Annotated in this window: 102 protein-coding genes, 2 tRNA genes and 2 pseudogenes (1 of these 106 only partly in view); 51 read left to right on the forward strand and 55 right to left on the reverse strand. The window is 67.4% G+C overall.

Annotated elements, in window-relative coordinates:
• Window positions 1–133 precede the first annotated feature (133 nt).
• From CDO44_RS10125 to CDO44_RS10160, 8 genes and pseudogenes are all read left to right on the forward strand, one after another.
• Window positions 134–1681, forward strand: a pseudogene (locus CDO44_RS10125) (efflux RND transporter permease subunit); the annotation flags it as partial.
• A 17-nt stretch (window positions 1682–1698) separates the two neighbouring features.
• A complete protein-coding gene (locus CDO44_RS10130) occupies window positions 1699–3192 on the forward strand; it encodes an efflux transporter outer membrane subunit (RefSeq protein WP_233146118.1) in 1494 nt (497 codons plus the stop codon).
• A gap of 165 nt (window positions 3193–3357) precedes the next feature.
• Window positions 3358–3816, forward strand: coding sequence for a hypothetical protein (locus CDO44_RS10135; RefSeq protein WP_087780123.1), 459 nt, complete (start codon window positions 3358–3360; stop codon window positions 3814–3816).
• Window positions 3817–3942: 126 nt separating this feature from the next.
• Window positions 3943–4665: a response regulator transcription factor gene (locus CDO44_RS10140; protein ID WP_087780124.1), complete on the forward strand. Its 723-nt coding sequence runs from the start codon at window positions 3943–3945 to the stop codon at window positions 4663–4665.
• A complete protein-coding gene (locus CDO44_RS10145) occupies window positions 4662–6338 on the forward strand; it encodes a FecR domain-containing protein (protein ID WP_087780125.1) in 1677 nt (558 codons plus the stop codon). Before CDO44_RS10140 ends, CDO44_RS10145 begins: the two co-directional genes overlap by 4 nt.
• A 3-nt stretch (window positions 6339–6341) precedes the next feature.
• Window positions 6342–8624 carry a CHASE2 domain-containing protein gene (locus CDO44_RS10150; RefSeq protein ID WP_087780126.1) on the forward strand — a complete coding sequence of 761 codons (2283 nt, stop codon included), beginning with the start codon at window positions 6342–6344 and terminating at the stop codon, window positions 8622–8624.
• Between the two features lie 97 nt (window positions 8625–8721).
• Window positions 8722–8916, forward strand: coding sequence for a hypothetical protein (locus CDO44_RS10155; RefSeq protein WP_087780127.1), 195 nt, complete (start codon window positions 8722–8724; stop codon window positions 8914–8916).
• 75 nt (window positions 8917–8991) lie between these two features.
• Window positions 8992–10200, forward strand: a complete 1209-nt coding sequence (locus CDO44_RS10160; RefSeq protein WP_233146119.1) for an MFS transporter — start codon at window positions 8992–8994, stop codon at window positions 10198–10200.
• Between the two features lie 62 nt (window positions 10201–10262).
• On the opposite strand, the gene CDO44_RS10165 is transcribed toward CDO44_RS10160, so the two are convergent.
• Complete coding sequence (locus CDO44_RS10165; RefSeq protein ID WP_233146120.1) at window positions 10263–12143, reverse strand: choice-of-anchor I family protein; 1881 nt, start codon at window positions 12141–12143, stop codon at window positions 10263–10265.
• Between the two features lie 180 nt (window positions 12144–12323).
• On the opposite strand from CDO44_RS10165, the gene tadA reads away from it, so the two are divergent.
• Window positions 12324–12830, forward strand: coding sequence for a tRNA adenosine(34) deaminase TadA (tadA, locus tag CDO44_RS10170; protein WP_087780129.1), 507 nt, complete (start codon window positions 12324–12326; stop codon window positions 12828–12830).
• Window positions 12827–13846, forward strand: coding sequence for an LD-carboxypeptidase (locus tag CDO44_RS10175; protein ID WP_087780130.1), 1020 nt, complete (start codon window positions 12827–12829; stop codon window positions 13844–13846). The genes tadA and CDO44_RS10175 overlap by 4 nt, the downstream gene beginning before the upstream one ends.
• A gap of 39 nt (window positions 13847–13885) precedes the next feature.
• On the opposite strand, the gene mnhG is transcribed toward CDO44_RS10175, so the two are convergent.
• The 6 genes from mnhG to CDO44_RS10205 are packed head-to-tail and all read right to left on the reverse strand — an operon-like array spanning window position 13886 to window position 19997.
• Complete coding sequence (gene mnhG / locus CDO44_RS10180; protein ID WP_087780131.1) at window positions 13886–14344, reverse strand: monovalent cation/H(+) antiporter subunit G; 459 nt, start codon at window positions 14342–14344, stop codon at window positions 13886–13888.
• Complete coding sequence (locus CDO44_RS10185; RefSeq protein ID WP_087780132.1) at window positions 14341–14619, reverse strand: K+/H+ antiporter subunit F; 279 nt, start codon at window positions 14617–14619, stop codon at window positions 14341–14343. Before CDO44_RS10185 ends, mnhG begins: the two co-directional genes overlap by 4 nt.
• Complete coding sequence (locus CDO44_RS10190; protein ID WP_198951338.1) at window positions 14616–15107, reverse strand: Na+/H+ antiporter subunit E; 492 nt, start codon at window positions 15105–15107, stop codon at window positions 14616–14618. The genes CDO44_RS10185 and CDO44_RS10190 overlap by 4 nt, the downstream gene beginning before the upstream one ends.
• Window positions 15104–16753 carry a monovalent cation/H+ antiporter subunit D gene (locus CDO44_RS10195; protein WP_233146121.1) on the reverse strand — a complete coding sequence of 550 codons (1650 nt, stop codon included), beginning with the start codon at window positions 16751–16753 and terminating at the stop codon, window positions 15104–15106. Before CDO44_RS10195 ends, CDO44_RS10190 begins: the two co-directional genes overlap by 4 nt.
• Window positions 16750–17091 carry a Na+/H+ antiporter subunit C gene (locus tag CDO44_RS10200; RefSeq protein WP_087780133.1) on the reverse strand — a complete coding sequence of 114 codons (342 nt, stop codon included), beginning with the start codon at window positions 17089–17091 and terminating at the stop codon, window positions 16750–16752. The genes CDO44_RS10195 and CDO44_RS10200 overlap by 4 nt, the downstream gene beginning before the upstream one ends.
• Entirely contained in the window at window positions 17082–19997 is a 2916-nt protein-coding gene (locus tag CDO44_RS10205) for a monovalent cation/H+ antiporter subunit A (protein ID WP_087780134.1), read from the reverse strand. The genes CDO44_RS10200 and CDO44_RS10205 overlap by 10 nt, the downstream gene beginning before the upstream one ends.
• Window positions 19998–20243: 246 nt before the next feature.
• On the opposite strand from CDO44_RS10205, the gene CDO44_RS10210 reads away from it, so the two are divergent.
• Together CDO44_RS10210 and CDO44_RS10215 are read left to right on the forward strand one after the other, a co-directional pair.
• Window positions 20244–21845 (forward strand): ABC-F family ATPase, encoded by a 1602-nt coding sequence (locus tag CDO44_RS10210; protein WP_087780135.1) that lies wholly within the window; start codon window positions 20244–20246, stop codon window positions 21843–21845.
• Window positions 21846–22078: 233 nt separating this feature from the next.
• A complete protein-coding gene (locus CDO44_RS10215) occupies window positions 22079–23008 on the forward strand; it encodes a BMP family protein (RefSeq protein ID WP_087780136.1) in 930 nt (309 codons plus the stop codon).
• Between the two features lie 13 nt (window positions 23009–23021).
• Here CDO44_RS10215 and purT read toward each other — a convergent pair whose 3' ends face one another.
• From purT to CDO44_RS10275, 12 genes are all read right to left on the reverse strand, one after another.
• The gene (gene purT, locus CDO44_RS10220; RefSeq protein ID WP_087780137.1) at window positions 23022–24239 is read right to left on the reverse strand and encodes a formate-dependent phosphoribosylglycinamide formyltransferase; all 1218 of its coding nucleotides are present in this window, start codon (window positions 24237–24239) and stop codon (window positions 23022–23024) included.
• Between the two features lie 211 nt (window positions 24240–24450).
• Window positions 24451–24954 (reverse strand): MarR family winged helix-turn-helix transcriptional regulator, encoded by a 504-nt coding sequence (locus tag CDO44_RS10225; protein ID WP_158213252.1) that lies wholly within the window; start codon window positions 24952–24954, stop codon window positions 24451–24453.
• Complete coding sequence (locus tag CDO44_RS10230) at window positions 24941–26683, reverse strand: acyl-CoA dehydrogenase (protein ID WP_087780139.1); 1743 nt, start codon at window positions 26681–26683, stop codon at window positions 24941–24943. The genes CDO44_RS10225 and CDO44_RS10230 overlap by 14 nt, the downstream gene beginning before the upstream one ends.
• 11 nt (window positions 26684–26694) lie before the next feature.
• A complete protein-coding gene (locus tag CDO44_RS10235) occupies window positions 26695–27429 on the reverse strand; it encodes an ABC transporter ATP-binding protein (protein WP_087780140.1) in 735 nt (244 codons plus the stop codon).
• Window positions 27430–27440: 11 nt separating this feature from the next.
• Window positions 27441–29204, reverse strand: coding sequence for an ATP-binding cassette domain-containing protein (locus CDO44_RS10240; RefSeq protein ID WP_087780268.1), 1764 nt, complete (start codon window positions 29202–29204; stop codon window positions 27441–27443).
• A gap of 67 nt (window positions 29205–29271) precedes the next feature.
• Window positions 29272–30318 carry a branched-chain amino acid ABC transporter permease gene (locus CDO44_RS10245; protein WP_087780141.1) on the reverse strand — a complete coding sequence of 349 codons (1047 nt, stop codon included), beginning with the start codon at window positions 30316–30318 and terminating at the stop codon, window positions 29272–29274.
• A gap of 60 nt (window positions 30319–30378) precedes the next feature.
• Complete coding sequence (locus CDO44_RS10250; RefSeq protein WP_087780142.1) at window positions 30379–31515, reverse strand: ABC transporter substrate-binding protein; 1137 nt, start codon at window positions 31513–31515, stop codon at window positions 30379–30381.
• 76 nt (window positions 31516–31591) lie between these two features.
• A complete protein-coding gene (locus CDO44_RS10255; RefSeq protein WP_087780143.1) occupies window positions 31592–32005 on the reverse strand; it encodes a thioesterase family protein in 414 nt (137 codons plus the stop codon).
• Window positions 32006–32010: 5 nt separating this feature from the next.
• The gene (locus tag CDO44_RS10260) at window positions 32011–32772 is read right to left on the reverse strand and encodes an SDR family NAD(P)-dependent oxidoreductase (protein WP_087780144.1); all 762 of its coding nucleotides are present in this window, start codon (window positions 32770–32772) and stop codon (window positions 32011–32013) included.
• A complete protein-coding gene (locus tag CDO44_RS10265; RefSeq protein ID WP_087780145.1) occupies window positions 32769–34640 on the reverse strand; it encodes a feruloyl-CoA synthase in 1872 nt (623 codons plus the stop codon). Before CDO44_RS10265 ends, CDO44_RS10260 begins: the two co-directional genes overlap by 4 nt.
• Window positions 34637–35398: a crotonase/enoyl-CoA hydratase family protein gene (locus CDO44_RS10270; protein WP_087780146.1), complete on the reverse strand. Its 762-nt coding sequence runs from the start codon at window positions 35396–35398 to the stop codon at window positions 34637–34639. The genes CDO44_RS10265 and CDO44_RS10270 overlap by 4 nt, the downstream gene beginning before the upstream one ends.
• Before the next feature lie 233 nt (window positions 35399–35631).
• Window positions 35632–37353, reverse strand: a complete 1722-nt coding sequence (locus CDO44_RS10275) for a dihydroxy-acid dehydratase (RefSeq protein WP_087780147.1) — start codon at window positions 37351–37353, stop codon at window positions 35632–35634.
• 201 nt (window positions 37354–37554) lie between these two features.
• Here CDO44_RS10275 and CDO44_RS10280 point away from each other — a divergent pair, with 201 nt between their 5' ends.
• The 7 genes from CDO44_RS10280 to CDO44_RS10310 all read left to right on the forward strand — a co-directional run bounded on the left by CDO44_RS10280 (window position 37555) and on the right by CDO44_RS10310 (window position 44167).
• Complete coding sequence (locus tag CDO44_RS10280; protein ID WP_158213253.1) at window positions 37555–38568, forward strand: tripartite tricarboxylate transporter substrate binding protein; 1014 nt, start codon at window positions 37555–37557, stop codon at window positions 38566–38568.
• Between the two features lie 30 nt (window positions 38569–38598).
• Window positions 38599–39867, forward strand: coding sequence for an FAD-dependent oxidoreductase (locus CDO44_RS10285; protein WP_087780149.1), 1269 nt, complete (start codon window positions 38599–38601; stop codon window positions 39865–39867).
• Between the two features lie 51 nt (window positions 39868–39918).
• Window positions 39919–40890, forward strand: a complete 972-nt coding sequence (locus CDO44_RS10290) for a tripartite tricarboxylate transporter substrate binding protein (protein ID WP_087780150.1) — start codon at window positions 39919–39921, stop codon at window positions 40888–40890.
• Between the two features lie 108 nt (window positions 40891–40998).
• On the forward strand, window positions 40999–41859 hold the full coding sequence (locus CDO44_RS10295; RefSeq protein WP_087780151.1) for an IclR family transcriptional regulator: 861 nt from the start codon (window positions 40999–41001) through the stop codon (window positions 41857–41859).
• Between the two features lie 70 nt (window positions 41860–41929).
• Window positions 41930–43213: an aconitase X catalytic domain-containing protein gene (locus CDO44_RS10300; RefSeq protein ID WP_087780152.1), complete on the forward strand. Its 1284-nt coding sequence runs from the start codon at window positions 41930–41932 to the stop codon at window positions 43211–43213.
• Entirely contained in the window at window positions 43210–43689 is a 480-nt protein-coding gene (locus CDO44_RS10305; protein ID WP_087780153.1) for an aconitase X swivel domain-containing protein, read from the forward strand. The genes CDO44_RS10300 and CDO44_RS10305 overlap by 4 nt, the downstream gene beginning before the upstream one ends.
• A 205-nt stretch (window positions 43690–43894) precedes the next feature.
• A complete protein-coding gene (locus tag CDO44_RS10310; RefSeq protein ID WP_087780154.1) occupies window positions 43895–44167 on the forward strand; it encodes a PsiF family protein in 273 nt (90 codons plus the stop codon).
• A 303-nt stretch (window positions 44168–44470) separates the two neighbouring features.
• On the opposite strand, the gene CDO44_RS10315 is transcribed toward CDO44_RS10310, so the two are convergent.
• The 3 genes from CDO44_RS10315 to CDO44_RS10325 form a co-directional block, all read right to left on the reverse strand.
• Complete coding sequence (locus CDO44_RS10315) at window positions 44471–45613, reverse strand: alanine--glyoxylate aminotransferase family protein (RefSeq protein ID WP_233146132.1); 1143 nt, start codon at window positions 45611–45613, stop codon at window positions 44471–44473.
• A gap of 273 nt (window positions 45614–45886) precedes the next feature.
• Window positions 45887–46744 carry an archaetidylserine decarboxylase gene (gene asd, locus CDO44_RS10320; protein ID WP_087780156.1) on the reverse strand — a complete coding sequence of 286 codons (858 nt, stop codon included), beginning with the start codon at window positions 46742–46744 and terminating at the stop codon, window positions 45887–45889.
• Window positions 46745–46836: 92 nt separating this feature from the next.
• Window positions 46837–47877 (reverse strand): LacI family DNA-binding transcriptional regulator, encoded by a 1041-nt coding sequence (locus tag CDO44_RS10325; RefSeq protein WP_087780157.1) that lies wholly within the window; start codon window positions 47875–47877, stop codon window positions 46837–46839.
• A 159-nt stretch (window positions 47878–48036) separates the two neighbouring features.
• Between CDO44_RS10325 and CDO44_RS10330 the strand changes: the two genes are divergently transcribed.
• From CDO44_RS10330 to CDO44_RS10380, 11 genes are all read left to right on the forward strand, one after another.
• Window positions 48037–48858 (forward strand): dioxygenase, encoded by an 822-nt coding sequence (locus tag CDO44_RS10330; protein WP_233146122.1) that lies wholly within the window; start codon window positions 48037–48039, stop codon window positions 48856–48858.
• A gap of 31 nt (window positions 48859–48889) precedes the next feature.
• Window positions 48890–49660 carry an SDR family NAD(P)-dependent oxidoreductase gene (locus tag CDO44_RS10335; RefSeq protein WP_087780159.1) on the forward strand — a complete coding sequence of 257 codons (771 nt, stop codon included), beginning with the start codon at window positions 48890–48892 and terminating at the stop codon, window positions 49658–49660.
• A 10-nt stretch (window positions 49661–49670) separates the two neighbouring features.
• Window positions 49671–50555: a 3-keto-5-aminohexanoate cleavage protein gene (locus tag CDO44_RS10340; RefSeq protein WP_087780160.1), complete on the forward strand. Its 885-nt coding sequence runs from the start codon at window positions 49671–49673 to the stop codon at window positions 50553–50555.
• Between the two features lie 17 nt (window positions 50556–50572).
• Complete coding sequence (locus CDO44_RS10345; RefSeq protein ID WP_233146123.1) at window positions 50573–51580, forward strand: zinc-binding alcohol dehydrogenase family protein; 1008 nt, start codon at window positions 50573–50575, stop codon at window positions 51578–51580.
• A 9-nt stretch (window positions 51581–51589) separates the two neighbouring features.
• Window positions 51590–51952 carry a cupin domain-containing protein gene (locus CDO44_RS10350; protein ID WP_087780161.1) on the forward strand — a complete coding sequence of 121 codons (363 nt, stop codon included), beginning with the start codon at window positions 51590–51592 and terminating at the stop codon, window positions 51950–51952.
• 52 nt (window positions 51953–52004) lie between these two features.
• Complete coding sequence (locus tag CDO44_RS10355) at window positions 52005–52997, forward strand: tripartite tricarboxylate transporter substrate binding protein (protein ID WP_087780162.1); 993 nt, start codon at window positions 52005–52007, stop codon at window positions 52995–52997.
• Window positions 52998–53397: 400 nt separating this feature from the next.
• Window positions 53398–53907, forward strand: coding sequence for an anti-virulence regulator CigR family protein (locus CDO44_RS10360; RefSeq protein WP_087780270.1), 510 nt, complete (start codon window positions 53398–53400; stop codon window positions 53905–53907).
• Between the two features lie 37 nt (window positions 53908–53944).
• Window positions 53945–54556 carry a LemA family protein gene (locus tag CDO44_RS10365; RefSeq protein ID WP_233146124.1) on the forward strand — a complete coding sequence of 204 codons (612 nt, stop codon included), beginning with the start codon at window positions 53945–53947 and terminating at the stop codon, window positions 54554–54556.
• Window positions 54553–55461, forward strand: a complete 909-nt coding sequence (locus CDO44_RS10370; RefSeq protein ID WP_087780164.1) for a YgcG family protein — start codon at window positions 54553–54555, stop codon at window positions 55459–55461. The genes CDO44_RS10365 and CDO44_RS10370 overlap by 4 nt, the downstream gene beginning before the upstream one ends.
• Window positions 55462–55463: 2 nt before the next feature.
• Window positions 55464–55958, forward strand: a complete 495-nt coding sequence (locus CDO44_RS10375; protein ID WP_087780165.1) for a TPM domain-containing protein — start codon at window positions 55464–55466, stop codon at window positions 55956–55958.
• Between the two features lie 179 nt (window positions 55959–56137).
• A complete protein-coding gene (locus CDO44_RS10380; RefSeq protein ID WP_087780166.1) occupies window positions 56138–58111 on the forward strand; it encodes a PhoX family phosphatase in 1974 nt (657 codons plus the stop codon).
• A gap of 53 nt (window positions 58112–58164) precedes the next feature.
• On the opposite strand, the gene CDO44_RS10385 is transcribed toward CDO44_RS10380, so the two are convergent.
• The 4 genes from CDO44_RS10385 to CDO44_RS10400 all read right to left on the reverse strand — a co-directional run bounded on the left by CDO44_RS10385 (window position 58165) and on the right by CDO44_RS10400 (window position 61448).
• Complete coding sequence (locus CDO44_RS10385; RefSeq protein WP_087780167.1) at window positions 58165–58626, reverse strand: universal stress protein; 462 nt, start codon at window positions 58624–58626, stop codon at window positions 58165–58167.
• 30 nt (window positions 58627–58656) lie between these two features.
• Entirely contained in the window at window positions 58657–59067 is a 411-nt protein-coding gene (locus tag CDO44_RS10390) for a carboxypeptidase-like regulatory domain-containing protein (RefSeq protein ID WP_087780168.1), read from the reverse strand.
• Window positions 59068–59138: 71 nt separating this feature from the next.
• The gene (locus CDO44_RS10395; RefSeq protein ID WP_087780169.1) at window positions 59139–59978 is read right to left on the reverse strand and encodes a universal stress protein; all 840 of its coding nucleotides are present in this window, start codon (window positions 59976–59978) and stop codon (window positions 59139–59141) included.
• A gap of 210 nt (window positions 59979–60188) precedes the next feature.
• Window positions 60189–61448 (reverse strand): MFS transporter, encoded by a 1260-nt coding sequence (locus CDO44_RS10400; protein WP_087780170.1) that lies wholly within the window; start codon window positions 61446–61448, stop codon window positions 60189–60191.
• Window positions 61449–61540: 92 nt separating this feature from the next.
• Here CDO44_RS10400 and CDO44_RS10405 point away from each other — a divergent pair, with 92 nt between their 5' ends.
• Both CDO44_RS10405 and CDO44_RS10410 read left to right on the forward strand, forming a co-directional pair.
• Complete coding sequence (locus tag CDO44_RS10405) at window positions 61541–62443, forward strand: LysR substrate-binding domain-containing protein (protein WP_233146125.1); 903 nt, start codon at window positions 61541–61543, stop codon at window positions 62441–62443.
• Window positions 62444–62532: 89 nt separating this feature from the next.
• Window positions 62533–63108: a FecR domain-containing protein gene (locus CDO44_RS10410; RefSeq protein ID WP_087780171.1), complete on the forward strand. Its 576-nt coding sequence runs from the start codon at window positions 62533–62535 to the stop codon at window positions 63106–63108.
• 6 nt (window positions 63109–63114) lie between these two features.
• On the opposite strand, the gene CDO44_RS10415 is transcribed toward CDO44_RS10410, so the two are convergent.
• Window positions 63115–64545, reverse strand: a complete 1431-nt coding sequence (locus CDO44_RS10415) for an MFS transporter (RefSeq protein WP_087780172.1) — start codon at window positions 64543–64545, stop codon at window positions 63115–63117.
• A 213-nt stretch (window positions 64546–64758) separates the two neighbouring features.
• Complete coding sequence (locus tag CDO44_RS10420) at window positions 64759–65748, reverse strand: tripartite tricarboxylate transporter substrate binding protein (RefSeq protein WP_087780173.1); 990 nt, start codon at window positions 65746–65748, stop codon at window positions 64759–64761.
• Window positions 65749–65961: 213 nt separating this feature from the next.
• On the opposite strand from CDO44_RS10420, the gene CDO44_RS10425 reads away from it, so the two are divergent.
• The 8 genes from CDO44_RS10425 to CDO44_RS10460 all read left to right on the forward strand — a co-directional run bounded on the left by CDO44_RS10425 (window position 65962) and on the right by CDO44_RS10460 (window position 74207).
• Complete coding sequence (locus CDO44_RS10425; RefSeq protein ID WP_198951339.1) at window positions 65962–66954, forward strand: ABC transporter substrate-binding protein; 993 nt, start codon at window positions 65962–65964, stop codon at window positions 66952–66954.
• 24 nt (window positions 66955–66978) lie between these two features.
• On the forward strand, window positions 66979–68046 hold the full coding sequence (locus tag CDO44_RS10430) for an extradiol ring-cleavage dioxygenase (protein WP_087780174.1): 1068 nt from the start codon (window positions 66979–66981) through the stop codon (window positions 68044–68046).
• 11 nt (window positions 68047–68057) lie between these two features.
• A complete protein-coding gene (locus CDO44_RS10435) occupies window positions 68058–68885 on the forward strand; it encodes an alpha/beta fold hydrolase (RefSeq protein ID WP_087780175.1) in 828 nt (275 codons plus the stop codon).
• 14 nt (window positions 68886–68899) lie between these two features.
• Window positions 68900–70156: an aromatic ring-hydroxylating dioxygenase subunit alpha gene (locus CDO44_RS10440; RefSeq protein WP_087780176.1), complete on the forward strand. Its 1257-nt coding sequence runs from the start codon at window positions 68900–68902 to the stop codon at window positions 70154–70156.
• Window positions 70157–70159: 3 nt separating this feature from the next.
• The gene (locus CDO44_RS10445; protein ID WP_087780177.1) at window positions 70160–71359 is read left to right on the forward strand and encodes a Gfo/Idh/MocA family protein; all 1200 of its coding nucleotides are present in this window, start codon (window positions 70160–70162) and stop codon (window positions 71357–71359) included.
• A 47-nt stretch (window positions 71360–71406) separates the two neighbouring features.
• On the forward strand, window positions 71407–72303 hold the full coding sequence (locus tag CDO44_RS10450) for a LysR family transcriptional regulator (protein ID WP_158213254.1): 897 nt from the start codon (window positions 71407–71409) through the stop codon (window positions 72301–72303).
• A 77-nt stretch (window positions 72304–72380) separates the two neighbouring features.
• Window positions 72381–73445, forward strand: a complete 1065-nt coding sequence (locus CDO44_RS10455) for a porin (RefSeq protein WP_087780179.1) — start codon at window positions 72381–72383, stop codon at window positions 73443–73445.
• A gap of 180 nt (window positions 73446–73625) precedes the next feature.
• Complete coding sequence (locus CDO44_RS10460) at window positions 73626–74207, forward strand: MarR family winged helix-turn-helix transcriptional regulator (RefSeq protein WP_087780180.1); 582 nt, start codon at window positions 73626–73628, stop codon at window positions 74205–74207.
• A gap of 208 nt (window positions 74208–74415) precedes the next feature.
• Here the strand turns inward: CDO44_RS10460 and CDO44_RS27420 are convergent, their stop codons facing one another.
• A complete protein-coding gene (locus CDO44_RS27420) occupies window positions 74416–74940 on the reverse strand; it encodes a hypothetical protein (RefSeq protein WP_144389500.1) in 525 nt (174 codons plus the stop codon).
• A 3-nt stretch (window positions 74941–74943) separates the two neighbouring features.
• On the opposite strand from CDO44_RS27420, the gene CDO44_RS10465 reads away from it, so the two are divergent.
• Window positions 74944–76659, forward strand: coding sequence for a hypothetical protein (locus tag CDO44_RS10465; protein WP_144389501.1), 1716 nt, complete (start codon window positions 74944–74946; stop codon window positions 76657–76659).
• On the forward strand, window positions 76647–77549 hold the full coding sequence (locus CDO44_RS10470; RefSeq protein ID WP_144389502.1) for a hypothetical protein: 903 nt from the start codon (window positions 76647–76649) through the stop codon (window positions 77547–77549). Before CDO44_RS10465 ends, CDO44_RS10470 begins: the two co-directional genes overlap by 13 nt.
• 10 nt (window positions 77550–77559) lie before the next feature.
• Here CDO44_RS10470 and recD read toward each other — a convergent pair whose 3' ends face one another.
• The 5 genes from recD to CDO44_RS10495 all read right to left on the reverse strand — a co-directional run bounded on the left by recD (window position 77560) and on the right by CDO44_RS10495 (window position 89689).
• Window positions 77560–79638 carry an exodeoxyribonuclease V subunit alpha gene (recD, locus tag CDO44_RS10475; RefSeq protein ID WP_087780183.1) on the reverse strand — a complete coding sequence of 693 codons (2079 nt, stop codon included), beginning with the start codon at window positions 79636–79638 and terminating at the stop codon, window positions 77560–77562.
• Window positions 79635–83333 (reverse strand): exodeoxyribonuclease V subunit beta, encoded by a 3699-nt coding sequence (recB, locus tag CDO44_RS10480; protein ID WP_087780184.1) that lies wholly within the window; start codon window positions 83331–83333, stop codon window positions 79635–79637. Before recB ends, recD begins: the two co-directional genes overlap by 4 nt.
• Complete coding sequence (gene recC, locus CDO44_RS10485) at window positions 83330–86809, reverse strand: exodeoxyribonuclease V subunit gamma (RefSeq protein WP_087780185.1); 3480 nt, start codon at window positions 86807–86809, stop codon at window positions 83330–83332. Before recC ends, recB begins: the two co-directional genes overlap by 4 nt.
• 152 nt (window positions 86810–86961) lie before the next feature.
• A complete protein-coding gene (locus CDO44_RS10490) occupies window positions 86962–87987 on the reverse strand; it encodes an extracellular solute-binding protein (RefSeq protein WP_087780186.1) in 1026 nt (341 codons plus the stop codon).
• 76 nt (window positions 87988–88063) lie between these two features.
• A complete protein-coding gene (locus CDO44_RS10495; protein ID WP_087780187.1) occupies window positions 88064–89689 on the reverse strand; it encodes an iron ABC transporter permease in 1626 nt (541 codons plus the stop codon).
• Window positions 89690–89799: 110 nt separating this feature from the next.
• Here CDO44_RS10495 and CDO44_RS10500 point away from each other — a divergent pair, with 110 nt between their 5' ends.
• Entirely contained in the window at window positions 89800–90885 is a 1086-nt protein-coding gene (locus CDO44_RS10500) for an ABC transporter ATP-binding protein (RefSeq protein ID WP_087780188.1), read from the forward strand.
• A gap of 11 nt (window positions 90886–90896) precedes the next feature.
• Here the strand turns inward: CDO44_RS10500 and CDO44_RS10505 are convergent, their stop codons facing one another.
• The 5 genes from CDO44_RS10505 to mltG form a co-directional block, all read right to left on the reverse strand.
• Window positions 90897–91574 (reverse strand): ankyrin repeat domain-containing protein, encoded by a 678-nt coding sequence (locus CDO44_RS10505; RefSeq protein WP_087780189.1) that lies wholly within the window; start codon window positions 91572–91574, stop codon window positions 90897–90899.
• Between the two features lie 95 nt (window positions 91575–91669).
• On the reverse strand, window positions 91670–92440 hold the full coding sequence (locus CDO44_RS10510) for a TatD family hydrolase (RefSeq protein ID WP_087780190.1): 771 nt from the start codon (window positions 92438–92440) through the stop codon (window positions 91670–91672).
• A 72-nt stretch (window positions 92441–92512) separates the two neighbouring features.
• Window positions 92513–93598, reverse strand: coding sequence for a DNA polymerase III subunit delta' (gene holB / locus CDO44_RS10515; RefSeq protein WP_087780191.1), 1086 nt, complete (start codon window positions 93596–93598; stop codon window positions 92513–92515).
• Window positions 93595–94239 carry a dTMP kinase gene (tmk, locus tag CDO44_RS10520; protein ID WP_087780192.1) on the reverse strand — a complete coding sequence of 215 codons (645 nt, stop codon included), beginning with the start codon at window positions 94237–94239 and terminating at the stop codon, window positions 93595–93597. Before tmk ends, holB begins: the two co-directional genes overlap by 4 nt.
• Window positions 94236–95303, reverse strand: a complete 1068-nt coding sequence (gene mltG / locus CDO44_RS10525) for an endolytic transglycosylase MltG (protein ID WP_087780193.1) — start codon at window positions 95301–95303, stop codon at window positions 94236–94238. The genes tmk and mltG overlap by 4 nt, the downstream gene beginning before the upstream one ends.
• A gap of 44 nt (window positions 95304–95347) precedes the next feature.
• Between mltG and CDO44_RS10530 the strand changes: the two genes are divergently transcribed.
• The 3 genes from CDO44_RS10530 to CDO44_RS10540 are packed head-to-tail and all read left to right on the forward strand — an operon-like array spanning window position 95348 to window position 97516.
• The gene (locus CDO44_RS10530; RefSeq protein ID WP_087780194.1) at window positions 95348–96367 is read left to right on the forward strand and encodes a folate-binding protein YgfZ; all 1020 of its coding nucleotides are present in this window, start codon (window positions 95348–95350) and stop codon (window positions 96365–96367) included.
• Window positions 96368–96388: 21 nt separating this feature from the next.
• Window positions 96389–96697: a DUF4936 family protein gene (locus CDO44_RS10535; RefSeq protein ID WP_087780195.1), complete on the forward strand. Its 309-nt coding sequence runs from the start codon at window positions 96389–96391 to the stop codon at window positions 96695–96697.
• A gap of 3 nt (window positions 96698–96700) precedes the next feature.
• The gene (locus CDO44_RS10540; protein WP_087780196.1) at window positions 96701–97516 is read left to right on the forward strand and encodes an NRDE family protein; all 816 of its coding nucleotides are present in this window, start codon (window positions 96701–96703) and stop codon (window positions 97514–97516) included.
• Here the strand turns inward: CDO44_RS10540 and CDO44_RS10545 are convergent.
• The 12 genes and pseudogenes from CDO44_RS10545 to CDO44_RS10600 all read right to left on the reverse strand — a co-directional run.
• A complete protein-coding gene (locus tag CDO44_RS10545) occupies window positions 97477–98445 on the reverse strand; it encodes an alpha/beta hydrolase (protein WP_087780197.1) in 969 nt (322 codons plus the stop codon). The two genes, CDO44_RS10540 and CDO44_RS10545, sit on opposite strands and share 40 nt — an antisense overlap.
• A complete protein-coding gene (locus CDO44_RS10550) occupies window positions 98438–98869 on the reverse strand; it encodes a PaaI family thioesterase (protein ID WP_233146126.1) in 432 nt (143 codons plus the stop codon). The genes CDO44_RS10545 and CDO44_RS10550 overlap by 8 nt, the downstream gene beginning before the upstream one ends.
• 6 nt (window positions 98870–98875) lie before the next feature.
• Window positions 98876–99190, reverse strand: coding sequence for a Dabb family protein (locus CDO44_RS10555; RefSeq protein ID WP_087780198.1), 315 nt, complete (start codon window positions 99188–99190; stop codon window positions 98876–98878).
• A gap of 34 nt (window positions 99191–99224) precedes the next feature.
• Window positions 99225–99635 carry a DoxX family protein gene (locus tag CDO44_RS10560; protein ID WP_087780199.1) on the reverse strand — a complete coding sequence of 137 codons (411 nt, stop codon included), beginning with the start codon at window positions 99633–99635 and terminating at the stop codon, window positions 99225–99227.
• Between the two features lie 131 nt (window positions 99636–99766).
• Window positions 99767–100774 carry an inorganic phosphate transporter gene (locus tag CDO44_RS10565; protein ID WP_087780200.1) on the reverse strand — a complete coding sequence of 336 codons (1008 nt, stop codon included), beginning with the start codon at window positions 100772–100774 and terminating at the stop codon, window positions 99767–99769.
• Between the two features lie 12 nt (window positions 100775–100786).
• The gene (locus CDO44_RS10570) at window positions 100787–101413 is read right to left on the reverse strand and encodes a DUF47 domain-containing protein (RefSeq protein WP_087780201.1); all 627 of its coding nucleotides are present in this window, start codon (window positions 101411–101413) and stop codon (window positions 100787–100789) included.
• A 106-nt stretch (window positions 101414–101519) separates the two neighbouring features.
• Window positions 101520–102911, reverse strand: coding sequence for a replicative DNA helicase (locus tag CDO44_RS10575; protein WP_087780202.1), 1392 nt, complete (start codon window positions 102909–102911; stop codon window positions 101520–101522).
• Window positions 102912–103188: 277 nt separating this feature from the next.
• Window positions 103189–103644: a 50S ribosomal protein L9 gene (gene rplI, locus CDO44_RS10580; protein ID WP_087780203.1), complete on the reverse strand. Its 456-nt coding sequence runs from the start codon at window positions 103642–103644 to the stop codon at window positions 103189–103191.
• A gap of 19 nt (window positions 103645–103663) precedes the next feature.
• A complete protein-coding gene (gene rpsR / locus CDO44_RS10585) occupies window positions 103664–103936 on the reverse strand; it encodes a 30S ribosomal protein S18 (RefSeq protein WP_087780204.1) in 273 nt (90 codons plus the stop codon).
• 18 nt (window positions 103937–103954) lie between these two features.
• A complete protein-coding gene (gene priB, locus CDO44_RS10590; RefSeq protein WP_369824603.1) occupies window positions 103955–104362 on the reverse strand; it encodes a primosomal replication protein N in 408 nt (135 codons plus the stop codon).
• A 28-nt stretch (window positions 104363–104390) separates the two neighbouring features.
• Window positions 104391–104762: a 30S ribosomal protein S6 gene (gene rpsF / locus CDO44_RS10595; protein WP_087780205.1), complete on the reverse strand. Its 372-nt coding sequence runs from the start codon at window positions 104760–104762 to the stop codon at window positions 104391–104393.
• Between the two features lie 287 nt (window positions 104763–105049).
• A pseudogene (locus tag CDO44_RS10600) lies at window positions 105050–106057 on the reverse strand (asparaginase); the annotation flags it as partial.
• Between the two features lie 151 nt (window positions 106058–106208).
• Between CDO44_RS10600 and lexA the strand changes: the two are divergent.
• Both lexA and CDO44_RS10610 read left to right on the forward strand, forming a co-directional pair.
• Window positions 106209–106862, forward strand: coding sequence for a transcriptional repressor LexA (gene lexA, locus CDO44_RS10605; protein ID WP_087780207.1), 654 nt, complete (start codon window positions 106209–106211; stop codon window positions 106860–106862).
• A 22-nt stretch (window positions 106863–106884) separates the two neighbouring features.
• A complete protein-coding gene (locus CDO44_RS10610; protein WP_144389503.1) occupies window positions 106885–107742 on the forward strand; it encodes a hypothetical protein in 858 nt (285 codons plus the stop codon).
• An 81-nt stretch (window positions 107743–107823) separates the two neighbouring features.
• Here CDO44_RS10610 and rlmB read toward each other — a convergent pair whose 3' ends face one another.
• Complete coding sequence (gene rlmB / locus CDO44_RS10615; RefSeq protein ID WP_087780209.1) at window positions 107824–108564, reverse strand: 23S rRNA (guanosine(2251)-2'-O)-methyltransferase RlmB; 741 nt, start codon at window positions 108562–108564, stop codon at window positions 107824–107826.
• 94 nt (window positions 108565–108658) lie between these two features.
• Window positions 108659–111112: a ribonuclease R gene (rnr, locus tag CDO44_RS10620; protein ID WP_198951340.1), complete on the reverse strand. Its 2454-nt coding sequence runs from the start codon at window positions 111110–111112 to the stop codon at window positions 108659–108661.
• A gap of 106 nt (window positions 111113–111218) precedes the next feature.
• Between rnr and CDO44_RS10625 the strand changes: the two genes are divergently transcribed.
• Window positions 111219–111303 (forward strand) — tRNA-Leu (locus CDO44_RS10625).
• A gap of 70 nt (window positions 111304–111373) precedes the next feature.
• Window positions 111374–111458, forward strand: a tRNA-Leu gene (locus CDO44_RS10630).
• Between the two features lie 66 nt (window positions 111459–111524).
• Here CDO44_RS10630 and CDO44_RS10635 read toward each other — a convergent pair.
• Both CDO44_RS10635 and CDO44_RS10640 read right to left on the reverse strand, forming a co-directional pair.
• Window positions 111525–112085, reverse strand: a complete 561-nt coding sequence (locus tag CDO44_RS10635; protein ID WP_087780210.1) for a cupin domain-containing protein — start codon at window positions 112083–112085, stop codon at window positions 111525–111527.
• Window positions 112086–112097: 12 nt separating this feature from the next.
• Window positions 112098–113207 carry an alcohol dehydrogenase catalytic domain-containing protein gene (locus tag CDO44_RS10640; protein WP_087780211.1) on the reverse strand — a complete coding sequence of 370 codons (1110 nt, stop codon included), beginning with the start codon at window positions 113205–113207 and terminating at the stop codon, window positions 112098–112100.
• A 140-nt stretch (window positions 113208–113347) separates the two neighbouring features.
• Between CDO44_RS10640 and CDO44_RS10645 the strand changes: the two genes are divergently transcribed.
• Window positions 113348–114051: the beginning of a bifunctional 3-(3-hydroxy-phenyl)propionate/3-hydroxycinnamic acid hydroxylase gene (locus tag CDO44_RS10645; protein ID WP_087780212.1), read on the forward strand. It continues 913 nt past the right edge of the window; only the first 704 of its 1617 coding nucleotides appear in the window; it begins with the start codon at window positions 113348–113350; the stop codon falls past the right edge of the window.

Here is a 114051-nt window from a genome sequence, read left to right on the forward strand (position 1 = left end):
ACACTGTTGCGCGTCAAGGGCAACTGAGCAATGGGCAGGCACGACCCGCGACCGTAGCGTGCCTGTCCATCACGAGTTTCTTTGCGGTGCTTAGCGTACGATTTTTTCCGTTTTCTGAGACGACCCCATGGTCATGGGCGTGTACGCCGTGCTGCTCGCCTTGACGGTGGGCATCTCGACCATCGTGCCGGGCGGTTTCGTGCCCGCGCAGGACAAGCAGTACCTGGTCGCTTTCGCGCAACTGCCTAACGGGGCCTCGCTCGACCGCACCGAGGACGTGATCCGGCGCATGTCGGACATCGCGCTCAAGCAGCCCGGGGTGGAGAGCGCCATCGCCTTCCCAGGCCTGTCGATCAACGGTTTCACCAACAGCTCCAGCGCCGGGATCGTCTTCGTATCGCTCAAGGATTTCCACGAACGCAAGAGCAAGGACGTGTCGGCCGACGCCATTGCGAACGCGCTGAACCAGAAGTTCTCGGCCATCAAGGAATCGTTCATCGGCGTGTTCCCGCCGCCGCCCGTCATGGGGCTCGGGACGCTGGGCGGGTTCAAGCTGCAGATCGAGGACCGCGCCGCGCGGGGCTATGCCGAGCTGGACGCGGCCGCGCAGGCTTTCGTGGCCGCGGCGCAGAAGGCGCCCGAGCTCGGGCCGACGTTCAGCAGCTACCAGATCAACGTGCCGCAGCTCGACGTGCAGCTCGACCGGGTCAAGGCCAAGCAACTGGGCGTGGCGGTGACGGACGTGTTCGACACCATGCAGATCTATCTCGGGTCGCTGTATGTGAACGACTTCAATCGCTTCGGTCGGGTATACCAGGTGCGGGCGCAGGCCGACGCGCCGTTCCGCGCGCATCCGGACGACATCCTGGCGCTCAAGACCCGCAACGCCGCGGGCGAGATGGTGCCGCTGTCTTCGCTGGTGGACGTGCGTCCGACCTACGGGCCGGAAATGGTGGTTCGCTACAACGGCTATACCGCGGCGGACATCAACGGCGGGCCGGCTCCCGGCTACTCGTCGGACCAGGCCCAGGCCGCGGCCGAGCGCATCGCGGCGCAAGTGCTGCCGCGCGGCATGAAGCTGGAATGGACGGACCTGACCTACCAGCAGATCCTGGCCGGCAATGCCGGAGTGTGGGTGTTCCCCATCAGCGTGCTGCTGGTGTTTCTGGTGCTGGCCGCGCTGTACGAGAGCCTGACCCTGCCGCTGGCGGTCATCCTGATCGTGCCCATGAGCATCCTGGCCGCGCTCACCGGCGTCTGGCTGACCCGCGGGGACAACAACATCTTCACCCAGATCGGCCTCATGGTGCTGGTGGGTCTGGCGTCCAAGAACGCCATCCTGATCGTGGAGTTCGCGCGCGAACTCGAACTGCAGGGGCGATCGGTGGTCGAGGCGGCCATCGAGGCCAGCAGGCTGCGGCTGCGTCCGATCCTGATGACCTCCATCGCCTTCATCATGGGCGTGGTGCCGCTGGTCACCTCCACCGGCGCGGGCGCCGAAATGCGGCATGCCATGGGCGTCGCGGTTTTCTTCGGCATGCTCGGCGTGACGTTGTTCGGACTTTTCCTGACCCCGGTTTTCTACGTGCTGCTGCGCCTGGCCAGCGGGTCGCGCAAGCTGCACGCCGCCGCGCAGCACGAGGCGCCCATCGTGGCCCAGGCAGCGCAGGGGGAGCATTGATGAAACGAGAAATCAAGATGCAAAAGCAATCACGCGGACGTGCCGCCATCGCGACGCTGCTGGCGGCGATGGCGCTCGCCGGATGCGCGGTGGCGCCGGCCTACCAGCCGCCCAAGGCGGAGGTGCCGGCCGCCTTCAAGGAGGCAGCCGGCGGAAACTGGAAGGCGGCCCAGCCGGCCGAGGAAGCTCACCGCGGGCAGTGGTGGACGATCTTCCGGGACCCCGTGCTCGACGAGATGCAGGAACGGGCGGGACGCGCGAACCAGAATCTCAAGGCCGCCGCGGCGCGCCTCGTCCAGGCGCGGGCGCGCCTGCGGGAGGCTCGGGCCGATCTCTACCCCAGCGTGGATGGCGGCGTCGGCCCCACCCGCCAGCGGCCTTCCCCGGCCTCGCGCGGGCTGCCGGCCGATGCCTCGACGTCGCCCTCCACGCTGTGGCGCGCACAGGCAACCGTATCGTATGAGGTGGATCTCTTCGGCCGGGTCGCCGCCAGCGTGGATGCCGCCTCGGCGCAGGCCGAGCAGAGCGAGGCCCTGTTCCGCTCGGTCCAGCTCGCCTTGCAGGCGGATGTCGCGCAGGCGTACTTCCTGGTGCGCGAACTGGACGCGGGGCAGCAGCTCTACGAGGGCACGGTGGCGCTGCGCGAGCGCACCCTGTCGCTGATCCAGCGCCGCTACGACGAGGGCGACATCAGCGAGCTGGACCTGGCGCGCGCGCGCACGGAACTCGCCTCCGCGCGTTCCGAAGCGCTGGACATCGCCCGCCAGCGGGCGGCGGCCGAGCATGCGCTGGCCATCCTGCTGGGCGAGGCGCCGGCCAACTTCAGCCTTCCGCCTCGCCCGCTTGGCCGCCTGGCGGTATCGGTGCCGCCCGGACTGCCTTCCGGGCTGCTGGAGCGGCGGCCGGACATCGCCGCTGCCGAACGGGCGATGGCGGCGGCCAACGCCAGGGTAGGGCTGGCGCAGACCGCGTTCTTTCCCCGCCTGGAGCTGACGGGGGCGCTGGGCTACGAATCGGCGCAATTGGGCGACTTGTTCAACTGGTCCAGCCGGACGTTCATCTTCGGTCCGCTGGTCGGGACGATGCTCACGCTGCCCATCTTCGACGGCGGCCGGCGGGAAGCCGGATTGCAGGCCGCCCGCGCCGCCTATGAAGAGGAAGCCGCCAACTATCGCCAGACCGTGCTGAACGCGTTCAAGGAAGTGGAGGACAATCTCGCGAACCTGCGCATCCTCGGCGACCAGTACCAGGCGCAGGACCAGGCGGTGGAGTCGGCCGCCCGCGCCGCGCGGTTGTCGCAGATACAGTACCGGGAGGGATCCGTCAGCTACCTGGACGTGATCGACGCGGATCGCAGCGTCCTGCAGCAGCGGCGGGTGGCCACCCGACTGGATGGCGAGCTGGCGCGTTCCACCGTGAACCTGATCCGCGCGCTGGGCGGGGGATGGGATGGCTTCGTGGCCGAGCAGCCGCCCGCGGCCGCGCTGTTGCGCACCGGCCAGCCTTCGTAACAAGCCGTGGCGAGGGGGACGTGCATGCGGGCGATGCGGCGTTTGCTGTACAGAACGCTTACATAGTCGCCCCTCGCGGCTGCCGTGCGGCGACGCGGCGCGCCTACACTGGATCGGCGCACCGGCCTCGCGCGGCGGGGCTTCTTTGTGCGGAAGGAGTCAGGCATGAATACCAAGAGCAAGCATCGCGCCTCCAGGCTCGCCATGGCCGCCTTGGGCGCCATCCTGTTGTCATCGGCGCAGGCCGCCTCCGATGGGCAAGCGGCCTACCGCGAGGAAGTGGCCCGCTGCAATAGCGGCAAATCGGGGCAGGACCGCGCGACGTGCCTGCGCGAAGCGGGCGCGGCCCTGCAGGAGGCCCGGCGCGGCAATCTGCGGGGCGGCGACGCCTCGGGCTACGAGCGCAACCGGACCCAGCGCTGCAACGCCTTGCCGGAGGCCGACCGTCCCGCCTGCATCGCGCGGGCGGAAGGGCGGGGCACCGTGACCGGCAGCGTCGAAGGCGGCGGCGTGCTCCGGGAATACCGGGAAATCGTGACTCCCGCTCCGTCGTCGCCCGCCATGCCATCCGGCTCGCCCGGTCCGGCGACACCCGGTTCCGGCGGGGCGCCCGGCATGCGCTGACCGCCCGATGCAGGCCCCCCGGCACGCCGCCGGGGCGCGCTTGGCCGGACCGCGCGGCGGTGCTCCGGTGGAGCCGCGTTATAAAATGTAAAATACGTCGGCTTTGCATCAATTTCCGGGGGCCAGGTGCGCATAGCCATACTGGAAGACGATCCGGCGCATGCCAGGATCATAGAAAAGACGCTGCTCCAGGCGGGGCACGACTGCCACGTTTTCGACGATGGCAGAGTGATGTTGCGCGACCTCCACCGGCAGAGCTACGACATGTTCGTGCTCGACTGGCACGTGCCGCATGTCGAAGGCCCGGAAATCCTGGGATGGATTCGCCGCAACCTGCCCGCGCACCTGCCGGTGCTGTTCGTCACCAGCCGCGACGAGGAGCAGGACGTGGTCGACGGCCTGCAGGCCGGCGCCGACGACTACATGGCCAAGCCCATCCGGCCCTTCGAGCTGCAGGCCCGGATCGCCGCCCTGCTGCGGCGCGCCTACCCCGAGGCAGCGCGCCCCGCCCAGCCCGGATTCGGCGGCTATGCTTTCGACCTCCATCGCCGTGAAATCAAGCTCGACGGCAAAGTCGTCGAACTCAAGCCCAAGGAATACGAACTGGCCCTGTTCCTGTTCCGCAACCCGGGCCGGCTCCTGACGCACCAACATCTGCTCGAAGAACTCTGGGGCACCAGCGCCATCGACACGCGGACCGTCACCACCCACATGTCGCAGTTGCGCCGCAAGCTCGATCTGCGACCGCATAACGGCGTACGCCTCGTACCGGTATACGGTCTGGGCTACCGCTTCGAGGTATTGAGCGAGCCCCCGGCTCCCGACGCACCCACTAACGATCCGACATGAAACCGTTCCATCCCCTGGAGGCCGGCATCCGGTTCTCCACGTGGACGATCGCGGCCGCCTGCGCCTTGGGCGCGGCGCCTGCGATCGCCCAGCAAGCCGAACCGGTGCGCCATCTCGTGCGCCCCGGCGACACCCTCTACGACCTGGCGCAGGCCTACCTGGAAGACCCGGGGCAGTGGCTGGCGCTGGCCCGTGCCAACGGCAATCCCAATCCGTTTCGCCTGCGGCCGGGCTCGGTCATCCTCGTGCCCGACGAATTACTGCGCAAGAAACCCGGCGGGGCCCGGGTGGTGCACGTTTCGGGCGGCGTGCGCTACACGACCCGCGGCGGCGCCGCCGGCGCGCTGGAACCCGGCATGCGGCTGATAGACGGCGATCGCCTGGTCACCGACGGCGGCGGCTTCGCCACCCTGGAGATGGCCGACGGGTCCATCGTACGCGTGACCGGAGATTCCGAGCTGCGACTCGAGAGGCTCAGGTACAGCGTGACCAAGAAACGCAGCGATACGTCGCTGGCCCTCGACAAGGGGCGGGTGGAATCGCGCGTTGCGCCCCAGCGGCCTACCGGCAGCCGGTTCCGGGTCGATACGCCCCTGATGGCCGCCGGCGTGCGCGGCACCGAGTTCGGCGTCACGTTGCAAGAAGGCGGGGCGGCCACCAGCGACGTCCTGCACGGCGAAGTCGAGCTGAAGGTGCGCAGCTCCGGCGCTACCGCCCTGGCGGCGGCCGGAACCGGCGGCGCGGTGGCGGCAGGCGCACGGGTTCCCGCGCTGTCGCCGCTGCTGCCCGCGCCCGATCTGACCGGCGTGCGCACGCTGCAGCAGCGTCCGGTCGTCGACCTGGCCTTCGCGCCGCTGGACGGCGCCGTGGCCTATCGCGCCTTCATCTGGCCAGCCGATGCCGCCGAACGGGTCGCCGGCAACGTCGTGGTGCCGCAGCCGCGGGTGCGCTTCGCCGGGCTGGAAGACGGCGACTACGTGGTCCGGATCAGCGCGGTCGACGGCCAGGGGATAGAAGGGCGGCAGGCGACATGGCCGATCAAGCTCAAGGCTCGGCCGGAGCCGCCGGTGACGCTCGCGCCGGCGGACGGCGGGACCGTGGAACAGGCGGAGGCGGTGCTCAGATGGACCCAGGCGGAAGGGGTCATAGGCTATCGCCTGCAACTGGCCCGCGATGAGGCGTTCACCGACCTGATCCTCGACGAATCCATGCAGACCGATGCCGCGCGAGCGGTGGGCGGGTTGTCGTCGGGTACGTATTACTGGCGCGTGGGCAGCATCGCGCGCGGCAAGGACGGCAATCCGGACGCCGGCCCCTTCGGCGATGCGCGCCGTTTCATGGTGCGGCTGCCCGTGGGGACCAGCGTGACGATGGACCAGGATGGCGACAATGCGACCTTGCGCTGGGATGGCGAGCCGGGCCAGCGGTATCTGGTCCAGATCGCGCGCGATGCCGGGTTTGCCGAGCCCGTCCTGCAAAGCCGGACCGGGCAGCGGCAATGGACGCTCGAAGGACTGCCGGCGGGCGACTATTTCCTGCGCATACAGGCCACGGACAGCGACGGCTTCGTGCGCGACTTCACCCGCCCGCAACGCTTCCGCATCAGCCGCTTCGTGCGCAGCGGAGCCGGCGCCCTGCGCACGGGCGACGGCCAGGAAGTCCGGCTCCAGTAGCGCATGGACAGCCTCCGGCCTCGTCCGCTGGTCCGGGGCATCGCGGTTGCCGCGGGCTTGTGCCTGGCGGCGCTGCTCGCCTGGCAGAACGGGCTGGGGCGCCTGGATGCCGCGTTGTATGACGCGTTCAGCAGGCTCGCCGTGCCGGAGCCGAGCCCGGACATCGTCCTGGTGGCGATCGACGAGCGCAGCCTGGCGCAAGTGGGGCGCTGGCCGTGGAGCCGGGACCAGCAGATCGATCTGATTGAGCGCATCGCCGCGCAGTCGCCGGCCGCGGTCGGGCTCGACCTGCTGCTGTCCGAACCGTCCACGGACCCCACGGTCGACCAGCGGCTTGCGGAGGCGCTACGCCGCAGCGGCAATGTCGTGCTGCCGGTATTCACCGCCCAGATCGGGACCAACCAGGTGCAGGCCATGCTGCCGGTGGCGCCGCTGGCGGCAGCCGCCCGGCAGCTCGGGCATGTCTCGATAGAGCCCGATGCCGACGGCGTGGTGCGCAGCGTCTACCTGCGCGAGGGGACCGAGGACAGGCAATGGGAACACTTCGCGCTGGCGCTGTTGCGCACTGCCGGCGCCCGCGTGCCGGATCCGCTGCCGGGCAACCGGGCTCCGCGCGCCGCGGGCGCTACGGGCGGCCGCTGGTGGCGCGACAACTGGGTGCACATCGCCTATGCCGGGCCCGCCGGCACCTACCGCACGATCTCCGCCGCCGACGTGCTGGCGGGCCGGCTGCCCGACGAGGCCCTCAGCGGGCACATCGTACTGGTCGGCTCGACGGCCACCGGCCTGGGCGACATCTATCCGACGCCGCTGTCGGGACGCCACCGGTTCACGCCCGGCGTCGAGATTTCCGCCAACGTCATCGACAATCTCGCCTCCGGCACCGGGCGCGTGATCGTGTCGCCATGGGTCGGTGTCGCGCTGACCTTGCTCCTGGTGGCGGCCGTTCTGCCTGCGCTGTGGCTGCTTGCGCCGGCCTGGGCACTGGCCGCATCGGCGGCCGGCGTCGTGGCCGCGATCGCGGCGAGCCTGGCGCTGTTGCTGGGGCGGGAGGTGTGGTTCCCCCCGGGCGCCGCAGTGCTGTCGATCGCCGCGTGCTACCTGGCGTGGAACTGGCGCCGCCTGGAACATGCCGCCGCCTACCTCGTCGACGAACTGGGGCGCCTGCGCCGCCATGGCGCGGTGCCGGCAGACGGTGCGCCGGCGCGTTCGGGCGACCTGATCGACCGCCGCATCCGGGACCTGGCCCAGGCCACCGGGCGCCTGCTCGACGTGCAGGCTTTCATGTCTTCGGTCATCGAGAGCCTGCCCGACGCGGCCCTGGCGATAGGCGAAGACGGCCGCGTGCTGTTGTCCAATCGCGCTGCCTTGCGGCACTTCGGCGAGGCGGCCGCCAAGGGCGCGGAAATGTCGCGCCTGCTCGCCGGGTTTGCCTTGGTCGCGGGCGGCGCGTTGGACTGGCCGGCGCAGACCGAGCCCGGCCGGTCCATGGAGTGCCGCGACGCCGCGGGCCGGGCCTTCCTGTTCGAATATGCGCAGTGCGCCGGGCTGGGCGAGGCCGACACGGCCTGGATCGTGACGCTGGTGGACATCACGCCGCTGCGCGAGGCCGAACGCAAGCGCGACCAGGCCTTGCGCTTCCTGTCCCATGACATCCGCTCGCCGCAAGGCGCCATCCTTGCATTGCTGGACCTGCATCGGGCCGATCCGGAGGAACTGCCGCAGGAGGAATTGCTCGCGCGCATTCGCCGCTACGTGCTTCGAACCCAGTCCTTGGCAGAATCCTTCGTCGAACTGGCGAAACTGGCCACGGCGCCTGTGAAAGAAGAGAGGCTGGACGGCGCGGACGTGCTGCTCGATGCGGCCGACGAATGCTGGACCCTCGCGCAGGCAAAGGACATCGAGTTGGCCACCGAGGTGCCGCCGGAAGGGGCGCCGATATCCGGCGATCGTTCCTTGCTGGCCCGCGCGCTGATCAACCTGGTCGGCAACGCGATCAAGTTCAGTCCCGCGGGCAGCCGCGTGGATTGCCGCCTGGTTCCCAGGGACGGCGAGTGGTGCCTGGCAGTCAGGGACCGCGGGCCCGGCATTGCGCCGGCCGACCAGGCCCGCCTGTTCCAGGAATTCTCGCGCGTCGGCGCCGGCGCGGATGGCGCACCCGGCTTCGGCCTGGGACTGGCTTTCGCCAAGGCGGTGGCCGAGCGGCACGGCGGCCGCATCGAATGCGAAAGCGAAGTGGGGCAGGGCAGCGAGTTCCGCATTCTCCTGCCCGCGGCCAGGGCGTGAGGCGGCTTCGCGCAACGCAAACAATCGTGAACGCGCCCGCGGACGTTGCCGCGAACAAGCGTAGACTTGCGCGGCACTCTAGGCATCAGTGGTACGCATGGCGGAACGGATTCTGGCGATACTCATCCTGTGCGTGGCCATTGCCGCGCCGTTCTCGCTCGTCTGGATCATGGCCCGGGACCTCTGCATGGACCTGAGCGTGGTGTATCCGCCGCATGCGGCCGGCAAGCGCTGCGCGCCGGAACTCGGCGAGTGGTATGATCCGGCCGGATACTCCAGATTACTGTCGTAAGCGTTAACGTCATTCAACGCGTTGGAAGTCGCGCAAGGCCCGGCCGGGCCGATGCGCGTCGCTTATCGACGCTCAATGATGAACAACGCCTCTCCTGTCATTTCTTCCCCTTCCTCCCATCAATCGGCCCTACGCCTGCTGCCGCTGGTCGCGATCGTCTTCACCGGCTTTCTGGCGGTCGGCCTGCCGCTGCCCGCGTTGCCGCTGCATGTCAACGGGGTGCTCGGATTCAGTCCACTGGTAGTAGGCTGGATCATCGGCTTGCAGCCGCTCACGACCATACTGACCCGCAAGTTCGCCGGCTCCTATGTCGACCGGCATGGCCCGCGCCGGGCGGTGCTGGCGGGCCTGCCGATGGCGGCCGGTGCCGGCCTGCTCTATGTCGTGTCGGCAATGGTTCCGCATCCCGGGCTGTCGCTGGCGGTGCTGGTGGTCGGCCGTATCCTCATGGGGCCGGCCGAGAGCCTGTTCCTGACCGGCACCATGACCTGGGGCATCGGCCGGGTCGGCCCCCAGCGTACCGGCCTGGTGATGTCCTGGCAGGGCATCGCCATGTTCGCGGCGCTGGGCCTGGGCGCGCCCCTGGGCGTCGCGATCATGCAGCGCATGGATTTCTTCGCCGTTGGCTTGGCCACCATCGCCTTCCCGCTGGCCGGGCTCGCCATCGCATCGCGCGTGCCGCCCGTCCCGGTGCTGGGCGGGGCGAGAAAGCAAGTCCCCTTCCTGCAGGTCATCGGCCTGATCTGGAGGCAGGGCGCGGCGCTGTCGCTGGCATCCGCGCCCTTCGCGGTGCTGACCGCCTTCGTGGTGCTGTATTTCGCCAGCCGCGGCTGGGAAGGCGCCGGCCTGGCGCTGACAGGGTTTGCGGCCGGCTACATCCTGGTGCGCCTGTTTTTCGGCAAGCTGCCCGATCAACTGGGCGGACGCAAGGTCGCGGCCGTCTCGTTGGTGATCGAGGCGCTGGGGCAATTCCTGCTCTGGATGGCGCCCAGTCCCGCCTTCGCGCTTGCCGGCGCGACGCTGACCGGTATCGGCTTTTCGCTGGTGTTTCCTTCCATGGGCGTGGAAGCCATGCGCCGCGTGCCGCCGGAGAGCCGTGGCGTGGCGGTGGGCGGTTTCCTGGCCTTCGTGGACGTCACCGCGGGAGTGACGGGGCCGCTGGCGGGGCTGCTGATCGGCGCTTTTGGCTATCGCGCCGCCTTCCTGGCCGGCCTGGCCGCCTGCGTCATCTCGGCTGCCTTCATCGCGTTCGGCATGGGCAAGGAAGTGCGGCGGGGCGGGTGAACCCGCTCCGCTTGCTGGATCGCGCCCTGCGCCGCGGCCGGCGCGGACAGAGCGCGGTTCGGTTACTGCAGGACCCGCGTGACCTCGTAGACCGCCGTCGTGCCGCTGACCTCGTGGCCGACGATCAGCAGGGGCTGGCCCGTCGGCGACTTGGTGGCCGGCACGAACTTCAGCCCCTCGGGGCCCAGGTCGCCCATCTTGGCGAGGTTGTCGGCCGACGGGTCTTCCTCCCAATTGGCGCGCGTATTGAAGTAGTCCATGAACACCGGGGCCTTCGGATCCGTGATGTCATACACCATGACGCCGCCCATGCGCTCCAGTCCGATGAAGGCGAAGGTTTTCTCCCCCATGACGCCGATTTCCACGCCTTCGGGCTCAGGCCCCTTGGCATCGCTGCGGCTGTCGAAGCCTTTTCCTTCGTCGTGGCCGGAGTTGAAGTAGGTGGCGCAGGGAATGTCGCGGTTCGGGCCGACCTTGCAGTCGGCGCTGGCAAGCAGTCGTTCGAACTGCGCACCTGAATCCCACACCAGCTTGCCGTCCTGGTCCCAGATCGAGAACGAGCGGCCGCCGTAGGCGTACAAGTGGTCGTACATGATGCGGTCGCCCGCGGGGTCCTCGGCGCCCTGGGCGTTGAATTTCACCGGCTTGCCGGTCGCGTCCTGGCGATAGCCCAGGGTCCAGGAGATCTGCAGGCGGCCGAGAACGTCGTCATCGCGGCATGCGCCGGGATTGCCGGCGGTGGCGCCGCAATAAGCGAAGGTCTCGGGGTTCAGCAGCGCGCCAGCGGCCAGGGCGTCCAGTTGAGGCGGCAGGTCGTCGCCGCGGCGGCGGGCGAAGCCGCTGGCGTGGACCAGATGCTTGACGCGGAATTCCTCGACGAACCCTTTGGTCGCGTCGCCTGCCCAGTAGGCATCGGTGTCTTCTCCCCAGGCCCTGGCGTCGCCTTCGTTGGCGGTGACGAGGTAGGTCTTGCCTCCGGCGGCGTAGGCGGCGATGGCGTCGGGCAAGTACATCCCGCGCACGCCAGGATAGGTGCGGATGTTCAATTTCGCCGGCTCATCGCTGGCATCCAGCGCATTGGCCTCCAGCCCATGATCCTTGTAGCCCAGCGGCAGGATGTCCGTGACGGTGGCCTTGGCCACGTCGATACGCGCCAGCGCATTGTTTTCCTGCAGCGTCGCCCAGGCCGTCTTGCCGTCGGCCGACACAGCGATGTATTCGGGTTCGAAATCCTGGGCCGCGCTCGCCTTGGGACCGTAGATGCGCACGCCCTTGGCGCGCAGCTCCGCCTCCTTGCCGTTCCAGGCGGTGAAGCCGGCGACCTTGGCCGAGGGCGACGCGGGGTTCGAGACGTCGATGATGCTGATCGAGCCTACCGGGTCGGTCTGGTAGTCGTCGCTGGGTTCGCCTTCGTTGGCCACCAGCAGGGTCTTGCCGTCGGGCGTGAACGTCAGCATGTCGGGCAGGGCGCCCACGCCGACCTTGCCCAGCAGGGCGAGGGTGTCGGCCTTGTAGAGCGCGGCAAACCCGGGATCGGTCTTGTCGGCCGCCTGGATGGCGACGGCGACGAGGCCATCGTGCACCGCGACGCTGTTGATCTGGCCGCCGGTGACGATGGTCGATGCGTCGATGGTGCCGATGCGCTTGGGGTTGGAGGGATCGTTCATGTCCAGCACGTCCACGACGCCGTTGAGCGCGTTGACGATGAATCCGCGCTTGCTGGCCGCGTCGAAGGCAGGGATCTCGGCGGCGCTGACATTGAACTCGCCCGCCGAATAGCGGCCCAGCATCTTCAGGCTGATGCTCTTGGGCGTGGGCTCGGCGACCGGGGGCTCGGTCACGGGCGGCGTGGTGGACACGGCATCGTCGCCGCTGTCGCTCAGGCAGGCGGCCAGGGGCAGGACGACGGCGAGCGCGCACAGGCTGTGTGCGAGGAGCTTCATGCGCGGGAGCTTGGTGGCGGGAGTCATCGTTCGGTCGGGTGGGTTGGACAAGCCCGCGATGATGACGAGGTAACATGACAGTCATATGTAAGAAACCGAAGGCTTCTTGCGCCGCCTGACCGCCTTCTGGGGTTTGCGCGGGCGGCGGGGTAGAATGCGCCGGTTCCTCCTTCGATACCTATGTCCGAATCTCCCGATGCCATCCTGATGCGCCGAGCGCTGGCGCTGGCCGAACAGGCCTGGCGAGACGGCGAAGTGCCGGTGGGCGCGGTGGTGTGCGATGCGTCGGGCCAGGTCATAGGCGAGGGCGCCAACCGCCCGATAGGCAGCCACGATCCCACGGCCCATGCCGAGATCCAGGCCCTGCGCGAGGCCTGCCGCCAGGCTGGCAACTATCGCCTGCCTGGCGCCACGCTCTATGTCACGCTCGAACCCTGCGCCATGTGCATGGGCGCCATGCTGCATGCGCGCCTGGCGCGCGTCGTGTACGGCGCGTCCGATCCCAAGACCGGCGCCTGCGGCGGCGTGCTCGATCTGCCGGCGATCGCCGTGCTGAACCACCAGACGCGGGTCGAGGGCGGCGTACTGGCGGACGAATGCGGCGAGCTGCTCAGGGCGTTCTTTCGCCACAAGCGCGAGGCCGCCCGCGGCGGCTCCGCCTCCTCCCTTCCTTCCGAGCAAGCATGAATCGACGCCGTTCCACCCGCGCCGTGCCGCCGGCCCACGCCGCCGGCCCCGTCCACGACCATGTACACGATCAGCGCCACGCGCACCACGGGCACGAACACGGCCTGCCTGCGCTGGGACGCAGGCCCGGCATCTACCTGGTGTCGCCCTCGGGTGCGGTACCCGAGCCCGAGAGGATCGACCATGCGCGCGCCAACCTCAAAGCGCTGGGTTTTCAAGCGGTGCTGGATCGCGGCGCGATGCTGCGACGGCAGCGCTTTGCCGGCACCGACGAACAGCGCCTGGCGGCGCTGGCCCGTGCCGCCGCCCAGAAACACCCCATCGTCATGGCCACGCGCGGCGGCTATGGGCTGTCCCGGCTGCTGCCGCGCATCGACTGGACAGCCATGGCCGACAGCGGCAAGCGCTTCGTCGGCCACAGCGATTTCACCTTTTTCCAGCTGGCCTTGCTGGCCAAGACCGGGGCGGTCAGCTATGCCGGCCCCATGGCGGCCTTCGACTTCGGCGGCAAGCGCGTGGATGACCTGACCGCGGCCCTGTTCGCCGAGACCTTGCGGGGCGAGCTGGAGATCCTGAGCTTCGAGTCGGAGCAGGCCGACGCCGTGGACTGCCGCGGCGTCCTGTGGGGCGGAAACCTGGCCGTGCTGGTGTCGCTGCTGGGCACGCCGTACTTCCCGCGCACCCGAGGCATCCTGTTCCTGGAAGACGTGAACGAGCATCCCTACCGGGTCGAGCGCATGCTGGTGCAACTGGCCCAGGCAGGCGTGCTGGGCAGGCAGAAGGCCATCGTGCTGGGCAGCTTTACCGACTACAAGCTCACGCCGCACGATGACGGCTACGACCTGTCGTCCGTGATCGAATGGCTGCGGCGCGAGACCGGCGTGCCCGTCGTGCCCGGGCTGCCGTTCGGGCACGTCAAGACCAAGGCCACCCTGCCGGTGGGGGCCCGCGTCGGACTGGCCACCGAGGGCGGCATGGCCTATCTGGTCCTGGCCGAGCACGACCACTCGCACTGAGGCCGACGCCGGCCATCCGGCAAGACGCCGTCGCCAGTGCTAAGGACGGTCGCCCGGGCCGCGGCCAGGCGGCTGCGGCTTTTCCGCGTCGTAGTCGCGTTCGTCGTCGATGTCGTCCGTGGTGAAGCGGGGCGCCTGCGGGCCGATGCCTGGCGGCTCGTCGCGCGTGGGGACGGCCTTGCCGGCCCGGCGGTGGCGGTACAGTGCCGCGCGCGCCAGCATGAGCGTGGTGGCGGGCACCGTCAGGGTCAGGAAGACGGCAATGAGGATTTCGTGCAGGGCCGGTCCTTCCTCGGCCATGGTGAAGTAGAGCATCGAGGCCAGCAGGATGAACACCATGCCCATGGTGGCGCCCAGGGTCGGGCCGTGCATGCGCTGATAGAAGCTGTGGAAACGCCACAGGCCCAGGCAGCCCACCAGGGTCAGCAGCCCGCCGGTCACCAGCAGCAGCGAGACCAGGACGTCGGCCCAGATCGGAAGCACCAGTTCTCCCGTCATTCGATGACCTCCCCGCGCAGCAGGAACTTGGCCAGCGCAACAGAGCTGACGAAGCCGAGCAGCGCGATGGTGACGGCCGCCTCGAAGTACTCGGTGCTGCCGAAACGTATGCCCAGCACCAGCAGCATGAGCATGGCGCAGATGTACATGGTGTCCAGCGCCAGCACGCGGTCCTGCGCCGCGGGGCCTTTCAGCAGGCGCAGCGTGGCCAGCAGCATTCCGGCGGCGATGCACAGCAGCGCGAACAGGCTGGCCCATCCGAGCAGGCTCGTCATTCGAAAATCTCCATCAAGGGTTGCTCGTAGCGGGTCTTGATCGTATCGATCCAGTATTGCTCGTCGTTCAGGTCCAGTACGTGGATGATCAGCGAGCTGCTGTCGTCGGTCAGCTCCACGCAGACCGTGCCGGGAATCGCCGTCAGGATAATGGCCAGCGTCGTCAGTCCGTGCGGATCGCGCAGGGCGAGCGGCAGCCGGATGAAGCCGGAGTTGTCGCGCCGCTGCCTGGATCCCAGGATGATGCGGGCCACGTCGATATTGGACTTGATGCTGTCCAGCACGACGATGCCGAAGAGCCGCAGCGCCGTGCCGGGCCGGCGCAAACGCGCGCGCACGGGCCGCAGCGACCCGGTCCACAGCGGCACCGCGATGGCCAGCACGGCGCCCAGGAGCAGGTGGCCGGGCGACAGCGTCTGGTTGAGGAGCAGCCACATCGCCAGCAGGAACAGCGAGGTCAGCGGCCAGGGCAGGATGCGTTTGATCATGGCGTGACGTCTCCACGATGGTCGACCTGGCGGGCCGACATGATGCCGCGCACGTACTCCGCGGGGTGATGCAGCGCGCGCGCCGCATCGTTGAAATAGCGCATCGCCGGCTGGGCCTGGACCATGAGGACGATACCGAGCACGAGCATGGCGGCGATCGGGAAGACCTCGATGACGCGCAGCCGCGGCGGCATGCGGCCCGACGGCACCCAGAACGCGCGTATGCCGATGCGGGTGAGCGATACGACGGTAGTCAGGCCGGACACGATGAGCAGCGCGAGCAGCACCCAGGCCAGCACGGGCTCGGGATTGCCGATCTCCGGCGTCAGGCCTTCGGGGTTGAGAATGGTGGTCAGCAAGGCGAACTTGGCCACGAAGCCCGACAGCGGCGGCAGCCCCGACAACACCAGCGCGCAGGCGATGAAGGCCAGGCCCAGAAAGGCCATGGCCGCCGGAATGGCCACGCCGACGTCGGTGGTGTTCATGTCCTCTTCCGGGTCGACGCTGCGGTCCAGGCCAAACGCCTCGAGCGTGACCGCGAGCAGGTCTGCGCCGAAGGTCCGGCTGCGCTCCATCAGTTCCTGCAGCAGGAAGAAGGCGCCCAGCGCCAGGGTCGAGCTGACCAGGTAGAACAACGCGGCGGCCGTGACGCTGTCGCGCCCGAAGCCGATGGCCGAGAGCAGGGTGCCGGACGAGATGATGACGGCGAACCCCGCCAGGCGCCCCGTGTTCTGGGATGCCAGCATGCCGAGCGTGCCGAAGGTGAGCGTCGCCAGGCCGATGTAGAGCACCCAGGGCTGCACCAGCCCGCTCGATGCGCCGGCATCGGCGCCGAACAGCAGCAGCGAGAGCCGCAGGATGATGTACACCCCGACCTTGGTCATGATGGAGAACAGCGCCGCCGCGGGCGGACTGGCCGCCGCGTAGGAGGGCGGCAGCCAGAAGTTGAGCGGCCAGGCGCCCGCCTTGATCAGGAAGGCCACGCCCAGGATGGCGGCGCCGGCTTCCATCAGCATGCGGTCGGACCCGGCCACCTGGCCGATGCGCACCGCCACGTCGGCCATGTTGAGCGAACCGGTGATGCCGTAGATCAGCGCCACGCCGATCAGGAACAGCGACGATCCGGCCAGGTTCACGGCGATGTAGTGCAGCCCGGTCTTGACGCGCTGCGGTCCCGAGCCGTGCAGCAGCAGCCCGTAGGAGGCCGCCAGCAGGATCTCGAAGAACACGAACAGGTTGAACAGGTCTGCCGTCAGGAAGGCGCCGTTCAGGCCCATGAGCTGGAGCTGGAACAGCGGGTGGAAGTGCACCCCGGCGCGGTGCCAGCGCGCCAGCGAATACAGCAGCGAGCACAGCGCCATGGTGGCGGTGAGCACCAGCATCAAGGCCGAGAGCCGGTCCAGCGCCAGCGCGATGCCGAAAGGCGCGGGCCAGTTCGCAGGCAGGTAGACCGCCACCTGGACCTGGCCGCCATCGGCCTGGCGCAGCAAGGCGATGGCGACCGCCAGCAGGGCCAGCGTGGCCAGCACGTTGACGCCGGCCTTCAGCGTCGCGCGGCCTTCCCCCAGCAGCAGCATGAGGCCGCCCACCACCATGGGCAGGACGATGGGAACGATCATGAGATGGTCGTGCCACGACAGCATCATTCACCCTCCCGGCCGTCGACGTGGTCGGTGCCGCTCAGGCCGCGCGAGGCGAGCAGGACGACGAGGAAGAGCGCGGTCATGGCGAAGCCGATGACGATGGCGGTCAGGACCAGCGCCTGGGGCAGCGGGTCGGCGTACTCGGCGATCTCGCTGGCCCGGCTCGCCCGCAGGATGGGGATCTGGTCGACGGACAGCCGTCCCATGGAGAAGATGAAGAGGTTCACGGCGTAGGACAGCAGCGAGATGCCCATGATGACCTGGAAGGTCCGGGGCCGCAGCAGCAGCCAGATGCCCGATCCGCCCAGGACGCCGATGGCGATGGCGATGATCAATTCCATCCGGCGCCTCCCCTGGGAAGCTCGCCTTCGGCTTGCTGGATGACGCGGTGGCTGCGTATGGACTGGTGGGCCAGTGCGGTGAGTATCAGCATGGTGGCTCCGACGACCAGGCAGAACACGCCCAGGTCGAAAAGAAAGGCGCTGGGCAGGTGGATCTCGCCGATCAGCGGCGCATGCAGGTGCGCGCCGTGCGAGGTCAGGAAGGGGTAGCCGAACAGCCAGGCGCCCATGCCGGTCAGCACCGCGAACAAGAGGCCCAGGCCTATCCAGCGCTGGGGATGGAGCCGCATCTTGGATTCGACCCAGGCCGTGCCGCCCACCATGTATTGCAGGATGAAGGCTACCGACAGCGTCAGCCCGGCCACGAAGCCGCCGCCGGGCAGGTTGTGCCCGCGCAGGAACAGGAAGGCGGCGAACAGCGCGATGATGGGCAGGGAGAGGCGGATGATGACCGACGGCATCAGCATGTAGCCGACCGCCGGATCGTCGCCCGCGCGCGCCGCGGCGTCGGTCTTGCCCTGGTCGATCTGCTGGTGGGGCAGCGGGATGCTTTCCGGGGCCGGGCGGAAGCGCCGCAGCAGCGCGTACACCGTCAGCGCGACGATGCCCAGCACGGTAATCTCGCCCAGGGTGTCGAAGCCGCGGAAATCGACCAGCAGCACGTTGACGACGTTGGTGCCGCCCCCCTCGGTCAGCGCGCGTTCCAGAAAGTAGTTCGAGATGGTGTCCGGATAGGGGCGCGTCAGCACCGCATAGGCCAGCAGCGCCATGCCGGCGCCGCCCGCCACGGCGATCGTCAGGTCGCGCACCCGGTGCATCCATGCCCTGGCCGGCACGCGTATGCCCAGTTCGGCGGGCTCCTTGCGGCGCGGCAGCCAGCGCAGGCCAAGCAGCAGCAGGATGGTGGTGACCACTTCGACCAGCAACTGGGTCAGCGCCAGGTCGGGGGCCGAGAACCAGACGAAGGTGATGCAGGTGACCAGTCCCGCCCCGCCCATCATGATGAGCGAAGCCAGCCGGTGGTACTTGGCCTGGTAGGCCGTACCCACCGCGCAGGCGATGCCGATGAGCCACAGGATGGCGAACGCCGGGTCGATGGCCGAGGACTGCGCCGCGGGCAGCAGGACCGGCCGCCCGTAGAGGGTGAGGGCGGAGACCAGGATGGCGAAGGCCACGATGCCGAGCAGCTGCGGCTGCAGGCCGCGCGCGCCCAGGCTGTTGGTGAGCCGGTCCGCCAGCCAGGTGACGAAGCTCATGAAGCGCTCGAACGCCCGCTTGCCGTTGAGCTTGTAGAACAGCGGCAAGCGCTCGACCGTGCTCAGCCGCAGCGTCTTCTGCAGAATCATGTAGAGGGCGGTTCCGCCGAGCAGCGCCACCAGGCTCATCACCAGGGGCAGGTTGAAGCCGTGCCATATCGCCAGGCTGTAGCTGGGCACGTCGTCGCCCAGTATGGCCCGCACCGCGGAGGCCAGGAAGGGCGCGATGGTGTAGCCGGGAACCACGCCCACGGCCAGGCACAGGAAGGCCAGGACCTCGGCCGGGAAACGCATCCAGCGCGGCGCCTCGTGCGGCGTGCGCGGCAGGTCGTGCGGCGGCGGGCCGAAGAACACGTCGTGCAGGAAACGCCAGGAATAGGCCACGCTGAAGGCGCCGGCCACGGTGGCGGCGATGGGCAGCGCGTGGCTCATGCCCACGGCGTTGCCCACCACGACGGCCTCGGTGAAGAACATTTCCTTGGAAATGAAGCCGTTGAGCAGCGGCACTCCGGCCATGGCCGCGCCGGCCACCATGGCCAGCGTCGCGGTAATGGGCATGACCCGCGCCAGCCCGCTCAGGCGCCGGATGTCGCGCGTGCCGCATTCGTGGTCGATGATGCCGGCCGCCATGAACAGCGAGGCCTTGAAGGTCGCGTGGTTCATGATGTGGAAGACCGCGGCCACCAGCGCGAGCGGGCTGCCCAGCCCCAGCAGCAGCGTGATCAGGCCGAGGTGGCTGACGGTGGAATAGGCGAGCAGGCCCTTCAGGTCTTGCTGGAAAATGGCGGTGTACGCCCCCAGCAGCAGCGTGCAGAGTCCCGCGCCGCCGATGATCCAGAACCATTCCTCGGTGCCGGCCAGCACCGGCCAGAGCCGGGCGAGCAGGAACACGCCGGCCTTGACCATGGTGGCCGAGTGCAGGTAGGCCGACACCGGCGTGGGGGCTGCCATGGCGTGCGGCAGCCAGAAGTGGAATGGAAACTGTGCGCTCTTGGTGAGCGCGCCGAGGGCGATGAGCACCAGCGCGACGCTATAGACCGGATGCGTGCGGATCAGGTCGCCGGAGGCGAGGATCGTTTCCAGGTCGTAGCTGCCGACGATGTGCCCCAGGAGGATGATGCCGGCGAACAGGCACAGGCCGCCGGCCGCCGTCACGGTCAGCGCCATGCGCGCCCCGCGCCGGGCGTCGGGGCGGTGGTGCCAGTAGCCGATCAGCAGGAAGGAGACCAGACTGGTCAGTTCCCAGAACAGCGCCAGCTGGATCAGGTTCCCCGACAGCACGACTCCCAGCATGGAGCCCATGAAGGCGAGAAAGAAGGAAAAAAAACGCGGCACCGGGTCTTCCGGCGACATGTAGTAGCGCGCATAGAGCACGACCAGGAGGCCGATGCCACTGACCATCAGGACGAATATCCATGCCAATCCGTCCATGCGCAGCACGAAGTCCAGCCCCAGGGACGACAGCCAGGGGATCTCGTAGCGGACGACCTTGCCATAGGAGACTTCGGGATAGAGCAGGGCGGCCTGTACTGTTCCCGCCAATGCGACCAAACCGGCAAGCCAGGCTTCGCGGTTTCGCGCATTGGCGGGCAGCAAGGCCGCCAATACACTGCCGGCGAAAGGGAGCGCTAGAAGAATCAGCAGCGACATAAGGGGCGGTCACTCTCTCTTATTGATATAGGTATGAACAGGGGTAACGCTAAGCGAGCAAAAGAATGGTAACAAACCGATGGCCGAGTTCCGGGCCGCGGCTGGGCCTGCCGAGTACCTGGCCCCGATTGTGTAAATGCCCGGGTCAACCCCAATAATGCCTGTTACACTAACAGGTTGATCTTTGCGCTTTGCCGCGCGTTGCGCCCAGCGCTTTCTTTCGTTCCTTGCGAGTCTTTTGCCGTCGTGATCTCCACCGCCAACCTCACCATCCAGTTCGGTCCCAAACCCCTCTTCGAGAACGTGTCGGTCAAGTTCGGCGAGGGCAACCGCTATGGTCTGATCGGTGCGAACGGCAGCGGCAAGTCCACCCTGATGAAGATCATCGGCGGCGACCTCGAGCCGTCGGCCGGCAACGTCTCGCTCGAGCCCAACACCCGCTTGGGCAAGCTGCGCCAGGATCAGTTCGCCTACGAGGACATGCGCGTGCTGGACGTGGTGCTGATGGGCCATGCGGAAATGTGGCAGGCCATGAGCGAACGCGACGCCATCTACGCCAATCCCGACGCCACCGACGAAGATTACATGCGCGCGGCGGACCTGGAGGCCAAGTTCGCCGAGTACGACGGCTACACCGCCGAGGCCCGCGCCGGCGAGCTGCTGCTGGGGCTGGAGATCCCGGTCGAGCAGCACCAGCTGCCGATGCGCGAGATCGCCCCCGGGTGGAAGCTGCGGGTGCTGCTGGCGCAGGCGCTGTTCTCGAATCCCGACGTGCTGCTGCTGGACGAGCCAACCAACAACCTGGACATCAATACGATCCGCTGGCTGGAGACGGTGCTGAACCAGTACCAGTCGACCATGATCATCATCAGCCACGATCGCCATTTCCTGAACCAGGTCTGCACCCACATGGCCGACCTCGACTACGGCGAGGTGCGGATCTATCCGGGCAACTACGACGACTACATGCTCGCATCCGCGCAGGCGCGCGAGCGGCTGCTCAGCTCCAATGCCAAGGCCAAGGAGCGTATCACCGAGCTGCAGGACTTCGTGCGGCGCTTCTCGGCCAACAAGTCCAAGGCGCGGCAGGCCACCTCACGTCTCAAGCAGATCGACAAGCTCAAGGCGGATACCGTCGAGGTCAAGCCTTCCTCGCGCCAGAACCCCTACATCCGCTTCGAACTGGCCAAGGTGATGCACCGCCAGGCAGTGGAGATCGAGGGCATTTCCAAGGCCTACGACAGACTCGTCATCCCGAACTACTCGGCCATGGTCGAGGCCGGCGAGAAAATCGCCATCATCGGCGCCAACGGCGTGGGCAAGACCACGCTGCTGCGGATGCTGGCGGGCGACCTCGCGCCCGACCGCGGCACGATCAAGTGGTCCGAGAACGCCAACCTGGGCTACATGGCCCAGGATGTCTCCGACAACTTCCAGAGCGACGAGAACGTGTTCGACTGGATGGGCCAATGGCGCCAGCCGGGGGACGACGACCAGGCGATCCGCTCGGTGCTCGGCCGCCTGCTGTTTTCCAGCGACGACATCGGCAAGGCCGTCCGGGTATTGTCCGGCGGCGAGAAAAACCGCATGATGTTCGGCAAGCTCATGCTGAGCAAGCACAACGTGCTGCTGCTGGACGAGCCGACCAACCACCTCGACATGGAATCCATCGAATCGCTGCAGCTGGCGCTCGAGAAGTTCCAGGGCACGCTGTTTTTCGTCTCGCACGACCGCGAGTTCGTATCCGGGTTGGCCAGCCGCATCATCGAAATCCTGCCCGACGGCCAGCTCATCGACTACAAGGGCAGCTACGACGAATACCTGGCGTCGCGCGGCATCGAGAACTGATCCGCGAGGCGGCACGAAGATTGCTTTGTCTGCTTCGAGACCGGTGGGCCTTCTCCCGCTGCAAGGAAGAAAAGACGATGCCGATATCTTTGCCTATCGCCATGATCGCCGTGCCGGCCGCCCTTTCCGGCCGGCCTGCGGGACAGGTGGCCATGCCGCAATGCGGTGCGGTCCGCGGACGTCCGCCCAGGATGAGGGCAGGCCATCCACGTCATCGAGACGCGGCCTGACCCATGCGGATCAAGGTCCTGCTCTTCGGTTCCCCGGGGCATGGCAGTTTCAACCTGTGCGGCCTGGCCGGCGTGGAAGCGGCCCGCCGCGCGGGGCAGCAGGTCGAGTTGATCTGGATCGAATCTGCCGGGCCGGCGATCCGTGCCGCGCGCCTGATCGACATCTGCCATCGGGGCGCGGATCTCATCATCGCCTATGGCAGCTCGGGTGATTATCCGGTCGCCATGGCAGCCGAGCGCTTCCCCCATATCCATTTTGTGGTTGTGCAAGGCACGCATGTGTCCGAGAACACGGCGGTCTACGGCGTGCGGCAGGAGCAGTCGGCGTTCCTGGCCGGGGTGCTGGCGGCGGCCGAGACCCGCACCGGCGGCCTGGGGCATCTGGCGGGGGTCAAGAGCGACGCCGCCCTGCGCGCCCGCGCGGCCTATGTGGACGGCGTCACGCGCCAGGCGCCCGGCATGGGCATGATGACTTCGTTCTGCGGTAGCGCCGACGACGCGGAGCTTGCCTTCGATACGTGCGAGGCCATGGCCAAGCGCGGCGTGGACATCGTCTTCGCAGCCATCGAGGGCGGCCGCCCTGGCGCGGTGCGGGCATGCCAGAAGTTCCGGCTGCGGCAGATCGGCGCCATTCTGGACTGGACCGAGACCGATCCCAGGCTCTTCCTGGGATCGGCCATCTCGGACAGCGGGCGCTGTATCGCGGCGGCCATCAAGGATTACGCCAGCGGGGATGTCCGTTTCGGCACGAGCACCTTCTTCGGGGTGGAGCGCCCCGAATATGTCAGGGTGGCGCTGAGTCCGACCGTGGGGCAACCGGCACGGCAGGCCATCGACGAATGGAGCCAGGCCCTGGCGCGAGGCGAAGTCGTCTTGAGCGAGGACTACACCGGCCGCGAGTTCGAGCTGAGCGGCCTCTTGAGCCGGCTCTAGCCGTGCCGCCAGCCTAGGCCGCGCGCGGCTTGACCCGGGACGATGCCCGCTTCGCCTTGGCGCGCGCCTCGTCCACGCTGCCGGCGGTAGCCAGCGCCACGCCCATGCGGCGCTTGACGAAGGATTCCGGCTTGCCGAAAAGACGAAGGTCGGTGCCCGGCTCGGCCAGGGCCTGGGCAACGCCTTCGAACACCACCGCGCCGGCCTCGATGCCGCCGTAGATCACGCTGCTGGCGCCGGGCTGGCGCAGCGCGGTATCGACCGGCAGGCCCAGGAACGCCCGCGCATGCAATTCGAATTCGTTCTGCGCTTGTGTGATCATCGTCACCATGCCCGTATCGTGCGGCCGGGGGCTGACTTCGGAAAACCAGACCTCGTCCCCCGCCACGAAAAGTTCGACGCCGAATATGCCGTAGCCGCCCAGTTCGCCGGTAACCTTGCGCGCAATCTCGTGGGCTCGTTCCAGCGCCTTGGGAGCCATGGGGTGGGGCTGCCAGCTTTCGACGTAGTCGCCATCCACCTGTACGTGCCCGATGGGTTCGCAGAAGTCGGTGCGGTCCCGCCCGTCGGCGCCGCGCGAGCGCACGGTCAGCAGCGTGATCTCGTAGTCGAAGCGCACGAAGCCTTCGACGATGATGCGGCCGGCGCCGACGCGGCCGCCTTCTTGTGCGTAGCGCCAGGCGCGCTCTACGTCCTGCGGGCCATCGAGCCTGGATTGCCCCTTGCCGGAGGAGGACATGACGGGCTTGACGATGCACGGGTAGCCGATGTGTTCATCGATGGCGGCGCGCAGCTCATCCAGGGTCGAGGCGAAGCGATAGGGCGAGGTCGGCAGGCCCAGGGTCTCCGCCGCCAGTCGCCGTATGCCCTCGCGATTCATGGTCAACTGCGCGGCGCGGGCCGTGGGCGTGACGCGCGCCACGCCGGCCGCCTCGAGCTCCACCAGCAGATCGGTGGCGATGGCTTCGATTTCCGGCACGATGATGTGAGGTTTTTCCGCCTCGATCACTGCCTTGAGCGCATCCCGGTCCGTCATGGCCACCGTGCGGGACCGGTGGGCGACCTGTTGCCCGGGCGCGTCGGCATAGCGGTCGACGGCGACGACCTCGACGCCCAGGCGCTGCAAGGCCACGATGACTTCCTTGCCGAGTTCGCCGGCGCCCAGCAGCATGACGCGTGTGGCGGCGGGGGTGAGAGGGGTGCCCAGGGGAAGGAAGGGGGAGGCGGTCATCGCATTCAGTCAAAAGGTGTCCCCCCTGCGCGCTTGCGCGCCCCCCAGGGCGGCACTGGCGGACCGGCAAAGCCGGATCCGCTATGTCCTGGGTCGGGGGGAGGGGTTATCCGTTGGGAGGCACGTTGCCGGAGAGACGGAAATATAGCGCGAAGCGGCGGACCCTGTCCGCGCTGTGCTCTGGGCGGCGCGGGATTGAGCGTGAACCGTTCTACCGGCCGCCCGCGATCTTGCGCAGCAGTTCGAACAGCAGAAGCTGCTCGCCGGCGGTCAGGACCGACAGGGCCTCGGCTTCCATGGTCAGGGATAGCGCATGGGCCTCGTCGGCCAGGCGGCGGCCTTCCTCGGTCAGTTCCACGTGCTGCTCGCGCCGGTCTTCGTTGCTGCGCACCCGGCGCAGGAGGCCGCGTTCCTGCAGCCGCGTCAGGATCACGACGAGGTTGGGCGCGGGCGTGTCCAGTGCCAGGCAGAGCTTCTTCTGGGTCACCCGCTGGTTGGTCGACAGCAGCGCCAGGATGGAGAATTCGACCGGACGCAGCTTCAGTCCGTTCATGTGGGCGGAAAATGCCTTGCGCAGCCTGGCATCGGCCAGCGAGGTCATGAATCCGAGCAGGTGGTCGAGCGCGCGGCGGTCCAGGCCGCCCTTGGCGGCCCGCGAAGTGCCGTCGCGAGGGTGCCGAGCGGCGCCGTCCCGCGGCAGCTCAGGCGCACTCATCGAGTTCGGGCAGCGCATGCCGCGCGCTCCGTATGCGGTGTTCGACATAGCCGATCCCGGGCAGTACCACGTCATAGAAGTAGCGGGCCGTCGCCGCTTTGGACCGCAAGGCCTCGCCGTCTTCACGCGCGAGCGCCAGCACCCGCAGCCACCACCGGGCCAGGCAGAGCAGGGCGGTTGCGTGCAGGAAATCGTCGGCCGCGCGGTACGGATAGCCGGGGTCGGCGGCGGCATCACGCAGGATGTCCGTCAGCAGCCGGCGCTGTCCCGCCACGGCGGCAAGCAGCGTGTCTGCCTGCGCCAGCCCGTCCCCGTCTTCCCGCGCCGCGGCTTCCAGGTCGTCGAGCAGGCGGCCGTAGGCCGCGCCGCCGTCGGCCACGACTTTGCGCACCAGCAGGTCCACGGCCTGGATTTCGTTCGTTCCTTCGTAGATCGGCGGGATACGGCTGTCGCGCAAGGCCTGGGCGGCACCCGTTTCTTCGATGTAACCATGCCCGCCGAAGACCTGGAGCGCGCGATCGGCCACCTCGAAGCCGGCGCGCGTGCCCCAGGCCTTGACCACGGGCGTCAGCAGCGCGAGCAGTTCGTGGGCGCGGCTGCGCTCGCCGTCTTCGGCCGAGTACTCGGACAGATCCAGCAGATGCGCCGTCCAATAGGCGAGCATGCGCAGGCCCTCGACCGTGCAGCGCTGGGCGGCCAGGCTGGCGTGCACCGCGGCGTGGCGGGCGATCGGGACCGGGCCTTCGGCGACTCCTGTGCCCGGCGCGGCGCGCCCCTGGCGGCGTTCGAGGGCATAGCGCAGCGCGTGCTTGTAGGCGGCTTCACCGTGCGCCACGCCTTGCAGGCCCACGCCCAGCCGTGCGGCATTCATCATCACGAACATGGCGGCGAGCCCCTTGCACGGTTCGCCGAGCAGCCACGCGCGCGCGCCCTCGAAGCGCATCGAGCAGGTCGCGCTGCCCCGTATGCCGAGCTTGCTCTCGATGCCGTCGCAGAAGACGGCGTTGCGTTCCCCGGTATCGGGCAGGATCTTGGGCACGAGGAAGAGCGACAGGCCGCGGGCGCCGCCGGGCCCGCCGGGGTGTCGTGCGAGCACGAGGTGAACGATGTTGTCGGTCAGGTCGTGTTCGCCGCCCGAGATGAAGATCTTGCTGCCGTCGATGGCGTACTCGTCGCCGCGCTGGACGGCGCGCGTGCGGATGTTCCCCAGGTCGGAGCCGGCCTGGGGTTCCGTCAGGCACATGGTGCACAGCCATTCGCCGCTGACGAGGCGGGGCAGGTAGAGGGCCTTGAGGGCGTCGCTGCCGTGGGCCAGCACGCAGGCGTAGGCGCCGTGCAGGATGCCCGGATACATGGTCCAGGCGTGATTGGCGGAGGCCAGCATCTCCTGAACCGCGGCGTCGAGCGCGTGCGGCAGCCCCTGGCCGCCCCATTCGGGGTCGCACGCCATGGATGGCCAGCCCGCCTCGACGTAGGCGCGGTAGGCCGCGGCGAAGCCGGCAGGCGTGGCGACCGAGCCGCCGGCATAGGTGCAGCCTTCCCGGTCGCCGGAGGCGTTGAGCGGCGCCAGCACTTCGGCGGCGAAACGCCCGGCTTCCTCGAGCACCTGGCGGGCGGTCTGGACGTCGTGCTCGCAGAGGCTCGGCATGGCGGCCCAGGCGGCGGGCGCGCGCAACACCTGTTCGAGCACGAAGCGCATGTCGTCGAGCGGGGGATGGTAGCGGCGCATGGCGATTTTCCTCAGGCGGCCGCCGGGGCGGCGCCCAGGTAGCTGTCCACCACACGGCTGTCGCCCGCCAGATCGCGGGCCGGACCATGGAGCGAGATCTCGCCCATTTCCAGGACATAGCCATAGTCGGCCACCTCGAGCGCCGCTCGCGCGTTCTGCTCGACCAGCAGGATGGTGACGCCGGTGCTGCGCAGCCGTTCGATCACCTCGAACACTTCGGCGACGATGCGCGGCGCCAGGCCCAGGCTGGGTTCATCCAGCATCAGGAGAGCGGGGCGGCTCATCAGCGCGCGTCCCACCGCCAGCATCTGCCGCTCGCCGCCCGACAGGGTGCCGGCCAACTGGCGGCGGCGTTCGTGCAGGCGCCCGAACATGGCATAGATCTCGTCCAGCGTTCGCATGCATTCGCGGTTGCGCAGCCGCACCTGGCGGAAGGCGCCAAGCACGAGGTTGTCCTCCACCGTCATGCTGGAGAACAGCTCGCGTTTCTCCGGCACCAGGGACATGCCCAGCATGGCGCGATCCTCCAGGCGCATGTGGGAGATGTCCCGGCCGTCGTAGCGAATGGCGCCTCGCCCGGCGACGGCGCCGATCAAGGTGTTGAGCAAGGTCGACTTGCCCGCGCCGTTCGGGCCGATCACGGTGACCACCGAGCCGCGCGCGGCGCGCAGGTCGATGCCGCGCAGGACTTCGGCCCTGCCGTAGCCCGCGTGCAGGCCCGAGACGTCCAGCAATGCCTGGTTCATGCGTCGCTCCATCAATGTTCGGTGCCGAGGTAGGCGGCGCGCACCGCGGGGCTGGCGCGCACTTCGGCAGGCGTGCCTTCCATCAGGCGGGTGCCGAATTCCATCACCACGATGCGGTCGGCCACGCTCATCATCAGGTCCATGTCGTGCTCGACCAGCAGGATGCCCATGCCTTCGTCGCGCAGCTGGCGCAACACCTTGGCCAAGGCCTGCTTCTCGAAGTGACGCAATCCGGCCGCGGGTTCGTCCAGCAGCAGCACGGCCGGATCGCTGCACAGAGCGCGGGCGATTTCCATCAGGCGCTGCAGCCCCATCGCGAGATTGCCCGCGGGCTCGTGAAGGTGTTCGCCCAGGCCCACGCGCATGAGCTGAGCCTCGGCTTCCTTGAGCAGGCTGCGTTCCTGGGCGCGATCCAGCCGCAGCATGGAGCGCAGCGCTCCGGCGCCCCCGCGCAGGTGCGCGCCCAGGGCCACGTTCTCGAGCACGCTCATGTCGGGAATCATCTTCACGTGCTGAAAGGTGCGTGCCAGGCCGCGGCTGGCAATGACGCGCGAGGGCAGGCCGTCCACGCGCTGGCCGTGCAAGCGGATCTCGCCCGCGGTGAGCGCGAGCACGCCGCTGAGCAGGTGGAAAGTGGTGGACTTGCCCGCGCCGTTGGGGCCGATCAGCCCGACGATGTCGCCCGCCCGGACCGCCAGGTCGACGTCGTTGACGGCGACCAGTCCGCCGAACTGGCGGCGCAGGCCCGTCCCTTCGAGCACGACCGCGCCGCGTCGGGGCTTGGGCCGCACCGGCAGGGGCGCGGCCTCGGCCCAGTCGCGCTTGCGGCGCGGGCGCGGGACCAGGCCGTCGAGGAATGACCAGATGCCTTGCCGCGCGTACTTCAGGACCAGGACCAGGATGATCCCGAAGGCGATGACCTCGAAGCTGCCGGTGCGCCCGAGCAGCGCCGGGATCCATACCTGCAACTGGTCTTCGATCAGCTTGACCGCCGCCGCGCCGGTGAGCGCGCCCCAGACCGAGCCCATGCCGCCCAGTACCGCCATGAACAGGTACTGGATGCCCATGTTCAGGCCGAAAGGCGAGGGATTTACGCTGCGCTGGAAGTGTGCGTACAGCCAGCCCGAGACCGCGGCGAACAGCGCCGCGAGCACGAAGACGCCGATCTTGTAGCGCAGGGTATGGACGCCCATGGCTTCGGCCATCACGCTGCCTTCGCGCAGCGCCCGGATGGCGCGCCCCGTGCGGGAGTCCAGCAGCCAGAGCGCGGCCAGCGTGGCGGCGAGCGCGAAGGCCCAGATGAGGTAGAACTGCGATCGCCCGGTATCGAATACCAGGGCGCCTATCGAGACGGGCGGAACGCCCATCAGGCCGTCGTACTTGCCGAGGAACTCGATGCTGCTCATGATGTAGAACAGCGCAAGCCCCCAGGCGATGGTGGCCACGGGCAGGTAGTGGCCGGACATGCGCAGCGTGAGCGGACCGATCAGCAGCGCCGCGCACGCGCTCACCGCCAGGCCCGCCAGCAATCCCAGCCATGGCGACAGGCCGTAGGTGGCGGTGAGCACCCCCGTGGCGTAGGCGCCTAGCCCCACGAACGCGGCCTGCCCGAACGAGGTCAGGCCGGCCATGCCGGTCAGCAGCACGACGCCCACCACGACGATGGCGTACAGGCCGATGTAGTTGAGCTGGGTGATCCAGAACTCGGGGACCGGCAGCAGCGGCAGCGCCACGAGGGCGGCGACGAACAGCGCGAAGATCGCCGTGCGCGCCATGGAAGCGCCGGGCCGGCGCGCCGATTGCGCCGGCAGGGCGCGCAGCGTATCGGAGGTGGGCTTCATGCTAGTGTTCCTCGTGATGGGGCGTGTAGAGCGAGCGCCAGAGCAGCACAGGCAGGATCAGCGTGAACACGATGGCCTCCTTGAGCGAACTGGCCCAGAACGAGCCGAAGGACTCGGCCACGCCCAGCAGCAGCGCACCCACGGCGGTGGCCGGATAGCTGGCGAGCCCGCCGCCCACGGCGGCGATGAAGCCCTTCAGGCCGATCAGGAATCCGGAATCGTAGAAAACCGTCGTGGTCGAGCCGATCAGCAAGCCGGACAGCGCCCCGATAAAGGCCGCCATGGCGAAGGCCAGCTTGCCGGCGGAGTCGGCCGAGATCGCCAGCAGGCGCGCGCCGAGCCGGTTCACGGCGGTGGCGCGCAAGGCCTTGCCATACAGCGTGCGGCCGAAGAACAGGCGCAGCATCACCATCAGCAGGATGAAGACGACGAAGATGCCGATGACCTGCCCCGAGAGATTGAGCGGCCCCAGCGCGTAGCGTGCGTCGACGAAGGGCGGGTTGCGGAAGCCCTCGGCGCCGAAGAAGAACAGCGCCAGCCCGAGCAGTACGAAATGCACGCCGACGGACACGATGAGCAGCACCAGCACGCTGGCTTCGGCGATGGATTGGTAGACCAGCCGATAGGTCAACGGCCCGAGCGGCGTAATGATGAGCAGCGTCAGCAGCCCCTGGGCCAGGATGGGCAGGCCGCGCGGCGCCGCCCAAATGGCCAGGGCCGCGATCAGGATCGGCACGGCGAGCTGGCTCGCGGCCAGGCGGCAGATGGCCGCCGCGCGTCCTGCTGCGCGCGGGGCGCGCAGCAGGGCGTACAGGTCGAGCAGGAAGGCTGCCGCCGCGGCGACGAGCAGCAGCCATACCGTGCCGGGCACCTGGCCGGTCTGGAACAGGGCCAGGGTGAGCGCACCGAATGCGACGAACTCGCCCTGTGGGATGAACAGGATGCGCGTAACGGTGAAAATCAGGACAGTGGCGATGCCCAAGAGCGCGTAGATCGCGCCGTTGGTCAGGCCGTCCAGCGTCAAGACGCCGGCTATCGTCAAGTCCATGGTGAGGCTCTTGGTCGAGGGTGGTGAGAGGCCGGCGCCCGCACGCCGGCCGCCGTGGGCTTATTGCTCGACCTTCCAGTCGCCGTTGACGACCTTCATGATCAAGCCGGTCTCCTTGGTGAAACCCCAGTGGTCCTGCGGCGTGTAGTTGATGATGCCTTGCGAGACCGGCGTCACGCCGCCGCTCTCGAGGGCTTCCTTGAGCGCGGCGCGGAACTCCGGCGTGCCGGGCTTGGCCTTTTTCAGCGCGGCGGGAACCGCCTTCTCGAGCAGGATGGCGGCATCGTACATGTGGGCCGCGAACTGGTTGCGGGATCCCGCGCCGTGGATCTTCTCGTAGCGGGCGATGTAGTCCACGCCGAACTTCTTCGAGGGATGCGCATCGGGCAACTGGTCGGCAACGGTGGCCGGCCCCGACACCACGTAGGCGCCTTCGACGTCCTTGCCGCCCACCCGCATGAGGTCGCGCGAAGCGGCCGAATGGGTCTGGTAGATCTTGCCGCGATAGCCGCGATCGACCACCGCCTTGTGCGGCATCGCGGCGCCGCTGCCGGAGGCGGCGATCAGAATGGCGTCGGGATTGGCCGAGGTCAGCTTGAGCGCCTGCGCGGTCACGCTGGTGTCGGTGCGGGCGAAGCGCTCCGCGCCGATGACGCTGATGCCCGCCGCCTTGGCTTCCTTGGTGAAGTCGTTCAGCCAGCTCTCGCCATAGGTATCGGAATAGCCCAGGAAGCCCACGGTCTTCACGCCCAGCTTCTTCATGTGCGCGACGATGGGAATGGCCATCACGGCGTTGGATTGCGCCAGCCGGAACGACCATTCGTCCTTGCCCGGGGCGGTGACGATGGGCGAGGCCGCCAGCTGCACCGTCTTGGCCTGGGCCGCGACGTCGGACATGGCCAGGGCGACCGGCGTGGCGGCGGAGCCTACGATCAGGTCGACCTTGTCTTCCGAGACGAAGCGGCGCGCGTTCTTGACGCCGATCGTGGGGTCGGAGGCATCGTCCAGGACGATGACGCGCAAGGGCTCGCCGGCGATGGACTTGGGCCAGAGCGCCAGGCCGTTGTTGCAGGGAATGCCCAGGCCGGACGCAGGGCCGGTCAGCGGCAGGCTGACGCCGATGGTGATCTCGGCTTGCGCGGCTGGCTGGAACAGCAGCGCGACGATGGCGGGAACGAGCAGTTTCCGAAAGTTCATGGTGTCTCCTCAGAGGGCTTCCAGGTGGCGGGGGCGCGTCTTGGCACGCCTTTGCGCCGGTTCGACTACGGGTGCTTCAACTGCATAGCGCGCGGATGTCCTCGGGCACGGGAATGGCGTGGATCCGGCCATCTGTGCCTCGCTCGACGAACGCGCGTGTTTCGGTGCCTTCGCACAGCAGGCGCTCGCCCAGCATGACGCGGTGGCTGTGGACGAAGACCTTGTTGCGCCAGCTTTCGATGCGGGTATGCACGTCGATGGTGTCGCCATAGGTGGCCGGCGACGAAAAGCGCGTCTGGATCTCCAGTACGGGCGTGCCGACGATGCCGCGCGTGCGCTCCAGTTCGCGCCAGGGCGGCAGGCCGCAGGTGCGGAAGAAGTGCAGCGACGAGGCGTCCATCCAGCGCAGGAAGTTCGGAAAGAACACGATGCCGGCAGGATCGCAGTCGCCGAACTGCACTGTGACGGTATAGCGCGTGGAGCGGCTCATGGCGGTCAGCGGGGAGGCATGCGCAGCGCGCCGTCCAGGCGAATGACTTCGCCGTTCAGGTAGGCGTTCTCGACGATGTGCGCCACCAGCGCGGCGAACTCGGGTGGCTGGCCCAGTCGCTTCGGGTACGGGACGGAAGCGCCCAGGCTGGCCTGGATGTCGGCGGGCAGCTCGTGCAGCAGCGGCGTATGGAAGAGGCCGGGGGCGATGGCCATGACGCGCACGCCGAACTGCGCGAGGTCGCGCGCCGCCGGCAGTGTCAGCGAAGCGATGCCGCCCTTGGAGGCCGCGTAGGCGGTCTGGCCCATCTGGCCGTCGTAGGCGGCGATGGACGTGGTGTTGACCACCACGCCGCGTTCGCCGTCCTCGAGGGCGTCCAGCGCGGTCATGTCGGCCGCCGCCAGGCGCAGGACGTTGAAGGTGCCCACCAGGTTGATCTGCACGATGCGGCTGAAGTCTTCCAGCGGCATCGGCCCTTGCTTGCCCACCACGCGATGGGCGCCGCCGACGCCGGCGCAATTCACGAGTATCCGGGCCGGTCCGTGCTGCCGGCGGGCCTGTGCCAGTGCCTGTTGCACGCTCGAGGCGTCGGTCACGTCGCACGACAGCGCGAGGCCGCCGATTTCGGCGGCGATGGCCTGGGCCTGCGCGGCGTTGCGGTCGAGCACGGCCACCTTGGCGCCGCGCTGCGCCAGCAGGCGCGCGCTCTGCGCGCCCAGCCCGGACGCGCCTCCGGTCACCAATGCGGCTTGGCCTTCGATCTTCATGGCTGGCTCCTCGTGGACGGGCGGGCGAGAATGACGCGCGGGTCGGTGCCGGCATACATGAGATCGACCAGGTCGGCGCGGTGCCTGAGCACGTTGCGCTGGTTGATGGATCCCTTGTCGGTGGCCTCTCCGAGGTCGATGGAGGGCGGCGTCTCGAGCACCAGGGCGCGCGCCACCCGCGTGGCGCTGCCGGTGCCCGAGGCCCAGAGGCGGTCGACCAGCTCCTGGAACATCTCCCGCACCGCAGGCGCGGCCAGCACCCGCGCCGCGGGCGCGTCGGGGCCGGCGCCGGCAAGCTGGCGGCAGTCGGCCAGGCGCGGGAAGATCAGGATGCCGATGTCGTTGCGGTTGAGGCCGGCGATGACCACGTCCTGCACGTAGGGTTCGCCGGCGGCGATGATGCGCGCCCGCAGCGGCCCGGTGGAGACGAAGGTGCCGGTGGAAAGCTTGAAGTCCTCGGAGATGCGCCCGTCGAAGGCCAGGCCGAGCTCCAGGCGCTCGGGGTCGATGGGGCGCGCCGCGTCGCCGGAGCGGAAGTAGCCTTCTTCGTCGAAGGATTCGGCGGTCTGTTCGGGCGCGCGCCAGTATCCCGGCGTTACCGTGGGACCGCGATAACGCACTTCGAGCTTGCCCTGCACCGGCACGAGCTTGACCTCGAGCCCCGGGGCGGGAAGCCCGATGACGCCGGAGTACACCAGGTCGGAATTGGCGCAGAGCGCGAAGGGCGAGGTCTCGGTCATGCCCAGGCCCGTCAGCATGCGGATGCGTTCTCCGCAGAGCCGCTGGGCCGCGAGGTCCAGCCGTTCCCATACCTGGGGCGACAGTCCCGCGCCGGAGAAGAAGAAGGCCTTGACCCGCGCCAGGAAGGTCCGGCCGAGCGTCTCGTCGCGCTCGATGGCGGAGACGATTTCCTCGAAGCCCTTGGGCACGTTGAAATAGATGGTGGGCGATATCTCGCGCAGGTTGCGCAGCGTCTCGGCCATGCCCTGGGGCGTGGGCTTGCCCTCGTCGATGTAGAGCGTGCCGCCGTTGTAGAGCGCGATGCCGATGTTGTGGTTGCCGCCGAACGTATGGTTCCAGGGCAGCCAGTCCACCAGCACCGGCGGCTCTTCGGCCAGGAAGCGCAGGCACTGCACCAGCATCTGCTGGTTGGCGCACAGCATGCGCTGCGTATTGATGACGGCCTTGGGCAGCTGGGTCGAGCCCGAGGTGAACAGGAACTTGACGATGGTGTCGGGCGTCACCCGCGCATGGGCGGCGTCGACCTCGGCGGTGGCGGGCGTGGCGAGCAGGTCGGCGAAGCGCGTCACGCGGCGTCCGGGGATCTCGCCGTGCACCGCGACGACGTCGACGTCGGCCGGCACCTTGGCCTGGATCGCGCGGGCATAGGCCTGGGCGTCGGAGACGAAGACCAGGCCGGGCGTCAGCACCTTGAGCGTGTGCTCGAGCTTGGCGAAGTCCTGCGACACCAGCGAATAGGCGGCCGATATGGGGGCATAGGGAACGCCGGCCAGCATGGCGCCCAGCGCCGTCAGCAGGTGTTCCAGGTCGTTGTCGGACAGCACCACGATCGGCCGCTCCGGCGACAGTTCCCGGTCGATCAGGGCCTGGGCGATGGCGCGCGCCTTCTGCAAGGCCTCGCCGTAGCGCAGCTCGACCCACTCGCCGCCGCGGTTCCGCTTGGCGGCGAAGATGCGGTCCGGATACATGGCGGCCCAGTGCAGCAGGCAGTCCGTCAGGCGCTGCGGATAATGCCGCAGCGGTTCCGTTGAGCACAGGTGCAGCGTGCCGTCGGCCCGCTTCTCGATATGGGCGGCGAGCGAGCCGCCGCGCGAGGCCTGGCGGTAGGGAATGTGCGAGGTCGTCATGGCTTGCCCACCTTGCCGGCGCGCCCCTGCAGGAATGCTTCCAGCCGAGCCTTGGCGTCGATGTCGCCTTGCGCGATGGCGGCCATGAGCGACTCGGTGAACAGGCCGTCGCTTTGCGACTGGTCGGCGATGCGGGGCAGGGCTTGCACGACCGCGTAGTTGCTCAGCGGCGCGTTGGCCGCGATGCGCGCGGCCAGCTCCTCGGCCTTGGCCAGTCCGGAACCGTCGGCAACCAGGTATTGCGAAAGGCCGGTCGCCAGGCCTTCCTGAGCATCGTAAACCCGGCCGGTGAGCATCATGTCCGCCATGCGGGCCACGCCGATCAGGCGCGAAATGCGCGCCGAGCCGCCTCCACCCACGAACAGGCCGCGCTGGCCTTCGGGCAGGCCGTAGAAGGCGTTCTGTTCGGCGATGCGGATGTGGCAGGCGCTGGCCAGTTCCAGTCCGCCGCCGATGACCGCGCCATGCAGCACGGCCACCACGGGCACCTTGCCGAACTGGATGTGTTCGAACGCCGCGTGCCAGCCCCGCGAGTGGACGATCCCCTCGGCCACGCTGCGCTGGCGCAGCTCGGACAGGTCCAGGCCGGCGCAGAAGTGCTCGCCTTCGCCCGTGAGGATGACCACGCGGACGTGTTCGGGAAGACTGATGAAAGCGGTGTGCAACTGGGCGATCAGTTCGTCGTTCAGCGCATTGCGTTTGCCTGGACGGGCGAGCGCGATGCGTGCGATCGGCCCGCTGGTATCGACGGACAACAAGCTGTCTTCTCCACATGAGCTTGCCGGCCGAAGCCTGCAAGGTGTTTCTCGGTATTAGTTATTAGTATGAACTAATTTTTTGTGGAGAGAGCTGGGGGTTACCCTAGGGATGGTGGCGGATACGAAGAAGCCGCGCCAGGAACAGAGCACGGCTTCAGGTGACGAAATGATTAAGGAAAATAAACGTCGCGCGAGGCGGGAAGGGCGTGGCGGAATCGCGCGGGCCCGGGTCTTCAGCGCGTGCCGGCTTGCGGCGGCTGCGCCAGCACGGCGCCTTCCGGCAGGGGCCGGACTACCTGTTCGTAGACCGAGAGCCATCCACGCACCCGGCCCGGCGCGGGAGGCGCGAAGGCCTCGCGGCGCCGGACCAGTTCGTCTTCAGCCACCAGGAGGTCCACCGTTCGCGCATCGATGTCGATGACAATGGGGTCGCCGTCGCGCACCAGGGCCAGCGGCCCGCCGGCCGCGGCCTCCGGCGAGATCTCTCCCACCACCAGGCCCTTGTTCACCAGGCCGGAGAGCTGGCCGTCCGTCACCACGGCCACGTGCTCGCCCAGGCCGGCGCCGTCGAGCACGAACACGAAGCGCGACGCCATCCCCATGCCTGGTCCGCCGCGCACGCCGAGGCCACGCAGAACGACCACCGTGCCGCGTTCGATCTCGCCCCGCTGCAGCGCCGCGATGGCGTCTTCCTGGGACTCGAACGTGCGGGCAGGGCCTCTGAACCGCATGGCCTTGCCGGTGGCCAGGCCGAGCTTGACGATGCCTCCCTCGGGGGCGAGCGAACCGCGCAGGATGACGATGGACGGACGCGAGGAGAGCGGCTGGTCGGCCGGACGCAGGATGGCTTCGTCGCGTACCTCGGCCGCGTCCACCGCCGCGCCCAGCGTGTCCCCCGAGACGGTCAGCGCCTGCGGATGGTAGCGGCCGGCGAGGCGCTTGAACACCGCCAGCGTGCCGCCGGCGCGCTCCAGGTCTTCGATGGTGTGGTCGCCGTTGGGGCGTATGGCGGCGATCAGGGGCGTGGAATCGGCCAGCCGCTCGAACAGTCCGTAGACGTCGACGTCGGTCTGCGCTTCCCGGGCGATGGCCTGCAGGTGCTTGATGGTGTTGATGGAACCGCCCAGCGCGAGGACCAGGCGCGCGGCGTTGGCGAAGGCTTCGGGCGTGAGGATGTCGCGCGGCTTGAGGTCCTGCCAGACCATTTCCACGATGCGGGCGCCGGCGCGCGCCACCGTGCCCATCATTTTCGCGCTGTTGGCCGCGACCGGCGCGCTGCCGGGCAGGGCCATGCCCAAGGCCTCGCACACCATGTGCATGGAGTTGGCGGTGCCTATGCCCGCACAGACCCCCGGGCCGCGGACGGCCTCTTCGCTCATGGCCATGAGTTCCCGGGGCTCCATCCGGCCGGCCGCGACGTGGCCCGCCGCCAGGAACACCTCCTCGATGTCGACGTGCTGCTGCTTGTAGTGGCCGCTGCGCTGGTAGCCGCACACCACGACCAGCGACGGTATGTTGAGCCGGCCGGCCGCCATCAACTGGCCCGGCGTGGTCTTGTCGCACGAGGCGAGACACACCATGCCGTCGAGCAGCGCGCCTTCCACCGCGACTTCGATGTCGTTGGCGATGAGGTCCCGGCTGGGAAGTATGTAGCCGCCGCGCGCGCCGGCGCTGGTGATGAAATCGCTCGGCGCGGCGGTGCGGACCTCGAACGGCAGCCCGCCGGCTGCCCGGATCGCCTGCTTGAGCTCGGCCGCCACGCCGTCGAGGTGGCTGAAGCAGCTCGACAGTTCGGACGAGGTATTGACGACGGCGATCTTGGGTTTCTCCATGTCTTCGTCGGACAGCCCGAGGGCGCGCCATTGCGCCCGCCTGACCGCCCAGCGCGAGGTGCCTTTTTCGAAATTGCTGCGCAGCGGACGGCGCGGCGCGGCGCCTGTGGCGGACGAGGACATAGGGTCTCCTTGGATTTTGAAATGTTATTTCAATTTATCATTCGCGAGAAGCAAGGGTCAATGTGAAGCGAGTGGGAAGAAAAATTTTGAAACTGCATTCCAAAAAATATTGACATCGAAATGAGCGTGATCGAGAATCTGCCGCCTATGCGTTCCCGGATTCCATTCGAAGACGGCCCCGATGCCGGAACAGGAGACAACATGAGCGTGAACCCGCAGGACCCGGCGCCAGGCCGCACATCGTCCATTCGCCGGCAATTGCTGCGGGGCCTGGCGGCGGGCGCGTCGATGGGCGTGCTGCCGCGCATGGCTACCGCCGCCGAGGGCTTTCCCAGCCGGCCCATCACCGTCATCGTTCCGGCCAGTCCGGGCGGCCTCCTGGACGTCTACCAGCGCTTCGTCGACAAGCTGGCGGCGCCGTTCCTGAACGGCCAGCCCATCATCATCGAGAACCGCCCCGGCGCCAACCTGCTGCTGGGTGCCGACGCGATGGCCCGCATCGACCGCGGCGACGGCTATACGCTCACGCAGGCGCTGCAGATACAGGTCCGCATGCCGCATCTGCAGAAGGTGCGCTATGACCCGATGCGGGACCTCACCTGGATCATCTGCATGGTGACGAGCCCGTTCGGCATCGCGGTGCGCGCCGATTCGCCGCTGCGCAGCTTCGACGACCTCATCGCGGCGGCGCGCGCCAGGCCCGGCGAAATCAGCTACGGCACAGTGGGCTTCGCCAACGGCGGCCATCTGCTGATGGAAGAGGTGGCGCGCCTGAAGGGCGTGAAATTCAATGTCATTCCCATGAAGGGCAGCGCCGACGTCATTCAGGCCGCCATCGGCGGGCACGTGGACGCCATGTCCGATTCGGCTAGCTGGGCGCCCCAGGTGCAGGCCGGGAAGATGCGGCTGCTGGTCACGTTCGGCGAGTCGCGCCTGGAGAAATTCCCCGACGTGCCCACGGCCCGCGAGCTCGGCGTGCCCATCGTCTATACCTCGCCCATCGGCATGGCCGGTCCCAAGAACATGGATCCGGCCGTGGTGCGGGTCCTGCACGATGCCTACCGGCGCGCCATCGAGCAGCCCGCCCACAGGGAAATCCTGGACAAGTTCGACCTCATCCCCGCCTACCGCGATACCGCCGCCTTTACCGAGGAAATGCGCGCTTCGTTCGAGCGCGAGAAGGCAATGGTCGCGCGCCTGGGCCTGAAGAATTGAAGACCGTTTGCAGCAGCAAGGAGAACCCGCATGGCCAATGAAGTACGAACCGTCCGACGAACCGAACCCCGCCCATGGCGCGTCGATGCAGACTTGTGCGTGGTCGGCGCCGGCATATCGGGCGTGTCGGCTGCGCTCGAGGCGGCGGCGCTGGGCCGCAAGGTCGTGCTGGTGGACAGCCTGCCCATGCTCGGCGGCCAGGCCGTGGGTTCGATCATCGGCACCTTCTGCGGCCTGTTTTCGAACGGCCCCAATCGCATCCAGCTCACGCATGGCATCGCCGACGGCATACTCAAGGACCTTGGCGATGCCGGCGCGCTGCACCATAACGTCGGCCCGCTCACCACGGTGGTGTACTACGACGAGGTCGCGCTCGGGCGCTGGATAGAGCAGAAGATCCGCGAGGCCGGCATCACGGTGGTGCTGGGCGCGGTGCTGCGGGAGGCGCGGCGGGAAGGGCGCAGGCTGGAGCGCCTGGAGCTGGCCACGCGCTATGGCGACGTGCACGTGGAGGCTCGCGGGTACGTGGACGCCAGCGGGGACGCGGCGCTTACCTGGCTGGCCGGACTGGACTGCCGGCAACCGGACGAACCCATTTTCGGCACCCAGATGTTCGTGCTGGAGAACCTCGACGAGGCCCACCTGCCCACGCGCGACGCCTTCACCCTCCGCATCAAGGAAAAGGCCGCGCAGTACGGCATCTCGCGGGACGACGGGCTGTTCTTCCGCTTCCCGGGGCGCGGCACCGCGGCCATGAACATGACCCACATGGAGACGCCGCTCGACCCCTTGGCCGCGTCGGCCACGGCCTTGGCCGGCCGCGAACAGGTCGACCGGGTCATGGAATTCCTGCGCGCGGAGTATCCCGAGGCGTTCGGCGCCGCGCGCATCCGCGCCTATGCCTTGCCGGGGATCCGGCAGACGCGGTGGATCGTCGGGCGGCACCAGCTGACCACGGCGGAAGTGCGGGCGGGAACGCGTTTTCCGGATGCGGTGGCGCGTACCTCGTGGCCGGTGGAGCTGCACGACCAACCCGAGGGCTACGTCTGGGAACCGTTCGGAGAGGACCACGTGCACACGGTGCCGCTGCGCAGCCTGATTCCCAGCGGCAGCGACAACATCGTGGCCGCCGGGCGCTGCATCGACGCCGATGCCGCCGCGCTCTCGAGCGTGCGCGTCATGGGCCCGTGCATCGCTATGGGGGCGGCGGCCGCGCATGCGCTCGACCTGACCCTGGGCTCGGCGGTGCAGGACGTGGACGTCTCGGCCCTGCACGAGCGCATCCGGGCCAATGTCTGAACGAGAAGGGGAGCGCGGCGCTTCCCGGCAATCACTCAACCTGGAGACACCATGAAAACGCTATTCGCCTCGCTGCTGTGCGCGGCATCGCTGGCGGCCGGCGGTACGGCCGCGGCGGCCGGCGGCCCGGCCTTTCCCACCCGTCCCGTCACGCTGATCGTTCCGAATGCGCCGGGGGGCGCGATCGACATCCTCAGCCGCCTGTTGTCCGAGCGCCTGCAGAAGACCTGGGGCCAGCCGGTGGTGGTCATGTACAAGCCGGGCGCCAACACCGTGATCGGCACGGACCACGTCGCCAAGTCGGCGCCCGACGGCTATACGCTGGGCATCGTCGTGACCTCGCACGTGATCAACCCGACGCTGCGGCGGAACATGCCTTTCGACACCGTCAAGGATCTGGCGGGCGTCTCGATGCTGGTCACGTCGCAGATCGTCATTACCGCCACGCCCTCGTTCCCCGCCAATGACCTGGCCGGGGTGATCGCGATGGCGAAGAAGGAGCCGGGCAAGCTGAGCTATGCGTCGCCAGGCAGCGGCAGCTCCATGCACCTGACGGGAGAGCTGCTCAAGAACATGACCGGCATCGACATGCTGCACATCCCGTACAAGGGCAGCGGCCCGGCGTATACCGAGGTGATGGCCGGGCGCGTTCCGCTGCTGATCGATCCGTTGTTCTCGTCCATGCCCCACATCAAGTCGGGCAAGCTCAAGCCCATCGCCGTGACCGGCAAGACGCGCGATCCCAGCGCGCCGGACGTCCCGACGGTGGCCGAGACCATTTCCGGCTTCAACGTGCAGAGCATGTTCGGGCTGGTCGCGCCCGCAGGCACGCCGCGCGAGGTGATCGGCAAGATCAGCGCCGACGTGGGAACAATACTGCGCAGCGCCGATTTCAAGGCGCGCCTGGCCGAGGTCGGGCTGACGCCGGCGCCGAGCTCGCCCGAAGAGTTCGATGCCTACGTCAAGGCCGAGATCGCCAAATGGGCGCCGGTCGTCAAGGCCTCGGGCGCCACCGCAGATTGACCGGGCCGATGGAAACCGTCGTGCTTCTCTATAAAATGGGCCGTCATTTTCCCGGGGCGGCGTGTCGTTTCGCGCCGCCCCGCCATTTGCCGTACCCGGAGCCCCGCCATGCCACGAAGCGCCACCCGAGCCTCATCCGCGAAGAACAAGCGCGGTTCCCCAGCGGTCGAGCCGAGCGGCACCGTGTCCGCGCTGGAGCGCGGCATTGCGGTGTTGCGCTGCTTTCGCGAGGACGTCCGGGTCTTGAGCAATGCCGAGCTGGCGTCGATGACCGGAATACCCAAGCCCACCGTGACGCGGCTGGCCACGACGCTGGTTTCCCTGGGCCTGATGAAGCAGGAGCCCGAGACCGAGCGCTTCTCGCTGGCGGCCGGCGTGGTCTCGCTGGCCCAGGCCTTCCTGGGCGGCGTCGATACCCGTTCCATCGCGCGGCCGCACATGCTCGCGCTGGCCAACGACACCGAGGGTTCGGTGTACCTGGCCATCCGCGACCACCTGCACATCGTGCTGATCGAGACGGCCTCGCCGCAATCGGCGCTGTTGCTTGCCCGATTGCGCGTGGGCTCGCGCTTTTCGGTGGCCAGCTCGGCCCTGGGCCGGGCCTACCTGAGCGCGATGACCGATCAGTACGAGAAAGACCGCCTGCTGCAAAGCGTGCGCCAGGACTGCGGCGAAGCGGAATGGACGCGGCTGGAAAAGGGCCTGGAGCGCTCGCAGCGCGATGCCCGCACGCACGGCTATTGCCTGTCGTTGGGAGAGTTCCATCGGGACATCAATTCGGTCGCCGTGCCGCTCATCGTCCCGGGCGGCGAGATCATGGCGCTCAATTGCGGCGGCCCGGCCTTTTCGTTTACCGAGAAGCGTCTGCGCAACGAGGTCGCGCCGCGCCTGATCGCCACGGCGCAGGCCATTGCCCGCGATACCGGGGGCAGGGTGCCGCTGCCGGACAAGCTGCTCAAGGTCTCCTGAGCCGCTGCCCGTCGCCGGCGCGCGGTCGGCGGCCGCTCCGGGATGCCGACTGCCATGGAGGATGTGCGCAATGAAACTGAGCGACCATGAAAAAGCCATGCTCGACGGCGAACATGGCGCGGCCAAGCAGAAGGCCATGGACCTGCTGGTCCGATACGGCAATGCGCTCGGCGCCGAACGGCTGGTCGAGACCCGCAACGTGGCCGGCACCATCGGCGCGACCACCCCGTTCATGCGCAGGTTCGCCGACGAGAAGGGCGGGCTGGACGCCGTGTTTTCCGAGTTCAACCTCGATAGCGCCGAGGTCGTCCCGATTCCGCCGGTCGAGGTCTACAGCAGCCACCTGCAGCAGGGCATCGATCCCGAACATGCCGTCCAGCAGGGCGTAGGCGAAGAGGTGGTGCGCATTTTCCGCAAGGGCGACGCCTACAGCGCCGGCCTGGGCGTGCAATTGCTGAACACCTGCACGCCGTACCAGGTCGGCAACCTGCCGGCGCGCGGCGAGCACTGCGCCTGGATGGAGTCGTCCGCGGTCATCTACATCAACGCGGTGGTGGGCGCGCGCTCGAACGCCGAGGGACGCGAGAGCACGGGGGCCGCCATGCTCACGGGCCGGATTCCCTATTGGGGCTACCACATCGAGTCCGAGCGGCGCGGCACGCATCTGGTGGAACTGGACATGCCGGTCGAATCCATGTCCGACTGGGGCATGCTGGGTTACTACGTGGGGGACATGGTGCAGGACAAGGTTCCCGTCATCGTGGGGCCCGGCCTTGCGCCCAGCACGCTCAAGCTCAAGCACTTCGGCGCCGCGGCGGCCTCCTCCGGCGGTGTCGAGATGTACCACATTCCCGGATTCACCCCGGAGGCGCCCACGATCGAGGCCGCGTTCGGCGGCAACCGTCCGCGGGAGGTATTCCGCTTCGGGAAGAAAGAGCGGCAGGCCGTCTACGAGAACCTCAATGCCACGGCCCGCGACACCGATGTCGATTTCGTCATGCTGGGCTGCCCGCACTACAGCATCGAGCAGATCTGGGAAGTGTGCCGCCTGCTGCAAGGCAAGCGAGTCCATGGGAACACGCAGCTCTGGATCTTCACGCCCCGGGCCACCAAGCAGATCGCCGACCAGAACGGCTACACCAAGATCATCGAGGACGCGGGCGGATTCCTCATGTCGGACACCTGTTCGGCGCTGGGGCGCGTCATTCCCAAGGGCACCAAGGTGGCGGCGGTGGATTCGGCCAAGCAGGTCCACTACCTGCCGGCCATCATGGGCATACAGGCCTGGTTCGGCAGTACCGCCGATTGCGTGGAAGCCGCGGTAACCGGCCGCTGGAAAGGAGGTTTACGATGAACGCCGGCAACAGCCCCGCCACCGCTCCCGGTACGGCAGTCCATCCGGACGAGGGCGGCATCATCGTGCTCCGGGGGCGCGGCATCGTGGGCGGGCGGGCGGAAGGCGAAGCCCTGGTGACGCGCGACCGCATCTCGGGATGGGGTGGCATCGACCCGCGCACCGGGACCATCATCGAGACCCGCCACGAGCTGCGCGGCGTGAGTTTTGCCGGCAAGGTGCTGGTCTTCCCCGGAGCCAAGGGGTCCTCGGGATGGTCCGGCCAGTTCCACATCGCCCGCATAGCGGGGGCCGCGCCCGCGGCCATGCTGTTCAACGAGATGACGACGAAGATCGCGTTGGGTGCGGTCGTCACGCATGCGCCATCGGTCACCGACTTCGACGTCGATCCCCTGTCGGCGATCGAGACCGGGGATTGGGTGAGGGTGGATGGCGACCTGGGGCGGGTCGAAGTGGTCAAGCGGAAAAAGACTTGATCGGCAGGGGCCAGCGCCTCGGTCGCCGCGCCGGCGCGGCGACTGTTGCCCCCATGCCTACGGCCGCGCGCGGCCCTAGGCATTTCCATGGACGAGCACGATAATTGGGCTGCCGCCCGGTAGCCGCCGCCGGCAAGCGCAGTAATCAAGAAAAACCGGGCGCATCCGGTGCGCCGGGCCGCCCACCCACGGTTCGGAGTTCGCGATGAAGAAAACCCTCGCAGTGTCCTTGACCGCCATGTTCCTGGCATGCACCGGCCCCGCGCTGGCTGCGGAAAATTCCCAGCAGAGCAAGATGACTGTCTGCAACAAGGAGGCGGGCGACAGGAAAGGGGACGAGCGCAAGGCGTTCATGAAATCCTGCCTGTCGGCCAAGAAGATGACACAGCAGGAAAAAATGACGGCCTGCAACAAGGAGGCCGGCGCGAAGAAGGGCGACGACCGGAAGGCGTTCATGAAGTCTTGTTTGAGCAGTTGAGGGAGCCCACCCCCTTGCGGCCTTCGGCCGCTCCCCCTCAAGGGGGCGGCGCTGGCGGACCGGCAAAGCCGAATCCGCGGCGCCCTGGATCTAGTACCGCTTTCTCCAATTGCCACACCGTTGCTACCGCTGGCAGCCAGCGAAGCACAGGTGCCTCAATCCAAGACGGCGGTCCTAGATCCAGGATGCGGTGGATCCGGCTCCGCCGGTCCACCCGCATCGCCCCCTTGAGGGGGCGCCCGAAGGGCGTAGGGGGTGGGCCTTCCTTCCGGTCCACCCGCATCGCCCACCGGGGGGCGCGCGTCAGCGCGTAGGGGGGGGCATCGTCTGCAGGCTGTATTCCAGGGTGGCCATGCTGGCGGGCATGTCGACCTTCGCGCCGAGGTCGCGCATGGTGGAGCCCAGCGCGTGCAGGGTGCGGAACAGGTTGTGGGCGCGGCACTGTTCGCCCATCTGGCCGATGCGCACGATGGGCAGGCCGAAGGAGCCGGAGATCTCGACCCGGTAGCGGTTGGAGATGTGGGCGCAGATCTCGGTGTTGGACAAGCCGTCGGGCACGGTGATGCCGACGACCGAGTTCAGGCGCGAGGCGGGGGGCGCGAACAGGCTCAGGCCCATGGCCTCGATACCGTTCTGCAGGGCGAAGGACGAGCGCGAATGGCGGGCGAAGCGCACCGGCAGGGTTTCGGCGCAGACCAGGCGCAGCGCCTCGTGCAGCGCCAGCACGCCGGATACCGGGGCGGTGTAGTGATACGAGCCCTTGTGCCAAAAATTCTCGGCCAGCTTGGCATCCAGCACCCAGTGAGTATTGGGCGTCTTGCGCTGGTTGATGCGTTCCCAGGCCGCGTCGGAGAAGGCGATCAGCGAGACGCCGGGAATGGACGACAGGCCCTTCTGACCGCCGGTGATGACGGCATCGATCTGCCAGTCGTCCATCTGCAGCGGCATGGTGCTGAGGGTGCACACGGCGTCGACCACGACCAGGCAGCCATGTTTCTTCGCCGCCTTGGCGATGGCGGGCAATTCGCGGTTGAACACGGTGTTGGACGTCTCGCCCTGGACGATGGTCAGCACGTCGGGACGATGGCGCTCGATCTCGCGTTCGACGTCCTCGGCCGAGGCGGCCTGGTTGCCTTCCACCTCGAAGCTGACGACGTCGGCGCCCAGCCGGCGGCTCATCTCGGCCATGCGGGCGCTGAAAAAGCCGTTGACCACGCACAATACCTTGCTCGAAGGCGAAATCAGGTTGCAGATCGCCATTTCCATCGCGGCCGAGCCGGGGCCAGCCACGCCGAGCACCCATTCCGACCGGGTCTGGAACACGTAGCCGGCCATCTGCTTGACCTGGGCGATGATGGTGGACATGGTCGCGCCAAGGTGGTTGATCACCACCGAATTGGCATGGGCCACCACGTCGGGGATGGGAACCGGGCCGGCGCCCATCATCAGCAGCGGGTCGTCGGGGAGGATGTCGCTCAGCAGGCGCACGCGCGGCGGCTGCGAGAAGACAAGCGAGGAGTGGTCGGTCGAGGAAGCGGGGTCAGCGGTTTCTTCGGCGGCGCGAAGCGGACGGGTCGGCATGTTGGTTGACGGCGAGAAATGGAGGCCCGGGCCGAACAGCCGTGTTTCCCGTGGGGAGGGGCGCGGCGGGACGGCGGAGCGGGATCCACGGCCTCCTGCTGGCAGGCGCCGTGGTGTCGAGGAGTTCGACAGGATCGATTATAGAACCGCGCGGCCCAGTGCCTCGCCCATGCGTACGCCGCTGAGCGGCCCAAGCGCCTCGGACCAGGCCAGGCGGCCGGGGGCGAGCAGCAGGACGACGGTCGAGCCCAGCTTGAAACGGCCCATTTCGGCGCCTTTTTCGAGGCGCACGGCGCCTTCCTCGTAGCGCGTCGTCACGATGCGCGAGCCGTGCGGGGCCACCTGGCCGGCCCAGACGGTCTCCATGGCGCCCACGATCATCGCGCCCACCAGCACGACCGCCATCGGTCCGTGTTCGGTGTCGAACAGGCAGGCCAGGCGTTCGTTGCGGGCGAACAGGCGCGGCACCGAACGGGCCGTGAGCGGGTTGACCGAAAACAGGCGCCCGGGCACGTAGACGGTCTCGCGCAGCGTGCCCGCCACCGGCATGTGCACGCGGTGGTAGTCGCGCGGCGAGAGGTAGATGGTCGCAAACGCGCCATCCAGGAAGGGCTGGGCGCGCAGATCGTCGCCGCCCAGGAGCTCGGCAGCGCTGAAGTCGTGGCCCTTGGCCTGGAAAATGCGGCCCTCGCGAATGGCGCCCAGCTGGCTGATCGCGCCGTCGGCTGGGCACAGGATCGCGCCTGGCGAGGCATCCAGAGGCCGTGCCCCGGGTTTGAGCGCACGGGTGAAGAACGCGTTGAAATGCTCGTAGGCAGTCGGGTCGGGCTCGAGCGCTTCGCTCATGTCGACGCCGTACTGGCGGATGAAGCGGGCGATGGCGCGGTTCTTCAACGGGGCGGTCCGGCATTGCGCCAGGCGCCCGAACGCGCTGGAAATGAGCGCCTGGGGCGCGAGGTACTGGCTATAAATGAAAAGCTGGTCTTTGATCGACATGTCGGGGCCTCGCTCCGGCGAGGCGCGGGTTCTTGGTTGCGTCTGGATATTACAGGCAGCGGGGACGACGGAGAAACGCCGGCAGCCCGGTCTCAGGCCCGCTCGGCCTTGCCCACGGGGGGCGGCGCCGACGATGCGCGCACCACCAGTTCCGGCCGCAGCACCACCGTGGAGGTGGTGCCGGGCACGCCGCGCAGGCTGTCCAGCAACAAACGGGCCGCCCGGAAGCCCATCTCGTAATGCAGGATGCGCACGGTGGTGAGCGGCGGCGACACGCGGTCCACCAGCGGCATGTCGTTGTGGCCGATGACCGACACGTCCTGCGGCACTCGGAGTCCTTCGCCTTGCAAGGCCTGGATCGAACCCAGCGCGATCAGGTCGTTGGCGGCGGCGATGGCGGTAAACGAGGCGCCCGATCGCAGCAGGTGACGTGTCCCCGCCTCGCCCGCCTCGCATGAATAGGCGGCGCATTCGGCAAAGCCGGCCGGCGTCAGTCCATGCGCAGCCATGGCGCGTTCGAAGCCCGCCTTGCGCAAGGCGCCGGTGGACAGCCCGAGCGGACCGGACAGGTGGGCGATGCGGCGATGACCGATGGCTGCCAGGTGGTCGACCGCCAGTTTCATGCCCAGCATGTCGTCGCTGACCACGGCCGGCATGCTGCCTGCTTCGTCGCGCCGGTTCACCAGCACGACCTTGACCTGGTCCTGGCCGAGGCGCTCCACCAGCGGATCGTGCAGGCTGGAGGTGGCGATGATCAGCCCTTCGACCCGTTGGGCGAGCATGCGGTCGGCGGCCTGGTCGGGGCTTTGCTCGTTGCCGGTATCGGCCACCAGCACGAAGAAGCCCTCCGCCGCCAAGGCCTGCTCGATGCCGCGCAGGATAGGGGGGAATACCGGGTTGGTAATGTCCGGCAGCAGAACCCCGACGGTGCCGGAGCGGCCGGTGCGCAGCGCCGAAGCGGCGCGGTTCACGCGATAGTTGAGGGCTCGCGCCGCGGCTTCCACGCGGCGGACCACCTCGGGGCTGACCATGTGGCGCCGGGCCGGGTCCAGGGCGCGCGAGGCGGTGGTCTTGTGGACCTGGGCCTGCAGGGCGATGTCGGTGAGAGTGGCGGCGGAAGATCGCTTGGGCATGGGACGAGATGATATCGCTGAGCGGGCGAATCTTTGCGGGAAATCTCGTTGTTGACAAGCCGCGCTGCGTCGCCGAAACTGTATGCTATCGATAGCAAGGAATTTGATCCAATGTTGCCGAGCACTCCAGAATCATTATTGCCATTCGTTATGCAATCGATGGCAAATACGCCTGATCCCCGGATCAAGGAACTGATCTGCAGCCTGGTCAAGCACCTGCACGCCTTCGTGCTGGAAACCCGTCTGACCGAGGCCGAGTTCGAGTACGCACTGGGCTACATCAACGCCATCGGCCAGGCTACCTGCGAAACCAAGAACGAGGCGGTGCTGGTGGCCGATCTGTTGGGCGTGTCGTCGCTGGTGGCGCTGCTCAACAATGCCGACCACCATGGCGAGTCGGATGCGGCGCTGCTGGGGCCGTTCTGGCGCGCCAATTCGCCGGTCATGGAGCCCGGGGCCTCGATCGCCGCGCCCGGAACGCCCGGAATCCCGCTCGAAGGCAGCGGCCTGGTACGCGACCGGGAGGGCCGGCCCCTGGCGGGCGTCACTGTCGACATCTGGCACGCCTCGCCCAGCGGGCTATACGAGAACCAGGACGAGTCCCAGCCCGACATGAACCTGCGCGGCCGTTTCCAGACCGACGAACAAGGGCGTTTCCGTTTCCGCTCGGTGCGGCCGGCGGGCTATCCAGTACCGGTGGACGGCCCGGGCGGCGTGCTGTTGCGGGCGCAGAGGCGGCACGAATTCCGGCCCGCCCATCTCCATTTCATGTTTTCCAAGCCCGGTTACAAGGTGCTCATCACCCAGGTCTACGCCGACGACTCCGAGTTTCTGCACAGCGATCCGACCTTCGGCGTGACGCGCCGCCTCGTCGGGCAATACCGGGTGACGCAGCGGCCGGACGGTCCGGTGGCGCTGTTCGACCACGCCTTCACGCTGCAAGAGGGCGAAATGGTCTTCCCGCATCCCCCCATCCCCTGAGTCTTAGACGCTTCACCATAGGAATGCATTCATGACGCAAGAAACAAGCTTCGCGCCGCAGGAACGCCTGGACGGCAAAGTAGCCGTGATCGCCGGCGGCGCCGGCGCGATCGGCTATGCCACCGCGCGCCGCCTGGCAAGCCGAGGCGCGCGCTGCGTGTTGCTGCACCACGGCGATGCCGTACCGGTGCGCGCGCAGCTCGCCGAGCTGGCGGGCGAAGGCCATGCGGAAGTCGTGGCATCCATTACCGACAGCGCATCGCTGCGGGCCGCGGCCGAACGCGTACGCGCCGGATTCGGCACTTGCCACATCCTCGTCAACAGTGCCGGCTATACGAAGCCGGTTCCGGCCGGCGACCTGGAAGGACTGACCGACGAGCTGATCGACGACATCCTCAAGGTCAACTTCCGCGGCGTGTTCGCCACCATCCGGGCTTTCGCGCCCTTGCTCAAAGAGAGCGGCGACGGGCTGATCGTCACGCTTTCATCGATCGCGGCGTTCACCGGCGTGGGCAGCAATCTCGCCTATGTGGCGGCCAAGGCCGGCATCGACGTGGTTGGCGATGCCCTGGCGCGGGCGCTGGCTCCGCAGGTGCGGGTGCTGTCCGTCAGCCCGGGGGTGGTCGATTCGACGTTCGTGCCTGGCCGGGGGGCGGATTTCAACGCCAAGACCGCGGCCACCACGCCGCTGGGGCGTATCGGTACGCCCGAGGACATCGCCGCCGCGGTCGAAGCCTGCGCGACGAGTCTGCGCTTTGCCACGGGCACCCGCATCGTGGTCGACGGCGGCCGGCATCTTTAAGGGGCAATCCATGAGCAACCCCACCGTCATTACGTGCGCGATCACCGGCAACCTGACCAAGCCGGAGCAGACGCCGCACTTGCCGATCACACCCGAGCAGATCGCCGATTCGGCGCTCGAGGCCGCAGCGGCCGGCGCGGCCCAGGTCCACATCCATGTGCGCGATCCCGAAACGGGGCGGCCGTCCATGGACATCGCCCTGTACGACGAGGTCATCCGCCGCATCCGTGCCGTGAACCGCGAGGTCATCATCAATCTGACCACCGGTCCCGGCGGGCGCTTCGTCCCGAGCGAAGCCGACCCGCGCGTCGCCGCTCCCGGAACGACCTTGCTGGCGCCGGAGAAGCGGGTGGAGCACATCGCTCGGCTGCGGCCCGATGTCTGCTCGCTGGACCTGAACACCATGAATTCTGGCGGGGAGGTGGTCATCAACACGCCCCGCAACGTGCGCATCATGGCCGGCATCATCCGCGAGGCCGGCGTCAAGCCGGAGCTGGAAATCTTCGACAGCGGCGACATCCACCTGGCCCGGGACCTGATCGCCGACGGCACGCTGGACGGGCCGGGCATGTGGACCTTCGTCACGGGCGTGAAGTACGGATTCGACGCCAGTCCGGAAACCCTGCTCTATGCCCGCGGCCTGTTGCCCGCGGGCGCCTTCTGGTCCGCCTTCGGCATCGGCCGGCACGAATTCCCCATGCTGGCGGCGGCATTCGTGTCGGGCGGCCACGTGCGCGTGGGGCTGGAAGACAACATCTACCTGTCGCGCGGCGTGCTCGCGCCCAGCAACGCGGCCCTGGTCGAGCGTGCCGCGCGCATCGTCCAGGACCTGGGCGGACGCATCGCCACGGCGACCGAGGCGCGCGACATGCTGGGCCTGCCCGTGAAGAACTGAGCAACCGTAGGAACTCCATGTCAACGATCATGCAAGAACGCCAATCCGGGCCGGCTGTGCGCGTGCGGGCCAAAGCGGAAACGGCCGCGGCCCTGGCCCCGGCCATCGAAACCCTGGCCATGCCGCAGCCTGGCGCCGATCTGGCGGTGGTTCGGGTGGCGTCGGCGGCGGTGAACCCCAGCGACGTCAAGGCCGCGCTGGGACTGATGCCGCAGGCCGTCTGGCCGCGCACGCCAGGGCGCGACTACGCCGGTACCGTGGAGGCGGGTCCGGCCGAATGGATAGGCCGCCGCGTCTGGGGATCGGGCGGAGACCTCGGCATCACCCGGGACGGATCGCACGCGTCCTGGCTTGCCGTTCCGGTGGCAGCGCTGCAGGAGATGCCCGCCGGCCTCGATTTCGACCAGGCCGGATCCATCGGCGTGCCGTTCGTGACGGCCTACGAAGGCTATTGCCGCAGCGGCATGCCGCGGCCCGGCCAGACGGTCGCCGTGATGGGAGCCAACGGCAAGGTCGGCCAGGCGGCGGTGCAGCTCGCGGCGCAGGCGGGCGCCCGGGTCATCGCGGTCCAGCGCAAGCCCGGGCCTTATGCCGGGTATGCGTGCGCGCCGGTCGAGGTGGTGGATGCGAGCCGGGAGGACGTCGCCATCAGGCTGCGCGAACTCACGGACGGGCGAGGCGTGGACCTGGTCTACAACACCGTCGGCAGCCCGTATTTCGAGGCCGCCAACCGCGCCATGGCCAAGCGCGCCACGCAGATCTTCATCTCCACGGTCGAACGTCCGGTGCCGTTCGACATCTTCGCGTTCTATCGCGCCATGCACACCTACGTGGGGGTGGATTCGCTGGCGATGGACTGCGTCGAGGCCGCCGCCCACCTGAAGGCGCTGCGGCCCGGGTTCGAGCAGGGCACGCTGCGGCCGTTTCCCATCGGCGACGGCGCGGTCTACGCCTTGCCCGACGCCTTGGCGGCCTACCGGACGGTGATTGGCGGGTCGGACCTGCGCATCGTGCTGCGTCCCTAGGAGGCCGGAATGAACGTCACCCGCTTCGACGAGGCTCCCGTCTACGAGGCGCCCAACCATTTCGACATGCGCTGCGTGCGCCTGCAGGGCAGGGAGGCCGGGCCCGCTGAGCAATTATGGCTGGGCGTATCGACCATCGCGCCGGGCGGACACACCGCGCTCGACGCCTCGCCCATGGAAAAGCACTACGTCGTGCTCGAGGGCGAGCTGACGGTCATTTCCGAACGCGGTGGCGAACGCGAGGAAGCCACGCTGCGGCGCCTGGATTCCTGCCGCCTCGCACCCGGAGAGAAACGTCAATTGGTGAACCGCGGCAGCCATGCGGCCGCGGTATTGCTGGCCATGCCGTTCGCACCGCCTGGCCCGCGCTGAGACTCAGTTGTTCCATCCGACAACGCAATAACGCACAGAGAGGAGACACCCCATGAAACCGCAATTCCATTTGCACCGCGGCGTGCGGCGCGCCCTGGCGGCCGCCGCGCTGCTCGGCGCGGCCACGGCTGTCCAGGCGCAGGGCAACTGGCCGCAGGCGGGCCCGATCCGTTTCATCGTGCCTTTCACGGCGGGCAGCGGCACCGATGTGGTGGCGCGCTCCATCGCCGACAAGCTCGGCCCGGTCCTGGGCGCGCAGATCGTGGTGGAGAACAAACCGGGCGCAGGCGGCACCCTGGGAGCGGCGCAGGTGGCCAAGGCGCCGGCCGACGGCTATACCTTGCTCATCCACAGTTCCGGCCACCTGGTGAATCCTTCCATTTATCCGAACCTGCCCTACGACACGCTCAAGGACTTCGAAGGCATCACCCCGTTGGCGAGCCTGCCCAACGTGCTCGTGGTCGCGCCGTCGGCGGGCTACAAGAGCCTGGCCGATCTCATCGCCAAGGCGAAGGCGGAGCCGGGCAAGCTCTTCTATGCGTCGGCCGGCAACGGTTCGGCCACGCACATGAACGCCGAGCAGTTCCGGGTCGCCGCCGGCATCGAGGCGGTGCACGTCCCGTTCCGCGGCACGCCGGAAGCGATCACCGAGACCATCGCCGGCCGCACGACCTGGTTCTTCGCGCCGCTGGTGTCGGCCTTGCCCATGATCAAGGACGGCAAGCTGCAGGCCCTGGCCGTCGGGACTTCCTCACGGTCGGCGGCGTTGCCCGACGTGCCGTCGATGACCGACGCCGGCTTGCCCACCGCCGCCTATACGTTCTGGGTGGGCCTGTTCGCGCCGGCCAAGACGCCGCAGCCGATCGCGGACAAGATTCACGCAGGTGTGCTCAAGGTGCTGGAGATGCCGGACATCCGGGCGCGCCTGGCCAACCTCGGCGCCGCGCCCATGCCCATGGCGCAGGACGCGTTCGGGAAGTACCTGGAGGACGAGACGCGCGCATCGGCGCGGCTGGTGAAGGCGGCCGGCATACGGATCGAATGAGCGTATCCCAGGGAGCGGGCGCGCTGCCGGCAGCCCGCATCGCCGGGGAAGGGAGTAGGAATACGCGGCGCGCTCGCGCAAGAGCGCGCCGTTTTTTTCATGCGCTCAATCGAGCATGGGCAGGTGTGCTTCGTCGGCCAGCTTCTTCAACGAGGCCTGGCCGTCCTGCATGAACCGCGCAACGTCCTTGCCGACGATCATGTTCAGCTCCGATCCCATTTGCTGGAATTGTTCCCGCATCCCGGGCTTGGAAAGCCGCCCACGACGTGCGGCGATACCGTCACCGTCATGACCCCTGCAGCCGCGGCACATGATGTCCGAACGCCACGGATGGCACCCCTGCATGGGGTCCATGCGCTATGCTTGGGCCGTTGCGCATGCGCACATCAAGGAGCCTCTCATGGCGCTGAAATCAAGACTCTCCGTAACCATTGCGCTGGCCCTGGCCGGCGCCCTCGGCCTGGGGCCGGCGTGGGCCGATCCGCCCCAGGGCAAGGGAAAGGGCAACGCCCAGGAAGAACGCGGGGGCAAGGGCCGCGGGAACAATGACCATGGCGGAGGCAAGCAGGGCGGAAAGCACGCCGACAAGGGCGGAGGCAGGCAGGGCGGCCGCGGCGACGCGGCGGGAGGCGACCTGATACGGGCCGGCATCACGATTGCGACGGCGCGCGGCTATGCGGCCGATTACCGGGCCGTCGGATACGATCCGCTGCCTCCCGGCATCCGCAAGAACCTCGCGCGGGGCAAGCCGCTGCCTCCGGGCATCGCAAAGAAGATGGTGCCTTCCGGCATGCTCGCGCGGCTGCCGGTGTACCCTGGATACGAATGGCGGATCGCGGGAACGGATCTCATCCTGGTGTCCCTGGCCACGCTGGTGGTGGCCGATGTGCTCGCAGACGTCTTCCGTTGATGCCGCCGTGGTAAGACCCCATCCAAGGAGAACAAAGGTGAGAAGCCTGCTAACCGCATTTCTTTCCGTCCTGCTGCTCGGGTTGTCCGGCTGCGGCTACAACGACTTGCAGCGGGCCGACGAACAGGTCAAGGCGAGCTGGTCCGAGGTGCTGAACCAATATCAGCGGCGCGCGGATCTCATCCCCAACCTGGTCAACACGGTCAAGGGCTATGCCAGCCACGAACAGGAGACGCTGACCGCGGTCGTCAACGCGCGGGCGCAGGCCACGGGCATCAATGCCACGCCCGAGCTGGTCAACGATCCGGAGGCCTTCGCCAAGTTCGATGCCGCGCAGCAGCAACTGACCAGCGCGCTGTCGCGGCTCATGGTGGTGGTCGAGCGCTATCCCGACCTGAAGGCCAACCAGAATTTCCGCGATCTGCAGGCACAGCTGGAAGGCACGGAGAACCGCATCACCGTGGCCCGCAACCGCTACATCAAGTCCGTGCAGGACTACAACGTCATCGTCCGTTCCTTCCCGAGCAACCTGACGGCCAAGATGTTCGGCTATCCGGTCAAGGCGAATTTCTCGGTGGCGAACGAAAGCGCCATTTCCACCCCGCCGGTGGTCGACTTCGGCGGCGGAAAACCCGCGGGCGCGCGATGACGGCATGGCGCCAGTGCCTGCGCCGGGCGGCCGCATGGCTGGCCGCCGGCGCGGCGGTATTCTGGCTCGGCGCCGCCTCTGCCGGGGCCGCCGCCGATGGCCTGGTTCCCATCCCGCCGTTCGAAGGGCTGGTCACCGACCTGACCGCGACGCTGAGCCCCGACCAGAAGGCCGGACTGGAACAGCGGCTGCGGGCCTTCCAGGAGCAGAAGGGCAGCCAGGTCGCGATACTCGTGGTTCCCACGACGCAGCCCGAGAGCATCGAACAGTATTCGCTCAGGGTGGCGGAAGCCTGGAAACCCGGACGCAAGAACGTCGACGACGGCGTGCTGTTCCTGGTCGCCAAGGACGACCGGCGGATGCGCATCGAGGTCGGCTACGGACTGGAAGGCGTGCTGAACGACGCGACCGCCAACCGCATTCTCGACGAGATCGTCACGCCCCGTTTCCAGGCTGGCGATTACTACGGCGGCATCGAGCAGGGCGCCGACCGCATCATGCGGTTGATCGACGGCGAACCTCTGCCGCCGCCCGCGCGCAGGGCCCAGGCCGATGGCGATCTCGAAGGCGTCGCGCCGGTGTTGCTGATCGTCGCGCTGGCGGCGGGCGGGCTGCTGCGCCGCATGCTGGGCCGACTGCCGGGCGCCGCGGCGACCGGCGGCGTCGTCGGCCTGGTGGCCTGGCTCTTGTCGGGCGCGCTGGCCATTGCCGTGGTGGGTGCGCTGCTGGCCTTCTTCTTCACCTTGGTGGGAGGAGGTTTTGCCGGCCTTCCCGGGGGCTACGGCGGCGGGTATCGCGGCGGCAGGGGCGGAGGCTTCGGCGGTGGCGGAGGCTTCGGGGGAGGAGGATTCGGAGGCGGAGGCGGGGGCGGCTTCGGCGGCGGCGGCGCTTCGGGACGGTGGTAGACATGGCGATCAAGCGATTCTTCAGACACCTTCTCACCACCCGTCGCGCGGCGCGGAAGGCCTTCCCCGCTTCCACGCTGGACGCCATCGAACGCGCCATTCGGGAGGTCGAGGCCCGACACCATGGCGAGATCCGCTTCGTCGTCGAAAGCGCGATGGACATGGGGCCGCTATGGCAGCAGCAATCCCCGCGGGAAAGGGCGCTGGAGATCTTCGCCCTGCAGCGCGTATGGGACACGCCGGACAACAACGGCATCCTGTTGTACGTGCTGATGGCCGACCATGCGGTGGAACTCGTGTGCGACCGCGGCATCCACGCCCGCGCGGGCAGCGAGGCCTGGGAAGCCATCTGTCACGGCATCGAAAGGGCTTTCGGCCAAGGTCGCTACGAGCAGGGCGTGGTCGAGGGCATCGCGGCGCTGGGCGCCACGCTGGCCCGCCATTACCCCGGCGCGGCGCGCGCCAACGAATTGCCCGACCGTCCGCAAATCATGTAGTGCCGAGGCGGTCAGGGGCTCGGTGTGCCCCTGACTCGCCCGGCATTCACAAAAGTGTCACCGCTCCCTCCTAGCATGTCGCGAGACGCGAATCGGGAGGGCGCCCCCCCAGGTTCCCAGGACCGGGATGCCGCCGATCGGTTCGGCGTCGCAACGCTCCCTCCTTGGATACCAAAACAATGTCCGATCCAGTACAAAATCGTTCGCGCCGCCAGGCGCTCAAGTTCCTGGCCGGCGTGCCGGTCATGCTTCCGCTCGGCACGGTGGCCAGCACCTCCTTGCTTGCCGCCTGTGGCGGCGACGACGACGATCCGGTCGCGCCGCCTCCCACCCAGGAACCTGCGAAGTTCGTGTCGGCCTCGTTCACGGCCACGCCCGCGCCTTCGCTGGCCAACGCCGCGGCCATGGCCACGACGACGGTGAACTCCACGCTCAACGTGACCCTCAGCGATGGCAGCACGCACGCCTACAAGCTTGCATACCAGCCGTTCTTCATCACGGGCGACATGTTGCCGGATGGCAAGGGTGGCCGGATCCTCGCCGGCGGCTACGTGGACATCAACAACCAGCCCATCATCGACAGGTCCAAGCCCGGCCAGGAGCGCCAGTTCTTTTCGGACAGCCCGGACGGCACCTCGCTGCTGACGCTGGAGAACGCCAACGTGAGCGGCGTCAAGGGCAAGGCGGTATTCGTGGTCGTGCAGTTCGAGTACAACAGCCGCGACCAGGCCGGCGCGAGCACGTATGGCCAATTGCCGTCGCCGATCGCGGTCCTCACGCTGGACCAGGACCCGGCTACCGGCAAGCTGACGCTGGTCAAGTACCACAACGTCGACATGTCCAAGGTGCATGGCCTCTGGATCACTTGCGGCGCGAGCCTCTCGCCGTGGAACACGCACCTGTCGAGCGAGGAGTACGAGCCCGATGCTTTCTCGATCGCGGGCAACGCGCAGTTCAAGGCGTTCAGCAAGAATACCTATGGCAGCGAGACCGCTGCCAACCCATACAACTACGGCCATCTTCCGGAAATCACCGTCAACCCCGACGGCACCGGGACGGCCAAGAAGCACTTCTGCCTGGGCCGCATCTCGCACGAGCTGATCCAGGTCATGCCGGACAACCGCACGGTGCTGATGGGCGACGATTACACCAACGGCGGCCTGTTCATGTTCGTGGCCGACCGCGAAAAGGACCTGTCGGCCGGCACCCTCTACGTGGCCAAGTACACGGAGAAGCTGACCGATACCTCGACCGCCAAGATCTCGTGGATCAAGCTCGGCCATGCGACGAGCAAGGAAATCGAGGACCTGGTCAACGTCCAGAAGATCCAGCCGACCGACATCATGGAATCGTTGACGGCCGATCCCGGCGACGACAGCTACACCCTGGCCCATCTCGACGGCAAGCCGGCCTGGCTCAAGCTCAAGCCCGGCATGGAGAAGGCCGCGGCCTTCCTGGAAACCCACCGCTACGCCAACCTGAAAGGCGGCAGCATGGCCTTCACCAAGATGGAAGGCACTACCGTCAACATCAAGGACAAGGTCGCCTACTCGGCGCTGGCCAACATCCAGGATTCGATGGTCGAAGGCTCGGCGTCCTGGCTCGCTTCGCGCAACGTCGCGTTTCCCAAGACGATCAAGGCCGGCGGCATCCTCCAGCACGCGCTGGGCGGCGGCCAGCGCGACAGCGAGGGCGGCGCGATCAACAGCGAATGGGTGCCGACCCAGTCGCACCTGATGCTCAAGGGCGAGGACATCGCGGCCGACGCGCTCGGCAACACGGCCAATCCCGAGAACATCGCCAGTCCCGATAACCTCAAGTTCTCGGAAACGCTGCGCACCTTGTTCATCGGCGAGGACAGCGGCAACCACGTCAACAACTTCCTGTGGGCCTACAACGTCGACAAGAAGACGCTGGTGCGCATCTTGTCGTGTCCGGCGGGCGCGGAATCGACCGGCCTGCACGCGGTGGACGAAGCGCACGGGTGGACCTACATCATGAGCAACTTCCAGCACCCGGGGGACTGGAGTTCGCTGCACGCCAAGGTCCAGGGCACGCTCGATCCGCTGATCCGCGCGAACTACAAGGACCGGTTCGGCGCCGCGGTGGGCTACCTGACGGCCGATCCGACCAGCGTCAAGCTGCAGGGCTGACGGCCCTTGCGCCGGGCGGCGGATACCGCCCGGCCTGTCCTGTCGCTTTCCCGCTAGGCCTGCGCTTCGGCTTCCGGCTGTCTGACCAGCAGCACGGGCACCGGCGCTTCGCGCAGGATCTTCTCGGCGCTGCTGCCCAGCACCATGCGCGACAGGCCGCGCCGGCCGTGCGTACCGATCACGATCAGGTCCGCGGGCCACTTGCGCGCTTCGTCTATCGCCAGCTCGTGCACCGGACCGGTGAAGTTGTCGTGCAGGACCGTGTCTACCGCTACCCCGGCCGCATCGACCTTGGACCGGGCTTGCTGGAGCAGCTCGGCACCGTTCGAACGCAGAACGTTCATCCAGTCGGAATAGGCCGCGTAGGCGCCCATCGACCCGGCGAGCGAGAGCTCGTCGATCACGTGGAGCAGGCGCAATCGCCCTTTGGTCAGGCGAGCGAGCCGCACCGCTTCGTCCAATCCGCGATTGGAGGTAGGACTGCCGTCGACGGGAACGAGTATGCGCTGGTACATGCGAATGCTCCTCGGGTGGTCCGACTGCGGTCAGAAGTAGAACGACACATCGGCCTGGCCCGACGACGGCACCTGCACCTGGCGGGTCTGTCTGGCCTGGCCGTACTCGGCGTCGACACGGTAGCGCCCCGGCGGCAGCCGGGCCAGTAAGTACGGCCCCTGGGTGTCCAGCGCAAGGACCTGCTTGCCCTGGGCGTCGCTGATCGCGACCTTGACGTCGGCCACGTACTCGCCGCTCTTGGCGGCAGCAAGCACGCGCAGGCTATAGTCCTTGGCCATGCCGCGCATGGCGGCCGACTCGTCCTGGCCGACGCCGCCCGTGGCGTAGGCGATGCCGTTCTGTTCGCCCTGGTCGATCGCCAGGACCGCAAGCGGCCATGCCAGCGCGACGGCGAGCGTGGCAAAGGTCGTCCTCCGCATGAATGGCTTCATCGTCTTCATCGCAATGCTCCTTGCTCGAAACCGCACTTCGCGTACGGCGGACCGGTGGCCCGGCGACGATCGGGCCGGGCTCAATGGGAAAACAGGACAGGCACGGTCATGCTCTCCAGCATGGTCCGGGTGGTGCCGCCCAATACCGCCTGCTGGAGGCGGCTGTGGCCGTAGGCGCCCATTACGATCAGATCGCAGGCGTTGTCGGCCGCGGTATTCAGGATGCAATTGCCGATCCCGACGCCGGCGCTGTCGCGCGTGGTTTCCTGTGGAATCGGATACTGGCGGCCCGCGCAGTAGGCCAGCAGGTCGGCATGCCTGGCTCGCGCCGCGTCGCCGGGCTCTGCCGGGGGATCCACCCGCAGCACGAACAGTTCGGACGCTTCCTGCAGCATGGGCCCCGCATCGGCCAGCGCGCGGGCCGCTTCGCGACGCTCGTCCCAGCAGAACAGCACTCGCCGGCCGATGGAGCCGATCTCGCCCACCGACGGCAGCATCAGCACCGGGCGGCCGGCACCGAGCAGAACCGAGGCCGCCTGCGCAGGCAATTGCGCCGGCCCGGGCTCGCTGTCGTCGGGCTGGCCCATGACGAGGACGTCGCAATAGCGGGCATGCTCGCACAGGATGTCCTCGGGCCTGCCGTCCCCGGTACGCCACTGCGCCGCCACGCCGGTCTCGCCGGCGATCTCTCGCAGCAACGCTTCGCTTTGCGTACGCTCCTCGGCCTGCCGCCGTCGCAGCATCTGGTTGATGTCGTCGGTGACGAAGAAACCTTCGTAGAGATAGGGCGGCGGCCGCCGGAAGCTGGCATGAACGCCGACCAGTTCGGCGTCGTGCTCGGCCGCCAGCTGCGCCGCGGCGCGCACGCGCCGCTTGCAGCCTCGATCCTGATCCAGGTGAACCGCGATGCGTCCCAGCATATGCGCCTCCTGTCGTGTTGGATGCTCAAATCCTAGCCGCGCCGCAATGCGCGGGCGTTGATCTGGCTCAAGTCCGCGGCGCGGACGTTCGACATGCCCGCGGGCGCGGGCGAAGGTGGGCGGCTACAGGTAGTCTGGAATGAAAAGACGAAAAAGAAAAGGGAACGCGGGCGGGAGATCGTAACCAGTTCCTAGTGCCTGTGTGCGCCCCTAGACCGCCGATGCGCGCCTGGTCAACAGGAAGGCATTGGCCGCTGCCAGCACGAGCAGGATCGCGACCAGTCCGATGAAACCGGTCCAGCCGGCATCCGCCAGCGCGTAGCCCCCGCCGGCGCCGATCAGGCTCGAACCGCAGTAGTAGCCGAAGAGGTAGAGCGAGGAGGCCTGGGCGCGGCCATGCCGGGCGGCGCGCGCGACCCAGGAACTGCAGATGGAATGTGCGCCGAAGAAACCGAAGGTCAGCACCGCCATGCCCGCCACGAGCAGCCACAGGTTTTCGGAAAGCGTGAGCAGCGAGCCGGCCAGTTGCAGCAGCACGCCCGCGGTCATGACCCGCCCGTGCCCATGGCGGGCCGCCAGGTCGCCCATCCAGGCGGAACTGAAGATGCCGGCGAGATACACCACGGAAACCATTCCCACCACGGCGTGGCCCAGCGAGAAGGGCGGCGCCAGCAAGCGAAAGCCGACGTAGTTGTAGACGGCGACGAATCCACCCATCAGCAGGAATCCCTGGGCGAACAGGCGCAGCATGACCGCATTGCCCAGATGCGAACGGAAGCCGGCCAGCACGCTGCGCAAGTCCAGGCTGCGCGGGTGGAAATTGCGGGACGGGGGAAGCGTCTTCCAGAACAGCGCGGCGCCGGCGAAACCGATCAGGCCGATGACCAGCGCCGCGACACGCCAGCCGTGCCCGTCGGCGATAACCCCGGCCAGCAGGCGGCCGGACATGCCTCCTATGGCGGATCCGCCGATATAGAGTCCCATGGCGAGTCCCGCCGCGCGCGGCTCGATTTCCTCGCCGACGTAGGCCATGGCGACCGCGGGCAGGCCGCTCAGGGTGATGCCCATGAGCGCGCGCATGAAAAGCAGGGCCGGCCACTCCGGAAACAGGGCCATGGCCGTGGTCAGCGCGGCCGAACTGAGCAGCGAGGCGATCATGAGCGTGCGGCGCCCCAGTCGCTCGGACATCGCGCTGGCCAGCAGCATGGACGCGGCCAGGAGCGCGGTGGTCAGCGACAGCGCCAGGCTGCTGGCGGCCGGAGAAAGGCCGAAGTCATGGGAAAACAGCGGCAGCAGCGGCTGCACGAAGTAGAGCAAAGAGAAGGTCGAGAACCCGGATGCGAACAGCGCGACGACGGCGCGCCAGAACGCGGAGGTGCCGCGTTCGATGTGAAGCGGGGCGGCAGGCGGCTGCGCGGAGAGGCTATCCCCGCTGGCCAGCGGTTCTCGAACGGAGGGGAGGGAAGACATGATGTGGCGGAGGGACGATCTACGGGTTAACTCTAGGCTTTTTGTCTGATATCGTCCAATATTCAAAAAGTGCATTTTGATATCGAATCGCTATGATAGACCTGAGGCGGGTCCGCTACTTCGTGGCGGTGGCCGAAGAGCTGCACTTCGGCCGGGCCGCGCAGCGCCTGGGCATGTCGCAACCGCCGCTGAGCCAGCAACTGCAGGCCCTGGAGCAGGACCTGGGCGTGCGCCTGCTCGACCGCAACAAGCGCCAAGTAGCCTTGACGGAGGCAGGACGGCTCTTCTTGCCCGAAGCGCGAGCGCTCCTTGTCCAGGCCGAGCGCGCCGCCTCGATCGCCGCGCTGGCAGGGCGGGGCGAAATGGGTACGCTGCGGGTAGGCTTCACCGAGAGCGCGGTGCTGACCGGCGCATTGCCCAACCTGCTGTCGCGGTTTCGCGGGCGGTACCCCGCGGTGGCCGTGCAGTTGACCGAGCAGACCAGCCAGCAGCAGATCCAGTCCCTGGTGGACAAGCGCACCGACGTGGGTTTCATGCGCCTGCCGGCGAGCGGCGCCTTGCCCGGCGAGCTCGAGGCCCAGCCGCTGGTTTCCGATCCCCTGGTGGCGGTGTTGCCGCGCGAGCATCGCCTGGCCTCGTCCGGCGGCGCGCTCGGCGTGGCGGCACTGGCCGACGAGCCTTTCGTCTTCTTCACGCCGGGCGCCGGTACGGGCGTCTACAACCACGTCCTCAACCTTTGCCGGTCGGCCGGCTACGCGCCTCGCATCGCGCAAGAGGCGCGCGAAGTCATGACCATCGCCGGCCTGGTCGCCGCCAGGCTGGGCGTGTCCATTCTTCCCGCATCGGTGCGCCGGCTGGATGTGGCCGGCGTGGTGATCCGCGCGCTGCGCGAACCCGAAGCCGCGTCCAAACTTTGGCTGGCCTTCCGCCGGGAGGAGGCCTCCGCCACCGGGGCCGCCTTCTGGCAACTGGCGCGGCAACCCGACGAAAGCTGATCCGCTTGCCGCCAGCGTCCGCGGGCACCGATTTTTACCGCTCCTTATAATCGTCGATTGCCGCCCCGCCATTTCCCTTCATCGTTTCCATGTCCGAGCCTCGCTTTCCGTCCCGTTCTCCCTCCAGGCCCGCGGCGGCCTGGCGCAAATGGCTGCTCTGGCTCGGCCTGGCAGTCGCACTGGCCCTCGTGGGCACGCTGACCGTCAGCTGGATCATGCGCGACAGCTCGCCGCAACTCGTGGAACGGATCCGCACCGCGGGCGAAGGGCGGAACCTGGCGCTGCCCGACGGCTCGCGCATCGATGCGGCGCCCGACACGGCCTTGTCCGTGGCGTACTATCCCCGGCGGCGGCACGTGAATCTCGTGCAAGGCGAAGCGGCGTTTCTCGTGCGTTGGCAATATCGCGCGGCCTTTACCGTGCAGTCCGGCGTGAATGAGGTCGTCATCGACGGCACCCGTATCGCGGCCCCCGACATCGCCTTCAGCGTGGCGACGACTCCCGAGCAACTGCGGGTGACGGTAAAAGAAGGCCAGTTGAAGGTCCGCACTGTCACGGCAGGCCCGCGCGAGTTCGTCGAATTGCAGGCAGGCGACATCCTGACGGTGGACATGCGCGCCCGCACGCACAGCGTGACGCGCGTCGAAGGCGCCCCCGGGCGCTAGTGCGCTTCACCGCCTAGGCGGTTCCCGCATATCGGCCTCCAGCGGAGGCGCGATTTCTTCCAGCGGCTTGCGCTCGGCGTCCACGCCCAGGCGCAATGCGAACCACCCGGCTCCGGCCATCAATGCCGCCGCCACGGCATAGCCGGCCGCCACGGCGGCATGGCTGCCGGTACCGATCAATCCGCCGAACAGGGCAGGGCCCGCGAATCCTCCCAGGCCCGTGCCGACCGCATAGAACACCGCGATCGCGATGGCCCGCATTTCGAGCGGAAAGATTTCGCTGACCGTCAGGTAGGCCGAACTGGCAGCGGCCGATGCCAGGAAGAATACGGCCGACCAGCACCACGCCTGCGAGCGGGCATCCAGCCACCCCTGCATGAACGCCCAGCCGGTCAGGGCCAGCCCGAGGCCGGCCGACACGTAGGTGAACGCGATCATCCGACGGCGCCCGATGCGGTCGAACAGCGGTCCCAGCAGAAGGGGGCCGAGCACGTTGGCGAGCGCGAACGGGAACACATAGAGGCCGACATGTCCCTCCGGTACGCCGTGGAATCGCGTCAGAACCAGCGAATACGTGAAGAATATGGCGTTGTAGAAAAACGCCTGCGACACCATTAACGCCAGGGCGACGGCGCTGCGGCGCCGATAGCGGTGCAGCAGGACGCGCGCGACTTGCGCCAGCGAGGGAGCCTGGCCGGCGGCGGGTATCTCGCCCGAGACAGGGGGCAGCTTGCCGTGGCGGCGCTCGACTTCGGCCTCGATGGCCAGCACGATGCGGCGGGCCTCATCGATCCGGCCGTGCGCCACGAGCCAGCGAGGACTTTCGGGCACGTGCCGGCGCACCAGCAGGATCGCCACGGCCATCGCGCCGCCGGCAAGGAAGGCCGCGCGCCATCCCCATACGGGGCCGAACACGCGCGGGTCCAGCACCAAGAGGCTCAAGCCCGCGCCGAGCGCCGCACCCAGCCAGAAGCTGCCGTTGATGGCCAGGTTGACCCGGCCGCGCAGACGGGCGGGAATCAATTCGTCGATCGCGGAGTTGATGGCGGCATATTCGCCGCCTATGCCCAGGCCCGTCGCGAAGCGGCAGGCGGCGAAAAAGGCGAAGCCGGGCGCGAAGGCCGTGGCCAGGCTGCCGGCCATGTAGATGGCCAGGGTGATCAGGAACAGCCGCCGCCGTCCGAGCCGGTCGGTCATCCTGCCGAACCCCAGGGCGCCCAGCACGGCGCCGGCGATGTAGAGAGAACCGGACCAGCCGATCTGCGCGGCGCTCAGGGCCAGTGTGTCGCCCCGTTCCAGGACGCCGCCCACGCTGCCGACGAGCGTGACCTCCAGCCCATCCAGGATCCATGCGACGCCCAGCGCGACGGCCACGCGCGTGTGCCAGGGCGACCAGGGCAGCCTGTCGAGGCGATTCGGCAGGTCGGTCTGCATCATGGCGGCTCCAGCCTTTCCATCGTCATCGCGTACGCTCCATGCCTCAGCAAGCGACATTCCTCGAGCGTCCGGAATCCTGACACCTTCCCATACAGCGCGACGCTCGACCGCCTGGAAGGCAAGGACGCCGACAACATCCTCCAAGGGTACACCGGCATCGTGCCGCGCCGGGCGCCGGATGGCGCGGCCGGCACTGTCCGGCTCCGGCGACCGCTACTCAGCGGCCTGGATGTTGTTCTGCTTGATGACCGCGGCCCACTTGGCGCGATCGGCCCGCACCCGCTCCAGCATGGCCCCCACGCCACCCTGGATGGGGGTGAGTCCGTTGGCTTGGTACCAACTGTGCACCTCGGGATCATTGATGGCCTGATCCACCGCCGCACGCAGTTTGGCAACCACCCGCGGCGGGGTCCGGGCCGGCGCCCACAGCCCCCAGATGTTGCTCGCTTCGAAATCTGGAAAACCCGATTCCGAAATGGTTGGCACATCGGGCATCAGCGGCACCCGCGTCAGCGCGCCCACTGCCAAAGGTTTGAGCCGTCCGCTGCTCGACAGCGTCAGCGCCTGGGGGATGCCGAACAGCATGACCTGGACTTCTCCGCTGATGAGGTTGGGCGTGGCGGGCCCGGTGCCTGTGTAGGGCACGTGCAGCAGATCGATACCTGCGCGCATCTTCAACAATTCGATGAACAATTGATGGGTACTGCCGATGCCGGTGGATGCAAAGCGTACTTGCCCCGGTTTGGATTTGGCCAATTCGACCAACTCGCGCAGATTGTTCGCCGGCAATCCGGGGTAGGCCATCAGCGCCAACTCCAGTTTCGCGGCCGGGCCGATAGCCTCGAAGTCCTTCTCCACATCGAATGGCAGCTTCGTGTAGAGCGATGGCGCGACCGAAAACTGGATGTCGCTTCCAATGATCAGCGTGTAGCCATCGGGCGACGCATGGGCGACTGCCGCCATTGCGATGTTGCCGCTGGCCCCGCCTCTGTTTTCCACGATCACAGGCGTACCCAGGGTCTGACTCATGGCGGGCGCCAGGCGTCGGGCAATCAGATCGCCACTGGTGCCAGGCGGATAGGGCACGACGATCTTGACGGGATTGTTGGGCCATGCGGGTTCGGCCGCGATGGCCGGGACGGTTGAACCCACCCAGCAGGCGGCCCAGGCAGCCGCGTGGACAAGCGTTTTGACGAGTTTCATGGGGTCTCCTCCAAGGCTATGGCTGCCTCGATTGATAGGAACGGACGCGGCTCAAGCCGCGAAGCGAGCGTATTCCGGCTGCGCATATAAGTCAATAATTGAATTATTCATAATTTTTACTATATTATTGGAAAACCGCGTGACCGGTGCGACCGGGCCGACGCGGTCCAACGCTTGAACGGACGTGTGTGCCGTCGAATACAGGAGACGAATATGAATCGCGATGTGCCCATTACTTACGGGGGTGGCCTCTACGACCGCACGACAGCGCTCCATACGGGTGAGGTCAGGCCCGTGGGCATCGATCTTAGCTATCTGCCGCTGCCGATCGAGGACTTGTTCTGGCGCCAGGGGAAGTACCACGAGTTCGATGCCGCCGAGTACTCGTTCGGTGCCTATCTGGCTTCGGTGGAGGATCCGGCCTGGGCGTACACGGCGATTCCGGTCTTTCCGTCGCGGGTGTTCCGCCATAGCGCGATCTACGTACGAGCCGGCAGCGGCATCGATACGGCCGCTCGATTGGCGGGAACATCGGTGGGAACGCCCGAGTGGAGCCAGACCGGTTCTTTGTGGGCACGCGGCATACTCTCGGAATACTACGGTGTGGACCTGGCTAGCATACGTTGGCGTACAGGCGGCCTGCAACATGCCGGCCGGCAGGAGAAGTCGCGTGTGCAACCGCCCCAGGGCATAGCGGTACAGGCTCTCGAACCCGGTCAGACCTTGCAGCAGGCCCTGCTGGACGGGCAGATCGACGCCCTCATCACCGCGCGGCCGCCGGCCGCGTTCATCGAGGGGCATCCCGGCATCCGCCGGCTGTTCCCCGACTACCGCCAGGAAGAAGGCCGCTATTACGAATCCACCGGCATCTTCCCCATCATGCACGTGGTCATCGTGCGCAAATCGCTGCTGCAGGAATATCCGTGGCTGGCCAACAACCTGCGCGCCGCGTTCGAGGCCGCGCGCCGTCCGGCCGCCGGCCAACTGATCGACAGCGCGGTTTGCAGCACCAGCCTGATCTGGGAAGCGAGCTATGCGGAGGAAGAGCGCGCCCGCTTCGGCGATCCCTTCGTCTATGGCGTGGAAGAGAACCGGCCCACGCTGGAAGCGCTGTGCCGCTATGCGCACCAGCAGGGGTTCACCAGCAAGCCGCTCGCCCCGGAAGATCTGTTCTTCCCCACCACTTTGACCTCGGCCAAGGTCTAGGTACCGCTTTCAGGAGACGTATCCATGGCTGAGATACTTGGATTGGGACTTTCCCACTACCCGATGCTGTGCGTGCCCGACGCCAACATGGCCGACATACTGGCCTGGACGATGGAGGATCCCGACATTCCCGCGCACGAGAAGGATCCGGCGAACTGGACCCCCGCCATGCGCGGCGAATGGTCGAACGACCGCGGCGCGGCCGCGGCGGCGGAGCACCGGCGGCACCTGGTGCGCAATTTCGACCGGGCCCGCGCCGTGCTCGACGACTTCCAACCCGATGCCGTGCTGATCTGGGGCGACGATCAGTACGAGAACTTCAAGGAAGACCTGATTCCGCCGTGGACGGTCTGCATCTATCCGGACCTCGAGGTGTTTCCATGGCGCCACGCCCACGAGTCGGCGGCGATGGAAGGGCGCAGGAACGTCTGGAACGAGGGCCCCGACCAGCGTTTCATGCTGCGCGGCCGGCCCGATGTGGCCAAGCATCTAGCGACCGGGCTGCTGGAGGCGGGCATCGACGTCGCCTACGCCTACAAGCCGCTGCACCATGCGAGCGCCGGCCATGCGTTCGTCAACGCCGCGCTGTACCTGGACTACCACCGGCGCGGCTTCGATCACCCCGTGATCATGATGCCGCTCAATTGCTACGGCAGGCGGGTGGTCTCGGCGCGCGGCTTCCTGACGCGCTTCAGCCACGACGCGCCGCCGGATCCGCCTTCGCCGCCGCCGTGGCGCTTCATGCAGATGGGTGCTGCGGTCGCGCGGGTGCTCAGGGACAGTCCGCACCGCATTGCCCTGGTCGCCTCGTCGAGCTGGTCGCACGCCTTCCTGTGCGACAGGACCTGGCGGCTGAAACCCGACACGCCCGCCGATACGCGCTTGTACCGGGCGATGCTCGAACACGACTACGCCGCCTGGGAGAACACCAGCCTGGCGCAGATAGAAGCCAGCGGCCAGCACGAACTGCTGAACTGGTTCGCGCTGCTGGGCGCGATGCGCGAGTTGGACATGCAGGTGCAATGGGCGGAAATGATACGTACCGACGTGTTCAATTCCAACAAGGTGTTCGTGCAGTACGGACCGGTTTGACGGAGGCATCCATGCACACGATTCAGGAACGGCATATCCGCCACGACGGCTACGTCACCAACTATCTGGAGACGGGCGACGGGCCGCCTCTGCTGCTCATCCACGGTTCGGGGCCCGGCGTATCGGCGCGCGCCAACTGGCAATCGACGCTCGCATCGGAACTGGCGAACGACTTTCGCATCATCGCTCCCGATGTGGTCGGATTCGGCGCCACCACCGTTGCCGATAGCTTTTGCTACACCCACGAGGCGCGGGTCGACCATATGCTGCGGTTCATGAGCGCGCTCGACCTGGAGCGCTTCTCGATGGTGGGCAATTCGATGGGCGGGGCGGTCGCGCTGGGCCTGGCGGCCAAGGCGCCGCAGCGGATCCGGCGCATGGTGCTGATGGGACCGGTGGGGACGCGGTTTCCGATCACCGATACCCTGGACCGGGTATGGGGCTATCAAGCCAGCATCGATGAAATGCGCCAGTTGATGGACATGTTCGCATTCGACCGCGGCCTGGTCAGCGACGACCTGATCCGCCTGCGCTACGAGGCCAGCCTGGTGCCGGGCGTGCTGGAGCGCTACCACGCGGCGTTTGCCGCGCCGCGCCAGCGCCACGTCGATGCGATGGCGCTCACCGACGCGCAGTTGGCGCAGATCCACACGCCGACGCTGCTGATCCATGGCGCCCAGGACCGGATCATCCCGCTCGAAGCGACGAGCCTGCACATGGTGCGAACCATGCCCAACGCCGACCTGGTCGTGTTGGGACGATGCGGCCATTGGACCCAGATGGAACGCGGGCAGGCATTCCGCCAGCAGGTCTCGGCCTTTTTGCAATCGAATACCTGACGAGGAGAATCGACATGTTGACGACGGAAGAGAACGAACGCCTGACCCGGGTCGGCCCGGGTACGCCCATGGGAAATCTGTTGCGCCGGTACTGGCTGCCGATCGCGGTCGCGGCCGACGTCGGCGCGCGTCCGGTGGCGCGGCGCCTGCTCGGCGAGGACCTGATCGTGTTCCGCACCGGGCAGGGCAAGGTGGGCATCGTGGACCGCCAGTGCAAGCACCGGCGCGCGGATCTACTGGTGGGCGTGTGCGAGGACGAAGGCATACGCTGCGGCTACCACGGCTGGATGTTCGCGGTCGACGGCCGCTGCGTGGAGCAGCCTGCCGAACCCCGCTTGAATTCGCGCGTGCAGATCAAGAGTTATCCGGCCCAGGAACTGGGCGGGTTGGTATGGGCCTACATGGGGCCGCAGCCGGCGCCGCTGCTGCCGCGCTTCGATCTGTTCGTCTGGGACGACGCGCTGCGCGACATCGGCGAATGCGTACTGGATTTCAACTGGCTGCAGGCCATGGAGAATTCGGTCGATCCGCATCATGTGGAATGGCTGCACGGCCGCTTCATGAACGTCCACAACGCGCTTGAGGCGAAGGGCGCCGAGCCGGTGCAGGTGCTGGCCAAACGCCATCTGAAGGTGGGTTTCGACCGCTTCGAGTACGGCATCATCAAGCGCCGCGTGCTGGAAGGGCAGTCCGAAGAGGACGAGGACTGGAAAGTGGGGCACCCGCTGGTCTTTCCGATCATCCTGCGGGTGGGGGGAGGCGGCATGGATCAATTCCAGATAAGAGTGCCGATCGATGACACCCACACCTGGCACATCTGGTACACCGCCTACCGGCCCGGCATCCCGTTCGCGCGCCAGGCCACGATTCCCAAGTACGAGGTGCCGCTGTTCGATGCCGCCGGCAATCGCAATGTGGATTTCGTCGATGGCCAGGACATCGCGGCCTGGGCCGGGCAGGGCACCATTGCCGACCGCAGCCAGGAAACCCTGGGCGCGTCGGACGTGGGTGTGGTGCTGCTGCGCCGCATGCTGCAAGAGCAGTTGGCGCGAGTCGAGCAGGGCCTCGATCCGCTGGGCACGGTGCGCGACGAATCCGCCAATGCGTGTATCACGCTGCCGATGGAGCAGAACAAGTACGGCTCGGGCGCACGCTTTCGCGACGAATTGTTCGCCCACCAGGCGGTGCGTTATTCGCCGATCCGGCACGAAGTGCAAGCCCTGTTCTCGCAAGCCGAGAGCAGCGCCGCGCCGCCGGCGGCCGAGGCCTGAGCCATGACCGCCGCTGCACTCGACGTCGGCGTCCTGGGGCTCGGGCCGGGCGGGCTCGCCATGTTGCCATATCTGGCCAGCCACCCGCATGCGCGCCTGGCGGCGGTCTGCGACATACGCCCCCAGGCGGCCCTGCCGGACGGCCTGCGCGCGGCCCGCTACCGGCACGCGCAAGAGCTGTTCGAGAGCGGCATCGATGCCGTCTTCATCGCGACGCCTACCCGCTGGCATGCGGAGCACGCGATACAAGCGATGCGCGCCGGCCTGCATGTCATCGTGGAAAAACCGATGTGCCTGACGCCGGACGAGGCCGATGCGATGATCGCCGCCGCGCGGCGCTACGGCCGCCAACTGGTGGTCGGCCATTCCCATAGTTTCGAGCCTGCGATCCAATTGATGCGGGCCGCCATCGTGTCGGGCCGCTACGGCGCACTCAAGGCCATCAATGCCTGGAACTACACCGATTGGATGTACCGCGGCCGGCTGCCGGAGGAGTTCGACCGTGCAGCCGGCGGCGGCGTCGTGTTCCGCCAGGGCGTGCACCACGCCGACATGGTGCGCTACCTGGCGGGCGACAGCCCGGCATCCATCCGGGCCGTGATCGGAGACTGGGACCGCCGCCGCCCTGGCGACGGCAGCTATACCGCGTTCGCGACGTTTCCGGACAATGTGGCGGTGTCACTGTTCTACAGCGGCTACGACCATTTTCCAGCCACCGAACTGAGCTTCGGAATAGGGGAGAACGGCAGTCCGGCGCCCGCCGGCTATGCGCTCGCCAGACGCTCATTGTATGGAGCCGATGACAAGCACCGCGCCGGGCTGGCGGCGCAAATGGCGCGCCTGACTCCCGGCCGCCATCCCGCGTTCTTCGGCATCCTGATCGCCAGCTGCGAGGGCGCCGACTTGCGCATCGACCCCGAAGGGGTGCGCGTCTATGGCGACGATGCGTGCCTGACTCTACCGGTGGCAGGCCTGCCGCTGGGCCGGCATGCCGTGCTCGACGAACTGCTCGCGGCGATCGACGGCCGCCCGCCTGTGCATGGGCCGCAATGGGGTAAGGCCAATCTGGCATTTTGTGATGCCATGGTCGAATCCTCGCTGCGCAGCGCCGAAGTGATCCTGCCGCGCGATGCGCCGGAGCCGGCCGTGCCCGTGCTTCCTCCCTCGCTGGTAATGGAGCATTTCCGCTCGTTCTCTCCATGACCAGGCAGAACCCACTTCTCGGATAAAGCAAACTTCAGGAGTGCGTGTTGGAACTTCGTCAGCTGCGCTACTTTCTCGTTGTTGCTGAGGAACTGAGTTTCACCAGGGCATCTCGGAAACTCGCTATTGCACAACCTCCCCTGAGTCGGCAGATCCAGAGGCTCGAGGAAGAGTTGGGCGTGCGGCTATTGGATCGCACCACCAGAAACCTCCGATTAACCGATGCCGGGCATTTCTTCAAAGAGCGGATGACCGGCATCTTGCGCACGACGGATTCTGTCGTGAAGACCACTCGGCAGATAGCAGGCGGCGGGCGGTGTATCGATGTGGGTATCGCCACGTGCTCTTTGTACGATCAGATTGCAGGATTCGTTCAGATTTTTGGCGCCCAAACCATGGAGGCCGCAGTAAAAACTGTTTTTCAGGACTCCGTCGCATTGCAGTTGGAGGGATTGCGAACGAGGGAAATTCATATTGGTTTTTCTTGCCAATCCGTTCAGGATGACGTCATTGCTTCCGAATTACTCCTGGAAGAACCGCTTCTCATCGCGGCATCGGCGTGTCATCCGGGAGTGGACGATGCATTTATCGGTTTGCGCATTTTTCGCGAAACACCGCTGATTCTTTATTCAAGAGAGGATCTCTTGCGATACGACGAACGTATCGCAGTGTGCTTCGCCAAACGACAGCCAGTGGTTCATCTCCATGCTCGCAATGTCAGGGAAGCACTGCAAATGGCTGGTAAAGGCATCGGATTCACACTGGTTCCCGAGTCGTTCTCCGGTTTGCCGATAGAAGGCGTGGTTTATAGAAGCATTCCGGGCGCGAGGATGTCGGTTCAGGTTTTCATCAATTATAGAAAGCATGACCGCTCGCCGGCGGTAGCGAGCCTGCGTGATTTTATTCGAAAGAAATTCGAGGTAGGGATAACGATCAATTCCTGAGGCAGGATTTATACCCCAAAGGTATAGGGTGATGTATAGAGTTGAAACCCACAACAACCTATCCTCGGGGAAGAAATATGAAAAAAGTCTCACTGCTTCTGTATCTGGGAGCGCTGCTGACGGGAGGCGTCCAGGCGCAAAGCTCCGTGACGCTCTACGGCATTGTCGATACGGGTCTGGTTTACAGCAAAGTCGACGGTTTTGCCAGCCGGACCGGGATCGAAAATGGCATTTATGCGCCTTCTCGCTTCGGCATCCGCGGCCGTGAGCAGTTGAACAGTGATCTTGCCGCGTTATTCGTTTTGGAGAACGGGTTTAATCCTGACACGGGCACACAAGGCAACGGCGGACGCCTATTTGGCCGCGACGCATACCTTGGGCTGCAGTCGAAGAATCTCGGCGCGGTAAGAATCGGCCGCACGACGAATCTTGGGCAACGATGGGCGGCACTTATAGCCAGCCCATTTGGTCTGTCCTATGGTATTGGCTCTGTGACCACAACGTTTTCATTTGATGATACCGAATATGGGGGCGGCCGCGTTGATAATGCCATTTATTACGAATCACCCAAGCTGGCCGGTTTTACCATGGCTGGGGGATACAGTCTCAACATTAATGGAGCGGAGGTGCCCGGCAGCAACAACAACACCCGGCTGGGTGACGTTGCCGTGCGCTATGAGGCAGGACCGGTTTCTGCCATATTGCACTATATGACTACGCGAACTCCGGGTACTCAGCGCAATCCGAGCACTTATCTCGCCGCGGGCTCCTATGATTTCGGTGTAATCAAAGCGCATGTGGGCTACAACAGGATCAAGAATGCCCTGAGCAATGCGGGTTCAGCATATAGCTCGACTGCACTCGGTTCGCTTTACGACTCCGGCTGGGTAAGTACGACTCGCAATGACGACAATGCTTATTCCATTGGCGTGACTGTGCCGGTGGGAAATGGAGCCGTGATGGGCGGTTATCAGAAGCTTACGTCCCAGAAAATGGACGTCTATGCCATCGGCTACGTGTACAAATTGACGAAGCGCACATCTTTCCATGCATTCGCGGCATTCGGCTCATATCGTGATTTCAACGCTAATGTTGATCGTGATCGTAAGCAGTTTGGCCTGGGCCTTAATCACATGTTCTGAAGGCCGGAGGAGGGAGTGCTTGGTCTTGAGAGAATAGGGGATTCCCCCAAACCATTCATGGTATGGTTGAATCCTCGCCGCGCAGCGCCGAAGTGATCTTGCCGCGCGGCGCGCCGGAGCCGGCTGCCGTGCCCGTGCATCCCCGTCTCTGGTAATGGACCATTTCCGCTTGTTTTCACCATGACCAGCCAGAACATACTCAGAGACGATGCGCCGAATTCGGCGCATCTACCCGTCAGACTCCGCAAGCAGGCCGAACTGAGCGCGCTCGAGGCCGGAAACATCGATCCCTCGGCACTGTTGGTGTTGCTGGCCACGTACCGCGCCGCGGCTGTGCTGGACCGGAACCAGACCGCGGAGCTGGCGCCGACCGGACTCAATTGCGCGCAGTTCAACGTACTGACCGTGCTGCATCGTGTAGGCCAGCCGCTGGCCATGCATCAGTTGGCGACGATGATGGCCGTCCGGCGCACCAATCTGTCAGGCATCGTGCGCGTGCTGCGCGACAAAGGTTTGGTGCGCCAGGAATTGAATGCGACCGACTCCCGTTCGCTGCTGGTGTCCATCTCCCCGCAGGGGGAAAAATTCCTGAAGAACATCCTGCCGGGACACTGGGCGTATCTGGAAGAGATCATGTCCCATCTCGACATCGAAGACCGCGAAACCCTGGTCGCTTTGCTCGAGCGCATGGTGCACTCGATCCGGCTGGTCGAGTCCAAGAAGGGAGCTTCGCGCGCCAAGAGGGCTTCGCAGGCGGCCTGAGTCTTTCCTCGAAGAGAAGCCGGAGACGGTTCGCAGGGAAGGCGGACCGGGCCGCGATCCGCACATACGCTCGGCTGCTCCTGCCCATTACTTTACATAATATACATTATGCGTAAATTAGATGCGGCGTAGCATGGACCGCATCGGTTCGCATCACCAATTTTTGGTATGCCGGGCAAAAGCGTGCCTTCCTAGAATTGCATGACCCTCACGCCGCCCGGGATGCACCGCCATGTTTGCCTACGCCGTTGTCCGGAACAGCCGTCCGCTGGCCCTCGTTGTCGCAGCGCTTTCCCTGGCTGGCTGCGCCCAGATGCCGATGGATCTGGGCGCCGGCGCCAATCAGTTCTTCGGCAGCCTTTTCGATCCCCATGCCAAGTTCCTGCAGGCCGTGCGCGATAAGGATTGGGATGCCGCCCATGACTACTATGTGGCCCATCAGGCCCCCCTGGATGCCGATCCCAAGTACCGGGAACCGCTCCAGGCGCTCGCCGCCGGTTTCAATGCGCGCTCGGCTGCCGCCCTGCAAGGCTCGCTTTCGAAGCTCGAAAGCCTGGATCCTCCTTTGCCTGTTGCCCGATGGCCCGAGGCACGGCGGGCCATTGCGGATGCGCGGCAGGCGCTGGAGGGCCGGCCGGCACGCGTACTGGTCGATCGCCCCGGATTCCGCAGCCCGGAAAGCAAGGAGCTGGGGGGCCGGCTGGAGACGCTGGCCAAGGCCTATGACGGACATGCCATGCAAGCCTATGCGGACTATCCGCACACCACGGCCGACTCCCCGTTCTTTTCCGCCTATCCGCTGGCCCTTTCGACCACGCAACGCGCGGCCGTGCTGCGTGGCGCCCTGGCCGGGACGCGGATGGACTGGCGCAACATACCTGCGGACAAGCTCTATGGAGTCTTCCAAGACCTGGCCGGGGGGCAGGCCGATCCGGCGTTGCTGGCGCAGCTCGCGGATGCCGCGGCGAGGGGGGTGGCCGAGCAGCGAGGTTGGAACACCCCGCTCTCCCCTGCCCAGACCTTGGCGATTTGGCCGGAGGTGGAGCGGGCGGTGCCCGGCGCGCAGCCGCCCTTCACCGTTCTGGTCCTTGGTGCGGACAGCGCGGCGCCCTCGTGGTCCAGGCTGGGACGCGAGATACGCCCGGTCACCGCTGCGGCCTTGCCGTCCGAACTCGACGCGCTGGCTCGAGGCGGCGCCTCCCATGCCTTGGTTCTTGCGCCTACTCCCATCAAGGTCCATGAAGCGGAACACCTGGATGTCAAATCTGCAAAAAGCCGCCGCGTAACGGGCACCAGGGAGGTCCGCAATCCGGAGTATGACCGGCTTCAAGAACAGGCCCGAGAGGCGGAGCGGGTCTATCAGCAAGTCCAGCGCGATGCCGACAACGCGAGGATGCAGAGCCAGCAACTGATGCGCAACAGCTCGGGTTTCGCCTCGGCCTTGGCGGTGATCGGGGCGGCCGGCAGCGAAATGGCGGTGAACATGGCACGCGACGATATGGAGACCGCCAGGCGAGAGGCCAACGCTGCCCGGGCCACCAAAACGGAGAAGATCTACGAAAACTACGAGTATGCCGAGGTGACGGTGCGGCACGCGGCTGTCCAGCAGGTCGGCGCCTATGCCGTCGATCTGCGGCAGCGTACCTTCCAGAAATGGCTGGTGCCCGGAGAAGATGCGCGTACCTCCAGATTCGCCATGCATGTGGACGGCAGCGACGAAAATGCCGAGCGACTGCGCGCATCCGGCGCCTCCTATGCAGCGCCATCGGCAACCCTCGTCAGGAGCGAACAAATCACTGCCGCGATGCGGGCCGCGAATGCTTCCCCTGCTTCCTATCCCGTCGACCGGCTCGCGGCGATCATGTCGACGGATCTGCTCGAGTTCGACACGCGCGTGCGAGAGCGCGAAGCAGCCATAGGCAGGCAGAATGAGGCTATCAGGACGGCCGCTGCGAAATTCGCTTCCCAGCCGAAAGCTCCGGCGTCACCGGGAAGCGTCCCGGTTGCCGCGGAAACGTCCGGAGGGAGTTGCCCGGTGACGCTGGCGCATCTGCGTTCCCGTTTTCCCGACGCCAATGCGCTGCCGGGCGCCGAGCTGCGAAACGTGAGGAATCAGATCCTGTCCGCGGACGTCCGCGAAACGATGCGGGCCGTGGGAGCACAGGGATTCTCGCCGCAACGCGGCATCGACGCCTCGCTGGCCCAGGCGCGCCAGCATGACGACGTTGCGCGGGATGCGCTCGCCACGGCCTCCGCCGTCGACGCAGCGGGGATCACCGACGAGACGTTCGCCCAGCAGGTCAATAGCGGCCAGCTGCGCGTCAGCGACTGCTCGGGCATTCGAAACGGCTCGCTCTGTGCCGCCATTGCCGAGAAAATGGGAGCCATCGCTACCCGTGCGATGGCGGCGGCGATGCAGTGCCACCTGCGAGCCGGGACATGGCCGCGATGAAGCAGCCAGGCGTATTGGCAGCGTGCGCCGCGGGCCTGCTGGCGTTCCTGGGAGGCCCGGCTTGGAGCCAGCCCCTCCCCGCGAGGCCCGATGTCCCGACCGTGGCGGCGTGCCAGGCTTATCTGCAGGCGACGTACGCGGCACTGCAAGCCTATTATGCGCAGTCTTCGGCGTGCATGTCTTCCACGCCGCCCCGCATTGCCGTCGGACCGGAGTGCTCGACGACCAGGCGCCAAGTAATCATGGGCACCCGTGCCTGGCCTCATTGCGGTCAGGCGGAACAGCATTGCTCGCTCCTCAGGGCCAACGATGACGCCCGGGTTTGCGTGGAGCAGGCTCGATCGCGGGAGCGCGAGCAGGGGCAGGCCCGCGAGGCGGCGCTCAAGCTCAAGCAGATGGAGGACGAGGCGCGGCATGCGTACGGCACGCTGGAGGCGGCGCGAAGGCTGGTCGACGATCCCCGGGTGTTCGTCAAAACGGAGCTTGCGCGCTGGCTCGACCGGTCGATCGTGTCCTCCCTTTTCGACCGCGGGGGGCAACTCAGCGAGCGTGGACTCACGCAGACGCAGCAGCTATACGACTATATTTTCGACGCGACGGCGGGCAACCGCGGCCTCTATGCCGCCAATCCTCTCATCAGCGCGATCCAGGAACAGGCTTTCGATCAGCTGCGGCGCATCATGCACGATACCCTGGCAAGCCAGGACAAGCTGATAGCGGAGGTCGGCCGCATCACGCAGGATCCTGCTCCCCGTCCCATCAAGAGCGCGCCGGCGCCACGGCGGCCCGAGGCGTCGGTAGACTGCTCGATCCTCGACAGCCCGGCGGGATCCGACCTGGCGATCGATGCGCCCGAACGATTCGAAGAATTGGTGCGCCGCTGCCGCTGACCCGGCGGAATTAGACCGACAACCCGCTGATGCGCCGCACGCGCCGCGCCACTGCCTCCTCCAGCACGCCCGGGGCCGTTTCCACCAACGTGAACCACGTCCGCGCGCGCGTGACACCGGTATAGACCAGTTCGCGCGTGAGAATGGGGCTGGTCCGCTCGGGCAGCAGCAAGGCGGTGTGCGCGAATTCCGAGCCTTGCGACTTGTGGACGGTCATGGCGTAGACGGTCTCGACGGCGTTGAGCCGGCTCGGCAGCGCAAAGCGCACGCCCGTGGTGCCGTCGCTGCGCAGGAAGGCCACGCGCAGCGCGGCGCCTTCTCCGTCGGCCTGCGGCACGCGCAGCGCGATGCCGATGTCGCCGTTCATCAGCCCTAAGGCATAGTCGTTGCGGGTGACGAGGACGGGACGTCCTTCGTACCAGCCCTGGTCCTGTTCGATCAATCCCCGCGCGCGCAGCGCCCGCGCGATGCGGCCGTTCAGGCCTTCGACGCCCTGCTCGCCCCTGCGGACGGCGCACAACAGGCGGAAGGCATCGAACGCCACCAACACCTGGGCCGCCCAGGCTTCCCAGGCCGGATCGTCGGCCGGAAGGTCGGGCGCCGGACGGTGGCGCTGCATGACTTCCAGGTAGTGCGCATAGCCGTGGGGCTTGCCGCGTGCGGTGGCGGAATGGCCGTCGAGCAGCAGGCGGTCCAGCGCGTCCGGCCGCACGCCCCGGGTGTCATAGACGCTGGGGTCGGGCGCGGCGGCTTCCTCGTCGAGCACCGCCCGCACCTCCTGCGCCAGCCCGGCGTTGACCGCGCGCGCCAGTTGCCCGATGCCGCTGCCCGCCCCGAAACGGCGCGAGTGGCGAAGCATGACGATTTGCTGCGCCATTGCATGCTGTTCGGCGTCGCCAGGCAGCAGGCCTGCGTCCGCGAGGCTTTCGCCGCTGGCTTGCTCCAGCCAGGCCCGGGTCTCGGGCGTATAGCGGCCGGCCTCGGCGTCGCGGCAGAGATCGCCCAGCACGGCGCCCGCCTCCACCGATGCGAGCTGGTCCTTGTCGCCCAGCAGCACGAGCCTGGCGTGGGGTGGCAGCGCGGCCATCAGGTGCGCCATCATTTCCACGTCTATCATCGACGCCTCGTCCACGACCAGCATGTCGATGAGCAAGGGGTTGCCGGCGTGATGACGGAAATGGCGGGTGTCCGGCCGGCTGCCCAGCAGCCGGTGCAGCGTCGAGACGTCCGTCGGGATGGCCGCGCGGACGGCGTCGGACACGGGCAGCCGGCCGACCTGTTCGGCGATGGAGGCCGACAGGCGGGCCGCCGCCTTGCCGGTGGGGGCGGACAACAAGATGCGCAGCGGCCGCCCAGCTTCCACGGCCGCCATTTGCAGCAGCGCGAGCAGGCGCACGACGGTGGTGGTCTTGCCGGTGCCGGGGCCGCCGGTGATGATGCCGATGCGACCGCGCGCGGCCAGCGCGCATGCCAGTTTCTGCCAATCCGGGCCGCTTTCGGCGGTCCGCGCCGGGCCGAACAGCAGCGCCAGGGATCGTGCGAGATCCGGCGGGGTTTCCACGGGATGGGCCAGGCGTTCCCGCAAGGCGCGGGCGATGCGCCGCTCGAAATCCCAGTAGCGGCGCAGGTACAGGCGGCCGGCATCCAGCACCAGCGGCCGGCCGTCATCGGGTGCCTCGGCCTGCCTGGCATCCGCCACCAAAGGGCTGGCCGACAGCGCGGCCTGCCAGCTGGCGGCGTCCACGCCGGCCAGGAGGTCCGAAGGCAGTCGCATCGCGGGGCCCATGTCGCCTTCCGGCGGCAGCGACAGGGCCTCGTCGGGCCGCTCCAGCGTCAAGGCCAGGTCCAGGCACACGTGGCCGTGCCCCAGCTGGTGGCTGGCCAGCGCCGCGGCCACGGCCACGAGCGGCTCGGTATCGGGTTCGCACTCGACCAGGAAGCCGACGAAGGCGCGGTCCAGCCGCCGCAGCCAGCCGCGCTCGACCCAGGCATCGAGCAGTTTCAGCACGGCCTCGCGGTCGCGCAGGTCGGCAGACCCTTGCGCGGGCGCATCGAAGGGCAGTTCGTAGTTCGAGGCATCGCGGCTCATGCCGGGGTCTCCGCAAGGACGGCGCCCGCGAACAGGCGATCGAGCCCTTCTATCAACTCGCGCGGCGGACGATCGAAGTACGTCCCGCGCGTCGGCGCCCGCGTGCCGCGCAGGAACAGGTAAAGCGCCCCGCCGACGTGCCGGTCGTAGTCGTAGTCCGGCATCCGGGCCGACAACTGCCGATGCAGCGCCAGCAGGTACAGGACGTACTGGAGGTCATAGCGCTTGCCCAGGATTTCCTGTTCCATCGCAGCCTGGGTGTAGGCCGCATCGCCCGGGCCCAGCCAGTTCGATTTGTAGTCGGCCACGTAATAGCGTCCCCGGTATTCGAAGGCCAGGTCCATGAAGCCCTTGAACATGCCGTTGAGCATGGCCGGCTCCAGCGCCGGACGGGCGGCGCCGGGCATGACGTGGCGCCGCACCAGGGCATCGACTTGGCCGACGTCGACGTGCCGGCTTTCGAACCAGAACTCCATTTCGACCTGGTAGGCGTCCAGGTCCGCCAACCGGAAACTCTGCCCGCTTTCCAGCGGCAGGCGCTCCGTCAGCACGCCCGACAACCAGCGGCTCAGCGGCGTGATCCAGCTTTCCCAGCCGCGCCGGTTGCAGCGGCGCGCGACGGCATCGGCCAGGCGGTCCGGGTCGGCCGCGGCGGCGCCGAAGCCCTCCTCCCCTGCCCACTCGAACAACCCATGCAGGAAGGTGCCCGGACCCGGTCCGCGAGGGAAGCGATGCATGCCGGTGCCGGCCGGCGCCGACAGCGTCTCGTCCGTGTCGGGGACGTCGTCGTCGAACAGTTTTTGCGCCTCGGGCGTCTCGGGACTGGTGTCGCCGTGCAGGCGCGCCTCGCGCGCTTCCTCGTCGCTTTCGGCCACGCTGGCGACGCGCAAGGCGCTGTAGGAAGCGATCCACCACGGCTCGCCCGGTTGCCGCTCGGGCGTCCGGTACACGGGCTCGGCCGGCCCGGATGTCTGAGGGTCCAGGACCGCGGCGTCCGGCCGCGGCGCCGGGACGGTGCGCAGCAGTGACCCGGCCGGATCCAGGGTACGCAGCACCGGGGCCAGTTGACCCGACCCCGCCAGCGGCTGGCCGCCGCCCGCCAGGTAGCCCAGGGCGCACAGCGGCCAGCCGGATTCGGCCGTGCGGCCACGCCTGAGGTCGGCCACGCCCAGCCAGCAAGCATGGCGCGCCCGCGTCAGCGCCACGTACAGGAGGCGCAGGTCCTCGGCCAGACGCTCGCGGTCGGCCAGCGCCTCCTCGGCCTCGCCGGGCGCGATGCTGACGATCAGGCGGCCGGATTCGTCGTGGTAGCGCAGCGGCGGGCGCGTACGGTCGGCGGGCCGGAACGAGCAGGCGAACGGCAGGAAGACCAGCGGATATTCCAGCCCCTTGGACTTGTGGACCGTCACGACCTTGAGCAACTGGGCATCGCTTTCCAGCCGCAGGATCTGCGCCTCGCTGGCCTGGCCGTCCTGCGCCAGGTGCTCCGTCAGGTGGCGGATCAGCGCCTGCTCGCCATCCAATTCACCGGCTGCCTGCTGCAGCAGTTCGGCCAGGTGCAGCAAATTGGTCAGGGCCCGTTCGCCGTCCGCGCGGCGGGCCAACGCCGCCGGCAGGCCGAAGTCGTCCATGAAGCGCCGCAGCATGGGCAGCACGCCCTGCCGCCGCCACAGGTCCCGATAGCCCCGGAAACGCAGCACCCAGGACTCCCAGAAACGCTCGTCGCGGTTCAGCCGGTCGAGCTCGCCCAGCGGCCGGTCCAGCGTCGTGCTGGCCAGCGCGGCGCGCAGCTTGCGGTCGTCATCGGGCTCGGCGCAGGCGTGCAGCCAGCGCAGCAGATCGGCGGCTTCCCGGCCGTCGAACACCGAGTCCTTGTCCGACAGGTAGACGCTGCGCACGCCGCGTTCGGCCAGCGCCGAACGGATGGCGTAGGCCTCGCTCATGTCGCGCACCAGCACCGCGATGTCGGCGGGCACGAGGCCCCGGATCGCGCCGTCCCGCAGGAAGCCCGCAGTCCCCGCCCGGCCCCCGGCCAGCAGGCGGACGATCTCGGTGGCGCAACTGGCGGCCATCTCCGCTCGGTAGGCGCCGGCCGCCATCGGCGCGTCCTGGTCGGCCAGCCAGAAGGTAAGCGGCGCGGCGGGCGCGCCATCCAGGACCAGGGACTCCGCCCTGCCCTGCGCGGCCACCGGCACGAAGGGCAGCGGATCGTCGCCGCCGCGCCGGAACAGGAAGGCGCCCTGCCCGTCGGGCCGGGCTTCGGCGGCCTGGAACACGGCATTGACCGCGGCGACCATGCCGGCGCTGGAGCGGAAGTTGGTACCCAGCGTGTAATGGCGGCCCGTGGTCGCCCGGCGGGCGCGCAGGTAGGTGTGGATGTCCGCACCGCGGAAGGCGTAGATGGCCTGCTTGGGGTCGCCGATCATCAGCAGCGCGCAATCGTCAGGGTTGTCGGCGATGCGGTAGACCCGGTCGAAGATGCGGTACTGGACGGGATCGGTGTCCTGGAACTCGTCGATCAGGGCCACCGGGAACTGGGCGCGGATCACCTGAGCCAGCCGTTCGCCGTTCTCGCCGTGCAACGCCGCATCGAGGCGGGTCAGCATGTCGTCGAAGCCCATTTCGGCGCGGCGCCGCTTTTCGTCGTCGAAGCGCGCGCGCACCCAGCAGGCGGCATGCGCCAGCATGTCGGCATCGGCGGACGGCAACTGGGCGAGCCGGCGCGGCAGGTCGACCATGGCGTCCAGTGCCGGATGGTCGATGCGATGGCCGGCCTCGCAGATCTCGGCCATGCCGGCCGGGGTCAGGCGCTGGAAACCCGTTTTTAGGTCCAGCGTTTCCAGCGTCGCGTCGGTCGCCCAGGCCGACAACTGGTCGAACCAGGGGGTGTACCAGCGCGCCTGGAATTTGCGGGCGTTGACGCGCCTGGCGGCGCAGGCCGCGTCGCACAGCGCGCGCAGTTCCTGGCTCCAGGCGGCCCATGGGGCTTTGAGTTGCGCAAGCGCGGCGGCGCGGCGCGCGCGGGCACTGGCGTAGATGTCCGTCAGCGTGCCGGGAACGTCGCGGGCCGATGCATGGGCGAGCAAGGGCCCGATCCGGCGCCGCAAGGCATCGGGGGTGATCCAGTTCATCGACACCCAGTCCAGCGTCTCGCCCTGCAAGGCATAGCAGTGCTCGCGCCAATAGTCGCGCACGACCTCGGCCAGGAGTTCGGTATGGTCCGTTTCCAGCGTCTGGGTGAACAGGCTGCCGCTGTCGAAGGCGTGTTCGCGCAGCATCCGCTGGCACCAGCCGTGGATGGTGGAGACCGCGGCTTCGTCCATCCATTGCGCGGCCACATCCAGCTTGTTGGCGCAGGCGGGCCAGTCGGCCTCGTGATAGTCGTCGCGCAAGGTGGCGATCAACTCGTCCGGCGCCCCGGTTTCCTCGCGGAAATAGCGCGCCGCCGTCGCCAGCCGCGCGCGTATGCGGTCCCGCAGTTCCTGGGTGGCGGCGTCGGTGAAGGTCACCACCAGGATCTCGGGCGGCAACAGCTCGCGGCCGAATGCGCTCGCGCCGCCGTGCCCCAGCACCAGCCGAACGAACAGCGCCGAAATGGTGAATGTCTTGCCGGTGCCGGCGCTGGCCTCGATCAGGCGGCTGCCGCGCAGCGGCAAGGTCAGCGCCAGGTCGCGTGTCGGAGACGAAGCGCTCATGCCTGCTCTCCTGCCTTCCTCTCGGCTCGCGCCGGACGAGCGGTCTCGAACAGCGGCTGATAGAGTGTCCGGACCCACGAGCCGAATTCCTCGTCCGACCACAGGGCCGCGAAATCCGGGAACTGGCGCGCCAGGTAGGGATTGCCGTCGACTTCGCCGGGCATGACCGGGCCGCCTTCGTAGGTCTTGCGCGCCTGCTCGTACGCCGCCGCTTCGTCGGGCAACGCGGCCAGCCACGCGAACGCGGTGCGCACGGCCACCGGCGGCGGGACGCGCATGCCGGCGTCCCAGGCGTCGATCAGGTCGCCCAGCCAGGTCCGCGCCTCGTCCTCGCCCACGGGGGGCAGGCTGAATTCGCCGTCGGTGGCGACCAGCACGGTGTGCAGCGACAGCCCCATCGCATTGCCGGCCAAGTGCGCGACCCAGGGGCGGATCAGCCGGTGCCACCTGGGCAGGCGCGCGGCCACGCCCAGTTCGCCGGGAATGGCCTCCAGCCAGAGGTGGCCGCCTTCGTCGTTGCGTCGCAGGCCGCCCAGCCAGCCCTGCAATTGAAGCCCGCCATGGAGCAGGTCCACCGCGGCGGGCACCTCGCAGGCAAGCGGCCATTGCGCCCGCCAGGCCCGGTGGCGCTCCAGCACGTCGGGCAGCGGTGCGATCAGCGTCTCTATCACGCGTTCGCCGAAACCCGCCAACGGCAATTCCCCACCGCGCGCCAGCGTCCGGGCCGTCGCGCGCAGCCGGTCCAGGGCTTCGTCCGCGTCTTCCGCGGGCAATCCGGCCAGCAACAGGCGCTCGCTCAACTGGTAGCGGGCCAACCCGTCGAGGGCGAACGGTTCTTCGTCCTCCGCCGCTTCCTCGGCGTCGTCGAAATGGATCTTCAGCCGCTGATTGAAGAAGGCCCGCAACGGGTCGCGGGCATAGGACTGCAACTGCGCCAGTTCCAGGACGGCGCCGGTTGCGGGCGGCGGCAATGGCTCCTGCATGGGCGCCCCGGACGCCTGCGCCTCGTGCATCACCGCCCACTCCCGCGCATAGGTGAACAGCGGGCCCGAGCGGGAGGCGAAATAGCGCGGGCTGAACGGCTGCAGCGGATGAACCGTGGTCAGGCCCTCCAGCAGGTCCGACCCGTCCTCGCTCTGCCAGCCCGCGGCAAGGTGGTCGCGCAATTGCGCCACCAGCACGGACGGCGGCCGCTCGGCGTTATCGCGTACGCTGCGCCCGACCCAGCTCACATACAGCGCGTCGCGGGCGGACAACAGCGCCTCCAGCAACAGGTAGCGGTCGTCCTCTCGGCGCGAGCGGTCGCCCGGCCGGTAGTCGGTGCGCATGAGATCGAAATCGGGGGGCGTCTGGACGCGCGGGTAGTCGCCATCGTTCATGCCCAGCAGGCAGACCACGCGAAACGGGATCGCCCGCATCGGCATCAGGGTGCAGAAATTGACGGACCCCGCCAGGAACCGCTGGTTCAGGCGGCTGCGGTCGAGGTCGCCCAGCCAGGCTTCCCGCACCACCACGAGCGGCAGCGCTTCATCCAGTCCCACCCGCTCGCATACCTCGAGCCAGTCGTCGAGCAATTGCGACAGGCTGGCCAGGGCCGCCTCCTCGCGTTCGGTGGTCGGCGCGAAAAGATCCGCCATCAAGGCGCGTAGCCTGGCGCCCCAGGCCCGGGGCGCGGCGGGCGTCGACAGCGCCGCACGTATGTGCTCCAGGCGCTGCAGCAAGGCGTCCAGCGATCCGACCAGCGCCGCATCCAGGCCGCCTACTTCGTCATACGGCTCGACGCCCGCGAACGCCGGCGCCGCCCCGGCCGCGTAGCCCAGCAGCATGCGGCGCAGGCCGAAGCGCCAGGTGTTCTGCTCCATGCCTTCGGGCAGGCCCAGGGTGGCGCGCTGGCGGGCGTCGACGCCCCAGCGCACGCCGGCCCCGGCGATCCAGCGATGCAGCTGCGGCAGGTCGCTTTCCCGCAGGCCGAAGCGTTGGCGCACCGCCGGCACGTCCAGCAGGTCCAGGATCTCGCTGACCGAGAAGCGGCTCTCGGGCAGCCGCAGCAGGTGCTCGACCGCGATCAGCAGCGGTTCGCGGCCGCGCTGCCCCTGGTCGGCCAGCGTATAGGGGATGTGGCGTCGGTCGCGCGGATCGATCTGGCCGAACACCGCCCGGATGTGCGGCGCGTACGCGTCGATGTCCGGCACCATGACGATAATGTCGCGCGGCCGCAGGCCGGGGTCGGCGTCGAAGCGGGCCAGGAGCTGGTCGTGCAGGATCTCGACCTCGCGCTGCGGGCTGTGCGCGACGTGGAAACGGATGGAGGCGTCGGCCTCGACGTCCACCGGCGGCCACTGCTCCCGGGTTTCCTCCAGCGAGCGCAGGTTGAGGATGTCGTCCTGGACCTGGGCCAGCAGGTGTTCGGCGGGCGGTTCGCTGAAGAGGTCGATGCGCCGGTCGCTGATGGACGCGAAATGCTCCTGGTAGCGCTCGGGAATGTCGTAGGTGTCGAGCAGGTGGATGTAGTCGCGGCCCTGCTTGCCCCAGGCCGCCAGCAGCGGATTGCCGAAGCGGTGCATGGCCTGCGCGTCCGGCGCCGCGGGCATGCCGGGCTTGCGCTGCTGCCGGCGGTACTGGTGCCGCAGCAGGTCCTGGTCGGCGACGATGTCGGTCCAATGATGCTGGCACGGATTGTGGACGCACAGCAGGATCTGGCAGAACTTGGCCAGCGCCGCCAGCGCCTCCAGCGACTGCGCGGGCATGGACGAGATCCCGAACACGATCACTCGGCGCGGCAGATCGCGCGGCGGCGCATCGGCATCGGCCAGGCACGCCAGGAAACGCCGGTGCACGCGCGCCCGGCTCTGGACCACGCCGTCGTCGCCCACATCGGCCAGCACCGCGCGCCACAAGGCGGCCTGCCAGCGGTCCTCGGATCCGAGCGGCACCACGCCGCGCCGCGAGGTCCGCAGCACGTCGCGCCCATGCTCCCAGTCGTCCAGCCAGTCGGCGCGGTACACCTGATACTGGTCGAACAGATCCGCCAGCCGCTGGGCCAGTTGATGGCGCTTGCGCATGCCGTCGTCATCGGCCAGGAAACGCCGCAGCGGCAGGAACACCTCGTCGTTCAGCACGTCCGGCAGCAGGCGCAGCAGCCGCCACGTCAGGCCATCGCGATCGAGCGAGGACGTCTCGGGCAGCAGGTCCTTGCCCAGCACGGCGCGATACGCGCGCCACAAGAACCGGGCGGGCAACTGCACATCCACCGCCGCCGCGATGCCGCAGCCCTGGCCGCCCTCGTCGGCCGGATCTGCCGCCAGCGCGAACTTCAGCCACTGCGCGATGCCGTTGCTCTGCACCAGGATAGTTTCGTTCTCGAGCGGCGCCAGCGGATACCGCTTCATCCACGACACCGCCAGCCCGCGCAGATCCTCCAGCCGATTGCCGTGGACGACCATGAAACCGGGAGCGAGCGGCGACGAGGCGGGCATGCGCGAAACGATGGAATGGAGGCTAGTCCTCCATTCTACAGACCTGGCCCGGCGAGTCCCCGCCAGCCATCTGGTACCCCAGGAAACCGCGGATCTGGCTTTGCCAGTCCGCCGGTTTCTCCCCCTGGGGGTGCGCGTAAGCGCGTAGGGGGTTACCTATATCCAGTACGATCCAAGATCTTCTGCGCCGCGACCTGGTTCCGGCCGATCGCCCCGATGGACACGTTCTCGGCCTTGAAGGAGCCGAGCGCTTCCAGCGCGGCGTTGTCGGTCTTCACCGAACGCACGGCCGGCCACTCGTTGTTGCCGGCGGCGAAATAGTTCTGTGCCTCGTCGCTGGCCAGGTATTCCAGGAACTTGACCGCGGCTTCCCTGTGCGGCGCGTGGCGGGCCACCGCCCCGCCGGCGACGTTCATGTGCACGCCCTGCCCCGCCTGGTCGGGCCACAGGAAGCCGACCTTGGCGATGGCGGCCTTGTCCTCGGGCTTGTCCGAGCGCGCCATGCGCACGTAGTAGTAGTTGTTGGTCAGCGCGACGCCGCACTCGCCCGAGGCCACGCCCTTGATCTGGTCCGTGTCGCCGCCCTGGGGGCTGCGCGCCATGTTGGCCACCATGCCCTCGGCCCATTTCTCGGCCGCGGCCTCGCCGTTGCGCTCGATCAGCGAGCCGAGCAACGACAGCATGTAGGGATGCGAGCCCGAACGCGTGCAGACCTTGCCCTTGTTCTTCGGGTCGGCCAGCTTTTCGTAGGTGTCCACGTCTGCCGGGTTGACGGTGGCCTTGTTGTAGACGATGACGCGGGCGCGCGTGGAAAAACCGAACCACTGCGGATCCTGGCCCGGCTCGCCGCCTTGCAGATTGGCCGGGATGCGCTCGGCCAGCACTTTGGACTTGACGGGCTGGAACAGGCCGTCCGCCTCGGCGCGCCACAGGCGGGCCGCATCGACCATCAGGATGACGTCGGCCGGACTCTTGGCGCCCTCGCTCTTCAAGCGCTCGACCAGAGCGGCGTCGCCCGCCTCGATGCGGTTGATCTTGATGCCGGTCTGCTCGGTGAACCGCTTGTAGAGGATTTCGTCGGTCTGGTAGTGGCGGGCGGAGTAGATATTCAACTCCTGCGCCTGGGCGGTGGCCGCGGCGGCCAGCAGCGCGGCGGTCAGCAAGGAAGCCTTGAGCATGGACGAAACCTCGATAAAGGACGTGATCGGACGGAGCTGGGAATTATTATCATTCCCACCCTCGGCGTCAAATCGTTCAGCTTTTTGTAAGCCTGTCCTTGCGGGAGATGGCCCGCGCCAGCACGATCACCGGCAACAGCCCCGCGAGGACGATCGTCAGGGCGGGCACGGCGGCTTCGCCCAGCCGCTCGTCCGAGGCGAGCTGATCGGTGATCACCGCCAGGGTGTCGAAGTTGAACGGCCGCAATACCAGCGTCGCGGGCAGTTCCTTCATCACGTCCACGAACACCAGCAGGGCCGCGGTGAGCAGGCTGCGCCGCAGCAGCGGCTGGTGCACGCGGGCCAGGAGTTCCCAGGTGGTGGCGCCCAGGCTGCGGGCGCTGGCATCGAGTGCGGGCGTGATCTTGGCCAGCCCGGCCTCCGCGGTTTGCAGCGCCACCGCCAGGAACCGGACCAGGTAGGCGTAGACGAGCAGGGTCAGCGTGCCCGTCAGCGTCGCTCCCCACGACCCGCCCAGGGCCTCCAGCCAGCGGTCGAGCGCACCCACCACGATCAGCAACCCCACGGCCAGCACCGCGCCGGGTACGGCATAGCCCATGCTGGCCACGCTATTGGTGAAGTGCACCAGCCTGCCGGACGTGAGCCGCGCCGCGTAGGCCAGGGCCAGGGCCAGGGCCACGGCCAGCGCCGAGGTGACGGCGGCAAGCTGCAGCGTGTTGGCCAGCCAGGCGGCATAGCGTTCCCAGTTGATGACGTGCAGGTCCTGCGCGGCGAATCTCAGCATGATGGCCACCGGCAGCAGAAAGCCGAGCGTCAGCGGCAGAAGGCATGCCAGGTGGGCCCATGCCACCCCCTGCCCTTTCAGTCGCCTTGGCGCCGGCGCGTGCCGGTGGGCGCCGGCATGGAAGCGCAGGCGCGTGCGGCTGCGCCGCTCCAGCCATACGAGGACGAAGATGAACGCCAACAGCGCCGAGGCCAGTTGCGCGGCGGCGATCCGGTCTCCCATGGCCAGCCATGCGCGATAAATGCCGGTGGTGAAAGTCTGTACGCCGAAGTACGACACCGCCCCGTAGTCGGCCAGCGTTTCCATCAGGACCAGTGTGACCCCCGCGACCGCCGCGGGCCGGGCCAGCGGCAGCACCACGGTGAAGAATGCCCGGGTCGGGCCGCAACCCAGCGTGCGCGCGGCCTCGGACAAGCGCGGACTGCGCTCGAGAAATGCGGTCCGCGCCAGCAAGTACACGTAGGGATAGAACGCGAAGGTGAACACCAGTGCCGCGCCATACCATGAGCGGATGGCGGGAAACCAGGGTAGCCGGGGCTGGCCGGTGAGTTCCCGCAGCAGGGTCTGGACCGGCCCCGAGAACTGGAAGAAATCGGTGAAGGCGTAGGCCATGACGTAGGTCGGCATGGCCAGCGGCAGGATCAGGGCCCATTCGTAGATGCGGCGCCCGGGAAAGTCGTACGCGGCTACCACCCAGGCGGTAGCGATGCCGACCACGGCTGCTCCGGCGCCCACGCAAACCATCAGCAGCAGCGAGGTGGCGACATAGGCCGGCAGGACCGTTCCCGCAAGGTGGGAAAGCACGTCGCGGGCCCCCGCATCGGCGATCAGCACCGACAGCAGCAGACCCAGGATGGGGATGGCGATGAACGTGGCCACGGCTGCGGCCGGCCAGGAAAGCGCGGTGCGTCGGTGCATCGGGTACCAGGAGAAAGCGACGGACGACGCGGGCGCGCAGGTCCGCCTCGCGTTGGCGGCAAGCAGGAATACGAATTATATTCATGCGCTCTCGCAGCCCGCCTCGTCTCATGTCCCATCCTCACCTGCAGCTCGATCACGTACGCCTCGGTTACCGCATGCCGGACGGCATGCACGTGGTGGTCGACGATTTATCGCTCGTGCTGCATGAAGGCCGCATCGGCTGCCTGCTCGGGCCGTCGGGTTGCGGCAAAAGCACCGTGTTGCGCGCCATCAGCGGCTTCGAGCCGTTGATGGCCGGCAGCATTGCGCTGCACGGCCAGGTGGTGGCCACGTCCCGCCGCAGCCTCGCCCCGGAAAAGCGCCGGGTGGGCGTCATGTTCCAGGACTATGCCCTATTTCCCCATTTGTCGGTGGCCGACAACGTGGGCTTCGGCCTGCGGCGCGAGCAGGCAGCCGTCCGGGCGCGGCGGGTAGCCGAACTGCTGTCGCTGGTCGGGCTGGCTGCCCTGGCCGGAAAGTATCCGCACGAGCTGTCGGGCGGCCAGCAGCAGCGCGTCGCACTGGCCCGGGCGCTGGCGCCGCGCCCCGAATTGCTATTGCTGGACGAGCCCTTTTCCAGCCTCGACGTCGACCTGCGCGAGCGCCTGGCGGACGAAGTGCGCGGCATCCTCAAAGAGGCCGAGGCAACCGCCATCCTGGTCACGCACGATCAGGCCGAGGCATTCGCCATGGCCGACGAAATCGGCGTGATGGCGCACGGCAGGATCGTGCAATGGGACAGCGCCTACAACCTCTATCACTATCCCGCGACGCCGTTCGTCGCCGGTTTCATCGGCGCCGGCGTGCTCGTGCCGGGACGGCGTCTCGGCAATGGCGAGCGTATTCGCCTGGAGTTCGGCGAGGCCGACGCCGCAGGGCCGCCTCCGGACACCGGCTCGGACGGGGCGGTCAGCGTCCTGCTGCGGCCCGACGACGTCTGCCCGGATGCCGACAGCCCGGTCAAGGCCCGCCTGGTGCACAAGGCTTTCCGCGGTCCTGACTACCTCTATACGCTGCGCCTGCCCTCGGGCAACGAGGTGCTGGCCTACATGCCCCGGGAAGACGGCCACCGGGTGGGCGACCACCTGGGCATACGCCTGCGCGGCAGCCGATTGGTGGCTTTCCCGGCCGCTTCGCCCGCGGATCCGCAGTAGTCTCGGCCGCCTCAGCGACCCAGGCGGCGCTGGCGGTCGAAATTCAGGCGCTCGACCAGGTCGTTCGCCAATTGGGTATTGGCGGCGTCGCGTCCGACCTCGACCGCGTTCTTGCCTTCGTCGTTGCGCACATAGCCGTCTGCCCCTTCGTCGAGCAGCAGCTTCACGGTGGACGCATGGTTGTAGCGCATCGCCATCATGAGCGGCGTCATCTTGCCGGGCGACTCGGCATCGATATAGGCATAGTGCTCGATCAGGAGGCGCACGGCGTCGTCGTGACCTTTCGAAGCTGCGTAGTGCAATGCCGTCCAGCCCGGCTGGTTGACCTCCGCGCCACGCTCGATCAACGCTTGCATGCGAGCGGTTTCTCCGCGGATGGCCAGGTACATCAAGGGCGATTCGTTCAGGCGGTTCCGGCGGTTGACATCGATGCGCTTATCGGCCAGCAGTACGTCGTATACGGCCCAGGCTTCCTCCTTGATTGCTTCCAGGAGCGGCGTGTTGCTGAGCTCGTTGACCATGTTCGGATCAATGCCTTGCCCGAGCAGCGTCTTGACCGTGGAGGCCCGATCGTTGCGGATGGCAATCCAGAAATCTTCGGCGGCTCCCGCCTGGGCCGCCGACAGCGCGACGGCGCAGCACCAGAGGGCAAGGAAACCCCATGCCGAGCGGACCAGTGCGGAAATCATGCCATATTCCTTTAAGATTTTTATTTAACCAATTGATTTTAAATAAAAAATTCTTTCAATCTTCTGACCGATATAAAGTTATTTCTAGCTTTAAATTAGCGCTGTATGTGCCTGAAAAGTCTAAAAAAATTATCGGTAGAGACCCTTGAAACTTCTTCCACGGATATGCCGCGCAATTCGGCGATCTTCTCCGCGACGTGCACGACCTTGGAAGGATCGTTGAGCTTGCCCCGGTGCGGGACTGGCGCCAGGTAAGGGGAATCGGTTTCGATCAGGACCCGGTCCAGCGGCACGTTGCGCGCTACGTCCTGCAGTTCTCGGGCGTTCTTGAACGTGACGATGCCCGAGAACGAGATGCAGAAATTCATCGCGATCGCGGCCTCGGCCACCTGCTGCGACTCGGTAAAGCAATGCATCACGCCGCCGACGTCGGCAGCCCCCTCTTCTTCCATGATCCGCAAGGTGTCTTCCGCCGCCGAACGCGTATGGATGATCAGGGGCTTGCCTGTTTCCCGGGCGGCGCGGATGTGCCGCCGGAAGCGGTCGCGCTGCCACTCCAGGTCGCCCGTGAGGCGGTAGTAATCCAGGCCGGTCTCGCCGATGGCCACGACCTTGGGCGTGGCGGCCAGGTCGACCAGTTGCTCGACCGAAGGATCGGGCGTGTCCTCGTAGTCGGGATGGACGCCGACGGAGGCCCAGAGGTTAGCGTGCTCCTGCGCCAGTTTCACCACCCGGGGCCAGTCCGGCAGGTTCACGCTGACGCACAGCGCATGCGTGACGCGGTTGGCGCGCATGCGCTCGAGGACATCGGGCAGTTGCGAAGCCAGTTCGGGAAAATCCAGGTGGCAGTGCGAATCGACAAACATGGAAGACGTAGCGGTTGGAAGCGGAATCTATAGTACCAGCGGACGTTTTCCCGGCGGCGGAGCCGAAGGCACCTAGGCGGCGGCCCGCTTCGGCCTGCCCAGGCAGGCGGCGCAGGCCTGCGTCAGCACGTCCTGGGCGAACAGGCGCGCGTTGAGCGGATGGTCGGCGATCCTGCGCTGGCGGCTGAGCCAGCGCGACAATTCGGCCACGCGGGTACGCGCCGCCCGTTCGCCTATCTTCGCCGTTTGCGAAGCCAGTTCGGGGAAATAGCGAGCCGCCATGCCCGCCTGCGCAAGCGCCACGTCGGTGACCAGACGCTGCAGCGCGTCTATCCATTCGGCGGGCGGAATCTTGTCCAGCGCGTCCACCAACTGCCCCACGTCCGGCGGCTTGGCCTGGGCCAACGCACCCGCCAGCGCATCCAGCCACGGGGCGCGAGGCGGGACACCGGCTTCGGCGCGCCGCCATGCCGCGACCGGGGCGCCCCCCGCGGCCGCCAGTTGCGCGGCCGCGTCCTCGACGCCCCGCGCCTGCAGCCAGGCCAGCGCCGGTTCGAGCGCGGGGGTGCCCAGGGGCAACCGCCGGCAACGGGACACCAGGGTCGGCAGCAGCCGGTCGGGCGCGTCCGAAACCAGCAGGAAGACCGTTTGCGGCGGCGGTTCTTCCAGAATCTTCAAGAGCCCGTTGGCCGATATCGTATTGAGCGATTCGGCCGGGTACAGCACTACGACCCGCAAGCCGCCCCGGTGAGTGCCGGTGTTGGCCCACGATTCCATCGCGCGTATCTGCTCGATGCGGATCTCCCGCGAGGGCGCGCGCTTGCCGGCCTTCTTGCCATCCGCGTCGGCGCTCTCCTCCTCCGCTTCGCCCTCTTCGGCCTGCCCTTCCGCCAGCGCAATGGCCTCGGGACGGATGCGGCGAAAATCCGGATGATTGCCGGAGGCGTACCAGGTGCAGGCCGGGCAATGGCCGCAGGCCATGGCCCCATCGGGCGCTTCGCACAACAGGCTCGCGGCCGCGGCGCGGGCGAACTCGACCTTGCCGATTCCCGCCAGGCCGTGGATCAGCCAGGCATGGGCGAAGCGCCGCCGCTGCTCGGGGCCGAGCCAGGCGCGGGCCACCTCTTCCTGCCAGGGGTAGAAACGCGGCAGGCTCATGGATGGTTCGTCGCGATGACGCAGGCTTGAAGCTCGGCCAGCAGGCCGGCGCGTACGACATCGATCGGCCGGGTCGAGTCGACGATGCGAAAGCGCGCCGGATCCGCGGCGGCACGCGCGTGATAGGCGGCGCGCGTGCGTTCGAAGAAGGCGTCGTCCTCGCGCTCGAAGCGGTCCAGCGTGCGGCTGCGGCCCAGGCGTTCGCGCGAGACGGACAGCGGCACGTCGAACAGCCACGTCATGTCGGGTTGCAGGTCGCCATGCACCCAGTGCTCGAGCACCGCGATGCGCTCGGCGGGCAAGCCCCGGCCGCCTCCCTGGTAGGCATAGGTGGCATCGGTGAAGCGATCGCAAACCACCCACTTGCCTAGTGCCAGGGCGGGCTCGATCACGGTGCGCACGTGCTCGCAGCGCCCGGCGAACATCAGCAGCGTTTCGGTGTCGAGCCGCATCGGCTCGTTCAGCAGCAGGTCGCGCAGCTTCTCGGCGAGCGGCGTGCCCCCCGGCTCGCGCGTCTGCACCACGTCCAGCCCGAAGCTGCGCAGTTGCTCGACGAACCACGCGAGGTGCGTACTCTTGCCGGCGCCGTCCACTCCCTCGAGCGTGATGAACTTGCCGCGGCGCAAAGAGGATGAGGTCATGGTTGCACCGTTTCGGCTTGCGTGGACGGGGCCGCCTGTCCGCCCTGCCCTCTTCCGAGCTGGTAGCGGGCGACGTAGCGGTTGTGCCCGTCCAGCGTTTCGGAAAAGGCGCTGCTGCCGTCGCCGCGGGAGACGAAGTACAGGTATTTGTGCTTTTCGGGCTGGACCGCCGCCAGCAGCGAGGCGCGGCCCGGATTGGCGATAGGCGTGGGCGGCAGCCCGCGGCGCGTATAGGTGTTCCACGGCGTATCGGCCCGCAGGTCGCGGCGCCGCAGGTTGCCATCGAACACTTCCCCGAGGCCGTAGATGACGGTGGGGTCCGTCTGCAGCGGCATGCCCAGCTTCAGCCGGTTCACGAACACGCCGGCGATGCGCTTGCGGTCGGCTTCCATGCCGGTTTCCTTTTCGACGATGGAGCCCAGGATCAGTGCCTCGTAGGGCGACCCCAGGGGCAGGTCCGGATCGCGCTTGCTCCAAATCGCGGCCAGCTCGCGCTGTTGGGCGCGATAGGCGCGGCGCAGGATGTCGATATCGCTGGAACCGACGGCAAAGAGGTAGGTGTCGGGAAAGAACAGTCCCTCCGGATGGCTGGTCGAGGCGCCGATCATCGCCGTCACCGTGGCGTCATCCAGTCCGTCCAGCGTTTGCCGGACATCCGGATGGCGTCGCAGGGCCGCGCGTATCTGCCGGAAGTTCCAGCCTTCGATGAAGGTGATCTCGCGCTGGGTGACGTCACCGCGCGAGAGGCGGTTCACCAGCGTCCACAGCGATTCGCCGCGGACGATTTCGTAGCCGCCGGCCTTGATGCGCCGATCGGCTCCGGTCAGGCGCGCGTAGGCTATGAGGGCTTCCGGCGGCACGGCGATACCCGCCTCGCGCACCTGGCGGGCGATGCCCCGCATCGTCGTGCCTTCGTCGATGACGAAATCCACCTTGTCGGCGGGCAGGGAAAGCGGCATGCGCAGCCACGCCACGCCAGCGCCGACGGCGGCCACCAGCAACAGCAGCAGGGTCAGGACCGACGCGGCCAGCGCGCGTTTCAGGGAAAAATGTCGTTTGGGCATGGGCTGCCTATAATACTTCGATCGACCTCATCGACCGTTTCAAGATGTCCGTCCAAGAGATTTTATCCGCGAGGGAGCAGGATGCCGTCCCGGCGCGCATCGTGCCGCTCGATCATTTGACCGTGATCGAGGCCAGGGGTGCCGACGCCGTCGACTTCCTCCAGGGCCAGTTGACGCAGGACGTCAAGAAGCTTGGCGATGCCGACGCGCGGCCTGCCGGCTATTGCACCGCCAAGGGCCGGCTGCTGGCCAGCGCCGTGGTATGGCGGCCCGAGCCAGATTCCGTCGACCAGGCGCCGCGCGTGCTTGCCCTGGTCGACGCCAGCATCGCCGCGGCGCTGCAAAAACGCCTCTCGATGTTCGTCCTGCGCGCCAAGGTCAGGATCGCGGCGGCGCCGCTGCGCGTGGCGGGTGTCTGGCGCGGCGCCGACGCGGCCGTGCTGCAGGCGGCGGCTGGCGGCTTGCTGCCGGCTGCGCCCTGGTCGCGTACCGACCTGCCCGGCGGGACCTGGATCGCAGCGCCCTCGGCCGATGCCGAGCCGTCCCGCTGGTGGTGGATCGGTACGGACGAGCAACTGCAGCAACTCGGCGCCGCCCTGTCCCCGCCCGACGCGAACCTCGTCCAAGCGTGGCGCGCGGCCGACATCGCGGCCGGCTTGCCGTGGATCGTCGCGGCCACGCAAGATCTCTTCGTGCCGCAGATGGTCAACTTCGAGTTGGTGGGCGGGGTCAGCTTCACCAAGGGCTGCTATCCCGGACAGGAAGTCGTGGCGCGCAGCCACTATCTGGGCAAGCTCAAGCGCCGCATGTTCGCCGGCCGTATCGCAGCCGCTTCGGATCCCGACGCCCTCGTCGGCGCGGACGTGTTCCAGGACGGGGACGACCAGCCGTGCGGACGCATCGTCAACGCCGCGCGCGACGGCGATGCCCTTCTCATTCTCTACGACAGCCCGCTGGCAGCCGTGGGCGGCCCGGCCACGCTGCGTGCCGGCTCGCAGGCGGGCCCGGCCATCGCGCCGCTGGCGCTGCCCTACGCCCTGCCCGACGATGCCAAGTCGGCCTGAACACTGCCGCCGAGACCCGCGATGAACCACCTCTACGTGTACTACAAACTGCGCGATGCGCAACGGCCCCAGGCGCTGGCGCCCGCCCGGCGCGTACTCGAGGCCGGGCGGGCCTGGAGCCGGCGGGTGGCGCTGCTGGCCAGGCCGGCGTCCGAGGGCGGGGTTGCCACCTGGATGGAAGTCTACGAAGGCGTGGAAGACATGGCCGGGCTCGAGGCCGCGCTGGCTGCGGCCGTGGACAAGAGCGGGCTCGCGGGCTTCCTGCTGGCGCCGCGACGGAGCGAAATCTTCGCCGAACTCCCCGCCGATGCGGCCGCGCTGGACGGCTGAGCCATGTGCCTGATCGCCTTCGCCTGGGATCCGCGCGGCCCGACGACGCTATTGATCGTTGCCAATCGTGACGAGTTCTACGCCCGGCCTACCGCCCCTGCCGACTGGTGGCCGGACCAACCCGACGTGTGGGCCGGCCGCGACCTGGCTGCGGGCGGCACCTGGATGGGCGTCACCCGGCAGGGACGCTTCGCGGCGATCACGAATTACCGCGAAGCCGGCCGGCACGACCCCAATGCGCCCTCGCGCGGCAAGCTGGTGTCCGATTTCCTGACCGGCGACAGTTCGCCCGCTACCTACGTGCGGCAGCTGGCCCGTCGCGCCGAGCCTTTCAACGGTTTCAACCTGATCGTCGGCGAACTCTTCGGCCGCGCGCCTTCGCTCTGGTATCTGTCGCATCGCCGGGGCTATCCGGCCACGTCGCCCGAGGCGCTGGCCGCCGGCGTATACGGGTTATCGAACGCCGTGCTGGACACCCCCTGGCCCAAGGTCGTGCGCACGACCGCCGCCCTGGCCACGCTCAAGGCGACCGAGGCGCGCACGCCCGCGTACCTGCAGATGCTGAGCGACACGGCAGTCGCGGACGATGCCCAGTTGCCCAGCACCGGCATCAGCCTGGAGCGCGAACGGGCCCTGTCGGCGGCCTTCATCATCACGCCCGATTACGGAACACGGGCGCAAACGGTGCTCCAGGCCACCCGCGACGGCCGGGTCGAAGCGGCCGAACGGAGTTTCGACAACGCCGAGCAGGCGCGCCGCCTGGTGCCGGCCGCCCTGCGTCAGGTGACGTTCGACGTTCCGAACACCGAACGCAGATAATCCACGGTATCGCGGTGGGCCTGGCGGGCCGCGCGCAACGCGCCGCCCATGTTGTAGAAACTGTGGATGGCGCCCTCGTACACCTCGATCTCGACCGGTACCCGCGCATCGGCCAGCTTGCGTCCGTAGGCCAGGCCTTCGTCCACCAGCGGATCGCACTCCGCCAGCTGCAGCAAGGCTGGCGCGAGGCCCGAGAACTCCGGCGCGTCCAGCGGCGCGAAACGCCAATCCATGCGGTCCGCGTCGTCGCGCAGGTACTGGTTGAAGAACCACTGGATGGTCTTGGCGTCGAGCAGATAGCCTTCGGCGTAAATCCGGTGCGAGGCGGTGTCCTGCCAGGCGCTCGTGCCGGGATAAAGCAGGACTTGCGCCGCCAGCGGCAGCCGGTCGTCCCGCGCCCGCAGCGCCGCCTGCGCCGTCAGCGTCCCCCCGGCGCTGTCGCCCATGCCCGCCACACGCGCCGCATCCACGCCCAGCCGCGCATGTCGGTCGAAGGCCCACTTCCAGGCGGCATAGACGTCTTCGGCCGCGGTCGGGAAGCGGTGCTCGGGCGCAAGGCGATATCCGAGCGACAGCACCTTGCAGCGGGCGCCGTTGGCGAGCATGCGGCAGACGGCGTCGTAGCCCTCCACGCTGCCCAGGGTGAATCCCCCGCCATGGGAAAAGATCAACAGCGGCGCCGGTTCTTTGGCCTCCATGCCGGTATAGAGGCGCGCGCCTATGGTCGCGTCACCCACCGGGATGTCCAGATCGCGCACGTCGGCCACGGCGGCCGGCGCGATCTCGAGGACCTTGCTGGCCTTCTCGTGGAAAGCGCGCGCGTCCTGGGGGGTGTACTGCCAGTAAGGCGGCCGGTTGGCCCGCTTTATGCGCGCCACCAGGTCGGCCACCTGGGGATCGAGCGGCCGGGGGCTCGCCGCTTCAGCCATCGACACCCTGGTCGCTGCGCTTCTTGATGTACTTGAACGTACCGCTCGCGCGCGCCACGAGGCCGCCGCCCTCGTCCCTTACCTCGGCCTCGCAAAAGGCCATGGTGCTCGAACGGTGGTAGCACTTGCCATAGGCCACCAGGTTGCCCGCTTCGCCCGGCCGCACGAAGCTCGTCGTCATGTCCACCGTGGCGCTGCCGCGCAGCTCCGGGTGCAGCGAGCGTGCGGCGGTCGCCATGGCGGCGTCCAGCATGGTCATCAGCACGCCGCCATGGCAGACGTGCCAGCTGTTGCAGTGATGCTCCAGCACGTCGAGCCTGACCTCCGAATGCCCGCCTTCGGCCTTCACCAGCTTGGCCCCCAGCCAGGCCAGGAACGGGATCGGCACGTCGGTAACGGTCTGCTGCCGGTCGTCCATCGACATGTCGCCCTACCTCGCCGCCGGCAATTCGTAATCCATGCAGGCGCGCGCCGACCGCACCGCCGCCATGAACGGCTTGATCGCCACGTGGCGAGGATGGACCTGATAGGCTTCGAGCGCTTCCTTGCTGGCGAACAGCGAATTGAGGACGACGTCGTAGGTCGCCTCGTAGCCTTCTGCGGCGAGCCCGACTTCGAACTCCAGTATGCCGGGCACGCAATCGCGGCAACTTTCCAGCAGCCTGCGGACTTTCTCCACGTTGGCCTGCCGGTCGGCGCCTTCGGCTTCGTCCTTGAGTTTCCACATCACGATATGGCGGATCATGGCGGGTCGGGTCCTCCTCGTCTTCAAACGGAAATCAGCGGCGCGCCATGCGATGGCCGAGGATGGCCACCACGATCAGCCCGCCGATGACGGTAACGTGCTCGAGCGCGACCAGCATCTCGAACATGGCGGTCTCGCCCTCGAGCTGCCAGAACGGGTGCGCGATCGGAATGGTCAGCGCCGTGAACACCGCCAGCGCGCCCGCGCCGAGCCAGGCCGCGCGGTTGAAGATGATCAGCAACGAACCGCCGATCTGCACGATGATGGTCAGGACGTTGAACAGCCAGGCCGGCTCCAGCCCGAAGTGGCTCATTTCGGCCACGCCGCCCTGGAAGTTGAGCAGCTTGGCGAGGCCGCTGGCCCAGAACATGAACGTCAGGACGACGCGCCCGATCAGCAGCAACGCGCGCGAATCGAGCAGGGATTGTATCGGTGCAGGGGTCATGATGGTGGTTCCGGTCACAGGTGGGGAACATGCCGATACACGGGCGTTCCCCCTGTGTCCGGCGCCGCGGCTGCCCGAGAGGCGGCCGGCGCCATCTTACTTGAAACAATCCGAAACGAGGCGCCCAGGCATCAGAAAACGGATTTGCCGATCCACCAGGCGCCGGCCGCCACCAGCGCCGAGGCCGGAATGGTGAGTATCCACGCCCATACGATGTTCCCCGCCAGGCCCCAGCGGACGGCATTGAACTTACGGCTGGATCCCACGCCCACGATGGCGCCGGTAATGGTATGGGTGGTCGAAACCGGGATGCCGAGCAGGGCCGCCAGGAAAAGCGTCAGCGCCCCGCCCGTTTCGGCGCAGAATCCGCCCACCGGCTTGAGCTTGGTGATGCGCTGTCCCATGGTCTTGACGATGCGCCAGCCGCCGAACATCGTGCCCAGCGCGATCGCGGCGTAGCAGCTGACGATGACCCAGACCGGGACATGATCCTTGGCGCCCGGGACGTTGGCCGCGATCAGCAGCAGCCAGATGATGCCTATGGTCTTCTGCGCATCGTTGCCGCCGTGTCCCAGGCTGTACAGCCCGGCCGACACCAGTTGCAAGCGGCGGAACCAGCCGTCCACCCGCAGCGGCCGCGTGCCGCGCAGGAGCCACGAGACCAGCAGCATCAGGAATCCCCCGAGCACGAAACCCAGCAGCGGCGACACCACGATGAAGGCGACGATGTACAGGATTTCCCGGACCATCAGGACGCTGGGGCCGGCACTGGCCAGGCCCGCGCCGACGATGCCGCCGATCAGCGCATGCGAGGAGGACGAAGGAATGCCGAAATACCACGTGATCACATTCCAGGCGATGGCGCCGACCAGCGCGCCGAACACGACGTAGTGGTCGACCACGGACGGGTCGATGATGCCCTTCCCCACGGTGGCGGCCACCTTCAGGTGGAAGACGAAAATCGCGACGAAATTAAAAAACGCGGCGAAGACGACCGCGTGGTGAGGCTTGAGCACCCCCGTGGAAACCACGGTGGCGATGGAATTGGCCGCATCGTGGAACCCATTCATGAAATCGAAGATGAGCGCCAGAACGACCAGAAATGCAAGTGTGGCAAGGCTGATTTGAAGCGTATCCATGAAGTGTCCCGACTAGGCGTTTTCCAGGACGATGCCTTCGATCAGGTTGGCAACGTCTTCGCACTTGTCGGTGATTTCTTCCAGCAGCTCATAGATGGCTTTCATCTTGATCAGCTGGCGGGTGTCGGCTTCATCGCGGAACAGCCGGCCCATGCCGCGGCGCATGACCCGGTCGGCGTCCGATTCGAGGCGGTCGATTTCCTCGCAGATCTTCATGATGCTGGCCGTGTCGTTCAGGTCGTGCAGCAGGCTCACCACCATGTAGAGCCGGTCGCAGCATTGCACCGCGATGTCGGCCAGGGCCTTGGCGTCCGGGGTGACCGTCCGGATGTCGTACAGGTTGATGCACTGGGCGGCGTCCTCCATCAGGTCGAGGATGTCGTCCATGGTCGTGATGAGCTGGTGGATCTGGTCACGGTCCAGCGGCGTGATGAAGGTCTTGTGCAGCAGGTCGACCGTATCGTGGGTAACCTTGTCGGCCTTTTTTTCCAGCGTCTCGATGTTCTTGACGCGTTCCTCGGCCTGCCCCAGATCGGCCATCAGCGCCGCCAACTCCCGGCTGCCCTGCCGGGACAGGTCGGCATGCGCCGTGAACATATCGAAAAAGCGGCCCTCTTTGGGCATCAAGCGTCCAAACATCACGTCCTCACGATACGCCACATGACAGTTACATGACGTGTTAAAAACCGCGCGCAGTGTAGCACTATATGAGGCTCCTCCCTACGCGCTTCGGCGCGTAGGGGGGTCAATAATCAGAGTCGACGAACGCGTTGCCCGAGAAATTCTGGAACTTCGTATACATGCCCTGCCAGGTGAGCCTGACAGTGCCGATCGGGCCGTTACGCTGCTTGCCGATGATGATTTCGGCGGTGCCCTTGTCCGGCGTATCGGGGTTGTAGACCTCGTCGCGGTAGAGGAAGATGATCACGTCGGCGTCCTGCTCGATGGCGCCGGATTCCCGCAGGTCGCTCATCACGGGACGCTTGTTGGGGCGCTGTTCCAGGCCGCGGTTGAGCTGCGAAAGCGCGATCAGCGGGCAGTTCAGCTCCTTGGCGAGGCCCTTCATGGAGCGGCTGATCTCGGACAGTTCCGATGCCCGGTTCTCGCTGCTGTTGCCGCTGTTGCCCGACATCAGCTGCAGGTAGTCGATGATGATCAGGCCCAATTGGCCGCATTGCCGGGCCAGGCGGCGGGCACGCGAGCGCAGCTCCATGGGACTGAGCGCCGGCGTCTCGTCGATGTAGAGCTGAGTGTCCTGCATCTTCTGGATGGCATGCGTCAGCTTGGGCCAATCCTCGTCCAGCAGTTTACCCGTGCGCAGGCGCTGCTGGTCCAGGCGGCCGACCGAGCCCAGTACCCGCATGGCGAGCTGCGCCGCGCCCATTTCCATGGAAAACACCGCGACAGGCAGGCCTTCTTCCACCGCCACGTGCTCGCCGATGTTGACGGAGAAGGCGGTCTTGCCCATGGAGGGGCGGCCGGCCACGACGATCATGTCGCCGGGTTGCAGCCCGGAGGTCATCTTGTCGAGGTCGGTGAAGCCGGTCGGCACCCCGGTGACGTCCGAAGTGCTGTCGCGGTGATAGAGCTCGTCGATGCGCTCGACCACTTGCGTCAGCAGCGGCTGGAGCGACTGGAAGCCGGCGGTGCCCCGCGCGCCCTCCTCGGCAATCTTGAAGATCTTGGACTCCGCCTCGTCCAGCAGTTGCCGCGTATCTTTGCCTTGGGGATTGAACGCGGCGGACGAGATTTCGTCGGATACGGTCACCAGCCGGCGCAGCACCGCCCGGTCGCGCACGATTTCCGCATAGCGCCGGATGTTGGCCGCCGAAGGCGTGTTCTGCGCAAGCGAGTTCAGGTAGGCGAGCCCCCCCGCCTCTTCCGCTTTGCCCGCAGTCTGGAGCGCCTCGTGGGTCGTCACGACATCGGCGGGACGGGCCAGCCCGATCAGCTTGGCCATCTGCTGCCAGATCAGGCGGTGATCGTAACGGTAGAAGTCCTCTTCCTTGAGGATGTCGGCAATGCGATCCCAGGCGGCATTGTCCAGCAGCAAGCCGCCCAGCACCGACTGTTCCGCCTCCACCGAGTGGGGCGGGATGCGCAGGGACTCGAGCTGAGGATCGACAGGCGAATTCATAGAGCGACAAAACCTGGTGTGGAAACACGGCCGGCGGGATGCCGGGCCACGACAGTTTAGCCCGGGTAGGCGGAAGGTGAGCCAGTCCGCCCTGCCCTGGCGGGGCCCCGGCCCGGACGGGAGCGCGAGGCCGGCAACGGGGCGCGCAGGCCCGAAAAAAGAACCCTCCATTCTGCGAAGAAATGGAGGGTTCTCGTTGCCGTCCCTTCCCCGGAGGGAGGAAGACCGGCAGCGCGTCCGGCGGCACCCGTGCGAAGCGGGTGGACCGGGACGCGATTTAGGCGGTTTCGCCGACCACGACTACCGTGATGTTGGCCACGACGTCGGTGTGCAGGCCGACTTCGATCGGGAATTCGCCGATGGTCTTGAGCGGGCCGTTGGGCAGGCGGACCATGCCCTTCTCGACCGACTCGAAACCGGCGCCCTTGAGCGCGGCCGCGATGTCGAAGTTGGTGACCGAGCCGAACAGGCGGCCGTCCACACCCGCCTTCTGGGTGATCGAGACCGAGTAGCCTTCCAGGCGCTGGGCCACGGCTTGCGCGGCGGCCAGCTTGTCGGCCTGGATCTTCTCGAGTTCGGCGCGGCGCGCTTCGAACTCTTGCAGGGCGGCCTGCGTCGCGCGCTTGGCCTTCTTCTGCGGGATCAGGAAGTTACGGGCATAGCCGTTCTTCACGCGGACGACGTCGCCCAGGTTGCCGAGGTTGACGACTTTTTCGAGCAAGATGATTTGCATGATTGGACTCTCCCGGCAATCAATTGTGGTTGTCGGTGTAGGCCAAGAGCGCCAGGAAGCGGGCGCGCTTGATCGCCGTGTCGAGCTGACGCTGGTAGTGCGCCTTGGTGCCGGTCAGGCGGGCAGGAATGATCTTGCCGTTTTCCTGGATGAAGTCGCGCAGGACCTCGATATCCTTGTAGTCGATCTGATCAACGCCGGCTGCCGTGAAGCGGCAGAACTTGCGCCGCTTGAACAGCGGATTCTGTTGACCGAACTTCTTCTTTTCCTTGCGTTTGCCGAATGCGGCCATGATGTACCTCTTGGGTATTCAATCCGTTTCACATCTGGAGCTGCCCTGCCGGCCCGCTTCGTCGCCCTCTCGGGCAATGGCGGCCTGCTGGATATGCAGCCTCAGTCTGCTTGAACCTTTCCGGGTCGGTGCCAGGAACCCTTCGATCCGTATCGACCGGCCCAGCGCCTCGCGCTCGAGCCTGCCGGCCAGATCGCCGACGACTACCGCATTGACGAGCATCTCGACCCGGCGGGGTCTGCCGCCTTCGATCAGCTCGGATTCATGGGCAAGCGCCAGTTCCAGGACCGGAATTCCGGCCGGGGTGTACCTGAGCGGCTTGCACTCGACCACCTGGGCGGTCAGATGAACCTTGTTCAACGCCGTGTCGTCCGTGGCATCGCCGGGGATCCGCGCCTGCGGGCCTGCGATGCGGGCGGTCGGCAACGACCTGTCATGCCAGTCCAGCCGGGGCTCAGGCCTCGGCTTGCGTGGTTTCGGTGGACACCTTGCGGGCCTCCTCGCGCTCGACGATCTTCATCATCGGCGACGGGGCGGTCTCGGCCTTCTTCATCTTGACGACGAGATGGCGCAGCACGGCATCGTTATAGCGGAAAGCGTGTTCGAGTTCGTCCAGCGTGGGTTGGCCGCACTCGATGTTCATGCACACGTAGTGAGCCTTGACGAGCTTCTGGATCGGGTACGCCAACTGGCGGCGACCCCAGTCTTCCAGGCGGTGTATCGTGCCGCCCTGGCTGGTGATCAGCGACTTGTAACGGTCGACCATGGCCGGAACCTGCTCGCTTTGGTCCGGGTGAACGATGAAAACTACTTCATAGTGACGCATCGAAGCTCCTTATGGATGGTCCCGCAGGCTCCGGATGGAGCCCTGTAGGCGCAAGTCCGCTCAAGCGTCTAGAGTCGGACAAGGGATCAATCTGGCGAAAATGGCTTCCGCCAAAAATCAAGCCCTCTATTATCGCTTGCATGCCGGCAAAAAGCAATTGGCAACCAGGAACGAGGCGTCTACGTCACATCGCGGGCGGCGGCATGCCGGACCATTGCCCGCCCCTCTTTCGCTGCCCTTTGGGCGGTGCGGACCCGCCGGTCATGGCGCGCGGCCGGGCCAGGCGTTCAGTAGGTGTCGAACGCGGTTTGCACCGCCTGGGTTCCCTCCGCGCCGGCGCCCAGCACGAGCATCAGCAACACCCTGGCCTTCCACGGGGACAGCGTCCCGGCGCCGGGGAGACGGCCGGAGGCGGCGACGCACCCGCTACCGGTGCGGCTGGCCCGCACCACCGCCAGGCCCGCCCCGCACAGGCGTTCGAGCGCCGCCAGCGCTTCATTGCTGGCCGAGCCGTTGCCCGGGCCGGCCCACACCAAGCCGTGCGCGCCCGTGGCGGGTACCGCTTCGATCAGGGCCGCAGAGCCGCCGGCATAGCCCGCGACCACCTCCACCGGCGCCAACGGCGTGGCGGCCGTGAACGGCGTGGACGCGGTATGCGGGCGCTCCGGCCGCGCCAGCCAGGTGACGCGGCCGTCCTGCACCAGTCCCATCGCGCCGGCGTTGGGCGAAGCGAAGGCATCGGGCCGGTTGGCATTGGTCTTGGCCACCTCGCGCGCGCCGAAGATCTGATGATTCAGGGTGACCAGCACCCCGCGCCCCGCCGCGCCAGGCGCCGCCGCGACCGTGGCCGCGTCGAGCAGGTTCAGCGGTCCGTCCGCAGACAGCGCCGTCGCGGGGCGCATGGCGCCCACCATGACGACGGGCTTGTCGGTCTTGAGCACGAGGTGGAGGTAGTAAGCGGTTTCCTCGAGCGTGTCGGTGCCGTGTGTCACCACCACGCCGTCCACGCCCGGGTCGTCGAGCAGCTGTTGCAAGCGGGCCGCCAGCGACTGCCAGAAAGCGGGCGTGGCGTTCTTGCTGTCGATCGCGGCGAACTGTTCGGCGGCGATGCGGGCCACTTCGCCGAGCCCCGGCACCGTCGCGCACAACCCGGCTACGTCCAGGGCGGCGGCGGCGTAGGCCTGGGTGGCCTGCGGCCGGGCGCCGACGCCGGCGATGGTGCCTCCGGTGGCGACGATGCATAGGCGCGGCAAGGACATGGCGGAAGTTTGGGAGACGAAACAGCCCGATGATACCTGCGGCGGCCGATTGGCGTTCCCGCGACAGCCGCGCTTTCCGCTTGCGCTGGACGCGAATACTGTATAAAAATACAGTTACTGGATAAAACCACAGAAGGTCGATACGGGCCGCCCATCCCGGGCGCCGCGTTCGATTCCGGAGCCAGACATGTCCAAGCTCACTGCACGCCAACAAGAGATCCTGGATCTCATCCGCCAGACCATCGTCAGGACCGGTTTTCCACCCACGCGTGCCGAAATCGCCCAGGCGCTGGGATTCCGGTCGCCCAACGCGGCGGAGGAACACCTGAAGGCGCTTGCGCGCAAGGGCGTGCTGGAGCTCTCGGCGGGCACGTCGCGCGGCATACGGCTGAAGGAGCCGGCCTTGGCCGACCCCGCCCCGTTGCAGCTCACGCATCCGGTACTCGCGCAGTTGGTGCTGCCCTTGGTCGGCCGGGTGGCCGCCGGCAGCCCCATCCTCGCCACCGAACACATCGACAAGGAAATCGGCGTCGACCAGGCCCTGTTCTCGCAGCGTCCCGACTACCTGCTCAAGGTGCGCGGCAACAGCATGCGCGATGCCGGCATCCTCGACGGCGACCTGCTCGCGGTCAAGAAGGCCGCGCAGGCCCGCGACGGGCAGATCGTCGTGGCCCGGCTGGGCGACGACGTCACCGTCAAGCAGTTGCGCTACACCGATACCGGCTTGAGCCTGCTGCCCGCCAATCCCGATTTCCAGCCCATCGAAGTCGAACGCGACCGCGACGACTTCGCGCTCGAGGGTATCGCGGTTGGCCTGATCCGGGCCGGCCTCGTGCATTGAAGGACCTAGACGGACGACCATCATGAAACACTGCACGCCCAGTTCCAGTCTCTCCAGTGGATTTCCCGCGCTCGACGCTGCCCTGCCCCAGGCCGGATGGCCCGTCGGCGCGCTGACGGAAATCCTGGTCCCGCACGTCGGGCATGGTGAATTGAACCTGCTCGGCCCGCTCCTGAGCCGCCTCACCAAGGCCGGCCGCACCGTGGCACTGCTGGTGCCGCCCTATTTGTCCTACGCACCCGCGCTGATCCAGCATGGCGTGGCATTGGAGTGCGTCAAGCTCGTGCGCACCGCCCGCCCCCTGGAAGGCCTGGACCAGCTCGAATCGGCCGTGCATGCGGGCGAACTCGGCGCGCTTGTCGCCATCCTGCCTCCCGATCAAGCGGCCGTGCAATCCGAAAGCACCGTCCGCCGGCTGCATATGGCCGCGCGGTTGTCCGGATGCCCCGCTTTCCTGTTCCATACATGCAGCACACCCGCCACGACGTCGGCTTCGCAATTGCGGCTGTTGGCGGACATGAGCCAGGCCGGGCAAATCCGGCTCCAACGCATCGCGCCCGAGGACGAAACCAGCCTGGGCTCGGTCACGCTGGATGTCGGCCAAGGTTTGGTACGCGCGGGATTCAAGCGGGTGGCAGGTCTTGCCGTGGCGGGATCTCATACGCGCGCCACCGAAGAAACAGACCCGCAGGGCACGGATGCCGATGCGTTGCCGGCCCAGCGGCCCGCAAATCCGCGTGCCGGGCAGCACGGGCCGCATGGCAAGCCGACTCCGTCGACTCGCAGCCCATGGCCTTTCAAGCAGCGTCGCAGCGCAAGTAGCGGCCGGGGCTATTCGTCGGCGCTGGCACTGCTATTTTCAAGGGGCTGGAACGCCTGACAGGATCCGCCAGACCTAAGAGACACGCCATCTTGGCGAGTACAGGCCATCGAGACCAAACGATATCGATGCTGCTGACCGCTACTTCGAGGCTCTTTGCCTCAGCGTCTCGTACATGCAGACGGCCGACGCAACGCTGACGTTCAGGCTCTCCACCGATCCCTGCATGGGAATGCGGACCAGTTGGTCGCAGGTCTCGCGCGTCAGGCGTCGCAGGCCCTCTCCTTCGGCCCCCATGACCCAGGCAATGGGTTGGCGGGCGTCGACCTCGTGCATGGTCTCGGTGGCTTCGTCGTCGGTTCCGACGACCCATACACCGCGCTCCTTCAGGCTGCGCAACGTCCGTGCGAGATTGGTCACGGTCAGGTAGGGAACGGTATCGGCGGCGCCGCAGGCCACGCGCTGGACGGTCGTATTCAGGCCCACCGCGCGGTCGCGGGGTGCGATCACGGCATGCACGCCGGCGCCGTCCGCGGTTCGCAGGCAGGCGCCCAGATTGTGCGGATCCGTGACCCCGTCCAGCACCAGCAGGAAGGCTGGGCCATCGGCATCGTCCAGCACTTCGTCCACGTCCATCGCCAGTTCCAGGCCGGTTGCCAGCGCGACCACGCCCTGGTGGCGCTGGCCTTTGGCCAGCCCGTCCAGGCGGGGCTGGGCCACGGGATGCACCTTGCACCCGGCGGCTTGCGCCTGCTCGATCAGCGTCAACATGCGGCGATCGCGGCGCGCCTCTTCGACGTAGATATCCTTGATCGATTCCGGCGCATGGCGCAGCCGTGCCGCCACGGCGTGAAATCCGACCAAAACCTGGCTCGCTGCCATGTAGTCACCCCAACATTGATGCATGCCGCAGACCGGCAAAAACGACACGGCGCTGCCCGAGGCAGCGCCGCAATGCCGCTATTAGACCAGAGATTCAGTGCCGCTTGCGCCCATGCTTGACCGCCGCGCGCTTGCCGCTGCGGGCACTGGGCGTCTTCTCGGCCGCGGCGTGCTTCTTGGACGAGGCACCCTTGCCCTTGGGCAGCTTGGACATGTCGGTCAGCAGCACGGCCTTGGCTTTCTGCGGCTTGCGTTCGGGCGCGGGCGCGCTCTCGCGCTTGATGGCCTTGCGCAGTCCTTCGTAGCTCACGCCCTTGACCAGCTTGAATTCGATGCGCCGGGCCTCGAGATCGACCCGCGCCACCTGCACCTGCATCTTGTCGGTCAGGCGATAGCGCATGCCGGTCCGCTCGCCGCGCAACTCGTGCAGGCCATCGTTGAACTGGAAATACTCGGCACCAAGCTCCGAGACGTGGACCAGCCCTTCGACGTGCAGCTCGTCCAGGGTCACGAACACACCGAATGCCGCAACACCCGTCACGGTGCCGCTGAAGACGTCGCCGACCCGCTCGCGCATGTACCAGCACTTGAGCCACGCTTCCACGTCGCGCGAAGCATCGTCCGCCCTGCGCTCGTTGGCCGAGCAGAACAGGCCAAGCTTCTCCCACAAGCCGTGTTCCTGCTCCTTGGCAGTGCCAGGCATGACGGGCGAGTCTTCCAGCGCGTTGGGCACATAGCGCTTGCCGTGCAGCAGGGCCTTGATGACGCGGTGAGTCAGCAGGTCGGGATAGCGCCGGATCGGCGAAGTGAAATGGGTATAGGCCGGATAAGCCAGCCCGAAGTGGCCGACGTTGTCCGGGCTGTACATGGCTTGCTGCATGGAGCGCAGCGCCATGGTCTGCAGGAGGGGGGCGTCAGGCCGGTTCTTCGCGCTTTCAAGCAGTGCGGAGTAGTCGGCCGCGGTGGGTTTGTCCCCTCCGCCCAGCGACAGGCCCAGGGTTTTCAGGAAATCGCGCAGCGCCTGCAGCTTCTCCGGTGTCGGCCCTTCGTGGATGCGATACAGGCCCGGATGCTTGCTGCGATGCATGAAATCGGCCGCGCAGGTATTGGCGGCCAGCATGCATTCCTCGATCAGTTTGTGGGCATCGTTGCGTACATAGGGCACGATGCTCTGAATGCGGCCGAGTTCGTTGCAAACGATCTTGGTCTCGACCGTATCGAAGTCGATGGCGCCTCGCTTCTCCCGCGCCTGCGCAAGCAGCTTGAACAGGTCGTAGAGGTCCTGGATCTGCGGCAGGACATTTGCATGCTTGCGCGCGGCCGGGCCGTCGGGTTGCTGCAGCGCCGCCCAGACCTCGGCGTAGGTGGTGCGCGCATGCGAGTGCATGACGGCGTTGTAGAACTGGTAGGCCTGGACCGTTCCGGCCTTGGCGCCGGAGGCCGGGATCACCATGTCGCAAACCAGTACCAGCCGGTCGACGTTGGGATTCAGCGAGCACAGGCCGTTGGAAAGCTTTTCCGGCAACATCGGAATGACCTTGCGCGGAAAGTAAACGCTGGTGCTGCGCTCCAGCGCGTCGGCGTCCAGGGCGTCGCCCGGCGTGACGTAGTGGGCCACGTCGGCAATGGCGACGATCAGGCGCCAGCCGGGACGCTTGCGCGCGCCCGTGCCCAGCTCCACCCTTTCGCAATAGACGGCATCGTCGAAATCGCGCGCGTCCTCGCCGTCGATGGTGATCAGCGGCACGTCCCGCAGATCGAAGCGTCCCGCCAAGTCGCCCTTGACGACCTCGGAAGGCAGGCGTTCGGCGCGCGCCAGGGCCTTGGCCGAGAACTCGTGGGGCACATCGAATTTGCGGACCGCGATCTCGATTTCCATGCCGGGATCATCGATCTCGCCGAGGATCTCGACCACGCGCCCGAGCGGCTGCGTATGTCGCGTCGGCTGCTCGATGATCTCCACGGTAACGACCTGGCCATGCTGGGCCTGGGCGGTTTCACCGGGCGGTACAAGGATGTCGTGCTTGATCCGCTGATCCTCGGGCACCACCAGGAACAGGCCGCGTTCGTTCAGGAAGCGGCCGACCAGCTTGTTGGTGCGCCGCTCGAGCACCTCGACGATGACGCCCTCCTGCTTGCCCCGGTAGTCGGCGCCCGACAGCCGCACCAGCACCCGGTCGCCATGGAGCACCTTGAGCATTTCCTTCGGCGGCAGGAAGATGTCGGTCTGGCCGTCGTCGCGGATGAGGAAACCGAAGCCATCGCGATGGCCCTGCACGCGCCCGGCAATGAAATCGAGCTTGGTCGACAGCAGCAGCGCGCCCTTGCGGTTCTGCATCAGCTGGCCATCGCGCTCCATGGCCGCCAGGCGCCGCTCGAACCCCACGCTGCCCAGATCCACCCCCAGGCGCCTTGCAAGGTCGGCGGGGGCTATCGGCGCGTTGGCCTCTCGCAGCACCCCCAGGATCTGCTCACGGCTGGGTACCTCGGGATCGAAATCCGCGGGCGTGGAGGGAAGGTTGTTGTGGGATCGAGTTGTCAAAGTCAAAGGTTCTCTTTATAATGCGCAGCTTCTGTTGCTACTGCCTACGCGCAACGGTTCACGCAAGGATAACTTGAGTTTACCGCAGCAAATGTTTGGCGGTTGCGACAATGCCCAGATGGCGGAATTGGTAGACGCACTAGTTTCAGGTACTAGCGCTTAGCGGCGTGGAGGTTCGAGTCCTCTTCTGGGCACCAATCATGTGGCGGCATGCCGCAAACAGGGTTGGCAAGCCCGTTCGAACGGGTTTTTTTGTTTTTCGGCAGTGCCCAGGTGGCGGAATTGGTAGACGCACTAGTTTCAGGTACTAGCGCTTAACGGCGTGGAGGTTCGAGTCCTCTCCTGGGCACCACAAGATTTTGCAGCCCTAGCATAGCAAGACCCCGTAAATTTCCGGTTTACGGGGTTTTTTGTTTTATCAGCCGCGGTTGCCGTCCCCCGCCCTCGCGGTCCCCAGCAGCACGAACAGCATGGTCGCCGGCCGGCCGCTCAAGTTGCGCCAGGCGTGGCGGTTGCCATGCTGCACGGCCACCTCGTGCCGCCTCAACACGACCTGGCGGCCGTCGTCGAGTTCCAGCGTCATTTCGCCATCGAGCACGACGTCGTAGTCGATGCTGTCCGTCGCGTGCATGCCCGGATGATCCCGCTCGAAGGCTTCCGCCAGCCCGGGCACCCGCCGGGCGAACTCGGCGCTGAAAGCCGCGGCATCGAAATCGGCGCGCGCCATCACCGCATCGGGCGGGAACGTCACCATCATCAGCCGCGATGCCCCGGCATCGGGCACGAATCCGTCCGCCATCGTCCGATCCGCGACGTCCAGGCCCGCCCCCACCCGGGGGCTAGCGGGCGTCGACCAAAGCAGCGCCGTCGCGAAGCCTGGAAGCGTCTCGAACTCGGCATGGCGCGGCGCGACGCCGTCCGACAGCACGCGTGCCTTGCCGTCCGCGCCGGTTGCCGCCACTACCCGCCTGATGAGCATGTCCGCCCTCCTTCACGGATTGATGACGAAATTGCTGAAGCCGCCGTTGCGGGTGGCGATGCCGGATATCGCCTCGTTCACCTGTTCGAGCGGATGGCAGACGTGCTCGAAAATAGACAGGTCGAGCGCACCGGCCTGCGCCATGTCGGCGATGTCCTGTCCCTCGCCCGCGGTGAACCATGCCGAGCCCTCGAGGCTTTGCTGCTCGTCCATCATGGTGTGCAGGTCCAGCCCCACCATGCCCGCGATGGCGCCGATGTTGTAGGCGCGGCCGCCCCGCTTGAGCGCCCGCACACCTTGCTGCAGCGTCTCGTGCGGCGCGCCGGGCCCGAGCGCGTCGATGAAGATGTCGACGCCCAGCCCGCCGGTGCGTGCCTTGGCCCAGGCATCGATGGCCTGGCCGTCGGCAATGGAAAGCACCTCGATACGATCCGGCGCCAGGGCCTTGACGCGTTCCAGCAGCGCCGGGTTGCGCCCCGTCCCGAGGATGCGCGTGGCGCCCATGGCCAGGCCGAACAGCGCGCCGCCTATGCCCAGCGTGCCGCTGATGCCGTTGACCAGGACGCTGCGGCCCGGCGCCACGCCGGCCTTGCGCATCGCCGAATACATGGTGCCGAGATAACCGAAGCGGGCCGCCTGGTTGTAGGTCACGTTGTCCGGCAGTTTCACCAGCGCATACTGCGGCGCGATCATGTATTCGCACAATCCGCCGTACGGGTAGTTCTTGAACAGCGCGAGAGAGTTCTGCGAGAACCCGAAGTAGCCGCTGAAGGCGTAATGCGTGCAGTTGATGAGATCGCCGCTGCGGCAGGCGCGGCACCCGCCACAATACAAGCCGGGATTCACGTAGACGCGGTCGCCGGGTTTCCAGGCATGCACATGCGACCCCACGGCGGTTACCTCGCCGGCGGGGTCCAGGCCGAACACTGCGGGCAACGGCGGCAGCGGGAGCTCGGGGAACCACGTCGTCCAGTTGGCGAGGATGTTGCCGAGATTCGGCACGATGCCGCAGGCATGGACGCGGACCTGGACATCGTTGGCAGCCGGCTCGGGGATGGGAATGCGCTCGATCTGCATCGGGCCCCCGACGCGATGGAGGCGGGCCGCTTTCATGGTCGACATGGTGTCTCCTTGGTTTTGTCTGCACGAAATGTGGGGGGATTGTCCGGATGCGCCGGGCCTTCTCCCATTCGGAACATCCATTAATGCACAAAACATAATTTTGTGCATAATTTTATTTTTGTGCGAAAAATGGAGCCGACATGCAGGCTGGCGGAATGACGGAAAGCTACGATGTCGCGATCGTGGGATTCGGCCCGGTGGGCGCAACCCTGGCGGCGCTGTTGGGCCAACGCGGGCGCCGGGTGGCCGTGCTCGACAAGTCCGAGCGTATCTATCCCCTGCCTCGTGCCTTCGCGCTGGACCATGAAGCCATGCGCATCTTCCAGCAGATCGGCATCGCCGACGAACTGGCGCCACACATGACGCCCTACCGGCCCACGTTCTACCTGGGCGCCGATGGAGAGCCGATCCAGCATTTCGACATGGGCGCGCCGCCCTATCCGCTTGCCTGGGCGCCCGCCTACACCTTTAACCAACCTGCCTTGGAAACGGCCTTGCGCCGTACCGTGGCGGCCCAGCCGACGGTGACCGTCCGGCTGGGAACCGAAGCCGTGGACGTGCGGCAGGAAGACGGCGGCGCGGCGCTCCGGGTCCGCACCCAGGACGGCCGGGAGGCCACCTGGCGCGCTCGTTACGTGGTGGCCTGCGATGGCGGCTCAAGCCCCCTGCGCAAGCTCCTGGGACTGCGGCTGCGGAGCCTGGAGTTCGACGAACCGTGGATCGTCGTGGACCTGCACGTGCACGACGACCAGCTCGCGCGGCTGCCCGCCACCAACGTCCAATATTGCGACCCCGCGCGGCCATGCACCTACGTCGTCGGTCCGGGCACGCACCGCCGATGGGA

Origin of the sequence: Pigmentiphaga sp. NML080357 (genome assembly GCF_002188465.1) — a bacterium.
GTDB lineage: Bacteria > Pseudomonadota > Gammaproteobacteria > Burkholderiales > Burkholderiaceae_B > Pigmentiphaga.

Coding starts and splice junctions, on each gene's coding strand:
- CDO44_RS10130 (WP_233146118.1), top strand. CDS start 1,699: ATGCAAAAGCAATCACGCGGACGTGCCGCCATCGCGACGCTGCTGGCG.
- CDO44_RS10135 (WP_087780123.1), top strand. CDS start 3,358: ATGAATACCAAGAGCAAGCATCGCGCCTCCAGGCTCGCCATGGCCGCC.
- CDO44_RS10145 (WP_087780125.1), top strand. CDS start 4,662: ATGAAACCGTTCCATCCCCTGGAGGCCGGCATCCGGTTCTCCACGTGG.
- CDO44_RS10150 (WP_087780126.1), top strand. CDS start 6,342: ATGGACAGCCTCCGGCCTCGTCCGCTGGTCCGGGGCATCGCGGTTGCC.
- CDO44_RS10155 (WP_087780127.1), top strand. CDS start 8,722: ATGGCGGAACGGATTCTGGCGATACTCATCCTGTGCGTGGCCATTGCC.
- CDO44_RS10160 (WP_233146119.1), top strand. CDS start 8,992: ATGATGAACAACGCCTCTCCTGTCATTTCTTCCCCTTCCTCCCATCAA.
- CDO44_RS10165 (WP_233146120.1), bottom strand. CDS start 12,143: ATGAAGCTCCTCGCACACAGCCTGTGCGCGCTCGCCGTCGTCCTGCCC.
- tadA (WP_087780129.1), top strand. CDS start 12,324: ATGTCCGAATCTCCCGATGCCATCCTGATGCGCCGAGCGCTGGCGCTG.
- CDO44_RS10175 (WP_087780130.1), top strand. CDS start 12,827: ATGAATCGACGCCGTTCCACCCGCGCCGTGCCGCCGGCCCACGCCGCC.
- mnhG (WP_087780131.1), bottom strand. CDS start 14,344: ATGACGGGAGAACTGGTGCTTCCGATCTGGGCCGACGTCCTGGTCTCG.
- CDO44_RS10185 (WP_087780132.1), bottom strand. CDS start 14,619: ATGACGAGCCTGCTCGGATGGGCCAGCCTGTTCGCGCTGCTGTGCATC.
- CDO44_RS10190 (WP_198951338.1), bottom strand. CDS start 15,107: ATGATCAAACGCATCCTGCCCTGGCCGCTGACCTCGCTGTTCCTGCTG.
- CDO44_RS10195 (WP_233146121.1), bottom strand. CDS start 16,753: ATGATGCTGTCGTGGCACGACCATCTCATGATCGTTCCCATCGTCCTG.
- CDO44_RS10200 (WP_087780133.1), bottom strand. CDS start 17,091: ATGGAATTGATCATCGCCATCGCCATCGGCGTCCTGGGCGGATCGGGC.
- CDO44_RS10205 (WP_087780134.1), bottom strand. CDS start 19,997: ATGTCGCTGCTGATTCTTCTAGCGCTCCCTTTCGCCGGCAGTGTATTG.
- CDO44_RS10215 (WP_087780136.1), top strand. CDS start 22,079: ATGCGGATCAAGGTCCTGCTCTTCGGTTCCCCGGGGCATGGCAGTTTC.
- purT (WP_087780137.1), bottom strand. CDS start 24,239: ATGACCGCCTCCCCCTTCCTTCCCCTGGGCACCCCTCTCACCCCCGCC.
- CDO44_RS10225 (WP_158213252.1), bottom strand. CDS start 24,954: ATGAGTGCGCCTGAGCTGCCGCGGGACGGCGCCGCTCGGCACCCTCGC.
- CDO44_RS10230 (WP_087780139.1), bottom strand. CDS start 26,683: ATGCGCCGCTACCATCCCCCGCTCGACGACATGCGCTTCGTGCTCGAA.
- CDO44_RS10235 (WP_087780140.1), bottom strand. CDS start 27,429: ATGAACCAGGCATTGCTGGACGTCTCGGGCCTGCACGCGGGCTACGGC.
- CDO44_RS10240 (WP_087780268.1), bottom strand. CDS start 29,204: ATGGCGCGCACGGCGATCTTCGCGCTGTTCGTCGCCGCCCTCGTGGCG.
- CDO44_RS10245 (WP_087780141.1), bottom strand. CDS start 30,318: ATGGACTTGACGATAGCCGGCGTCTTGACGCTGGACGGCCTGACCAAC.
- CDO44_RS10250 (WP_087780142.1), bottom strand. CDS start 31,515: ATGAACTTTCGGAAACTGCTCGTTCCCGCCATCGTCGCGCTGCTGTTC.
- CDO44_RS10255 (WP_087780143.1), bottom strand. CDS start 32,005: ATGAGCCGCTCCACGCGCTATACCGTCACAGTGCAGTTCGGCGACTGC.
- CDO44_RS10260 (WP_087780144.1), bottom strand. CDS start 32,772: ATGAAGATCGAAGGCCAAGCCGCATTGGTGACCGGAGGCGCGTCCGGG.
- CDO44_RS10265 (WP_087780145.1), bottom strand. CDS start 34,640: ATGACGACCTCGCACATTCCCTACCGCCAGGCCTCGCGCGGCGGCTCG.
- CDO44_RS10275 (WP_087780147.1), bottom strand. CDS start 37,353: ATGTCCTCGTCCGCCACAGGCGCCGCGCCGCGCCGTCCGCTGCGCAGC.
- CDO44_RS10280 (WP_158213253.1), top strand. CDS start 37,555: ATGAGCGTGAACCCGCAGGACCCGGCGCCAGGCCGCACATCGTCCATT.
- CDO44_RS10285 (WP_087780149.1), top strand. CDS start 38,599: ATGGCCAATGAAGTACGAACCGTCCGACGAACCGAACCCCGCCCATGG.
- CDO44_RS10290 (WP_087780150.1), top strand. CDS start 39,919: ATGAAAACGCTATTCGCCTCGCTGCTGTGCGCGGCATCGCTGGCGGCC.
- CDO44_RS10295 (WP_087780151.1), top strand. CDS start 40,999: ATGCCACGAAGCGCCACCCGAGCCTCATCCGCGAAGAACAAGCGCGGT.
- CDO44_RS10300 (WP_087780152.1), top strand. CDS start 41,930: ATGAAACTGAGCGACCATGAAAAAGCCATGCTCGACGGCGAACATGGC.
- CDO44_RS10305 (WP_087780153.1), top strand. CDS start 43,210: ATGAACGCCGGCAACAGCCCCGCCACCGCTCCCGGTACGGCAGTCCAT.
- CDO44_RS10310 (WP_087780154.1), top strand. CDS start 43,895: ATGAAGAAAACCCTCGCAGTGTCCTTGACCGCCATGTTCCTGGCATGC.
- CDO44_RS10315 (WP_233146132.1), bottom strand. CDS start 45,613: ATGATGGGCGCCGGCCCGGTTCCCATCCCCGACGTGGTGGCCCATGCC.
- asd (WP_087780156.1), bottom strand. CDS start 46,744: ATGTCGATCAAAGACCAGCTTTTCATTTATAGCCAGTACCTCGCGCCC.
- CDO44_RS10325 (WP_087780157.1), bottom strand. CDS start 47,877: ATGCCCAAGCGATCTTCCGCCGCCACTCTCACCGACATCGCCCTGCAG.
- CDO44_RS10330 (WP_233146122.1), top strand. CDS start 48,037: ATGGCAAATACGCCTGATCCCCGGATCAAGGAACTGATCTGCAGCCTG.
- CDO44_RS10335 (WP_087780159.1), top strand. CDS start 48,890: ATGACGCAAGAAACAAGCTTCGCGCCGCAGGAACGCCTGGACGGCAAA.
- CDO44_RS10340 (WP_087780160.1), top strand. CDS start 49,671: ATGAGCAACCCCACCGTCATTACGTGCGCGATCACCGGCAACCTGACC.
- CDO44_RS10345 (WP_233146123.1), top strand. CDS start 50,573: ATGTCAACGATCATGCAAGAACGCCAATCCGGGCCGGCTGTGCGCGTG.
- CDO44_RS10350 (WP_087780161.1), top strand. CDS start 51,590: ATGAACGTCACCCGCTTCGACGAGGCTCCCGTCTACGAGGCGCCCAAC.
- CDO44_RS10355 (WP_087780162.1), top strand. CDS start 52,005: ATGAAACCGCAATTCCATTTGCACCGCGGCGTGCGGCGCGCCCTGGCG.
- CDO44_RS10360 (WP_087780270.1), top strand. CDS start 53,398: ATGGCGCTGAAATCAAGACTCTCCGTAACCATTGCGCTGGCCCTGGCC.
- CDO44_RS10370 (WP_087780164.1), top strand. CDS start 54,553: ATGACGGCATGGCGCCAGTGCCTGCGCCGGGCGGCCGCATGGCTGGCC.
- CDO44_RS10375 (WP_087780165.1), top strand. CDS start 55,464: ATGGCGATCAAGCGATTCTTCAGACACCTTCTCACCACCCGTCGCGCG.
- CDO44_RS10380 (WP_087780166.1), top strand. CDS start 56,138: ATGTCCGATCCAGTACAAAATCGTTCGCGCCGCCAGGCGCTCAAGTTC.
- CDO44_RS10385 (WP_087780167.1), bottom strand. CDS start 58,626: ATGTACCAGCGCATACTCGTTCCCGTCGACGGCAGTCCTACCTCCAAT.
- CDO44_RS10390 (WP_087780168.1), bottom strand. CDS start 59,067: ATGAAGACGATGAAGCCATTCATGCGGAGGACGACCTTTGCCACGCTC.
- CDO44_RS10395 (WP_087780169.1), bottom strand. CDS start 59,978: ATGCTGGGACGCATCGCGGTTCACCTGGATCAGGATCGAGGCTGCAAG.
- CDO44_RS10400 (WP_087780170.1), bottom strand. CDS start 61,448: ATGTCTTCCCTCCCCTCCGTTCGAGAACCGCTGGCCAGCGGGGATAGC.
- CDO44_RS10405 (WP_233146125.1), top strand. CDS start 61,541: ATGATAGACCTGAGGCGGGTCCGCTACTTCGTGGCGGTGGCCGAAGAG.
- CDO44_RS10410 (WP_087780171.1), top strand. CDS start 62,533: ATGTCCGAGCCTCGCTTTCCGTCCCGTTCTCCCTCCAGGCCCGCGGCG.
- CDO44_RS10415 (WP_087780172.1), bottom strand. CDS start 64,545: ATGATGCAGACCGACCTGCCGAATCGCCTCGACAGGCTGCCCTGGTCG.
- CDO44_RS10420 (WP_087780173.1), bottom strand. CDS start 65,748: ATGAAACTCGTCAAAACGCTTGTCCACGCGGCTGCCTGGGCCGCCTGC.
- CDO44_RS10425 (WP_198951339.1), top strand. CDS start 65,962: ATGAATCGCGATGTGCCCATTACTTACGGGGGTGGCCTCTACGACCGC.
- CDO44_RS10430 (WP_087780174.1), top strand. CDS start 66,979: ATGGCTGAGATACTTGGATTGGGACTTTCCCACTACCCGATGCTGTGC.
- CDO44_RS10435 (WP_087780175.1), top strand. CDS start 68,058: ATGCACACGATTCAGGAACGGCATATCCGCCACGACGGCTACGTCACC.
- CDO44_RS10440 (WP_087780176.1), top strand. CDS start 68,900: ATGTTGACGACGGAAGAGAACGAACGCCTGACCCGGGTCGGCCCGGGT.
- CDO44_RS10445 (WP_087780177.1), top strand. CDS start 70,160: ATGACCGCCGCTGCACTCGACGTCGGCGTCCTGGGGCTCGGGCCGGGC.
- CDO44_RS10455 (WP_087780179.1), top strand. CDS start 72,381: ATGAAAAAAGTCTCACTGCTTCTGTATCTGGGAGCGCTGCTGACGGGA.
- CDO44_RS10460 (WP_087780180.1), top strand. CDS start 73,626: ATGACCAGCCAGAACATACTCAGAGACGATGCGCCGAATTCGGCGCAT.
- CDO44_RS27420 (WP_144389500.1), bottom strand. CDS start 74,940: ATGTCCGTCATAGGCCTTGGCCAGCGTCTCCAGCCGGCCCCCCAGCTC.
- CDO44_RS10465 (WP_144389501.1), top strand. CDS start 74,944: ATGCAAGCCTATGCGGACTATCCGCACACCACGGCCGACTCCCCGTTC.
- CDO44_RS10470 (WP_144389502.1), top strand. CDS start 76,647: ATGGCCGCGATGAAGCAGCCAGGCGTATTGGCAGCGTGCGCCGCGGGC.
- recD (WP_087780183.1), bottom strand. CDS start 79,638: ATGAGCCGCGATGCCTCGAACTACGAACTGCCCTTCGATGCGCCCGCG.
- recB (WP_087780184.1), bottom strand. CDS start 83,333: ATGAGCGCTTCGTCTCCGACACGCGACCTGGCGCTGACCTTGCCGCTG.
- recC (WP_087780185.1), bottom strand. CDS start 86,809: ATGCCCGCCTCGTCGCCGCTCGCTCCCGGTTTCATGGTCGTCCACGGC.
- CDO44_RS10490 (WP_087780186.1), bottom strand. CDS start 87,987: ATGCTCAAGGCTTCCTTGCTGACCGCCGCGCTGCTGGCCGCCGCGGCC.
- CDO44_RS10495 (WP_087780187.1), bottom strand. CDS start 89,689: ATGCACCGACGCACCGCGCTTTCCTGGCCGGCCGCAGCCGTGGCCACG.
- CDO44_RS10500 (WP_087780188.1), top strand. CDS start 89,800: ATGTCCCATCCTCACCTGCAGCTCGATCACGTACGCCTCGGTTACCGC.
- CDO44_RS10505 (WP_087780189.1), bottom strand. CDS start 91,574: ATGATTTCCGCACTGGTCCGCTCGGCATGGGGTTTCCTTGCCCTCTGG.
- CDO44_RS10510 (WP_087780190.1), bottom strand. CDS start 92,440: ATGTTTGTCGATTCGCACTGCCACCTGGATTTTCCCGAACTGGCTTCG.
- holB (WP_087780191.1), bottom strand. CDS start 93,598: ATGAGCCTGCCGCGTTTCTACCCCTGGCAGGAAGAGGTGGCCCGCGCC.
- tmk (WP_087780192.1), bottom strand. CDS start 94,239: ATGACCTCATCCTCTTTGCGCCGCGGCAAGTTCATCACGCTCGAGGGA.
- mltG (WP_087780193.1), bottom strand. CDS start 95,303: ATGCCCAAACGACATTTTTCCCTGAAACGCGCGCTGGCCGCGTCGGTC.
- CDO44_RS10530 (WP_087780194.1), top strand. CDS start 95,348: ATGTCCGTCCAAGAGATTTTATCCGCGAGGGAGCAGGATGCCGTCCCG.
- CDO44_RS10535 (WP_087780195.1), top strand. CDS start 96,389: ATGAACCACCTCTACGTGTACTACAAACTGCGCGATGCGCAACGGCCC.
- CDO44_RS10540 (WP_087780196.1), top strand. CDS start 96,701: ATGTGCCTGATCGCCTTCGCCTGGGATCCGCGCGGCCCGACGACGCTA.
- CDO44_RS10545 (WP_087780197.1), bottom strand. CDS start 98,445: ATGGCTGAAGCGGCGAGCCCCCGGCCGCTCGATCCCCAGGTGGCCGAC.
- CDO44_RS10550 (WP_233146126.1), bottom strand. CDS start 98,869: ATGTCGATGGACGACCGGCAGCAGACCGTTACCGACGTGCCGATCCCG.
- CDO44_RS10555 (WP_087780198.1), bottom strand. CDS start 99,190: ATGATCCGCCATATCGTGATGTGGAAACTCAAGGACGAAGCCGAAGGC.
- CDO44_RS10560 (WP_087780199.1), bottom strand. CDS start 99,635: ATGACCCCTGCACCGATACAATCCCTGCTCGATTCGCGCGCGTTGCTG.
- CDO44_RS10565 (WP_087780200.1), bottom strand. CDS start 100,774: ATGGATACGCTTCAAATCAGCCTTGCCACACTTGCATTTCTGGTCGTT.
- CDO44_RS10570 (WP_087780201.1), bottom strand. CDS start 101,413: ATGTTTGGACGCTTGATGCCCAAAGAGGGCCGCTTTTTCGATATGTTC.
- CDO44_RS10575 (WP_087780202.1), bottom strand. CDS start 102,911: ATGAATTCGCCTGTCGATCCTCAGCTCGAGTCCCTGCGCATCCCGCCC.
- rplI (WP_087780203.1), bottom strand. CDS start 103,644: ATGCAAATCATCTTGCTCGAAAAAGTCGTCAACCTCGGCAACCTGGGC.
- rpsR (WP_087780204.1), bottom strand. CDS start 103,936: ATGGCCGCATTCGGCAAACGCAAGGAAAAGAAGAAGTTCGGTCAACAG.
- rpsF (WP_087780205.1), bottom strand. CDS start 104,762: ATGCGTCACTATGAAGTAGTTTTCATCGTTCACCCGGACCAAAGCGAG.
- lexA (WP_087780207.1), top strand. CDS start 106,209: ATGTCCAAGCTCACTGCACGCCAACAAGAGATCCTGGATCTCATCCGC.
- CDO44_RS10610 (WP_144389503.1), top strand. CDS start 106,885: ATGAAACACTGCACGCCCAGTTCCAGTCTCTCCAGTGGATTTCCCGCG.
- rlmB (WP_087780209.1), bottom strand. CDS start 108,564: ATGGCAGCGAGCCAGGTTTTGGTCGGATTTCACGCCGTGGCGGCACGG.
- CDO44_RS10635 (WP_087780210.1), bottom strand. CDS start 112,085: ATGCTCATCAGGCGGGTAGTGGCGGCAACCGGCGCGGACGGCAAGGCA.
- CDO44_RS10640 (WP_087780211.1), bottom strand. CDS start 113,207: ATGTCGACCATGAAAGCGGCCCGCCTCCATCGCGTCGGGGGCCCGATG.